Raw genomic sequence first — 111,015 nt, forward strand, 5'->3', positions numbered from 1 at the left:
CTTCAGTCATTTCAGCAACTGCTGCTGCTTTATCTGGGCGAGCCATGTGGTTCACCTTTCGGCTAGTTTGGTTGGCTATGGACGCTTTCGCTCTATAGCCACTGGTTTTCAAAGTGACTGCAGGCAATAAAAAAATCCGTAACGCGTAAATGCGCACGGATTAATGTGAACACCTACGCGGGCTGAGATTCCTCAATTATCTTCACTCTTGCGAGATCAGACCTGCGGTCTTTGGTTATGGCGCTACTTTAAAGGTGGCGCTCCCTCAGGGTCAAATTGAGCGTGAAAGCTTGCTCGCCCTACGGACAGCCAGGGTTGAGACGATAATCGAGACGATCACCGCAAGTAGGACGCCGGTGAATTGAACCTTGGTGATTGCACCTGCAATCAGGGCTGCACTTCCTAAAACGAATGAGAACTCACCCACTTGGCTTAACCCAACTGCTACTTGAGCCGCGCTATCTCCAATTTGGTTAAAGCGTGCCACGAGAAAAGCGGGAAGGGTTTTAATCGCAATCATCACCCCAAGAATTACTCCGGCAAATGGAAGTGCTTCCTGAATCAGGGCTGGTTCAACCAAACTTCCGATTACAACGAAGAATAAAACTTGGAAGAGATCTCTAAATGGCAATACCGCTTTCCGAACCTGATCGGTATCACGACTTTGGTTGATAGCAAGACCCGCAACGAATGACGCAAGAGCCATGGGAATCCCAAAGACAACAGTTCCTAAAGCCGCAATAGATAATCCGATTGCGACAGAGTAAATGAGAAAGAGATCGCTCTCCCATCGAATAATTCGCAACAAGTAAGGAAGTAACTTCGACGCGATGAAAGCCGCGATTCCGAACCCAATCAATCCCAAAACTGAACGAAGAGGGCTCTCTCCCGAATCACCGAGTATTGCGATGATGAATGCTGCGAGAGCTACTCCTGTTACATCTTGAAGAACGCTCCATCCAAGAAGTGCATCTTCGGTTGCAGCACTTGTGGTGCGACGGCGACTTCGAGTGATATTTACAATTACAACGCTCGACGACATAGCGATAGAGAGGGAAAGTAGCGCTGCTCCATAAAGCGGGAGATCTAATGCGAGAAATACCGGAATAGCTACGAGAGTTCCAAGTAAAACCAATGAAGGCGAAGCCCACAGGACGGCGCCATGTTCGCGTTTAATTCGCCCTAAATCAATTTCTATTCCTACTTCAAAGAGAAGTAAGACAACACCGATGTCAGCAAGGATTGCTATCTGTTGGCTATCTGCAACAAATCCTGGAGTAAAGGGCGAAACGAGCAGGCCGGTTAACAAGTAACCGACGATGGCAGGCAGCCCAACTTTTCTCGCCGCTAATCCACTTGTCGCTGCAACCAGAAGCACTGCACCCACATCAAGAATGAGAGGAGCTGTTTCTACAACGGATGCCATAGTTCAATCATATGGAAAAAGCCCCTCCGTAAGGAGGGGCTTTTTCTGTAAGAGCAGTTATTAGTTAGCTGCTGGTTCGCGTGTGAGGTTTGGATCTACAGCGATTCCAGGTCCCATCGTTGTTGAGACAACAGCCTTCGCGATGTAGCGACCCTTTGAAGAGTTTGGCTTCACACGAAGAACTTCTTCAAGAGCTGCTGCATAGTTATCTGCAAGCTGTTCTGCAGTAAATGATGCCTTGCCGATGATGAAGTGAAGGTTTGAGTTCTTATCAACGCGGAATTCAATCTTTCCACCCTTGATGTCGTTTACAGCTTTAGTGACATCTGTTGTCACTGTTCCTGTCTTTGGGTTTGGCATCAATCCACGTGTTCCGAGGACCTTACCGAGACGACCAACCTTGGCCATCAAATCTGGAGTTGCAACAACTGCATCGAAGTCGAGGCGGCCCTTTGAAACTTCATCGATCAATTCATCGCCACCGACGATATCTGCACCAGCTGCACGTGCTTCTTCAGCGCGCTCACCGTTTGCGAATACCAATACGCGAGCTGTCTTACCTGTGCCGTGTGGCAAGTTAACAGTCGAGCGAATTGCTTGATCAGCTTTCTTTGGGTCAACGCCGAGTACGAGAGCAACTTCAACAGTTGAGTCGTACTTAGTTGTTGATGTCTCTTTAGCAAGTGTTACTGCCTGAAGAGGTGTGTAGAGGTGGTCCTTGATGACCTTCGCTGCTACTTCGTTGTACTTCTTTGAGCGCTTCATTTCTTCCTCGTTCCTGTATTTCTACAGTTGGGTTGTGGTTAGCGAACCAGCGCGGTTCTCCCACATCTCATCACCACCGTGGCGATGAGAAATTTATTTAATTATGCAGAGACTGTGATGCCCATTGAGCGAGCAGTACCGGCGATGATCAAAGCTGCTGCATCAATGTCATTTGCATTGAGGTCAGCCATCTTTGTATTTGCGATCTCCTTGACCTGAGCCATGGTGATGTTTGCAACCTTGGTCTTGTGAGGAATCGCTGATCCCTTTTCAACGCCAGCTGCCTTAAGGATGAGGCGTGATGCTGGAGGAGTCTTTGTGATGAAGTCGAATGAACGATCCTCGTAGACAGTGATTTCTACAGGGATGATCTGGCCCTTTTGTGATTCAGTCGCAGCGTTGTATGCCTTGACGAATTCCATGATGTTGACACCATGCTGACCGAGCGCAGGACCTACTGGTGGTGCAGGTGTTGCTGCGCCAGCCTGGATCTGCAACTTGATGAATCCGGTGACCTTCTTCTTTGGTGCCATTTCTTTTCTCTTTTCCTTAGTTTCTCTTAAAGCTTCTGTACTTGGTTAAATGAAAGTTCTACTGGTGTTTCGCGTCCGAAGATCGATACCAATACCTTGAGCTTTGCCTGCTCTGGCATGATCTCGGAGATTGATGCAGGAAGCGTTGCAAATGGGCCATCCATAACGGTGACTGATTCGCCAACTTCAAAATCAACAAACTTGATATCTGCTTTGTCAGCCTTCTTCTGTGGACGTGGAGCAAGAATCTTCTCGACTTCATCCATGCTGAGTGGGCTTGGGTTATGTGCGTTACCGACGAATCCAGTTACGCCAGGTGTATTGCGAACAACTGACCAAGATTCATCTGTGAGATCCATGCGGACAAGAACGTAACCTGGGTAGATATTGCGCTTAACCATCTTGCGAGCGCCGTTCTTAACTTCCATAACCTCTTCTTCAGGGACTTCTACCTGGAAGATGTACTCCTCCATGTTGAGAGTGTGAATACGGTTAGCAAGGTTGCCCTTCACCTTCTTCTCGTAGCCTGCGTATGAGTGGATTACATACCAATCACCGATAGCTGCGCGAAGTGTGCGGCGGAATTCTGCATTTGGATCGTTTTCATCAGATTCGATATCGCCATCTTCATCGCTTGCGAGCGCGAGATCTTCGACAATTACATCTGCAACAGGAGTTTCGATAACTGCTTCTGCAGGTGTTGCGATTTCTTCAGCGCTTGCAGCAAGAGCTGCTTCGAATGCGTCTGGCTTGAGTTCGTCAGTCATGGTCTCTGGTCCTTATCCGAATACCCAGAAGACGACTTTGGTAAGTACAAAGTCGATAACGGATACGACAGCGATGATGAATGAAACGAATACGAGAACGACGGCTGTATATGTGGTCAACATATTTCGTGTTGGCCAAACAACCTTCTTGAGCTCGCTGACTACCTGGCGATAGAAAAGTCCAACGCGCGCAAAAATTCCGAGCTTCTCCTCGGTAACTTCAACTGCATCAGTCATTGTGACTTCCTTTTCTATCTTCGTTAGTGGTGCACGTTCGGTACTGCGGCTTGCAGGGCAAGAGGGACTCGAACCCCCAACCGGCCGCTTTGGAGACGGCAACTCTAGCCAATTGAGCTATTGCCCTTCGCGACGAATTTTCAGGCGCGCCAAGGCGAGGAAGAAATTCATCGTGAGCGTCGAAGTGTAGAGGCAGGTGCCTTGCAGAGTAAAACTGGGTGCTCGGGGCCACTAGATCTGAGCGCGCAAAGGGGCGCTGGCATGGTGCAGACTTCCCCCATGAGCAGAATCTCCGCACGAATCGCAGCAATCGCAGAATCAGCCACTTTGGCAGTAGATGGAAAGGCAAAGGCGCTTAAGGCAGCTGGTCGACCAGTTATCGGCTTCGGCGCTGGCGAACCAGACTTCCCTACTCCTGATTACATCGTTGAAGCAGCAGCTGCAGCAACGAAGGTTGTTGCAAATCATCGCTACACACCAACTCCAGGTCTGCCCGAACTTCGCCAAGCTATTGTCGATAAGACAAAGCGCGATTCACATTACGACATCACCGTAGATCAGGTTCTTGTTACTAACGGCGGTAAGCAAGCGGTCTATCAAGCATTCGCATCAATCGTTGATCCAGGCGATGAAGTTCTTCTTCCATCACCTTTCTGGACTACTTATCCTGAAGCAATCAAACTTGCTGGCGGAAAGAGCGTTGAAGTTTTCGCAGATGAAACTCAAAACTATCTTGTAACTGTCGAACAGCTTGAAGCCGCTCGCACACCAAAGACAAAGGTGCTGCTTTTCTGTTCTCCATCAAACCCAACAGGTTCTGTTTACACACCAGAACAATCCAAGGCAATTGGTGAGTGGGCGCTCAAGAACAACATCTGGGTTATCTGCGATGAAATTTACGAGCACTTGCTCTACGACGGTGCAACAGCGCCTTCACTTCCTGTATTGGTTCCAGGACTTGCTGATACCTGCATCATCCTGAACGGTGTTGCAAAGACTTATGCAATGACTGGTTGGCGTGTGGGCTGGATGGTCGGTCCAAAGGATGTCATTAAGGCTGCAACCAACTTGCAGTCACACCTGACATCAAACGTTTCTAACGTTTCACAGCGCGCAGCAATTGCAGCACTTACCGGCAACCTTGACGCTGTTCACAAGATGGGCGAAGCATTTAACCGTCGCCGTAAGTTAATCGTTGATCTTCTCAATGAGATTCCTGGTTTTGAATGCCCAACACCGCAGGGTGCTTTCTATGTATATCCATCAGTAAAGGGTGTGCTTGGAAAGACTATTCGCGGCAAGGTAGCTAATACATCTGCCGAGCTTGCAACAATCATCTTGGATGAAGTTGAAGTAGCAGCTGTTCCCGGCGAAGCGTTCGGACCTTCGGGATACCTACGTTTCTCATACGCAACCAGCGATGAAGATATCGTTGAAGGTATCGGCCGAATTAAGAAATTACTTACAGAGTAATTTAAAGAGTAATTCCCACAAGGTTTACTTCGGCTTCGAGAGTAATTCCAAATTTCTCGAAGACGCTCTGCTGTGCACTCTTTGCTAGCTCTGCAATATCTGTAGCTGTTGCATTTCCTGCATTAGTCAGCGCAAGAACATGCTTTGTTGAAACGCGTGCACCACCATGGCTATCGCCCTTATGCACACCAGAATTTTCAATAAGCCAAGCAGCGCTTGTCTTCACCATGCCATCTGATGTCGGCCACTGTGGTGCACCTTCAGGAAGTTTTGCTGCAATCTCTTTCGAAACAATCGGATTGGTGAAGAATGATCCAGCAGACCAAGAATCGCGGTCGCTTGGATTAAGGAGCATTCCCTTTGCACCGCGGAGTTCGAGCACTGCAGTACGGGTTGCACCAATAGGTGCCTTCTCGCCAACTTCGATACCTAGCTTCTTTGCAAGCTCTGCATAAGTAATTGCAGTAGTCATTTCGCCTTGGCGAAGATTGAACTGCACATCAAGAACAACATAGCGACCAGGGTGGGCTTTGAAGTGCGAGTTGCGATACGAGAAGTCGCATTCAGCGTTGGTAAATGTCTTAAGACCCTTTGCTTGGCGGTCGTATGTGCGCACACGAGTAATGAACTCTGATACCTCATGGCCATAAGCACCGATGTTTTGGATTGGCGCAGCGCCGACAGTGCCCGGGATTCCACTTAAGGTTTCAAGGCCAGCAAAGCCACGTTCCAAAGTGGTGGCAACGAATTCATCCCAGTTTTCGCCAGCGCCAATTGTGAGCGTTGCTCCGCTGCATGCATCGATTTCTGATTGCATTGAGTGACTTGTAATTCGAATAACCGTGCCTTCAAAACCGGTATCTGCAACGAGAATATTTGTGCCACCACCGATGATGAGGATTGGCGTATCCCCCACAGCTTCGATTGCTGCAATGATTTCAGATTCCGTGCCAACCTCAACAAACTTCTTTGCAGGGCCACCTACACGCAGTGATGTGTAATCGCGGAGATCGGCCATGTTCTAAGGCTACCTGCGAGGGCTCAATATTGCAGTCTTACCTCTAAAGCGCTCGAGAATGCGGTCGTAATTCTTCTTCGATTGAGCATCGCGATATTCGGGATCGGTGTCGTGATATCCGTGATGACGACCTTGCTCAAGAGGTAAATCCATTTGAAGTAAGCGGCCATTTGATTGGCGAAGGTTGAGTGAAAATTCAATATCGGCGTTGCGGTAATACAGTGCGCGATTGCTAAAGCCGCGTACGGCAAGTGCGTCTTCGCGGTGCATAGCGATGAAGTAGCTAAAGAGGACATCGACTTCGCCTGCGCCCTTATCGTCAACGCTGCGCCAATCATCTTCAAGGTTCATCAGTCCCCCGCGCCAACCCACAGCAACGAATTCGCGCTTCTGAAGTTCGGCAAGAACCGGAGCGATTGCATCACCTGTTAAGCGTGTGGATGGATCCATGATGACTATGAAGTCGCTAGTGACGTTACGAAGCAGTGCATTTGCACTCTCTCCCCATCCGAAATCTTCGGTGAGTTGAACGAGTGACGTGCGCGAATCGAGTTCATCGACCAATACGCCAGGATCACCAACTACCAAGATGGCAATTGCGCACTGACTATGTTCTTTAATCGTTTTGATTGTTGCGACAGCATCTTCATGGAAGCCATCGATAATCATGGCAACGGTTATTTCAAATTTACCCGAATTGATAGGACGAATATCGCGCGTGGATTCATAGGTGGGAAAACGCTTCTTGGGGCGAAGTTCGTATCCCCCAGCAACATCTACTACTTCAAAACCTTGGGCAGCGATCTCATCACGCAATTGATCAGAGAGTGCGAAGTTTCGTTCAGCGCGCGCTGCAAGACGTGCCTTAGCTAATTCGTGAATTGAATCTGGTGCGCTCACTTTTTTACTACCGCTTTAGCCATTCCTAGGACTTTAACTCCTGCAGAAGTTGCGCTCAAGGTCAGTGAGATTTTGCCATCTGCTACTTCGGCAACTGTTGCAGAAACGGTGAGATCAACTTTTTCGCCGTTAGGAACAATGACTGGCTTGGTAAATCGCGCGCTATATTCAAGAACATTTGCTGAGCCACCTGCAAAGTCAGAGACGTACTTACCAACAAGGGCCATGGTGAGCATGCCGTGGGCAATGACATTCGGAAGGCCTACAGAGAGAGCAAACTCTTCATTCTGGTGAATTGGGTTCTGGTCTCCCGATGCATCGGCATACTGCTTAAGCAGTGCGCGATCGAGATAGAAGACTTTCTCTTCTAAAACTGTTCCGACTTCAATCATGCGCGAACCACCAATGTGGACCATGCAGAGACAACTAGTTGTCCGTCGCGATGGAGATCAGAGCGCACAGAGACAATTTCATTGCCGGCAGCAACGCGATAGCTTTCAATGGTTGCAGCGCATGTAAGCGCATCTCCTGCTTTAACGGGAGAAAAGATTTCGAATTTCTGATCGCCATGAACCAAGCGCGACCAATCGAGTCCAATTTCTGGACGTGTGAGAATTTCTTCGAATTGGGTCAGAGTGATGCGGATGGTGAAAGTTGGTGGCGCGATTGTTGTATCAGTTTCGCCGACAACAGCGCAGAAGGCATCGATTTCAGATTGTGAAACGGTAATTGAATCTGTACCAGCGAAGGTACTCCCGACCGAATCGGGGTTCAGCATTAGCGGGTTTCGCGGTGAAGTGTTGAAGACTTGCAACGTGGACAGAACTTCTTGAGTTCCATGCGGTCTGGATCGTTGCGGCGGTTCTTCTTAGTGATGTAGTTACGCTCTTTGCAATCCACGCATGCCATGGTGATCTTTGGACGAACGTCCGCGCTCTTACTTGCCATGGTCTTAACTCCTTCGTAGATGCTGCTGTAACAGGCGCTCAGATTACCCGAGCACCGTGTATTGGTGAAATCCGTGCGTATTTCACACGGTCGAACTAGTAGCGGAGGCGGGATTTGAACCCACGACACAGCGATTATGAGCCGCTTGCTCTACCAAGCTGAGCTACCCCGCCAAGGGTTGGAACAGACATATGTAGTACTTATTAAATTTTTACTTCTTTACTGCGAGCCCCCCACCGGAATCGAACCGGTGACCTTTTCCTTACCATGGAAACACTCTACCGACTGAGCTAGGGGGGCAATGGTAGAGAGAGGAGTCTAGGGCTTTAGGGGAAAAGTAGAAAATTCGCCCAAATTACCGCGCAGGATCGAGGGCAATTTTGCCCGTTGATTCACGGGCAAGCATTGATCGGTGCGCATCGGCTGCCTCGCTGAGTGGATAGGTCGCACCAATAACAGGCTTGAGCTTTCCATCGGCGACAAGTGCAAAGAGTTCGGCAACTACATCGTTGAGCATCTCTTTGCTACCAAAACAGTTTGCAAGCCAGAAACCTGAAACTGTCTTTGAGCCGTGCATCAAAGAACCTGGGTGAATTGGTGTTGGCGCAGTGCGTGATGCCATTCCGAATGTAATGATCTTTCCGAAAGCACCGAGCGCTGCAAGGCTGTGATCGAATGTTGTTCCGCCAACCATTTCGAGGACGAGATCAACTCCGTGACCACCGTTTGCCTTGCGAAGATCTGCTTCAAGATCGCTTGATTTCGCATCGACCACAACATCTGCACCAAGCGATGTAGCAAGTGCGGATTTAGAATCTGAAGAGGTAACCGCAATTACTTTGCCGCCCCACAACTTTGCTAACTGAATTGCAATCGTGCCCACACCACCTGCTGCTGCATGCACAACAACTGATTGACCTTTCTGCAAGTTACCCATTGTCTTAAGCAGGTGCCAAGCAGTTGCGCCCTGCACCAACATGCAAAGAGCCTGCTGGTCAGTTACTGCATCTGGGATTGGAAAAAGTACAGATTTATGTGCAACTGCCTTCTGCGCATATCCCCCAGATGAAACGCTCGCTAGATAACGCTTTCCATCATGTGTTCCAACAACTTCGATACCTGGAATCATCGGCAGTGTTTGGGGCGAGAGATAAGAGTTTTCGGTTTGGTGTGTATCTGCATAATTAATACCAACTGCAGTCACATCAAGAACTACCTCATCTGTGCCAGCGACGGGATCGGCAAGATCCACGTACTTCATGACATCAGGGCCGCCAAATGCTGTTATCTGAATAGCTTTCATTGTTAGACCTTATAGGTCGTGGCTACTTCTTTCCAAAGATTCTTGAAAAGAGACCAGGTTCTTTTGGATCATTCTGGTGACCCTGGCAACGATCTGCTTTCTTTACGCCCTTGAGAGCAATCTCGATGTGATTGCCACATCCTGCCCATGTTGGCTTTCCGCACTTGCGGCATGTGGTCTTATGACACATATTCCTTCTCCTTATTTGTAGTTGCTGCAGGCGAATTACTCCAGGTGAGATAGCCGCCGTCAAGATTTACTGCGTTGAATCCGAGTTCTTTAAGCAACATGGTTGCCGTGTGCCCGCGTTGACCAACTTGGCAATTAACGAGGACATCTTTATTCGTAAGTTCTGCAACGCGATTACGGATTTCATCTACCGGCATCGACATTGCGCCTGGGATGGAACCTGCTGCGTATTCAGAAGATGTGCGAACATCTACAAGCTGGAATCCACGATCTTCAAATTCATCAATCTGGCTCCATTGCGCAGTTTCAAGAAGACCGCTCATCATATTTTCGGCGATATAGCCGAGCATGTTGATTGGATCCTTTGCTGAACCAAATGGCGGCGCATAAGCAAGCTCAAGATCTGCAAGCTCAGGTGCGGTTATGCCGCCGCGAATCGCAGTAGCGATAACGTCGATGCGCTTATCAACGCCCTCGATACCGACCCCTTGTGCTCCAAGGATTTCGCCTGTCTTCGCATCAAAGATCATCTTTAGCGCCATCTGCTTTGCACCTGGGTAATAGCCAGCGTGTGAATTAGGGTGTGTGTGAATGACCTTGAATGCACGACCAGATGCTGAAAGTCGCTTTTCGTTCCAACCAGTTGCAGCAATCATGAGGTTAAAGACTTTTACGATTGCAGTTCCGATCGTCTTCACAGGTCTAGTTGTACGACCAGCGATGTGATCGGCCACTACTCGACCATGTCGATTTGCCAGGTTTGCAAGTGGAACAAGGGTAGAACTTCCATCTATCGCATCTGTCTTTTCAGCGACATCGCCAACAGCGTAGATATCCGGGTTACTGGTGCGATTGAAATCATCAACATCAATTCCACCGCGAGTTCCGATTGTTAGGCCAGCTTCTTTCGCAAGTTTGATGTCAGGACGTACGCCAATTGCCAAAATGATCATCTCTGCAGGAAGGACAACTCCGTTAGATAGAACCACATTTGATTCCGTAATCTCTTGCGCAGATGCTCCAAGATGAAGTTCGACTTTGTTCTTGATCATTTCCTTTGCAACCAACGTTGCCATTTCAGGATCAAGTGGGGCAAGAAGCTGAGGAGAAGCCTCAACTACCGTTGTTTTGATTCCCTTATGAATGAGGTTTTCAGCAATCTCCACTCCGATAAAGCCACCACCGATTACAACAGCGTTAGCTGGCTTCTGGGAGACGCGGTTAAAAATCTTTTCCACATCTTCAACAGTTCGAAGCGTCATGGCACGTTCGATGCCTGGAATAGGGGGAACAATTGGAGAAGCCCCGGGGCTCATAACTAACTTGTCATAGCTAAGTTCGTAGCTCTCGCCACTGAGTTCATTCTTTACCTTGATGGTTTTTGCAGATGGGTTGATGGACTCAACTTCAGATGCAATACGTACATCGAGTCTGAAGCGTGCATGCAGGCTCGCAGGTGTCTGAAGTAAAAGTGCATCTTCTTCTTCAATCACGCCGCCGACGTAATATGGCAAACCGCAGTTCGCATATGAAACATGGCCGCTCTTCTCGAGGACAATGATTTCTGCATCAGCATCGAGCCTGCGCATACGTGTTGCTGCGGACATGCCGCCAGCAACTCCACCAATAATTACAATTCTCATTAGTTGGTAACCAAAGGCAATCCAGCTGAAACCCAGTCTTCAACCCCTGCATTGAGATTGAACAGATTTGTGAAGCCGGCATCTTTCATACGATCCACTGCGACCTGAGATCGACGTCCACTGCGGCAATAAACGGCATACGTAGCGCTCTTATCCAGCTTTGCAATTTCGGAATCAAAGTTCATGGCTTCGACATCGACATTGATGGCATTTTCTAAATGCCCGCTCATGAATTCACCAGAAGTACGAACATCTAATGTGATAACTCCTGCTTCTTTCACCTTGGCCTGAAAGTCTTCTGCCCCAAGATTTGCTGACTCAGAAGTTCCGCAGCCAGTAAGGAAGATGATTGAAACGGCAACAGCCGAAATAAGTTTTTTCATGATGCTCCTATGCGAGACTTAAAAATAGTTTTTGTAGCTGAGCAGTAACTTGCTCTTGGTTGTTTTTGCCTTCAACGAGACATTCTTTGAGGCTTGCTGAAATGAGGGTAAAGGCGGCTGTATTAACAGCCTTCGATACAGCCGACATCTGAATGACAATCTCGTCACAATTGCGACCTTCTTCGAGCATTCGTACAACTGCCCCGAGTTGTCCCTGTGCGCGCTTAACTCGCTTTGCAATTGCAACGAGTTGTTCTTCGTCAGAGAGAACGTGTGAAACCTTCTTTTCGGCCACGATTAGCCACACTTACAGATTTGATCTTGTGGGACGCCAGCAAGCGCCTCATCTACATGCTGCCCGCAGCCTGACCATGTGTATTTCTTGCAGGTATTACAGATTACGCGTGAGCACATTCTTTTCTCCTTTAAATTCGTGCCGATGGGCAGAATCTAGCATACCCCCTAGGGTATACGTCAAGGAGGCTAGAAGTACTTTCTGAGCGCCTTTCGGAGCCTGCCCCAGAGGCCAGCAACCTGCTTGGAAGGGGCGACCTTTATGACTTTATCTTTCGCTGGTTCATCAGGCGTGATCACATCCTTAAGAGCAGGCGAGTTCTGATCTAAGGAGTCGGCGATGATTCCAATATTTGCAACAATTGAAAGCCCTCGGACGATCTGCTCTTGATCTACATCTTTTCCATCTTCAATCAGGGTCTCGGCTAAGGCAGATCCCGCCTCGCGAGCATCATCGGTTGGAGAAGAAGAGAAATCATTAATGTCATCAGGTAACTCAACATGAGCAGAGATTGCATAACTTGCGGCGGAAAGTGCGACAGCAATCTGCTTCTTTGTTGAATCAGCAATTCCACCTTCTACTGCTGAATCAAAGAGAGTTCTTGCAATGGTTCGAACCTGTACGAGTGTGTGCTCGGCAGCTATGCCTTCAATGTAGAGCTCTTCGGCAACATCTTTTTCCGCAGTGGGAAACCAACGTGCATGACTTCGAGCTTCAACAGATTGAGATCTAATTGCTGGAACTTCTTCAACAAGAAGTCGAGCTGAAGCTAACCATTGACCAGCGTCTTTCTGCGTATAGCCAGCAGCTACGCCCTCGGACATTTCTGCAAGTAATTCTGCGGCCTTCTTGCTCACCCGAGCAATCTGCTCACGCGCACGATCAGCTGGAGTCTTTGGATGAGAAAAATATGAGAAGACGATTGCGACAGCGGCGCCGATTAATGTGGAACCAAGACGATGTGCAGCAGTAGTTTGTGAGATACCTGGACCAATAACAATCAAGGCTGTAACGGGAACGTTGACCGATGCAACTTCGCCAAGATGCAATGCACGGGCCACAACTGCGCAGAGAATAATGGTGGTTGCAATTGCGATGAATCCAAAGTCAAAGATAGAGACAGCTAGTAGCGCCGTTCCGGCACCAATAGCAGTGCCGACGATCTGGCCGAAACCCTCACGGATTGATTTATGCAGTGAGATTCGAATACTGAGAGTTGAAACAATTGCAGCGACGACTCCCCCGCCTTCAACTACTGAGTCGCCGATAAACCAAGCCACGCCGCCTGATAAACCAGCGACGGCAATCTGACGGACCCATTGCTTGCGGTTGGTAAATAGCCTCAGAAATCGTTTTAACATTGAGAGCGAGTTTACGCCTCACTAGGATGAGCGCATGGCTCTCAACGCAGTAGAAATCTCAAAACTTCTCAGAGAGTCGAAATCTGTCGCAATCGTGGGGATATCGGATAAGCCAGATCGACCAAGCTATGGTGTCGCCCAATACTTACTTGAGAATTCTCATTATGAAATCTTTTTTGTGAATCCACTTCTTGATGAGGTTTTAGGCAAGAAGGTTTATAAGTCACTTAAAGAGATACCCGACCATATAGATATCGTGGATGTATTTCGTAAGCCTGCCGATTGCCCGGAAGTATTGGCTGAGAGCATCGAAATCGGTGCAAGTTCGATTTGGTTACAGCTTGGAATCTCTGTCCCTGAGGTGGAAATTGCTGGAAATGCTGCAGGTCTAACAGTTGTAATGGATCGCTGTATCAAAATTGATTATGCAGTGTTATAGCTAATCTTCTTGAGAATTAACCCTTTGTAGAACCGAGAGTAAGCCCTGCGATAAATTGCTTACGCAATATAAAGAACATAATCACAGTAGGCGCGGCCGCAATGATTGCTCCGGCTGCCAACAAGTTGAAGTCTGTGACATATTGACCTTGCAAACGACGTAGCGCTGACGTAATTGGGCGCTTTGAGTCATCGGACATCAATACCAACGCCCAGAAGAACTCGTTGTAAATCCAAGTTGTCATAAGAACGCTTAGCGCAGCTAAAGCTGGACGCAATAGCGGCAAGATGACGTTCCAGTAATGGCGGAATACATTCGCGCCATCGATAGTTGCTGATTCAGAAATCTCTTTTGGAATCGTCTTCATGTAAGAAGAGAGCACGAAGGTTGCAAAACCGACTTGGAAGCCGACGTGGACCAGAATCAAGCCACCGTAGTTGTTGTACAACAAGTTACGGTTACCAAATAGTTCGCCGACCCAGATAAACATCCAGAAGACTGGGATGTAGGTAAGAACGATTGGGAGCATATTTCCGGCTGTGAAGAGCAGGAGGAGTGTGAGATTAAATTTATATTGGTAGCGAGTTACGACGAAGGCAACAAGTGAACCGAAGAATAAGGTCAAGATCACTGATGGAACTGTCACGATAAGTGAGTTCAGGAGGTACTTACCAATTTCCATTTCTTGTACGGCGTTGATGTAATTATCAAAAGTAAGACGACGTGGCCAAGAGAAAATACCGTAAGAAATAATGTCGTTGTATGGACGAAGTGATGTCCACACAGTCCAGAGGATTGGGAAGATCCAGACAAAAGCAAAAATTCCGATGAAGATTGAAATGACGGTGTCTTTACGCTTCTGGCTATTGCGATACTGCTCGCTCTGAACTACACCGGTGCTCATTTGAGATCCTCTTTGAAGCTAATTCGAAGATAAGTGATGATTGGGACGATGCAGAGAAGGAGAAGGATTACCGCGTAGGCAGCGCCCTTCATAGAGATTCCCTGACCAGCGAAGTTCTGGAAAACCAAGAGGTTGAGCAATGGGAAGATTGTTGGGCTTCCGTAGATGATGTAAACCAAGTCGAATGCTCGGAGAGATTCGATCAAGGTAATGACCACGATGATGATGTTTACAGGCTGCATCGTTGGCAAAATGATCTTTCGGAAGATCTGCCATTCGGTTGCACCATCGATAGCTGCAGCTTCTTTGAGCGCTGGATCAACAGATTTCAGACCTGATAAATAGAGAAGCATGATGTAGCCAATATGTCGCCACGATGCGATTCCAAGGATGACCCAAGTATTGATTTTGGGGTCACCATAAATAGAGATTGCGTTACCAATATCGCGACCCATAAGGCCCTGTACGAAACCCCCTGGTTGCAACATAAAGTTCCAGATGATTCCGATGACGGCTAGTGAGAGAACAACAGGTAAGTAATAAATAGATTCGTAGAAAGCGTGACCCTTGATGCCGCGATCAATCTGATACGCCAACATGATTCCGAGTGGCGTTGCAATCAGCACGAAGAAGGCGAGCCAAATTCCGTTGTTCTTCAGCGCCTGATAAAAAAGTGGGTTATTTACAAAAATATTCTTATAGTTCTGAATTCCAGCCCACTGAATATCCTTAAGGCGGATTCCGTTCCAATATGTAAACGAGAGAATAATCGTTACAACTGCTGGTACCCAGAGAAGAATAATTTGGAGAAGTGTTGGAATTCCAACAAATGTCGCGAGTGTAAAGCGATCTGTTTTGGAAAGAGTACGGCGGCTACGAATTTTCTTATCCGTAGCCGCCGTCTTCATGTCTTTATCTTACTATCGATTTAACTATTTAACAACCGAAGTCATTAATTAATTAGTTCTTTGGAAGTGCATCCCATTGTGCTTGTACGTTCTCGAGGATCTTGTTGATATCTGAAGGCTTCTTGATGAAGCTTTGGATAGCTGGACCAACAACTGGACCAGCAAAGTCTCCACGAGCATCGCGATCCAAGAAGAACATGATGTTCTTCGCTGAACCGAGAACAGCAAGCTTCTGCTTGTTGAATGCATCGTATGAAGAAGTATCAAATGACTTCGATACATAAATGTTTGTATCTCCAGCCTTGATTGCTTCCTTAATACCTTCTGGTGATGCCCAGAATTCAGCAAGTGCCTTTCCGCCCGCTACGTTCTTACCGTTTGCAGCAACTGAAATACCATCAAGTGGTGCATCAATTGTGTCGATACCGAACTTAGGGTTGATTTCTGGGAATGGAACGACCCATAGATCGTCGTAATCTGCCTGCGACTTCGCCTTGAAGTCGTTAGCGAACCATGAACCCATCATCATCGCGCCTGTCTTCTTCTGAAGAAGAAGATCGCGCATGCCATCCCATGAAATATCCATGACGTTTTCGTTCATGAATGGGATGAGCTGTGCGAAGTACTTGAATGTTTCCTTTGTGCGAGCATCTGTCCACTTTGCGCGACCGTTAAGAAGGTCGATGTGGTACTTGTAGCCGTTGACGCGTGCGTTAAGAATGTCGAATGTACCCATTGCTTCCCAGCCGCCCTTTGCGCCGAGTGAGTATCCAACAAGACCCTTCTTCTGTGTAAGAGTCATCAACTTAACGAAGTCATCCCAGGTATCAATCTTTTCTGGGTTCATTCCAATTTCCTTAACCATTGACTTGCGGTAGTGCAAAGCCCATGGGTAGTAAGTTGTTGGAAGGATGTAAGGCTTCTTTGATACTGGGCTTGTTGCACCCTTGATTGCAGCTGTTGGAAGTGATGTCTTCAAACGGTTGATTTCACGTGTGAGATCAGCAAGAAGGCCCCTTTCACCGAAGTGGTTTGAGCGGTATCCAGCCATCCAACCGAATGCATCATCAGGTGATCCCTGCATGATCTGTGCGAAGTTATTCTGGAAGTCATCTGAGTTGACTTGCTGAGCAACAACCTTTGCACCGGTCTTCTTTGTGAAGGCATCGTTTACAGCCTTAGCAATCTTGTCTCCTGTTGCACCACCGCCACGTGTTGTCCACTTGACTGTGCTGCCCTTCAATCTTGTCGCTGCGCTTGCAGACTCTGCTGTGAGTGCGCTACCGGTTGCAAGTGCTGCTCCACCGATTGCTGCGCCCTTGAGTACTGAGCGGCGAGAAACTACGTTCTTCTCTTCTGACATTTTCGTCCTTTTCTCTAAGGTTGAAATTTCAACGAGCCTCGATCTGTGAGGGTGCACAAATCTTCGACGTGCTGAATCTAGGGGTAGCGGGGGTGTTGAGCCTAGGAAGTTCGGGTAACGAATTGGTAAAGATTGAGGGGGTGGGGGTTAGGCCGGCTTCTCTTCTAGGTATAAAGCCACCGAATTGATGCACCAGCGCTCATCAGTTGGGACGTCATAACCCTCGCCAGAGAAGACATGGCCGAGGTGGGAGTCGCACCTAGAGCAGCGAACTTCGGTTCGGATTCGTGGCGCGAGAGAGCGATCTTCAATCAGCTTTACGGCATCGCCCGCAGTTGGGGCGTAGAAAGATGGCCATCCGCATCCAGAGTGAAATTTTGTTTCAGATTTGAACAGTTCATTGCCACATGCCTTGCAACGATAACTTCCGACTTTATCTGTGTCGGTATATTCACCAGTAAATGGACGTTCCGTTGCACCTTCGCGCAGAACTGCATAGGAAAGCGGATCTAGTCGAGCCTTAAGTTCTTCTTCGTTGATAGCGCTCATGTTCTAAAAACTCCTAACGAGGAATTCGTAGCCCTTGCATTCCGCCATCTACTGCAAGAGAAGTTGCAGTAGTTGATCCCTGCAACGGACTTGCGAGATAACAGAGTGCGCGTGCAACTTCATCGGCGCTGACAAGTCGTCCTAGTGGTTGACGAGCTTCAAGTGCTTTGCGCTCCGCTTCTGGATCAGCAGCTTGTGCCAATAAGCGTTGCACCCATGGAGTATCTGCAGTCCCTGGATTGACGCAGTTCACGCGAATTCCTTCGGCAACATAATCATTCGCCATCGCCATCGTGAGTGAAAGTACTGCGCCCTTTGTCGAGCTATAAAGCGCGCGCTTTGGAATACCTGCAGTTGCAGCAACGGAACAGACATTAACGATTGATGCGCACTTGCTCTTGCGAAGAAGCGGAAGTGAATATCGCGCTGTACGAACAATTCCTACAACGTTGATATTCATGACCTTGTTCCACTCATCAGATGGATTGGACTCAACATTGCCTACAGCGCTAATTGCAGCGCTATTGATAAGAATGTCTAGTTGTGGAATCTTGGCAAAGGCAGCTTCGACTGATGCATCATCGCTGACATCGCATTGAATCCACTGACCAACGCCAGCAAGACCGCCTTCAGCAATATCTAAACCAATGACAGTGGCTCCACCATCAGCAAGCATCTTTGCAGTTGCGAGTCCGATGCCAGAACCGGCGCCGGTTACAGCTGCAGTGAGACCTTTGAATTCAGACATTAAGCGTTTGCCCATTCTTTTCCATGTGGGAATGTGAAGTCAGCAATTGACTGCGCATGCATTTCTCCGCCAGTGCCTGGATCAACAGGAGGCATGTAATACGCATTCTGAATATTTGTTGGAACAACAAAGTGTTCGTGCAAGTGATCGACGAATTCGACAACACGTCCATCATGATGGCCAGTAACAGCGACCGCATCAAACATTGCAAGGTGCTGAACGAGTTCGCAGAGTCCGACTCCACCTGCGTGAGGACACACAGGGACTCCAAACTTTGCAGCCATCAAGATGTTGGCAATGTTCTCGTTAACGCCAGCAACACGAGTTGCATCAATCTGCATAAATGAGAATGACTTCGCCTGAAGCATCTGCTTAAAGAGGATGCGGTTCATTCCGTGTTCACCAGTAGCAACTCGTACCGGTGCAATCGCCTTTGCAATCGCTGCATGGCCAAGAACATCATCTGGGTTTGTTGGTTCTTCAACCCAGTGAAGGTTGACATCGCCAATTCCCTTAATCCATTCGATTGCTTGATTTACATCCCATACCTGGTTTGCATCGATAGCAATCTTGATATCTGGGCCGACAGCTTCGCGTGCAAGACGTAGACGACGCTTGTCATCTTCAAGAGAGCCACCGCACTTCAATTTAATAAGTGTGTAACCGTCAGCAACTGCTTCCTTTGCAAGGCGGACCATCTTCTCGTCGCTATATCCGAGCCATCCTGGAGTGGTTGTATATGCAGGAAGTCCTTCAGAGCGAAGCTTTGCTTCATTTGCGGCTCGCTGTGGTTCTGCTTTGCGAAGAATTTCAAGTGCTTCAGCAGGAGTAAGCGCATCAGTGATGTAACGGAAATCTACGAGTTCAACAATCTGCTCTGGTGTCAGATCAGAGAGGAACTTCCAGAGAGGCTTCTTGGCATGCTTTGTAACAAGATCCCAAGCAGCGTTAACAACTGCACCGGCAGCCATTTGAGTGACGCCCTTTTCTGGTCCGAGCCAGCGAATCTGTGAATCGCGAACCAAGCTACGAGCGAAGTCGCCCATGCTGGTTGCGAGATCTGCAACTTCGCGACCAATTGCATATGGTGCAAGCTGCGCAATCATGTCGCACTGCAAATCATTTCCGCGGCCGCATGTAAAGACAAAGCCGTGACCTTGTAGCGAAGGGTCATCTGTTTCAAGGATGAGAAGAGCAGCCGAATAATCTGGCTCCTTATTCATTGCATCGGAACCATCGAGACCGCGTGAAGTTGGGAATCGAACATCTACAGTTTTAAATCCAGTTACTTTAGGCATGACATCCCTTTACTTGTTTGAAAACTGACTCTTCGCTTGAACTACAAAATCATATATGATGAATTTATGGCGCGGTATAGCGAAAAAGTTAAATTAAAGCGTTCAAATCTTGAAGTAACTCGTATGGGGTTAGGTACTGCTCCTCTCGGTGGATTATTTAAATCTGTTACCGATGAAGATGGCGAAGATCTTCTCAATACTGCTCTCGATCTAGGCATCAACTACTTCGACACTGCGCCGCAATATGGCCATGGAGTTGCTGAAATGCGCGTAGGTAAAGCGCTTCAAAAGACTTCCAAGCCTTTTGTTATCGAGACCAAGGTCGGTCGCGTTCTTCGTTATGTTGAAGGTGTCGAGCCAGAGCAATGGTTCCCCGATGCGCCGCGAAATATCGTCCCTATTTATGACTATTCCAAAGATGGAATCAAGCAAGCATTTGAAGAGAGCCTCGAGCGATTAGGGCTTCCACATATTGATATTGTCTTGATGCACGATGCCGAGGATTACATCAAAGAAGCTACAGAGAATGCATTTCCTGTTCTAGCTGACCTTCGTGCGCAAGGACTCATTAAAGCTATTGGCCTCGGTATGAACTATGTCGAACCTGCACTTGAAATCATGAAGGGCACTGATCTCGACATCGCTCTTATTGCCGGCCGATTTACTCTGCTTGATCAAGTCGCACAAAATGAACTCTTTCCATATGCGCTCAAAAATAATATTGATATCTCTATGGGTGGAGTCCTTAACTCTGGCGTACTGGCTAATCCCGTTGCTGGTGCTACTTATAACTACCTTCCTGCTTCTGATGAAATCATCGCTCGAGCTAAGGCAATCTGCGATTTCCTAAAGGAGCGCGATGTACCTCTTCTTGCTGCAGCGCTTCAATATCCATTGCGCCACCCAGCTGTAACAACTGTCATTGTTGGTCCACGCACCTGCAATGAGCTCGAAGTAAATATCGAAAACTTTGAGCACAAACTTCCAGATAATCTCTGGACCGAACTTGAAGATGCAGGCTTGATTGCGAAGTTGGCTGTATGACAATCAAACGCATCGGCCAAGTAATCGGAATTAAGCCAGAGGAAATTGCAGAGTACGAACGTATTCACGAAAATATCTGGCCAACAGTTGCAGCAACGCTCAAGCGTGCCAATATCCAGAATTACTCAATTTTCCGTTACGAGAATTTGCTCTTCGCATATATGGAGTACACAGGCACGGATTACGAAGCAGATATGGCTCTCATTGCCGCAGATCCTGAGACCCAGAATTGGTGGAAGATCACTGCTCCAATGCAGGTACAGGTTTCCGAGGCGCGCGATGGCGAGTGGTGGCATACCCTTCACCAGAACTTCCACCTCGACTAACGAAGGATTGCAATGAAATTCTCAGTACTTAAAACAAAAGATTCTCAGTACCAGTTTGCAGTCACCGTTAATGGAGTTCACAAATTAGTTGATGGGCTTCCAACTCTGACCGAGGCTATGCATCTCACTCTCGAAGAACTCAAGGCACGTACTGCTAGCGCAGGTGCTGAAGTATCCGGAGAGCTTGCAGCACCTATCGCCTCTGAAATTGAACTTTGGGGCGCAGGCGTTACTTACTTGCGTTCACGCGATGCACGTAAAGAAGAGAGCGGCGTCCCAGACGTTTATCAACGTGTCTATGAAGCAGATCGCCCCGAGCTATTCTTCAAATCAACTGCTGTGCGTGCGCGCGGAACTGCTGCGCCAATCGGCATTCGCTATGACAGCGAAGCATCTGTACCTGAACCAGAAGTAGCTATTTATATAAATAAGCATCGCGAAATTATTGGTTACGCCATCTGTAACGATGTCACTGCTCGCTCAATCGAAGGCGAGAATCCGCTCTATCTTTCTCAGGCAAAGATTTACATCGGTTCAACTGCAATTGGCCCAGATATCACTCCCGCTTGGCTGGCTCCTGCTGCTAAAGAGATGAGTATCAAGGCGAAGATTCTTCGTGGATCTACATTGGTCTGGGAAGCAGAGACATCTCTTGGTGCACTTAATCGCACACTTGAAGATTTAGTTAATTACGTCTTTAGGTGCCAAGACTTCCCACACGGTCTCATTCTTTCGACAGGAACCGGAATCGTTCCACCGATGGATATCGCACTCGCTGCCGGAGATATCGTCGAAATCGATGTCGCGGGCGTTGGAATTCTTTCAAACCCAGTCGTAGTTATTCCTGAAAGGTAATTAACTGTGTCAACGGTGAAGGTATGGACCCAATGGCCCGACCTTGTTGCGCCGCCAGGAATTACCTTGCTCTCCCCCGAGAACTTTCCACTTGATTCATCTGATCTATCAGAAATTGATTTCTACGTACCTCTATATATGGGAGGCGCAAAAGCGCTTTCTTATGCAGCGCAAATGCCTAACCTCAAGATCTTGCAGATGCTCAATGCTGGATATGACGATGCACTTGCCTATCTGCGACCAGGAATCACACTCTGCAATGCTCGCGGTGTCCATGATGCTTCCACTGCAGAGCTCGCAGTCGGTTTAGCAATCTCTTCCCGTCGCGGATTTCCAGAATTTATGCGCGAGCAAATAGCAGGTAACTGGAGCCATCATCGAACCGCTGCACTTTCAGATAGCAAAATCGGAATTGTTGGTTTCGGTTCTATCGGTAAGAAGATTGCTCAGAACCTTTCTGGCTTTGAAGTATCCATCACCGCCTTCACGCAATCGGGCCGCGATGGTTCACTCACTATTGATCAGCTAGATAGCCATCTTCCGCAGCTCGACATCGTGATTTTGATTCTTCCTCTCTCAGATTCTTCACGCCATCTCTTCAACGCTGAGAGACTTTCCAAGATGAAGGACGGGGCGCTACTTATCAACGTTGCGCGCGGCCCTGTAGTAGATACAGACGCCCTCGTTAAGGAACTTAACTCAGGACGTATCTTTGCAGCTCTCGACGTAACTGACCCAGAGCCACTTCCATCGGATCATCCGCTCTGGAGCGCAAAGAATGTACAGATAGTTCCTCACATTGGTGGAAATTCGGAAGCTTTTGAACCTCGCGGAAGAGCGCTGATTGAATCTCAGCTCAAGCTACATGCAGCGGGAAAGCCTCTTGAACATGTTGTTGCACAAGGTTAATTTTCAACCATGAGAATCGATTCGCATCACCACCTATGGGATTTATCTATTCGTCCTCAAGAGTGGATGGTCGGCGATGGAATGGATTCTGTCCGTCGGAACTTTCTCGCCGATGATCTACGCAGTGCGATCTCTGGAACCAAAATTGAAAGAACAATCCTTGTTCATGCAACAACTACCAATGATGAGACGTATGAATTGTTGGCTCTTGCAGAAACAGACCCAACAATTGTTGGCGTGGTTGGCTGGCTGCAAATTGATTCATCCGATGCAATCGCGGATTGCGAAAAATACTTGCAAGCACCTGGCGCCAGCTACCTCAAAGGTATCCGCGACGTTGCACAGGATCTTCCAGATTCCAATTATCTAGCCAAGCCACAATCGATTGCCACTGTGCAACAACTGGGCAAGATGGGTTTGACCTATGACATTCTTACCAAGACTCCAGAACTCAAAGCGGCAATTGAATTAGTGAAAGCTTGCCCTAATGTGCAATTTGTTCTCGACCATATTTCAAAGCCGTACATTGCAAAAGAAGAAATTGAACCCTGGAAATCTCTGATCTCAGAACTTGCTGCTTTCGAAAATGTCTCCTGCAAGATTTCCGGAATGGTGACAGAAGCAAAGTGGAACACTTGGCAGACCAGTGACTTCGCCCCTTACGTCGATCACATCATTGCTAGCTTCACCCCACAGCGCCTGATGTTCGGCTCGGACTGGCCGGTCGCCCTATTGGCCGCCTCTAGTTATTCAGAGGTGGTTCACCTAGCCGAGAGCCTGACAGCAAAGTTTTCGGAAACGGAAAATGAACTTTTCTGGCTAGAAAATGCGATTTCTGCATACAAGATAACGAAGCTGTAACGATTGGCTTTACCGCTCGGTAAATACCCCCTTCCTATTGAGTGCTACCCCTTGCCGACATAAGATTCCCACACAGCAATTCGGCTGCTTTTGAAGGAGATATAAATGAAGAAAGGTCTAATGACAGTTGCTGCAGTTGCAGCACTGGCGCTAGTAGCTGGAACAACAGGTCCAGTAGCTGCAGCAGATAAGACTCTCAAGATCGAATTGATCTCAAAGGGCGAAACACACCAATTTTGGCAGGCAGTAAAGAAGGGTGCTGAAGATCAGGCTAAGAAGATGAATGCAGAAATTCACTTCGTTGGTCCAGCAGCAGAAACAATGATCGATAAGCAGCTCGAAATGCTTGATGCAGCAATTGCACTTAAGCCAGATGCAATCGGTTACGCAGCACTTGGTACAACACAGTCACTTCCAAAGCTCAAGGCAGCTAAGGCAGCAGGCATTCCTGTGTACATGTTCGATACAGCTGCAAGCTGTGAAGGTGGAGTTCCTGCACTAGGACCAAACTCTGACTGCGCACTTGGCGTTGCATACACAAACTCAACAGCTGCTGGCGCACTCGCTGCAGACTGGATGGCTAAGTTGGTTGGCAACAAGGGCAAGGTTCTTGTCGTTGGTCACTCACAGACAAACCAGACAGGTATCGACCGTGCAAACGGATTTATCAACCGCATCAAGGCAAAGTACAAGGGCATCAAGCTCCTTACACCTCAGTACGCTGAAGGTGGAGATGCTCTCAAGGCACAGGAAATCGTTTCAGCATCACTCGTTGCTAACAAGGACCTCAAGGGTGTCTACGGAACTAACGAAGGTGTATCAATCGGCGCTGGACAGGCATTCAAGGCTGCAAAGCTTAAGAATGGCGCAGTTAAGTTGATCGGATTCGACTCAGGAAAGCAGCAGATGGCAAACATCAAGTCTGGTCTCCAGTCAGGTGCAATCACACAGAGCCCAATGGGTATCGGTGCAAAGACTGTCGAAGCTCTCGTTAACTACGTACGTAACAAGACAGTTCCAAAGAACCTTATCGATACAGGTTTCTACTACTACGATAAGAAGAACATCACCGATCCAAAGATCGCTGGTAACCTCTACGAATAAGTCGATTTCGACTCATTGGTAAGGAATTGAGGCATGGTGGCCGGGAGCAATCTCGGCCACCATGCTTTATTCTTAAGTAAATAAGTTCATCGAACATCTAGATATAAGGTGAAAATAATGGCTTCAGCACAACTCTTATCACTCTCTGGCGTAAGCAAAGAGTTCCCGGGTGTTAAGGCACTTAATAATGTGCAGTTCGATCTCAACGAGGGCGAAGTTCACGCAATTGTTGGCGAAAACGGTGCTGGCAAGTCAACGCTTATGAAGATTCTTTCTGGAATTTACAAGAAGGACTCTGGCGAAATCATTTACCGTGGCAATTCAGTAACAATTCCAAATCCTTTTGAAGCGCAGAAGCTCGGAATCAGCATCATCCACCAAGAACTCAACTTGATGCCTCACCTGACTGTCGCAGAAAATATCTTTATCGGGCGTGAAGATCGCCGCCCAGGTCGCGTCTTTCTCAATAACCCAAAGCTAAATTCTGAAGCCACCAAGCTCCTTGCTGAACTTGGCCTAGCGCTCAACCCAACCGATATCGTCGGCGAGCTCACCATCGCAAAGCAACAGATGGTGGAAATCGCAAAGGCAGTTTCCTACCGCGGTTCTGTCATCATTATGGACGAACCAACATCATCTCTGACACCTGCTGAGACTGATGCTCTCTTTAAGATTATTGAATCGCTCAAGGCCGCTGGCAAAGGTGTTGTATATATTTCACACCGCCTGGAAGAACTTGAAAAGATCACAGACCGCATCACTGTTCTGCGCGATGGCGAGTATGTAAAGACTCTGAAGACATCTGAAACAGATATTCCTGAAGTCATCTCTCTTATGGTGGGTCGCAAGGTTGCACAAGATCAGCGCCCTGAAAACCGCAAGATCGGCACAGAAATCGTTCTCAAGGTCGAAAACGTTTCAGATCGCAATCTTCTTAAGGATGTCTCATTCGATCTTCGTAAGGGCGAGATCCTTGGCTTCGCAGGCCTCATGGGCGCAGGTCGTACCGAATTGGCTCGAGCAATCATGGGCGCAGATCCAAAGTCAGCCGGAACAATTACTTTGCATGGAAAAGAAGTTTCCATCAAGCAGCCATCGGATGCAGTAGCTGCCGGAATTGGTTATCTCTCAGAAGATCGCAAGCGTTATGGCCTTCTACTCAACCAGGACGTCACCTTTAACGTGATTCTCTCCTCGATTCCTCGCTTCTCAAATAAGTTCGGTTTCCTCAAGGTGAAGTCAGCTGCCGGAATCGCTCGCGATTCAATCGCTCAGCTACGAGTTCGTACACCTTCAGAGCGCCAGTTCCTCAAAAACCTCTCTGGCGGAAATCAGCAGAAGGTGGTTATTGCAAAGTGGCTCACCCGTAACTGCGATGTATTGATATTTGATGAGCCAACACGTGGAATCGATGTCGGTGCAAAGGATGAGATTTACCGCTTGCTTACTTCGCTAGCTGAAGAAGGTAAGTCAATCATCATGATTTCATCAGAGCTTCCTGAAGTACTACGCCTTTCAGATCGCATCGCGGTCATGTGCGATGGTCGCCTCACCGGCATCATCGACAATAAGGATGCAGATCAGAACATCATCATGGGACTTGCCACCAAGTTCAGCGACACTTTAACGACAGTTAACTAGTAAGGGAAAAGAGAGAGCAATGTCAGAAGTAACTAACGCAGGCGCAAAGGCAGAAGGCACCAACAAGGTTGCAGCCTTCATCCGCCGAGAAATCGGTCGAGTAACAGCACTTGCTAGCCTCGTCGTCATCTTTACCTTCTTCGCCATCATGCGCCCTGTCTTTGCCTCATGGGCAAACGTCTCAGGCGGAATCTTGATGTCGACAACTGTTATTGGTTTGATGGCGATCGGTGTCACCTTCGTCATCATCACAGGCGGTATCGACCTCTCTGTCGGAACTTCCATGGCTCTCGTCGGTGTTATTACCGGTAAGACAGTGATGGCAATGAACCTCAACGTCTGGAGCGGAATCCTCCTTGGTGTTCTCGTTGGAACCATCCTCGGTGCCATCAACGGAGTTCTGATTACAGTTCTTAAGTTGCCTCCATTCATTGCAACTCTTGCAACGATGAAGGGTGCACAGGGCTTGGCTCTGATCATCTCTGACCTCAAGCCAATTCTCTTCACTACAGATGTAAAGGGTTGGGATTCAATCGCTCAAGGAAATATCATCCCTAACCTGCCTAACGCGGTTCTTATTCTTCTCGTTGCGGCAATCGTCGCTTCAATCATCTTGAATAAGACAGTTCTTGGCCGCTACACATTCGCAATCGGCTCTAATAGCGAAGCAACCAAGCTCTCAGGTGTAAAGGTCGACCGTTGGCTCATCGCTATCTACGCACTCTGCGGATTCTTCGTAGGTCTCTCAGCAGTTGTCATGACATCTCGTCTTGGTTCTGCTCAGCCAGATCTCGGTCTTGGCTATGAACTTGAAGCGATTGCAGCGGTCATCATCGGCGGAACTTCACTTCTAGGTGGAAAGGGAACTATCTCCGGAACCATCATTGGTGCTTTGATCATGGCTGTTCTGATTAACGGACTTCGTATCCTCGAACTCCAGCAAGAATGGCAGTACGTGGTTGTAGGCGCAGTTATCCTCCTTGCAGTCTATGGAGATAACGTCCGTCGTCGTCGCGCAGGCGAATCCACGCATTAATTTGTAGTTACATAAGAAATCCCCCTCGCATTTGTTGTGAGGGGGATTTTTATTGCTGGTGGCGGGTGAAGGATTTGAACCTTCGAAGGCAGAGCCGGGGGATTTACAGTCCCCTCCCATTGGCCGCTCGGGCAACCCGCCAGGGTCGAACAAGTGTTGCGGCGCTTTGGTAGTGCGAGCGGCAAACGATACCTTAGGCACTGGAACTTTAAAAATCACACGAGAGGGCCTAAAAAGACAATGGCTGATAGCAGTTTTGACGTAGTCTCAAAGATCGACCGCATGGAGCTTGATAACGCAATTAACCAGGCTATCCGCGAGATCGACACCCGCTTCGACTTTAAGAACACCGGGGCCAAGATTGAACTCTCTGGCGACAAGCTAGCCATCGAAGCCGATACCGAAGAGCGCGCAAAGGCAACTCTTGATGTTGTCAAAGATAAGTTAATTAAGCGCGGAGTTTCTCTCAAGCACCTCGATGCCGGCGAACCACAACTTTCAGGAAAGATCTACAAGATTGCTTCAACAATGAAGGAAGGCATTACAACAGAGAATGCCAAGAAGATTGCAAAGTTCCTTCGCGATGAAGGTCCTAAATCAATTAAGACTCAGATTCAAGGCGATGAACTTCGCGTGACTTCAAAGAGCCGCGATGATCTGCAGGAAGCGATCGAGCAGATTAAGAATGGCAAATTTGAATTTGCTGTTCAATTTGTTAACTTCCGCTAAGTGACAAGCAAGCGCAGCGAGTATTCGCTAGGACTTCTCTTTGGATTTAGCTCCTACATTATGTGGGGGCTCTTTCCTCTTTACTGGCCGCTTCTCGAACCAGCCAACCCTCTCGAAATTGTTTCGCATCGTGCTGTCTGGACTCTGGTCTTCTGCCTCATCGTGCTTGCATTAACTAAACAGATTCACGCGACTCTTGCTGTGATGAAGAATCCAAAGACGATGGCAGCTTTACTGCTAAGCACAATCCTCGTCTCCATCAACTGGATTACCTATATCTGGGCCGTTAACCACGGACATGTTGTCGAAGCGGCGCTTGGTTATTACATCAATCCACTCATCATTATCGCTTTCGGAGTCATGCTCCTTCGTGAAAAAATGCGCCCTCTGCAATGGGTAGCAGTTGGTATCGCTGCAGTCGGAGTTCTCGTTCTCACAATCGATTACGGCCGACTCCCCTGGGTCGCAATTTCACTTGCACTCTCATGGGGTAGCTATGGCCTAGTGAAGAAGAAGCTCAACTTGGGTGCGCTTGAAGGCCTCGCTATCGAAACACTCATCTCTTTCATTCCATACGCTGCTTACATTATTTATCTCGGTCAGCAAGGAACAGGTCAGTTTGGCCATAAGCCTCTACTCACCATTCTGCTCATCAGCGCAGGCGCTGTAACTGCCATTCCGCTTCTCTTATTTAATGGCTCCACTACTCGCCTGCCGTACAGCACCATCGGTTTGCTTCAATACATCACTCCAACGATTCAATTCTCTATTGGAGTATGGCTTCGCCACGAAGATATGCCGACTGCTCGATGGATTGGTTTTATCGTGATTTGGTTTGCACTCGCCGCTTTAGCTACCGACCTAGTCAGATCAAGCAGAGCGGTCGATAATCGCATCGCATAGCGAGAAGAGCGCACCTGTTACATCATTAACAGGTAGTGGCCCCAAAGCGGTACGAGCATCACGAGCAATTTGTTGTAACTGTTCGCGCGATTGTTCTAGCGCCTGGTGCGTACGAAGTTGATTTAGCACCTGAGCAACAACAACTTCATCCTTGATTGGCGCCTTCAGAAGCTCAATAAGCTCTCTATCTGAGGCGTTGGTCGACTTCATGACATTGAGCGTCACCAAAGTAGGAACACCTTCACGTAGATCTGTACCCGGGGTCTTACCTGATTGGTGTGACTCACTTGCAATATCAATAACGTCATCAGCTAACTGGAATGCGATACCAATCTTTTCGCCAAAGACTGTAAGCGTCTCTTTTACTTCAGCTGGCGCTCCTGAAACCATTGCTCCAAAGCGGGCGCTGGCGGCGATGAGTGATCCTGTCTTATCTGCAACAACTCCGAGGTAGTGCTCGAGTGGGTCTTCGCCGTTGCGCGGACCTTGGGTTTCCATAATCTGTCCGATAACAAGACGTTCAAAAGTTGATGCCTGCAGGCGAACTGCTTCAGGTCCGATATCTGCAAGGAGTGCAGATACTTTTGCGAAGAGGTAGTCGCCAGTAAGGATCGCAACAGTATTTCCCCAGCGACTATTTGCACTTTCTACTCCGCGACGTAACTTCGCTTCATCCATCACATCATCGTGATAGAGAGTTGCAACGTGGGTAAGTTCGCAGACCACTGCAGATTCGATAACTCCGAACTTATTCTTATCACCGTAATGGGAAGCAAGAAGGGTCAGTAAAGGTCTGAGGCGCTTTCCGCCTGCTGCAACGAGGTGACGTGAAGTCTCTTCAACAAGTGGGTAATCGCCTTGAATATGGCTTAGAAGAAGGCTCTCAACGCGAGCCATGCCTTCTGTAAGTTCTGCCTCAAGTTCTGGAGCTAAGCCAGGAATTCCTAGTTTCGACATTAGCGGATAAAGAATGCATAGGATTCAATGAAGTCAATTAGCGGCGCTGGGAAGACTCCGAGAATGAGAGTCACAGCTGAAGTGACCGCAATAGTAATTGTTGTTAGACCTGATGGAATCACAACGCTTGTGCCATCTTCAACTGGATCCTTGAAGAACATAAGGACGATAACGCGGATATAGAAGAAGGCTGCAATGGCGGATGAGAGCACGCCCGAGATAAGGATCGCAGTGCTTCCGCTTTCATACGCTGCTGAGAAGATTGAGAACTTTCCGATAAATCCTGATGTCAAAGGAATTCCGGCAAATGCGAGCAAGAAGAGTGCAAAGACTAAAGCCACTAGAGGAGAGCGCTTTCCAAGACCGCTCCAGCGGTTGAGGTCGGTAACTTCTCCAGCTGAATCACGAATAAGTGTGACCACAGCAAAGGCACCTAGCGTCGCAATTCCGTATGCGAATAGGTAGAAGATTGAGGAGTTAAGGCCTGACTTGCTCAGTGAGATAACACCTGCGAGCAAGAAACCAGCGTGTGCAATAGATGAGTAGGCAAGCATGCGCTTTACATCGCGCTGTGTAATTGCAACAACAGATCCAAAGGCCATGGTGATGATTGCAATCACTACAAATGCAGGCTTCCAAGACCATTCAGCATTAGCGAATGAGACATAGAAGATGCGAAGGATTGCGCCAAATGCAGCAACCTTTGTCGCAGCTGCCATGAAGCCTGTAATTGCAGTTGGTGCACCTTGATAAACATCGGGTGACCACGCGTGGAATGGAACTGCTCCGACTTTAAAGAGAAGACCGACAGAGATAAATGCGATTCCTAGAAGAAGGAATACATCGTTTCCTGAACCGCCTACGACGCTTGCTTGAATTCCTGAGAAGGTGATGGTGCCTGAGTACCCATAGAGATAAGCAGCGCCAAAGAGGAAGAATGCAGATGAGAACGCACCAAGAAGGAAGTACTTCAGCGCTGACTCTTGTGACATCAGACGGCGACGGCGTGAAAGGCCAGCCATGAGATAGAGCGGAAGTGAAAGTACTTCTAGGGCTACAAATAGTGTGATCAGATCAGTTGCAACCGGGAAGAGCATCATTCCAGCTACTGCAAAAAGTGTGAGTGGGAATACTTCAGTGACGCGAAGGTCGAGTTGAAGTGATTGACGTTCTTCTTCAGATCCTGGAACAGCGGCAGGAAGAGCTGTGAAGTTTTCTTGATCAGCAATCAGAAATACTGACAAGAGAGCAAGGATAAGAATTGATGCCTGAAGTAGGACTCCGGCGCCATCAAAGGCAACCGATCCCATCGCTGCATCGACAGAAGACTGTGTGCGTACTCGCATAAGCGCTGCAAATGATGCAACGAGGGAGCCGACGGTAATAAAGAGTTGTGCGTTATGACGAGAAGCGCGTGGAGCAAAAGCTTCAATCAAGACTCCGATAAGCGCACCAGCAAGCACGATCAGAATCGGTGCAAGCTGTGCGTAGTTAAGAACTGGCGCTATAAATTGCATTTACTTGCCTGCACTCTCTGATGGAACTGGATCAGTAAATCCTTGAGATTCAATGACATGAGCTGATGCGGGATTAATAACGTTAAGAAGCGGCGCTGGATAGAAACCGAGCGCCACAATCACTGCGATCACCGGAGCGATTGCAACCTTCTCGCGGATGTTGAGATCAGGAAGGTTCTCATTTCCTGGTGTTGTTGGTCCGTGAAGCGCCTTCTGCACAGGAATCAAGATGTAGAGCGCAGCGAGAACAATTCCGAAGGTCGCGATAATTGCAGCCACTGGATAGCGAGTGTAGGTACCGACAAGAACAAGGAACTCGCTCACGAAGCTAGAAAGTCCAGGAAGTGCGAGTGAAGACATTCCAGCGATAAAGAAAGACCATGCCATCACTGGAGTTACTCGTTGCAAACCACCAAAGTCAGCGATTGTTGAAGAGCCACGTCGAGAAATCATCCATCCAGCAACGAGGAATAGTGCAGCTGTTGAGAATCCGTGGTTAAACATATAGAGAGTTGCACCGCTATGGCCCTGAGTGGTCATTGCGAAGATTCCCATAGTGATAAATCCGAAGTGCGAGATCGATGTGTAAGCGATTAAACGCTTAATATCGCGAGCACCGATGGCAAGGAATGCGCCATAAAGAATAGAAATGACGGCTAAGACCAAGATGATTGGTGTGAATGTCTTGGATGCATCAGGGAATAGAGCAAGACAGAAGCGGATCATTCCGAATGTTCCGACCTTATCGAGCACACCGAGAAGCAAGACTGATGTTCCAGGAGTTGCTGATGCTGCTGCATCTGGCAACCATGTGTGTAGTGGCCAGACCGGCGCCTTGATTGCAAAGGCGATGAAGAAGCCAAGGAAGAGAAGATTCTGAGTCGTAGAGCTCATGTAGTTATGCATCTCAGAGAGCTTTGTAATGTCGAATGTATGTCCGCCATTTGCACCTGAGATGACATAGAGGCCAATGATTGAGGCCAACATAAGAAGTCCACCAAAGAGGCTGTAGAGCAAGAACTTCACGGCTGCTGCTGCGCGTTCTCCACTGCCATATCCACCGATAAGGAAGTAGACAGGGATGAGCATCGCTTCGAAGAAGACGTAGAAGAGGAATACATCTGTGGCTGCAAAGACGCCGATCATCATTGTTTCAAGTACGAGGATAAGAATGTAGAAGACCTTGGCAGACCAGCGTCCACCTTCAGATTCATTCCATCCAGCAAGAACAACGATTGGAGCAAGAAGCACAGACATCAAAATCAATACGAGTGAAAGTCCATCGACTCCGACTGCATAGCTAATTCCGAATGATGGAATCCATGGAGTTGATTGAACGAATTGGAAAGCAGTATTTGCTGAATCAAATTTAAACCAAGCCAATACTGCAGAGATGGCAACGAGCAAAGTTGTGCCTAGAGCCGCCTGCTTAACGCGAAGAACTTGATCACTTGGAATCACTGCAATGAGAAGGGATCCGAGCAGAGGAAGCAACATCATGCTTGTTATTGCGTTCATTGTGTCACCACCCAAATTCCAGCGATTAAGGCAATCGCGCCGATGAGAATCAAGGCTGCGTAGCTTCGTGCAAACCCTGTCTGTGTCTGACGAAGTACAGCGCCAGTTCCAAGAGCTGTACGCCCAACGCCACGAACAGCGCCATCGACAACACTTTCATCTGCCTTTACGAGCAGGCTGGTAAGTGCCTGTCCTGGACGCATAAATACAGCTTCGTTAAATGAATCCTGCATAAGGTCCTTACGTGCAATGCGAGTAAAGATTGAAACGTTCTGCGGAGCAACAGCATCAACCTTGCTGAATTGATACTTAGCAAGTGCAATAGCAACGCCAATTGCGACTGCAGTAAGAGCCATCGCTGAAACAACAATTGGCTCGAAGAGATGCTCTTCAGCATGTCCTTCGCCGTGTTCGCCAAATACTGGGTTGAGCCAGTTTGCGAGTGCATCACCGCGAGTAAAGAGAATTCCAGATGTCACTGACCCAATTGCAAGAATTGCCATTGGAAGCCACATCAACACTGGAGATTCGTGTGGATGCTGATTATCTTCCCAGCGCTCTTTACTTGTGAATGTAAGAACCATGACGCGGGTCATGTAGAAAGCCGTGATTGCTGCACCGATAAGTGTGGTTGAACCAAGGATGATTCCCTTGAGTCCACCTGCATTAAATGCAGTTTCAATAATCAAATCCTTTGAGTAGAAACCAGCAAATGGTGGAACACCGATGATTGCTAAGTAACCAAGACCGAAGGTGATGAATGTAATTGGCATGAATTTACGCAGCGCACCGTAGCGACGCATATCTACTTGATCATTCATGCCGTGCATGACCGACCCCGCACCCAGGAACATTCCTGCCTTAAAGAAGCCGTGTGTTAGCAAGTGCATGATTGCAAATGCATAACCAGCTGGTCCAAGGCCTGCACCAAGAATCATGTAGCCAATCTGAGACATTGTTGAAGCTGCGAGAGCTTTCTTAATGTCATCTTTGGCAGTACCGACAAGTGCACCAAACATAAGTGTGATTGCACCGACGATAACAACAAGAAGTTGCGCTGTTGGCGCAGCATCAAAGATGAAGTTTGATCGGACAATCAGATAGACGCCTGCTGTAACCATGGTCGCTGCGTGGATAAGTGCGGATACAGGTGTTGGACCTGCCATCGCATCTCCAAGCCATGCCTGCAATGGGAATTGCGCAGACTTTCCGGCCGCTGCTACTAGCAACATAATTCCAATCGCAGTAAGTGCTGCCTTAGAAGCTGTATGTGATGCTTCTTCAACGCCATCAAAAGTCACTGTTCCAAGAGCTGCAAAAGAGATCATGATGGCAAATGAAAGCCCCATATCTCCGACGCGGTTCATCACAAATGCCTTCTTTGATGCGGTGGCATATGCCGGCTTCTGGTTCCAGAAACCAATCAAGAGGTATGACGCAAGACCTACGCCTTCCCAGCCGACATAGAGGTTGAGATAAGAATCGCCAAGAACCAAGAGGAGCATCGCTGCAATAAAGAGGTTGAGATATGCGAAGAAGCGACGACGGTTTGGATCGTGTGACATATAGGAAATTGAGTAGATATGAATCAGTGTTCCGACGCCTGTAATAAGAAGAACGAAGCAGATGGAGAGCTGATCTAAGAGGAGGCCCGCATCGACATTGAAAGTACCGACGTTGATCCAGTTAAAGAGCTTCTGAGATACAGCGCGCTCTTCGGTTGGGCGATCGAGCATCAAAGAGAGCTGGTACAGACCAACAGCAAATGAGCTTGCTGACATAGCTGTTGCTAGAAGGTGTCCCCACTTATCTGAACGACGTCCGGCAAGAAGCAGAACAGTTGCACCAAATAGCGGAAGTGCGATCAAGTACACGAGTGAAGTTGATGTAGTCATGGTTATCGCTTCAACAAACTAGCATCATCAACAGATGCTGATCGGCGTGAACGGTAAATCGCCACGATGATTGCAAGGCCAACTACAACTTCGCAGGCAGCTACAACCATTGTAAAGAAGGCAACAACCTGTCCATCGAGAGTTCCATTAATACGTGAGAAAGTTACGAGAGTTAGGTTTGCAGCGTTGAGCATGAGCTCGATGCACATAAAGACAACGATCGCGTTGCGACGAACAACAACTCCGATAGCTCCGATAGTAAAGAGTAGGGCTGAGAGGTAGAGATAGTTATACGGATTCATTACTTCTCCTCCGTCACAGTGTTATCGACTTCGCTGAGTTCGAATTGAGTTGAATCCAACATATCTCCACGAGCCTTGAGCGTTGCAGAAATTGAGTTAGGTGCTGCAGATCCATCTGGAAGAAGAGCAGGAACATCAACTGCGTTGTGGCGGGCAAATACACCAGGGTTTGGAAGGCCTGCGGCGCTTCCGAGAGATTCACCGCGGAAACGAGCAATAGCTTGTTCGCGCTGTGAAACGCGTGGAACTGCGCGCTGATGATGAGCAAGAACCATTGCGCCAAGGGCTGCAGTAATCAAGAGTGCTGAGACAACTTCAAATGGGAAGACGTATGTTGAGAAGAGAAGTTGAGCAAGTGCTTCAACGTTTCCTTCGCTATTTGCTTGAGTGAGGCCATAAGCATCGTGGCCCAGGGTTGCGCGACCAATCAGTGAAACAAGGAGGCCACCAAATCCAATAGCTGCTGTGATTGCGATTGGACGTAAACCTGGGATTGTTTCGGTGAGTGAATCAGATGCATCAACACCAACAAGCATGAGAATAAAGAGGAAGAGCATCATGACTGCGCCTGTGTAGACAACAATCTGAACAATGCCAAGGAAGAGCGCATCCTGAGCGATATAGAAAATAGCGAGAGTAATCATGACCCAAGCAAGAAGAAGCGCTGAGTGAACAGCCTTCTTCACGAGGAGCATTCCAAGAGCTGCCACAACTGAAAGTGGGGCGAGCACCCAGAACATAATCGCTTCAGGAGTTTGAATCGTCAACATTAATTAGCTCCCTGACTTGGATGAGCTTCTTTCACATCACCGTTGTAATAGTTGGTATCTGTCATACCTGGATACATTGGATGTGGAGGTGCGAGCATTCCCTGACGAAGTGGAGCAAGTAGATCTTCCTTTTCGAAGATCAACTTCTCGCGCTTATCGTCGGCAAGTTCGTATTCGTTTGTCATTGTGAGAGCACGTGTTGGGCATGCTTCAACGCAGAGACCGCAGAAGATGCAGCGAAGATAGTTAATTTGATAAACCGCTCCGTGGCGTTCTCCGGGTGAAAGTTGATTTCCTGGAGTGTTATTTCCGCCTTCAACGAAGATCGCATCTGCTGGGCATGCCCATGCGCAGAGTTCGCAACCGATGCACTTTTCTAGCCCATCAGGGTGGCGGTTAAGTTGGTGGCGTCCATGGAAACGTGGCGCTGTTGGTGCCTTTACATCTGGGTACTGGACAGTCTGGTTCTTCTTAAACATTGTTGAGAAGGTGACCCAAAAACCTTTTGCCTGCTGTGCAAGAGAGGCTGGCCCTGGCTGTTCTACTTCAGTAAATGGAACAGAGTTGATATCTGCTTGGCCAGAGTTCTTCTTCTCAATGCCCATCTGCTCGTTGAAGTCAGTCATTACTTGCCCCCTGAGACGTTGATGGATTGAACTTGTGGCAGAGATGGAACTGGGAAGTTTGGCGCTTCACCTTCTGGAAGATCGATAGCGCGCACCTTCTCTTTATTTCTCTCAAAGAGTGAGCTAGCAGCCATTACGAGAATGACTACGCCAGTTGCGAAAGCGATGATTGCAGAACGTGATGCACCTTCTTGCTGAAGGACGCGAAGAGTTGCCACAATCAAGATCCAGATGAGTGAGACAGGGATCAAAACCTTCCAGCCAAACTTCATAAACTGGTCGTAGCGAAGACGTGGAAGTGAGCCACGTAGCCACATAAAGATAAAGAAGAAAAAGTTAACTTTGGCGAAGAACCAGATAAGTGTGAACCAGCCACCGAGCCACTGCTCTGTAAAGCCAAGGCCTGGAAGTGCGTGATATCCGCCTAAGAAGAGTGTTGATGCAAGTGCAGAAACAGCGATGATATTTACATATTCTGCAAGGAAGAAGAGTGCGAACTTAAGTGATGAGTACTCAGTGTGGAATCCACCTACAAGTTCGCCTTCAGCTTCAGCTAAGTCGAAAGGAGCACGGTTGGTTTCACCGACCATTGAGATTACGTAAATAACAAATGATGGGAAGAGAACTACTGCATTCCAGATGTGCTGATGTTGCGAATCAACAATGACTGATGTGGACATTGAGCCCGCGTAGATAAAGACCGCAACGAGTGAAAGTCCCATCGCTACTTCATATGAGATGACCTGGGCACTTGAGCGCAGACCACCGAGAAGTGGGTAGGTAGATCCTGAAGACCAGCCAGCGAGAACAACGCCATAAACACCGATTGATGTAACAGCCAAGATGTAGAGAACGCCTACTGGAAGATCTGTGAGTTGAAGAGCTGTCTTATGACCGAAGAGATTAACAACGCCTGTCATTGGAATAACAGCGAAAGACATAAAGCACATTGCTGTTGCAATGATTGGAGCAATAATGAAAACGACCTTATCGGCAGCTGCAGGAATGATGTCTTCCTTAAGTGCAAGCTTTACGCCGTCAGATAGTGATTGAAGTAGTCCTGCCGGGCCAACGCGGTTAGGGCCGGTGCGAAGCTGCATCTTGGCAAGTACGCGACGTTCGGTCCAGACAGCCATCAAGGTAGCAAGTACGCAGATACCAAAGACCATCACGGCCTTTACCGCGATGATCCAACCTGGATCTGTTCCGAGAAGTTCTGCTGTTGTCATGCCTTCACCACCGTAACTACATCGCCATGTACCGCATCGAGTGCAACAAGTGCTTGAGAAGCAAATGAATTACGTGGAATCCACACTGCATCTTCATGGATATCTTCGACAAGTACTGGAATTGTGATTGAGCCGTGCGCATTTGAAACACGAACTTGCTGACCCGTTGCTACGCCGATTGATTCAGCGCGCTTTGGAGAAATCACTGCAACTGTTGGGCGACGTGTGCCAGCCAAATTATCTTCACCCTTTTGCAAGCTACCCATATCGAGCAATCGGCGCCATGAAGAGAGAAGTGCATCGTTGCCTGATACTGACTTCGCTGTTCCTGCAGCGACAGGTGCGAGCTGTACTCGCGCTCCATCCCATGAACCAAGTTGGTTAAATTCGCGAGCTGATGAAGTAACTGTGCCAAGTGCAATTGGATTACCAAGAGCATCGGCGAGCATTGAAAGGATGCGCACATCGCTACGGTTATGAGAGTCAGCAACTGCTGAATCAAATGCACGTGCGCGGCCTTCCCAGTTAAGGAAGCTTCCGCTCTTTTCAGTAATTGCAGCAACCGGCAAGACAACATCTGCGACAGCTGTTACTGAGCTTGGTGCGATTTCAAGTGAGACAACGAATGACTTCTTGAGCGCATCGAGCGCTGTACGAGAATGTGGAAGATCGTGTGCATCTACGCCACCGACGACAACTGCATCGAGATCACCTGATGCAAGGGCATCGATGATTTCTGTAGATGTGCGACCCGGTGTTGAAGGAAGTGAATCGACTCCCCATGCTGCAGCGATATCTACGCGTGCTGCTGCATCTGTAACTGGACGACCGCCAGGAAGAACTGTGCCGAGTGCGCCTGCTTCGAGTGCACCGCGTTCGCCTGCGCGACGTGGAATGTAAGCAATCTTTGCGCCTGTCTTTGCAGAGAGCGCAGCAACTGCTGAGAAGAGCCCTGCGCTTTCAGATGCGCGTTCGCCTACGAGAATGACTGACTTTGCTGTGAGCGCAAGGCCAGCAACCGCAGAGCTTTCGGCACCAGGCGCGACCTTAATGAAATCAGCCTTGAGCTTATCCATTGCGATTGAACCCTTGGTGGCAACAGCTGAAACCTTGAGTCCGCGCTTCTTAAAGTTCTTATTCAGGCGCAAGAAGACGATTGGTGATTCTTCTTCAGGTTCGAAAGCAATTAGTGCAACGTGATCCGCTGTATCGATATCGCGGTACGTAGTTGATGATCCTGCAACGTGAGCTGCAAGGAAGTCGCGCTCTTCATCAGATGTAACGCGAGCACGGTAATCAATATCGTTTGTGCCGAGAGCAAGACGGGCGAACTTTGAATAACCGTAAGCATCTTCAGTTGTTACGCGACCACCAGTAAGAACTGCGGCGCGCTTTCCCTTAAGTCCTGCAGCTGCTGCTGCAAGTGCTTCAGGCCATGAAGCCTGTACGAGTTCGCCAGCTGAATTGCGAACGAGTGGATGAGTAAGGCGATCGAGAGCTGTTACATATTTAAATGCCCAGCGACCCTTATCGCAGTTCCACTCTTCGTTAACAGATGGGTCATCACCAGCAAGACGACGAAGAGTCTTTCCGCGACGGACGTCGGTACGCATATCGCAACCTGATGCGCAGTGTTCGCATGCAGATGGAGTTGAAACGAGATCGAATGGACGTGCACGGAATCGGTATGAAGCACCAGTGAGTGCGCCCACCGGGCAGATCTGAACAGTATTACCTGAGAAGTAAGACTTAAATGGATCGTTCTCGTAGATACCTACCTGTTGTAGAGCACCACGTTCGTTGAGAGTAATAAATGGATCTGAAGCAATCTGTGCAGAGAAACGGGTACAACGTGCACAGAGAACGCAACGTTCGCGATCAAGAAGAACTGATGAAGAGATATTAATTGGCTTTTCAAATGTGCGCTTGTATCCATCGAGGCGTGCATCAGCACGGCCATTGCTCATCGCCTGGTTCTGAAGTGGGCATTCGCCGCCCTTATCGCAAACTGGGCAATCGAGTGGGTGGTTACCAAGAAGAAGCTCCATCACACCCTTCTGCGCCTTGTCGGCAACAGGTGAAGTGAGTTGAGTTTTAACAATCATGTTTGGTTCGACAGGGATGGTGCAAGAAGCCTGTGGCTTTGGAAATGCACGGCCGTTGATTTCGACATCAACGAGACATTGACGGCATGCTCCAACTGGATCAAGAAGTGGGTGGTCGCAGAAACGTGGAATCTGAATTCCGAGCTTCTCTGCTGCACGAATAATGAGAGTTCCTTTTGGAACAGAGACTTCAAAACCATCGATAACAACAGTGATCATCTCCACTGCAACAGCTGAATCTTGGGTAGTAGTCATTAGTTCACCGCCCCTGCAAAGAGTGTGGACTTAACTGGATCGAATGGGCAGGCACCGTTTGTCACGTGTGCGATGTATTCGTCGCGGAAGTACTTAATTGAAGATGTGATTGGTGAAGTTGCGCCATCACCAAGTGCGCAGAATGAACGGCCCATGATGTTGTCGCAGAGATCAAGCAACTTCTCGAGATCTGCTTCAGTACCTGTTCCGTTTTCGAGATCGCGAAGAATCTGTACCAACCACCAAGTGCCTTCACGACATGGTGTGCACTTTCCGCAAGATTCGTGCTTGTAGAACTCGGTCCAGCGAAGTACTGCGCGAACAACGCAAGTTGTCTCATCAAAAATTTGTAGAGCTTTTGTACCAAGCATTGAACCTGCAGCGGCAACGCCTTCGTAATCCAAAGGAATATCAAGATGTGCATCTGTAAATAGCGGAGTTGAAGATCCACCTGGAGTCCAGAACTTGAGCTTATGTCCGTTACGGATTCCACCTGCAAGATCAAGAATTTCGCGAAGGGTAATTCCGAGTGGAGCTTCAAACTGTCCTGGGTTATTCACGTGTCCTGAGAGTGAGTAAAGAGTTGCGCCCTTTGACTTTTCTGTACCCATTGATTGGTACCACTCTGCGCCGTTATTGATGATTGCAGGAACTGCAGAAATTGATTCGACGTTATTGACCACTGTTGGACGCGCATAAAGACCAGCAATTGCTGGGAATGGTGGGCGAAGACGTGGTTGCCCGCGGAAACCTTCGAGTGAATCAAGAAGTGCTGTTTCTTCGCCGCAGATATATGCACCTGCGCCGATATGAAGTGTGAGGTCGATTCCGTTGCCGAGGTGTCCTGCCTTATATGCATCAGCAATTGCAGCGTTTACGCGACGAGCGACGTGAGTTACTTCGCCACGAATATAAATGAATGCATGCTTTGCGCGAATTGCATGGCTTGCGATGATGCAACCTTCGACGAGAACGTGTGGGTTAGCCATAAGAAGTGGCATGTCCTTACATGTTCCTGGTTCTGATTCATCAGCGTTCACAACTAGGTAGTGATCTTTATCGTCACCTTGTGGGATAAAGCCCCACTTCATTCCGGTTGGGAAGCCTGCGCCGCCGCGACCGCGAAGTCCTGAATCTTTAACAAGTTGAATAACAGCATCAGGATCCATTGCGAGAGCCTTCTTTGATGCTGTGTAACCACCGTTACGTGTGTAAGCCTCGATGGTAAATGAATCTGCCTGATCCCAATGTGCAGAAAGGATGGGAGTTAACTTTGACATTACTTTCCTTCCTTCGAAAGCTTAAGTCCGAGAAGAGTTGCTTCGCCTGCTTGAACACCTTCACGAGCAAGTCCGTCATCGAGACCTGCAAGAACAGCTGATGCTTCTTTATATGTAACAAGTTTCTTTGGGCCACGAGTTGGAGCTGGTGGATTTCCGGCACGCGCACCATCGACAAGAGCCTTTGCAGATTCGACTGTCTGGTTGTCGTAGAACTCCCAGTTAGCCATGACTACAGGTGCGTAATCGCAAGCTGCGTTGCATTCGATATGTTCGAGAGAAACTTTTCCATCTGCTGTAACGCCATCATTTTCAACGCCGAGGTGATCCTTAAGCGCTGAGAAGATTGCATCTCCACCCATAACTGCGCACAAAGTATTTGTGCAAACACCTACGTGGTACTCGCCCACTGGCTTGCGCTTGTACTGAGTGTAGAAAGTAGCAACAGCTGATACTTCAGCAGTTTCAATCACAAGTAGTTCTGCAATTGTTTCGATTCCTTCATTGGTGACATATCCAGATACAGATTGCACATAGTGAAGTAAAGGCATGATTGCAGAACGGCTACGTGGGTAGCGCTGAATAATTGTCTGCATCAGATCGCGATCTAGAGTCATCGGTCAACGCCTCCCATAACTGGATCGATAGATGCAACAGCGCCGATGATGTCAGCGACCATTCCGCCTTCGCTCATTGCTGATGTTGATTGCAAGTTGTTAAAAGATGGTTCGCGGAAGTGAACACGGTATGGACGCGTTCCACCGTCAGAGACAACGTGAGCGGCAAGTTCACCGCGAGGTGATTCGACTGCTGCATAAGCCTGTCCTGCTGGAACGCGGAAACCTTCGGTAACGAGTTTGAAGTGATGGATAAGTGATTCCATCGATGAACCCATGATTTCGCGGATGTGATCGAGTGAGTTTCCAAGTCCATCTGCACCGAGAGCGAGCTGTGCTGGCCATGCAATCTTCTTATCGGCAACCATCACTGGCTGTCCTTCAAGTTTGTCGAGCTTATCTGCTGCTTGTTCAATGATGCGAAGTGATTGTTCGAGTTCAGCCATACGTACCAAGAAGCGACCGTAGACATCTGCAGTATCTGCTGTGATGACATCGAACTCGTAATTTTCGTAACCGCAGTAAGGCTGCATCTTGCGAAGATCCCAAGGAAGTCCTGCAGAGCGAAGTACCGGACCTGTGATTCCTAGCGTTGTACAACCAGCAAGATCAAGGTAACCGATTCCTTCGGTGCGCTTCATCCAGATTGTGTTGCCAATAAGAAGCTTTGCATTGTCATCAAAGTTCTTGCGAAGAGTCTTTACAATTTCGCGAATCTTTACGGTCATGCCTGCTGGGAGATCTTGTGAGACTCCACCTGGGCGGACATAGGCCATATTCATACGTAGGCCAGTAATTTCTTCGAAGGTATCGAGAACGATTTCGCGATCGCGGAAAGCAAAGAACATTGGGCCCATGGCACCGAGTTCGAGAGCACCTGTACCAAGTGCCACCATGTGTGAAGAAATTCGGTTGAGCTCCATCATCATGACGCGGATTACTGATGCGCGCTCTGGGATGTCGTTGGTGATTCCGAGAAGCTTTTCGACAGCGAGGCAGTAAGCGGTTTCGTTGAAGATTGGTGCCAAGTAATCCATACGAGTTGCAAATGTGACTGCCTGGGTCCAGTTGCGGAATTCGATGTTCTTCTCGATTCCGGTGTGAAGATAACCAATACCTGTACGTACTTCAGTAACGGTTTCACCTTCGAGTTCAAGAACGAGGCGAAGCACACCGTGAGTTGATGGGTGCTGAGGACCCATATTTACGATGATGCGCTCTTCTTTTGATTCACCGATTTCAGAGACGAGTGAATCCCAGTCGCCGCCAGTTACTGAGAAGACCGTGCCTTCAGTAGTTTCGCGTGATGATGCGTATGGATCGAGCTTTGGATCAAATGTGGTCATCGGTAGCTCCTGCGGTTTGAAGGTGCAGGTGTTGTTGCGCCCTTGTATTCGACTGCAATTCCACCGAGTGGGTAATCCTTACGTTGTGGATGTCCATCCCAGTCATCTGGCATCAAGATACGAGTAAGTCCTGGGTGGCCATCAAAAATGATTCCGAACATGTCGAAAGTTTCGCGCTCGTGCCAGTTATTTCCTGCCCATACTTCAACGAGTGATGGAATGTGTGGATCAAGTTCTGATGTTGCAACTTCAAGACGAACGCGCTGGTTCTTTGTCATTGAAAGCAATGGATACAGTGCAACGAGTTCTGCACCTGTGCGATCTGGATAGTGAACGCCAGATACACCCATGCACATTTCAAACTTCAATTTATCGCGCAAGATAAATGCAACTTCGAGAAGTCGTGACTTCTTAATGTGAAGTGTGAGTTCACCGCGATCTACTACGACGCGAGTAATTGCATCTGCGAAATCTGGGTATGCGCGCTCGAGGTCATCGGCGACATCATCGAAATATCCGCCGTATGGGCGCTCAGTTGAACCGGTTGAAGCCGCTGTGCGGACAAGGCCGCCGTATCCTGAAGTATCTCCGGTGCCTGCAGCGCCGAACATACCTGTCTGATCTTGAGTCATTTACGCCAGCAACCCCTTCATTTGGATGGTTGGCTTTGCGTTTAGTGCAGCAAGTTCAACTTCTTTGATAATCGCTTCGCGATTTGGACCGAGCTTTGTATCGCCAATAAGAGTGTGTAGCTTGATGATTGCATCCATCAACTGTTCTGGACGTGGCGGGCAACCTGGCAAGTAAATATCAACAGGAACGATGTGATCGACGCCTTGAACGATTGCGTAGTTGTTAAACATTCCACCCGATGAAGCACATGCACCCATTGAGATAACCCACTTTGGCGCTGTCATTTGATCGTAAATCTGACGAAGTACTGGAGCCATCTTCTGTGAAACGCGACCTGCAACGATCATGAGATCTGCTTGACGAGGTGACGCGGAGAAACGTTCCATACCGAAACGAGAAATATCATGTTTTGGGGCTGAACCAAGTGCCATCATTTCAATCGCGCAACATGCAAGACCGAATGTTGCTGGCCAGACAGAGCTCTTGCGCATGTAACCGGCAAGTCCTTCGACAGTTGAAAGTAAAACTCCGCTTGGTAACTTATCTTCTAGGCCCACGAATTAATCCCATTCCAATCCACCGCGACGCCATACATATGCATAAGCGACGAATACTGTTCCGATAAAGATTGCCATTTCAACTAATCCAAAAAGTCCGAGCTTGTCGAAAGTAACTGCCCATGGATAGAGAAATACGATTTCAATATCGAAGACAATAAAGAGCATTGCTGTAAGGAAGTACTTCACAGGGAAGCGTCCGCCTTGAAGAGCTTGTGGTGATGGTTCGATTCCGCACTCGTAAGCTTCTTGCTTAGCGCGGTTGTAGCGTGCAGGTCCGGTGACAGCTGCAATTCCTACGGAGAATGCTGCGAATCCGAAGCCGATAGCGAAGATCACCAGAATCGGGATATATGGATTTGCGCTCACGTGCGAAATCTTAAGCGGTCGTTGTAGCCAATCAAACCGTTACGCCTTGCGGGCTTTGTGAACTGCGACAACTCCACCGGTGAGATTGGTCCAGGTGACATTGGTCCAGCCAGCTGCCTCGATTTGGGCTGCGAGCGCTTTCTGGTCTGGCCATGCCCGGATGGATTCAGCGAGGTAGATATAGGCATCTGGATTTGATGAAGTCTTGCGGGCGACCCACGGTAGGGCGCGCATTAGATAATTGGTATAAATAGTACGAAACGGACGCCAGGTAGGGCTTGAGAACTCCGCGACGACCAGGTGTCCCCCAGGCTTTACGACCCGAAGCATCTCAGCGAGCGCCTTGGCGGTGTTCTGGGTATTGCGAAGGCCAAAAGAGATGGTCGCGGTATCGAATTCATTGGCGGCAAAGGGGAGATTGAGGGCATCGGCCTTGGTGAAGGGCAGGTGCGGGCGGGCTTTGCGGCCGGCAGCCAGCATTCCCTCGCTGAAATCAGCTGGAATCACGTCGGCGCCAGCTGCGGCTAAAGGTTCTGAACTTGAGCCTGTTCCAGCTGCTAAATCGAGGATCTTCTGCCCTGCACGCGGAGCGATGATCTTGGTGGTCTGCTTACGCCAGGCTTTGGTACGCCCGAGGCTCAAGAGATCGTTGACGAGGTCATAGCGCTTAGCGACGCCATCGAACATTGCGGCGACTTCGTCGGGATTCTTATCCATATTGGCGCGTGACATGCACATATTGTCGCTGAGAGTAGGCTCTGCGCACAACTTGTAATGAAAGAGGGATATTGCCGATGTCAATGCACTCTGGCTCACTCCGCGCAACCGTTTTCCCACGCAGCACTGCACTGACAGAGGCGCTCTTTGTCGTTGGTGGAATCGGCTTCATCTCATTGCTCGCACAGATTGCAATTCCAGTTCCAGGTTCACCGGTTCCTGTCACAGGTCAGACTCTTGCTGTTCTTCTTATCGGAACAACGTATGGCGCTCGTCTTGGATTCATAACTTTTGCAACATATATCTTGGCTGGCGTTGCTGGAGCTCCAATCTTCGCTCCATCTGCAACAGCTGCTAACCACGGACTCGATCGCCTTCTTGGCGCAACAGGTGGATACCTCGTTGGAATGCTCGTTGCATCTCTTCTTCTTGGTTATCTGGCAGATCGCAAAGCAGATCAAAAGTTCCGCACATCATTTCCTGCACTTCTATTTGGCGACTTAGTCATCTTTACTTTTGGTCTGGCATGGCTTCACGCTTCACTTGATCTGACATGGGCTGCAACATTTAAGGCAGGCCTTACTCCATTCATTCTCGGTGAAGCTCTCAAGATTGCAATCACTGCAACTTCACTTCCGCTTGTATGGCGAAAAATTTCACGTAGCCTCAATCGCTAAATGGCTTCACTTATCCCCGTCACCACAACTCGTATTGGTGAACATCTTCCGCTGCTAGATCTCTTGCCTACTCATGCGCCTTTATCGTGGGTGCGTAATGGTGAAGGTCTTGTTGGTTGGGGCGTTCATGCGACAACAAAGGTAAGCGGGCGTAATCGTTTTGAAGATGCGCGCGATTGGTGGCATCACCAGCTAGAAACTTTCGCTGTTGCTAATTCAGTGCATGGAAGTGGCACTGGACCAGTTCTCTTTACTTCGTTCTCATTTGATCGCAACGAAGAATCAGTACTTGTAATTCCTAAGGTTGTTGTTGGCCAAAAGGGCTCACAATCTTGGATCACGTGGATTGGCGATTCACCGCAACCAGTTCTTCCTGAATCCCCCGCTGAATTTTCACAAGGCACATTTACATTTAGCGATGGAAGCATCAGTACTGATGCATGGAAAGAGCGCGTTGCTGAAGCAATTAGGCGCATAGATTCTTCGCAGGTCGACAAGGTGGTTCTAGCTCGCGATCTCGTTGCAACATCAACGCAAGAGATTGAGGCGATTCCTGTATTACAGAAACTCGCTGCCGAATATCCATCGACATGGACATTTGCTGTCGACGGTCTTGTTGGAGCAACTCCTGAACTCTTGCTTCGTCTTTCTCGTGGCATGGTTACATCGCGCGTATTGGCTGGAACAATTCCAAAGACAGGCGATGACGAAAAAGATTTGGCACTTGCTGCATCCCTTGCTCGTTCATCAAAAGATCTCGAAGAACATGAATATGCAGTTCGCTCTGTTGCTGAAGCGCTTGAGCCATTCTGCTCTTCCACCAACGTTCCAGAATCTCCATTTGTTCTGCACTTAGCCAACGTCATGCACTTAGCAACAGATGTAACTGGCGCACTTACTGAGACAAAACAACGCGTTGATGCATTCTCACTTCTAAAGAGTTTGCACCCATCAGCAGCAGTTTGTGGAACTCCGCGCAACATTGCCTTCGACATCATTGATGAAATTGAAGGAATGAACCGAGGACGTTATGCAGGTCCTGTCGGTTGGATCGATGCAAGTGGCGATGGCGAACTTGGCATTGCACTTCGCACGGGTCAGATAACTGGAAAAGAAATTCGTATTTACGCTGGTTGTGGAATCGTTGCTGGCTCTAACCCTGAAAAGGAACTGGAAGAGAGCGCTGCAAAGATGATTCCTATGCGCTCGGCGTTGCACACCTAAGAGTTACATCGAAGAGACGCTGTTATAAATTCCTTTGAGGAAATCTGCATTCGCTTCGCGGTTTGGCACATTGACGACTACAACGCTGACACCTTGAACCGGACGTGAAAGTTCTGTGATGAGCTCTTTCTGGCTTCCAATGGTCTTTGCGGGGATGCCCATAGATTGAGCAATTGCTGCTGGATCAAGCCCGTGTGGAGTTCCGAATACTTCTTCAAAGCCGTCTACTCCGCGCTGTGACAGCGTTGAGAAAATTCCACCGCCATCGTTATTGATGACCAGAATCTTCAAGTTGATCTTCTCTTTATGAATAAGGCCAGTCAGATCATGCAAGAAGCCAAGATCGCCAAGTACAGCAATGGTTTCTTTACGTTGTGAAGCGATTCCGAGAGCGGTTGAGATATTTCCATCGATGCCCGCTAACCCACGGTTGGCAAAGGTTTCAACGCCAGAGCGGGCGACAGCAAATCCTTCAAGGTCGCGGATTGGGCGAGAAGAAGAGATAAAGAGCGATGTTCCAGTTGGGACGCCTGCTGCAATTTCGCGAGCAATGAGTTGTTCTGACCATGTGGAAATATCGCTTACGAGCTTTGATGCGCGAAGTGAGTACTTCTTCCACTTATCGGCATATTCGGCATCAGCTGGTTGCACTTCAACAACGGGTAGCTGAGTGAATTTCTGATCTGCCATGCGATCGGTATCAACCGTCGCCATACGTGGATCGATAACAATCTGCTTACGTGCCATCTTGATAAATGCATTAATGGAACGAGAAAGAGTTGTTCTGCCAATTACCACAACGGTATCTGGAGCTAAATCATCTGCGATGGTCCTTGAAGTAAGGAAGACGCTGGCATGTGAGGCTGCGTTCTCAAATGTGAGTGGGTCTTCAGCGATAACAGGCCAACCCAGTTTTTCAGCGAAATCTTTTACTGCATCAACACTGAGCCCGCCACGGTCGTGACCTATGGCAAGAACTCCACGAGTTGATTTCGTGTAGAAAATTCCCGGAGCTTTGCGATCAAAAACTTTAGGAGAAGCAATAGTTAAATCGTTGAGCCAGTTGTCGCTCTTATCGCCAATGAGTGGTTCTTCAAATTGAATATTGAGATGGACGGGTCCACTTTGCAATGAGTTAAATGGAAGCTCCATCGGATAAACGCTGCCTGAAATATCTGCGAAGTAGCGCACTGCTTTTCCGAAGATGCGGGCTTGTTCAGTAGTTTGGTTTGCACCTGTCTTGCGCATAGATGCTGGGCGGTCGGCAGTGAGAACTAGAAGTGGCGCGTTTGTATGTGAGGCCTCAAGAACTGCTGGATGGTAATTAGCTGCCGCAGTTCCGCTGGTGCAGACGATTGGCACGGGACGTCCCGATGCTTTAGCGATACCGAGTGCGAAGAATGCAGCTGTTCGTTCGTCGATGCGAACGTGAAGATTGATAAGTCCTTTAACGCTTGCTTGATGAAAAGCGATTGAAAGGGGCGCATTTCGTGAGCCTGGTGAAATAACTACATCGGTCACACCGGCTTCAACAATCTGGCGGACAATGACGCGAGCGAGCAGAGTGGATGGATTGATCACAAGAGCTCCGCTGTCTTCATAACGCGATTCTTCCACCATTCGTAACGATCCGGTGCCACTTCATATCCACTGAACTCAGGCTCAACATCTGTGATTTCAATTTCGCCATCAACGATAGGCAAGGTTGCAATGTCGGCAGCAAGGAGTGAGCCTGTTCCTAAACCACAATCAAAGTTCATCTCTGGAAAAGATGCTGCGAGTTGTAATCCGTAATTGATTCCGACAGCGCTTTCGAGTGCACTTGAAACAACTACGGGCAGTTTGTGATGTTCGGCCAACTTATGTGCACGAGAAATTCCACCAAGAGGTTGCACCTTAAGCATCAACACATCAATTGCACCGCTGAGATCAACGGCAAATGGATCTGCTGCCTTGCGTAGAACCTCATCCCCCGCGATGCGAATATCAACAACTAGTTTCTCTTTGAGCTCTCGTAGTTCTTCTACAGTCGCACATGGTTGCTCTGCATACTCAAGAGGGCCAATGTTTTCGTAGATGGCGCGAAGGTTGGTTACTGCTTCTTGGACGGACCAATTTCCATTCACATCAATGCGTAGCTTTGCCTTCGGGCGCAGAGATCTCACCTTTGCAAGGCGTGCAATATCTTCAGGCAGGTTATCGCCTACTTTTACTTTAAAAGTTTGTACTCCAGGAAAAGAATCAACGATACGTTCGATATCTGCTGAACTTTTTAATGCGGGAATTGTTCCGTTTACTCTTACTGAATTGCGATAGAGCTTCGGGCGAGGCTTCGTGGCTGCTTCAATTGCAGACGCCAACCAGGGAGCGCACTCTTCATATCCGTATTCAAGAAATGGTGAGAATTCGCCCCAACCATATTGGCCTTGAAATAAAGCAACTTCTCGAACGTTAATCCCACGAAAGTTTGTTCTTGCAGGCAGCGCAACTACGCGCATTGTGTCGAGCAGAGATTGATCCATAAATTAGGGACGCTTGGGAAACTTTCCAAAGTCAGGCTTGCGCTTCTCTTTGTAAGCATCGCGGCCTTCTTGGCCTTCTTCAGATAAATAAAAGAGAAGAGTGGCATCTCCTGCGAGCTGCTGAACTCCTGCGAGTCCATCATCTGCAGCATTCATAGATGCCTTCAATAGGCGAAGTGCCATCGGAGAGTTCTGCAACATCTCGCGGCACCAAGAAACTGTTTCAGCTTCAAGTTCCTTGAGTGGAACGACAGTGTTAACAAGTCCCATTGAAAGCGCTTCTTGCGCATCGTATTGACGAGTGAGGAACCAAATTTCGCGAGCCTTCTTCTGGCCGACAGAAGCTGCAAGAAGTCCTGAACCGTAACCGCCATCGAATGAACCAACCATTGGCCCGGTCTGACCAAACTTGGCATTGTCAGCAGCGATAGAGAGATCGCAGACTACGTGAAGTACATGTCCTCCGCCGATGGCCCAACCAGCGATCATTGCAACAACTGGTTTTGGTGTGCGGCGAATTTGTACCTGAAGATCTAGAACATTGAGGCGACCAACACCTTGCTGTGCAAGTGAATCATCGCCGAGATAACCATCGTCTCCACGGACGCTGATATCGCCGCCAGAACAGAATGCTTCATCACCTTTACCTGTAAGGATGATGACGCCAACTTCTGCATTGTCACGAGCTAAATCAAAAGCTGATTTCAATTCAATAATTGTTTGTGGACGGAATGCATTACGCACTTCTGGACGATTGATAGTGATCTTTGCAATGCCATCAGCAACTTCATAAGTGATATCTGTAAATGACTCACCACCGCGACCTGTCACCCATGCTGGGATAGAACGGTCACCAAAATCACGCTTAATAGGCTTGCTCACGATTCCTCCATTTGGTCTACGAGCGATAGCCTACGCGGGCAATGGAGCAGAACGCACAACGAGAACTTCGCTCGGCTAATCCCGAATGGACAGTCAGCGAATCGATGGCTCGTATCGCCAAGGCCTTGGTATCTGATGGGCCGGCTCTCGCTTTTGGTAACACCGAACTGACCCAAGTCCCTGCGCGCATCAGCGCCGTTGTCTCGACAACTGGAAGTTCTGGCACATCTAAAGAGGTCGGGCTTTCAGCATCTGCACTTCTCTCATCAGCTCGCGCATCAAATAAGGCGCTCGGAGCAGAGTTTGGAAATTCTTGGTCGCTCTTATTGCCACTCACTCATATCGCCGGAATCAATGTTCTGGTTCGCGCACTTGAATTAGGTACAGAGCCAATTGATCTCCGTAACCACCAAGGCGACTATCCGCGTGCTGACTTCACCGCGATTGTTCCGACACAACTATTTAAGGCACTCAATGGGGACGCGCAACTTCTCAAGCATCTCGTTGAAGCTAAAGCTGTTCTTGTCGGCGGCGCAGCACTCACAACTGAACTTCATCTACAAGCAGAGAGCGCTGGAATTAACGTTGTTGTGACTTACGGAATGACTGAAACCTCAGGTGGATGTGTCTATAACGGAATCCCACTCGATGGTGTCGAGATTTCAATTACTTCCGAGAAGCGAATTGCAATTAAGGGAACCGTTCTTGCTCATACCTATCTCGGGGCTGAAGCTCTCTGGGATACGCAATGCAAAGATGGTTGGTTTCATTCTTCTGACCTCGGCCGAATTGAGAATGAGAAACTGATAGTTGAAGGTAGAAGCGATGATGTCATCATCTCTGGAGGAGAGAACATCTCACTGAGCGCCATCGAATCTTCGCTACACGCCCATTTTCCTCATAAGACTTTTGCAGCATTCGCAGTGACAGATTCAAAATGGGGACAGGCGCTGCACGTTGCTATTGCAGGCGATGGTTTTCCGTCTGAGGATGAAGTAGCCCAGTACCTCGGTGAAAAGTTCGGTGAATTCAGCAAACCAAAGGGGTACCTGCATCTTCCTGAGCTTCCACTCATTGGAATTGGTAAAGTGGATCGCAAGAAGTTAACGGATCTATATATGGAGGCACCGAATTAATATTTGGATTCTAGGAGCACGCCCGCGCACACTTCCAGCAGCTGTGGCTCCAGTCGTTGTTGCCACCGTACTTGTAGGAAGAGAGTGGAAACCGCTTCAGGCGTTACTCGCTCTCATTGTCAGCCTCTCGCTTCAAATCGCAGTGAATTACTCAAATGATTACTCCGATGGAATTCGCGGAACCGATGACAATCGCGTTGGTCCAACTCGCCTCACTGCATCAGGGCTTGCATCTGCCGCATCAGTAAAACGTGCTGCACAACTTTCATTCCTCGTAGCGTGCATTGCTGGCTTAGCTCTTGCCTCGCTTTCATCATGGTGGATCATCCTCGTAGGTCTTGCTTCAGTACTGGCTGCTTGGGGTTACACAGGTGGACATACTCCTTATGGCTATCGTGGCTTCGGTGAACTTTCTGTATTCATATTCTTCGGAGTGGTTGCAACAGTTGGTACTTACTATGTTCAAACTCTAGATATAACTCTGGCGGCCTTCGCTGCATCCATTCCAATGGGATCTCTTTCTTGCGCCCTGCTTGCCATCAATAACATTCGCGATATTCCAGGCGATCAAGAAGTTGGTAAGAAGACTCTTGCTGTAAAACTTGGAGATAAGAACTCTCGCAAGTTCTTCGTTCTACTTCTTATCTCTGCCTATATCTTCCCTGTTTTCACAGGTCATCCTTTAGCGTTACTGACGCTCACGACTGCGCCACAGGCTTACGCGATTGCTAAAGAAGTCCTCGCTGGAGCAAAGGGTGCAGATCTCATCCCGCTTTTGGGCAGAACTGGCCAACTGCAGCTGCACTTTGGCCTTACCTTCGCTCTCGCGCTTTCATTTTAAGGAAGTAGAATTCGACCATGATTAAAGTTCAAGGGTTTCTCGTACTACTTTCACTTGCTTTAACTCTCTACACATTTGTCGATTGCGCAATGCGCGATGAGACTCAGATTAAGAAGCTACCTAAGTGGGGTTGGCTCTTAGCAATTCTCTTCACTGGAATTTTCGGCCCGATTGCTTACTTAACAATTGGAAGAATCCGTGGGCCAAAAGGTCCTAAACCGGGCAAGAAGCGCATCCTGCCGCCGGATGACGATCCTGATTTCTTACGAGGTCTTTAAAGCGCGCGAGCGTTTACCTATAATTTCCAAGGCAATAATTGCAATATTATTTGCAAGCACAATTGCATTACATAGGACAAGCAGCGCATCGTTAATTAACACAGCATAAGTAATCCAGAAAATTCCACTCAAAGCGCTGACACTCATGGCCAGCACCGAAACGGCGGAATCTTTCCCAATTTTAATATTTTTATAGGATTTGTAGACCTGTGGTGTTTGTGCAAAGACAAGAGAGATGAGAAGAACTGAAGCAATTGATGCGGGAAGAGTAAGCACGAGCCCTGCGACTATTGCCACCAGTGTCGTGATGGTCAGAATAGATTTCACTCGATTATGAATAATTACCCACACAACACTGGCATTAATTAATCCAGCCGCCACATTTGTCGCCAGCAATGAGGGCGAGTTTTTATCAAAGCCATAAGCGGCCCACGATGTAGCTACTCCTAATTGAAGAAGCCAAGAAATTAAACTAAGACCCCTGCCATGGCCTAAACGACGAATCCGTAACGCTTGAGGAAGGCCGAAAAATATACTGAGCACGCCCCCAATAAATCCAAAGAATTCAGTTGAAAGCATGTCTCGATACTACTTTAAATCCCCGAATATGTAGGTTTTCCTCTACGTCGTTTTCCAATCAGCTCCAGCACGATAATTGCTACGTTTGTAGTAAAAGAAATCGTTGTACTCACTTTGATGAGCGTATCCGAAATCATAATTGCATAGATAAACCAGAGAAAAATACTAAAAGAGCTCACGCTAAGTGCCACTACCGAAACAGCCGAATCTTTTCCACCCTCAATATTCCTATAGGACTTATATACCTGAGGAGATTGTGCAAAGACGAGTGCGATCAGAAGGGCTGATACCAAAATCGAAGGTAAAACTAGAACAAGGGTTGCTAGTACGGCAACGTAGCTCGTCAAAATTACAATTGATTTCAATCGATTTTGGATAATCGCCCAGATAACAGTTGCGTTAACTATTCCTGCTCCAACGTTTGTGAGTAGAACAGAAGGCGAATCAATATCGAAACCATATGCAGCCCATGAAGTTGCAACGCCGAATTGCAACATCCACGAGATCAGACTTACTCCACGACCGTGGCCAAGTTTTCTTACTCGTAGAGCTTGTGGGAGACCAAAGAACATTCCCAAGCCACCTGCGATGAGGCCAAGGAGTTCTGCTGAAAACATATTTTTCTAAATTCCTAGAGACCTGAATATGTATGTTTTCCGGTGCCCCAGACATTTACATAGACATAGTTAAAGAGGAATGTTGACCCTGCAAAGATGCAGAGCCAGGCAGCGCGACGACCGCGCCAGCCAACAGTTACTCGTGCGTGAAGATATGCGGCATATGCAACCCAAGTAATAAATGCCCATGTCTCTTTTGGATCCCAGCCCCAGTAACGTCCCCATGCGCTCTCTGCCCAGATGGCGCCAGCGATAACTGAGAAGGTCCAGAGTGGAAAGACGAATGCAACAAGGCGATAAGAAAGTTGATCAAGAACTTCAATAGATGGAACTCGGCGAAGCCAAACAGGGCGTGCGCCAAGTCGCTCAGCACGTTCGAGATAGAGATAGGCGCCAGCAACAACATTTGCGAGCAAGAAGACTCCACCAGAGATGATTGCTGCAACGACGTGGATAACTAGCCATGTCGATTTAAGGGCAGGAACAAGTGGTGCGCTATTTCGGTATAGCAAAGTGATTGCAGTTCCAAGTGTGAGAAGAACGCCCAGTGAAACAAAGAGCCCTAGCCAGCGAAGATCATATTTACGCAGTGCGCCCAAATATGTTCCTGTAAATGCAAGTGCACCTGTGATGGAAAATTCATACATATTTCCCCAAGGAACATGCTTCGCAGAAATTCCTCGGGCGACTACTCCAGCGAGAAGAAGTACAAATCCAAGGATCATCATCGCGGTAGCGATTCTGGCTGCACGTTCAGTGCGCTTGTAATCCAAAGTCTTATTTAGGAGATTGCCCGAAGTTGAATCAGCAACTTCTGGTGCGCGCACTGCAAAGGCGGTTTCGAAGGCATGAGCTACGAAAGAAATGGCAAAGACTGCCATCGCCGAATAAACAAAGTTATTTGAGATGTACGCCCAAGTGGTCTGCATCGCTAATCTCTCCTTAACGCGTTAACAAATCTTTCAATCTCATCTTCGAGACCAGGTGCACTGTTCTTTGCCAATCCTGCTACTTCTGCTCCTTGTGACGTAATGCGAATCCAGATTCGGCGACGACGTCCATAGAGTGAAGAGAGAAGACCTAGGACTGCAACAATACCTCCGATGAGCGCATAACTCTTGCCGGGATCTTTCACCACTTGAAGGTTGATCCAAGGAACAACTGTTTCAAGTGTGATGGAACCCTCTGCATAGTTAAATGTTTCACCAGGTTTCACAGAACCTAAGCCAATCTGCTGCAAGTCAGTTGTATCAATCTTGTAGACAGATTGTGGAATTCCTGTGTCGAGCCCTAAATCACCCTTCCAGATAGAGAAGAGCAACTTTGGGTCGAGCAGTTCCGGAAATATAGAAACCGCGCCTTGATCAGTAGTGCGGGCATTGGTTGGAACGAAAGATCCGACGAATCCAATCTGCGGATCGGCATCAGGAACCTTGATTGCACCAATAGATCGCAGGTTTCCATCTTGTGGCAAGAATGGAACGGGGCCTTGAAAGGCGACAAAGCCCAATGAATCTCTGACGGTAACAACTGGGCTGTATCCATTTGCCTGTAAATACACACGAGTATTTGCAAAGGTAAGTGGCTTATTAACTTTAATTGTTTTCTTCTCGGTCTTACCTTGATAAGTAACAGTTAGCCAGGCTGTGTAATCCTCGGGAGCGTTTGTCTTTGGATTGTATTGAGCTACAAATTTATCTACCTTGATTTCAAATGGCTCGAGTGAAGAATCTCCTGCGAGCTTTCCAAATGCGAGAGTGTCATAGGAAGTTGGGACGCTAATGAAGCGTTCGCCCACATTAACAATTGCTTCACCTCTCATGCCAAAGAGTGAGCCAAAGCTGACGCCAATCAAAATGAGAATTAATGAGAAATGGAAGAGCAGGTTTCCGGTTTCACGTAAGAAACCCTTCTCGGCAGAGATTGCGTTCTCTTCAATACGAATTCGGAAACGGTTCTTCTTAAACCATCTCTCTGCGGCTTCAAGCGTTTCGCTATCTGATGTGATTTCTTGATAATGCTCAAGACGTGACAAATTCTTTGGAGTTGCAGGAGGTTGAGCGCGCATTGCTCTGTAATGCTCAAAGCTTCGCGGCAATACACATCCGATAAGAGAGATGAACAAGAGGATGTAGATCGCGCTAAACCAAGGCGAACCATAGACATCAAAGAGAGAGAACCTCTCGTACCACTTAGCCAGTTCTGGGTTCGTTTGGTAGAGATCGCGGACAGCGATGGCGTTAGTGATTCTCTGTGGAATCAAGGAACCGGGAATCGCTGCAACGCCTAGCAACATGAGAAGAATCAGGGCTGTGCGCATGCTTGTTAATTGGCGCCAGGCATAGCGCAGGAGCGCTACAAACCCAAGCTCTGGTACTTCAATATCTTTTGTCATTAAATCACCGGAGCAAATTCAGAGATGAGAGAACGCATCTCGATCATGAGGTCAGTCCATAGACCGGTGAGTTGGAGAATTCCGATGATGATCAGAAGTACTCCACCTACTGTTGAAATTTTCCCACCGCTCTTTACTAAGACTTTTCGCAATTTCTCAGACCTATCGAGGAAGAGGCCCGAAGCAATAAAGGGAAGTCCAAGTCCAATGCAATATCCGAGTGAAAGAACGGCGCCTCGGACTGCGCTAGATTCTTGAAAAGCTAAGGCTTGAACACTGGCGAGTGCTGGTCCGATACATGGTGTCCAGCCAACTCCGAAGAGAAATCCCAACAGTGGTGCGCCGATGAGACCGCCTTGCGTTGAAATTTTTGGCTTCACAGTTGGCATCAGCGGGAATGCCCCCAAGAAAATCACGCCCATAAGAATGGTGAGTAGACCAAGTACTCGCGTAATCATTTCTTCATTGCTTGAAATCTCTGCACCTAGTTGTCCAAAGAGTGCGCCGTACGAGATAAAGAGGATGCTAAATCCGAAGACGAAGAGAAGAGAGCCTAAGAAAATACGTCCACGCGATTTAGAGAATCCCGCTGCAAAGGCAACATATCCAGGAACAAGCGGAAGAACACAAGGGGAAACAAATGAGATCAGCCCTGCAAGAATTGCAATCGGGAATGCAGATAGAAGAAATCCATCCATCAAGGTATTGACTACAAAATCTGTCATTCCGCCAACGCCTCTTCAATGAGTTGGCTTAAAGATGCAACGGTGACAACACCTGAAATTCGTGAAGCAACATTTCCGTCTCGATCGATAACCACTGTTGTGGGAATTGCGTTGGCCGGTAGAGATTTTCTAAATCCGCTCAGAATCGAATCATCAATAAGCGTTGGGTATGGGGTGCCCCGTTTACGGTTAAAAGCCTCAGCATTTACTGGGTTATCTCGAGTCAAGATTCCGATGAATTGAACATCTGAGTACTTCTGCGAAAGAGCAGAGAGAGTTGGTTCTTCAGCGCGGCATGGTGAACACCATGACGCCCAGACATTGACGACAGCAACTTTGCCTTTGGTGAATGTGAAGTTCTTGCCGCTTAGCGTCATTCCAGACATTGCTGGAGCTGCGATTCGATTTTCTATCTTTATCTTCGTGACTGCGCCGCTTCCGGCAATGAAGCTCTCTTCAGCTTTCGAAGCTCCGCCATTACTGCACCCTGTAAGTAATAACAGTGATGCGAGTACGAGCGCGATTTTCTTCATATTATTTTTGTGGGAGCAAGTGCTTGGCAGGTTCGGTGTACGAAGTTCCTGAAATCATTCCTTCATCATCGAAGTGAACGCTGGTAACAGATGCAAGTGTGCATTCGCGTTTACGCGGATCGTGCAACATTGAGCGACCTTCGATTGCGCTGCGAAGAATCCAAATCGGAAGTTGGTGAGATACGACGATTGCATCTTTTCCTTGTGCTGCTTTATTTGCTTCAAAGATTGCGGCAAGCATGCGAGAGATTTGCTCTTCATATGGTTCGCCCCATGATGGCTTCCATGGGTTATAGAGATGGCGCCATGAAGATGGATGCTTGAGGACTCCACTACCTAATTCAAAAGATTTTCCTTCAAAGATATTTGCAGCTTCAATCAATCGATCATCAGTCTTAATTTCTAATCCATGTGCACGAGCTATAGGCGCCGCGGTTTCTTGTGCTCTCTGCAATGGTGAAACATGAAGTGCACCGAGATTTACTCCCTTTGACCATTCGCCAATTACTTCAGCCATCTCTTGTCCGCGCTTGGAAAGTCTCCAACCAGGCTGACGTCCATAAAGAATCTTGTTGGGATTCTCGACTTCTCCGTGACGGATGACGTGGACTGTGGAACTCATGGCGTAAGCATAAAGCGTCGTAAAACTAGCCTTATCGCTAGGGTAGTGACATGGCACTCACCTCAACGCGGGCAGCCTTCTTCGATGTAGATAACACCCTCGTTCGAGGTTCGACTCTCTACTTCCTTGGAAGAGGGATGTATCAGCGCGGCTTCTTTACCAAGGCCGATATCTCGAAATTTGTTGTCGCCAATATTAGATTCAGAATGACAGGTACTGAAAAGAAGGAAGTAATCGAGAAATTTCAAAATGCAGCAACCGATTTTATTGGTGGCCATGCTGTTGATGACATTAAAAAAATTGGCGAAGAAATCTATGACGAGTTTGTTTCGCCCAAACTTTGGCAAGGAACATTTGAAATTGCTAAATCCCATTTAGATAAGGGCGAAGAAGTCTGGCTGGTTACTGCGGCTCCTCAAGATATGGCAAACATTATTGCTCAGCGCCTTGGATTAACTGGCGCCCTTGGAAGTAAAGCGCAGATTGAAAATGGCATTTACACCGGAACTCTTGATGGAAAGTTATTGCATGGCACAGAAAAGGCGATTGCAATCCAAGATCTTGCGCGCGTACATGGTTACGATTTAGAGAATTGCTATTCATATTCAGATAGCCACAATGACATTCCATTGCTGCAAGCAGTGGGCCATCCATGTGCAATTAATCCTGATGCTGTCTTACGTATCCGCGCACTTGCTGAAGGTTGGCCTATCCACGATTTCCGCAGAGCACGTTTTATCAATCGCTTATTAGGGCCTGCTGTAAGTCGACTCGCAGCGCTGGCTACTCTGCTCACTCCGCGCAAGCGTTAAATCGCCTCGGCGCCAAACTCAATTAGCGCGCCAACCTCACATACGGCTATCGTTGGCAGGTTATGGAAATTCGCTCTTACGCCGACTATCTACGCGGGCTCGATGATGCCGCGTTAATTTCCATGTTCAACTTTCGCCCTGATCTTGTAACTCCAGTTCCACCCGATATGGCTAGCCTGGCAGTGCGCGCATCATCTGCGCCAAGCCTTGCGCGAGCTGTAGATGCACTTAATAAGTGGCAGCTCCAAGTTCTTGAAGTCTGCGCCGTTCTTGCTGAGCCGTTTACAGAGAAGGAAGTAGCTGCCCTTACCGATAAATCAGCGCTATTTGTTATTCCGAGGCTTATCGATCGGGGACTTATTTATCAGGATAAAGATGGGTTGCGTACGCCAACGACTCTCAAGGAAGTTCTTGGAAATGAAGTTGCTGGACTTGGTCCGGCATCGATGTCAAAGTTGAAGTTAAAGAAACTTGATGAAGTACCTGCTGCATCCAAGAAAGTTCTCGATGCGATGGTCTGGGGACCTCCACGTGGATCTATTGCAGATATTAAGAAGCCAAGCGCTGGCGTTGCCTGGTTACTCGAAGAAGGTTTCTTAATTCCATTTAATCAGCAGACCGTTGTTCTCCCACGTGAAGTAGCAATCTATTTGCGTGGAAATAAAGTTCATCGTGAAATTGAGAACACCCAACCACCAGTTTCAGGAAGCAAGCGAGACAAACGCAATGTGCAGCTTGCTGCAATCGCAAATATCACCACGTTCTTACGTTGGACTGAGGAAGTTCTTAACTTCTGGGCGCAAGAACCTGCAACAGCACTTCGCTCTGGTGGTCTAGGCGTCCGCGATCTTAAAGAACTTTCACTTCACTTAGGTGTCGATGAGTCATGTACTGCATTTGTTGCAGAAGTTGCATATTTATCGGGTCTGCTCACAATTGATCCTGATGACAAGATTCTTCCAACGCATCAATTTGATATTTGGTTAACGCAGAACGCATCAACTAAATGGCAATTCCTTGCATCCGCTTGGCTCACCACTTCCCGTCTTTCAGGTCTTGTCGGAAAAGAAGGAAGCAAGAACGTTGCTTCGCTTGGGCCAGAGCTTGATCGCTCTTCAGCTGCAACAACTCGTCGTTTGGTGCTCACTCTCTTGCAAGAAAATTCAGAAGTTGCCGTTGATGTTGAATCACTCTTCGCTACAGCTCAGTGGTTGGCGCCGGCAAAGCGCGCAGGTGGGCTTCAGAAAGATTATGTTCTCTGGACTCTGCGCGAAGCAGAATGGCTTGGCATCACTGGGCAGGGCGTTTTATCTTCATATGGCGCTGATTTCCTCGAAGGCGGCGATAGCGCAACCATTGATACTGACCTTCCTAAGGCTGTTGATCACATCCTTATTCAAAGCGACAACACCGCGATTGCTCCGGGTCCACTTGAACATGAAGTCGCACAAGAGCTTGCACTTATTGCCGATGTTGAATCTCGCGGTGGTGCAACGGTATTTAGATTCTCGGAAGGATCAATTCGTCGCGGATTAGATCACGGACGAACAGGCGAAGAGATTTCTAAATTCCTCGCCAAGACCTCTAAGACTCCGATGCCACAACCGCTGGAATATCTGATTGCAGATGTTGCAAAGAAGCACGGCAAATTACGTGTTGGAAATACTGCTTCCTTTATTCGTTGCGAAGATGCCACGTTGATCACTCAGATACTCGGAGATAAACGACTAGACATTCTTGGGCTACGCAAGATTGCTCCTGAAGTACTTATCTGTGGACATGATGCAGCAGAGGCGATGAACATATTACGTAGTTGCGGCTATCTACCAGCTGCCGAAGATTCACGAGGTTTGCTACTTAGTGGCCCTCGTATCCAACGTGCACAAACTAAAGCGCGACCACCACGCATCATTGGTGAAATTGATAAACCAGATGAGATTCAGATTGAAGGCGCACTTCGTGCACTCCGCACTGGCGAGAAATCAAGTCGTAAACAGAGCACCATGCGCAATATTGCAACGGAAGCACTTGGTTCACTTCCCCGCACAACAGCAAATGAAACTCTCGAACTATTAAGTGATTACTTGCAGAACCAACCTGCAAAATCACTCTCTATTGGTTATGCAGATAACAATGGTCTGGTTTCACACAGAATCATTGATCCATTGAAATTATCTGCCGGTTCACTTATTGCGCGCGATCACGCCACCGGTGAAGTACAGACCTTCCGAATCGCGCGTATTACGGGGGTTGCAGCGTTATGACGAGCGAGAAAGCACCTGAATACGGCAGACTTGAGCCTATGTTGGCAGCCCTAGAAGCACTCGTTCGGTGTGAATCCCCCACTGAAGATATTGAGGCCTGTCGCTCTGTAGTTCGTTTAGCCAGCGATATCGCAACACGCGTTCTTGGTGTTCCTGCGCAGATTAAAGAGATTGAAGGACGTCCTGTCTTCTGGTGGGGCGAAGAGCAACCAGATGTGTTAGTTCTTGCTCACCTCGACACAGTGTGGCCACATGGTTCATACCAACCACTTTGGGAAGTTAAGGGCGACGTTCTCCGTGGTCCCGGAACATTCGATATGAAGGCCGGATTTATTCAGGCGCTCTATGCACTTAAGGGGATTGAAGGATCCGTTGCGCTCGTTGCAACGACTGATGAAGAGACAGGAAGCCATGCTTCGAAGGCGCTCATCAAGGAGCTATCTGCAAAGGCGAAAGCGGTTCTTGTTCTTGAGGCTTCCCTTGATGGCAAGGTAAAGACTGGTCGCAAGGGAACTGCGATGTATCAAATAAAGGTTCACGGTCTGGCAGCACATGCTGGTCTCGAACCTGAAAAGGGCGTCAACACGACAACTGAAATTGCACATGCGATTTTGGCACTCGCTGCACTGGAAAGTGCAGAGCATGGAACAACTGTTGTCCCAACTCTTCTTCACTCTGGAAATACAACAAATACAGTTCCAGATTTAGCGGTGCTCGATATTGATGCTCGTTCATTCTCGCAAGCAGAACTTGAGAGAGTAGATGCGGCAATTAAAAACTTTAAGGCAGTAAATCCAAAGGCTCGCCTTGAAATTACAGGTGGACTTAATCGCCCACCGCTGCAACCAACTTCAACTAAGGTTCTCTACGAACGAGCAGAGAAAGTTGCTGCAGCTATTGGAATGAAGCCACTTGGCTGCGCTGAAGTTGGCGGAGCAAGCGATGGAAACTTCGCTGCAGCAGCTGGCGCACAAGTACTTGATGGCCTCGGCGCAGTAGGCGGTGGTGCACATGCGCCTAACGAATGGGTCAGTATCTCTACTATGCAAGAACGTAGCGATTTCCTTCACGCGTTTATTAAGGATCTGCTCTCATGACCGATGGACCACTGATTGTCCAGAGCGATAAAACTCTTCTTCTCGATGTAGATCATGTTCTCTCTACTGAATGTCGCCGCGCAATTGCTCCCTTTGCTGAACTCGAGCGTTCACCAGAACATATTCATACCTATCGCTTAACAAACCTTGGTCTCTGGAATGCACGCGCTGCAGGCCATGACGCTGAGCTCGTTATCGACACACTCATTAAATATTCACGTTACGCAGTTCCACATTCATTGCTCGTCGATGTTGCCGAGACCATGTCTCGTTATGGCCGTCTCCGTCTAGAAGCAGATCCAGTCCACGGACTAATTCTTGTTACTACCGATACAGGCGTGCTCGAAGAAGTAATCCGCGCAAAGAAGATTGCACCCCTTCTCGGTGTTCGCATTGATAAAGAAACGATTGCTGTTCATCCAAGCCAGCGTGGACAGATTAAACAATCACTCCTACGTCTTGGTTGGCCTGCAGAAGATTTTGCCGGTTATGTAGATGGCCAAGCACATGACATTGCCCTGAAAGAAGATGGTTGGAAGATTCGCCAATATCAAGAGCATGCAGCTGAAGGTTTCTGGCATGGTGGTTCTGGCGTAGTAGTTCTTCCCTGTGGCGCCGGAAAGACAATTGTTGGCGCAGCTGCGATGGCACATGCAAAAGCCACAACACTCATTCTTGTTACGAACACTGTTGCTGCTCGCCAGTGGCGCGATGAACTTTTGAAGCGCACGACTCTCAATGAAGATGAGATCGGCGAATATTCAGGATCGAAGAAAGAGATTCGCCCTGTAACTATTGCTACATACCAAGTTATGACTAAGAAGAAGAATGGTGTTTACGCCCACCTCGATCTCTTCGATACCCATGACTGGGGGCTGATTATTTACGACGAAGTACACCTACTTCCTGCGCCAATCTTCCGCTTTACCGCTGATATTCAATCTCGTCGTCGCCTCGGGCTCACTGCAACTCTCGTTCGCGAAGATGGAATGGAAGGCGAAGTCTTCTCACTCATTGGGCCAAAGCGTTTTGATGTGCCTTGGAAAGAGATCGAAGCGCAGGGATATATCGCACCTGCTGAATGTATTGAAGTTCGCGTCAACCTCACTGAGGCTGAGCGTCTTTCCTATGCAACAGCCGAACCTGAAGAGCGTTATCGCTTCTGCGCAACTACGCGCACAAAGCGCAATGTTGTTGAAGAGCTAGTTGCGCACCACGCAAATGAACAAGTGCTCGTTATCGGTCAGTACATTGATCAGCTCGATGATCTCTCTGAAACTTTGGGTGTTCCACTCATCAAGGGCGATACGCCCCAGAAGGAACGCGAGCGACTATTTGCTGCATTCCGCACTGGCGAAGTTACCTGTCTTGTTGTTTCAAAGGTTGCCAACTTCTCTGTCGATCTTCCTGAAGCAACCATCGCGATTCAGGTTTCCGGTGCATTTGGTTCTCGTCAGGAAGAGGCGCAGCGCCTTGGACGAATCTTGCGACCAAAGGCAGATGGACGTGGAGCTAAGTTCTACTCAGTTGTTTCACGCGACACTATCGATCAAGATTTTGCACAGAACCGCCAGCGCTTCCTTGCTGAGCAAGGTTATTCATATCGAATTATTGATGCCGACGATGTTTTTCAAGGGAAGTTCTAAAACGTTCTCGATCTACTCTGTAGAAGTCGTGGTGTTCGCCATTGATGTGAATGACCGGAACTTCATTTCCATATAGCTTCTCGAGTTCTGCATCTCCATCGATATAGATAATCTCAATCTCAAATGCGAGTTCCTCGCGCATGCTCTCTAAGGTTTTCACAGCATCTTCACAAAGGTGACAGCCGTGGCGAGAGTAAACGGTAACCATGACTGCATTCTCGCACCCTGATAGCGTTACCCGCTATGAGAGGCCAATTGAGAAAGAGCAGCACTTTTGCCCTTGTTCTCGGCCTTCTCGCCTCACTTCTTCTTCCAACTCAATCAGTTGCGCTATCAAATTTTAAAGTCGCTCCATCAACTGTGTGGGGTTATACCTATGCAGGTAAGGCAACCGGAGTCGCCGAAACTCGACCACCTAAGGTCGCCTACCTTGAACAGAAATCAAAGTTTGTTGTTAACTATAAGAATTTTCCTGAATGGGCGAAGCGAGATTTTCAAGCTGCAGTAGATATCTGGTCAGCAAACTTTGCATCGACGCCACAAATTACTATCGATGCATCTTGGGGACGTTCTGCTTCCTACGGAGTTCTTGGAAGTGCGCGTCCTGGTAATTACTACTCAGGTTTCGATGGCGCACCAGATCAGAGCCTTTGGTATCCATCGGCACTTGCCAACGCTCTTGCCGGAAAAGATCTCGAACCAGAAAATCCTGAGATGGTTATTCAGGTAAATTCATTGGCGCAGTGGAACACTCGCGGAGATGGTTCACCAAAACTCAATGAGTACGATCTTCAATCTGTCTTCTTGCACGAGATGGGCCATGGACTCGGATTTCTCTCAACCGATTCATATGATCAATTCTTTGGCTACGGAACTATCGAGCAACCAACTCCATACGATGCCTACGCGCAACTTCCAGATGGCCGTCGTTTATCTGACCTTCCATCTCCATCTATCGAACTAGGTAAAGCACTTACATCGACACTTGTATGGGCAGGGCCGTTGGGTATGGCCGCTAATGGCGGAGCTAAACCAATCTTGTATACACCTGCTCGTTATGAAGAAGGCTCTTCGGTAAGCCATCTCGATGAAGCAACGTATGCAAACCTTGGCGCTAACTCGATCATGACCCCCAATCTTGATGCGGGTGAAATATTTAGAGAGCCCGGAACCCTTCTGCTTGCGATGATGGAAGACCTGCGCCGTAAGCCACCTGTAGGCGTTGCAGTTGGTATTCCACAGACTGTTCGTAATGCGACAGCGCTTATCGCCGACAGCTCAGCAATCGTTACCTTTGATCCACCAGCTAATGCGCGAACAGCGCAGATCACTAGTTATTCCGTGCGCAATCTCAAGACGGATCAAGTGAAGAGCTCTACAGAATCCCCCATCACATTTACTGGACTTAAGAATGGCACCAGCTACAGCTTTAGCATCGTTGCCAGCAATACAAATGGAACTTCAGATGCTGTGATTACGGCGCCAATTACTCCGCAGGCTGGGTGGAAACGCTTTGTGATTGATGACAAAGCTGATGCGCGTCATGTCACAAGTACTACCTTCAACGGTAAACCTCTTATTGCATATACAGATAGCAAGAGCGGAATTTTGAAGATTGCGGCTTGGGATGGAAAGTCTTGGAAGCGCACAACTGTCGATGGCGCAGGCGGAACATCAGGAAAGACCAAATCTAAGATCACCAGCACAATCTCGCTCTGCGTCAATGGATCTGGAACGAAGCAACTGCTCCATATCTTCTACTCAGAAAGCGATGACCGAGACCTTCGCTATGCTACATATGATGGCAAGAAATTTGTCTACGAAATTGTTGATGGCAATGGTGTTCAGGTAAATGACTATAAGGACCCTGTTCGCGTACGAACCGGAAGTGATGTCAGCGTTTCTAACGCATGTGTGGCAACTGCCGGCGGCATTCAAGTCTTCTATCGTGATGAGAGCCAAGGAATTCTCTTAGGTGCAACAAAAGTTAAGGGCTCAACAAAGTGGAGCTATGAACTTGTTGATGGCGATCGCAAGACTGATGGTCGCAGTACCGGCGATGTTGCATTCCACTTGAAGGCGCTCTTTGATGGCAAGAAGACCTACGTTGTCTACGACTCTGTATTAACGATCAACCAGAAGAAGCAAGCAACCTCTGGTGAAGTTCGTGTTGCCTCTCGAAATACTCTCTCTGCCGAAGCTTGGAGCTACTACAACCTCGACTCTTCAGGTAGCGCTACCCCAATGACTGGCTTTGATATCTCTATTGCCAAGACCTTGAACGGCTTACAAGCGACATGGCTAATCTCTTCTCCAGCCACAGCGCCTAATCCAAACCGAATTCGTTGGAGCCCAATCCAGAGCATTCCAACTCAGAGCGTTGCCACAAGCGAGAACTATGGAGTTCCCGGCAAATATCTCAACACCGACGGAGCTTTCATTGCTTACAACTGCCAGCAGAGACTCTGTGTTCTCGACAGCGCGAGAGCAGTGCCTGTCATCAAATTAGTTTCATCCGAGCAACGTCCAGAAGGAATTGATTCAGCATGGGTTGTTGTCGATCGAGTTCGTTATTTAGTGGCTGGATATAAAGGCCAGCTTTCAATGTTTCGCCCTTAAGCGATTGTAAAAATCGCCACTGATTGAGCACTTGTTCTAGCTAAACCAACAAGCCCCACATCTTTCGAATAAGTGAGCGAGAGCGCTTCGGTCAATTCAGTCGATCCCGATGCACTCGTTACAACTCCCTTTGCATCAAATGAGAGAAGCAAGAGAGATGGAGCAGTAGGCCTCCAACCAGTAACTCCCGAAACAACTGAATTTGATTGCAGCGCTCCGTAAGTTGTACTTCCTGCGCTTTGAACAAGTGAGCTTCCTGTCGATGGAACGCGAAGTGTCCATGTTGGAGCAAATGCTGTAGTGAACTTGGTAAATGCCGATTCAATAACCTTGCCAGACTTTACATATCCAGTCAGGGCAAGCGTTGAATCTGCCGCAAGCCAAGAGCGATCTGCTTTAGGCGCTGAACTTCTGACTACTGAAGCGAAAACGCCAGTCTTAGAGACTTTAATGAGAACTCCGTCTCGAACTCCTGCCAACTTCTTCCCACCAAGAGTTTCAGCGCTACTGCCAAATACAGATATAGAACCATCTCCATGTCGAACAACTGCATTCAACTGTGTCTTTGCGGTACCGATTGAAAGTAATTTTCCAAAAGTTCCTGCGTTATTTGCACTCAGTAGGAAGGGCTTATCTTGCAACTGTCCGACGACAGAGACTCCGGATGAATTTACAGATATTGCATTGATCAATGGCGGTGAAAGTTGCGCAGATGAGTATGTAGCAAGGACTTCACCGAGAGCTGAAACTTTCCAGAGAGTGAGAATATTTAAATCACCGCGAAGTTTTGTGGTGGGTTCAGCAACGACTCCATCTGGATTCTCAGCTTGAATGACGGCAGTTGCTGACTCTGGCGCAGTAATACTGGATACAGCACCTGCAAGCCAGATATTTCCCAGCGGATCTACAGCAGTTGCGAGTGCGACTTCATCGGCTCCTGAATCAATGGTCTTCTGCCAGAGCTGCACACCTTTGATATCCATCCCGGTAAGGAGAATATTTGTATTGGGGCCATCGCTATTGCTTACTATGACAAGTGTTTTTCCAGATACAACCAGTTTTTCGGCGCCAGCAACAGTTGCCACAATAGTTAACTTCTTTAGTGCAACTGATTTAGGTGCTGCAACCGCAGGCGTTGTTCCAACCAGCAAAAGAACGAGGAGTATTGCAATACGTCTCATTATTGGGCGAGTTCTCCAGCGCGACGAGCAGATGCTGCCATTGCATCAGCAACTATCTGTGAAATTCCAGCCTCATCAAATACAGCAAGCGCTTCAGCTGTTGCACCCTTAAGGCTTGTCACCTTTTCGCGAAGTCGAGTTGGCGTATCGCCCGATTCATCGAGAAGGGCCGCTGCTCCGACAATCGTTTGAATGGTTAGGGTGGTTGCATCTTCATGAGATAGACCCATTGCAACTGCACCATCGACCATGGCTTCAACAAATCTAAAGAAATATGCAGGACCTGAACCACTTGTTCCGGTGAGCGCGTTCTGCAGATCTTCAGGAATCTCAATCGCTTTACCGGTTGCAGCAAGAACTGAATCGACAAAGTTCTTCTGTGCATCAGTAACGCCAGCACTGAGTGAATACCCAGCCATCCCCTTGCCAATCAGCGTTGGAGTATTAGGCATCACGCGCGCAATGGAGGCATGGTTATTAAGTCCAGCTGAAATACCAGCAATTGTCTTACCTGCCAGCAGCGAGATAACAAGGGCGTCACTTTGAAGGCGTGGGGCAATCTCGGGAATGAGTTCAGAAAGACCCTGAGGTTTGATACCAAGCATTACTACATCACTTGTCTTCAAAGCTTCATCGAGAGGCTTAATTGATATTCCATACTTTGTAACGAGCTCTTCGCCTCTTTCAGAGCGGCGTACAACAGCGGTAATTGAAGGTGCAGGAACACCTGAACGAATGAGGGCAGCAATGAAAGCTTCGCCCATTACACCCGCACCAACTACTGCTATCTGATTAGCCATGGTGAAAGAGTACGCGTAGGCTCTGCGACTATGTCAGAGATAAAGCCAGGTTTCGCTCGCGACTGGGTCGAATTCACAGATCCAAATGATGAAGAAGAAATCTTTAAGTGTGATCTGACCTGGTTGACCTCCTTCTGGACCTGCATCTACGGCGATGGTTGCCAAGGTGTATTTAAGGACCGTCCCAATGATGGGTGTTGCACAGAAGGTGCGATGTACTCAGATGAGGCCGATGAAGAGCGCACTCGTAAAGCGGCAGAATATTTAACGCCAGATATGTGGCAGTTCTATGAAGAAGCTCGTCCAAAGAAACCAGGCGGACAACTTCGCATCACAGATTTAGATGAAGATAAAGAACGCAAAACTCGTACTGTTAACGATGCCTGCATCTTCCTTAACCGCAAAGGTTATGAAGCTCCAGGATTTACTGGTTCATTTGGTTGCGTACTTCACCACCTCGCACAGAAGCGTGGCATTCACTTTGTAGATACAAAGCCAGATGTATGTTGGCAACTTCCTTTGCGACGTAGCTATGAAACTCGTGAAGTCGGCGAGCGCGAATATTCAGTAACAGTCATCGGCGAATACGAACGCCTTGGTTGGGGCGATGGCGGTGATGATTTCGATTGGTACTGCACAAGCAATACCGATGCACATGTCGGAAGCGAACCTGTCTACATCTCAAATAAGGCTGAACTTTCACAGTTGATGGGTAAGGATGCCTATGCAATCCTGGCCGAACACTGCGACCGCCGTATCCAAGGTATCCGCGATGCGCAGGCGCGCTCGTTGCCGCTCTTCGTTATTCAACACCCAGCAACTATCGCCGCCGGCAAGTAGTCAGCTCCTTCCTCTAACCTACGACTATGGCCAAGGTTGAGAAGGATCCATTCCGCTGTACCGAATGTGGTTGGACATCCCAGAAATGGGTAGGCCGCTGTGGTGAATGCCAAGCTTGGGGATCTGTCGAAGAGTTAGCTGCTCCTAAGAAGCTCTCACTCGTTGCAGGTTCTGTTACCTCTAAAGCAACTCCTATCGGCGATGTCGATCTCTCATCCGCCCGTGCACGCGCAACCGGCGTCTCTGAACTCGATCGCGTACTTGGTGGAGGCTTAGTTCCAGGTGCTGCAATCTTGCTCGCCGGCGAACCTGGTGTTGGTAAATCAACTCTTCTCTTATCTGTTGCGGCACAAACTGCAGCTAAAGGAATTCCTGCGCTCTATATCTCTGGCGAAGAATCAGCATCCCAAGTTCGTCTGCGTGCAGAACGTATCAACGCAGTAGATCCTCAGTTATTCCTGGCATCTGAAACAGATTTAGGTGCAGTCATTGCACATATCGATGCGGTGAAACCCGAACTTTTGATTATCGACTCTGTGCAGACTATCGGATCATCGACTGCTGATGGTTCACCTGGTGGAGTAACTCAGGTGCGCGAAGTTGCTGGTGCACTTATTCGCATCTGTAAAGACCGCGATATCACTCTCTTGTTAGTCGGACATGTCACCAAAGATGGATCTATTGCAGGCCCTCGTCTTCTCGAACATATCGTCGATGTTGTTCTGCAATTTGAAGGCGAACGTCATTCGCGCCTTCGTTTGATCCGTGCCATTAAGAACCGTTTTGGCGCCAGCGATGAGGTTGGGTGTTTCGATCTCAGCGATACCGGAATCGAAAGCGTTCTCGATCCCACTGGTCTCTTTACATCCCGTCACGCCGAACCAGTGCCAGGAACTTGCGTCACCGTCACTCTCGAAGGTCGCCGTCCGCTCCTTGCTGAAATTCAAGCGCTCGTCAGTGCGGGGCGTGAAAACGATTTCGGAAATGCCCGTCGCGTTACTAGCGGCCTTGATTCAGCACGTACTTCAATGACTCTCGCTGTCCTCGAACTACGCGCACATATTCGCGTCGGTGGTCGCGATGTCTATGCCGCAACTGTCGGCGGAATGAAGATGTCTGAACCTGCTGCAGATTTAGCACTCGCTCTCGCTGTCGCATCTGCTGCAAAAGGTTTAGCTCTTCCTGCAGATCTCGTCGCCATCGGTGAAGTTGGACTTGCGGGTGAAATCCGCAAAGTAAGCGGCGTATCTCGTCGCCTCGCTGAGGCATATCGCCTTGGCTTTAAGCGCGCCCTTGTTCCAACAGGTTCTGATGTAAAGATCGATGGAATGGAAATCGTTGAAGTTTCTAGACTTGATCAAGCGCTGCAGCGAGTAAAAATCACCGGCGAATAATGCTCGAGAAAGAGATCATTTCTTGGTTTAAGAAGAATAAACGTGATCTCCCATGGCGCAAGACCGATACATGGGGTGTTCTCGTCTCTGAGTTCATGTTGCAACAAACACCAGTCAATCGAGTTCTTCCGGTTTACACCGAATGGATGAAACGCTGGCCAACTCCTGCAAAGCTAGCTAAAGCAACACCTGCCGAAGTAATTACTGCATGGGGCCGTCTTGGTTATCCCCGTCGAGCTTTACGTTTACATGAATGCGCCAAGGTGATTACATCTGAATACAAAGGCGTTATTCCGCGTGAAGAGTCTGAGCTGCGCAAACTTCCAGGAATCGGTGAGTACACAGCCGCTGCAATGGTTGCCTTCGCATTCGAGGGTCGTTCTCTTGTTCTCGATATCAATATTCGCCGCCTCTTTGCGCGCATTATTGATGGAGTAGAAACACCTAAGTTGTCGGCAACTAAAGATGAGAAATCACGTTATGAAGCGCTGATTCCGAAGAAGGACCCGCATTTGTGGGCCGCGGCCACAATGGAGCTCGGTGCACTTGTCTGTACTTCACAATCGCCTAAATGTGGAATCTGCCCTGTTGCAAACGATTGCATCTGGCGCAGCCTTGATTATCCAAAGTCAGATGTTGTAAAGCGCACACAGAGTTGGCATGGCACTGATCGCCAATGTCGCGGAACTGTTGTTCAAGCACTTCGTGAAAATGATGTGCTGACTAAAGCGCAGATAGCTCAGTTATGGGATGTTCCATCTCAGCTCGAGAAGGCGTTAGTAACGCTGCTTGATGATGGGCTTATTGAACTTCGCGGTAAAGAAAAATTCTCTCTACCGCGAAGCTAGCAATAATTACGCTGTTGGTGCTTCAGCGAGATCTTCAGGGCTGTCAGGTGTTGAAACCTTTGGTGATCCCTTAAAGGTGAACTTCGCATCTGCGTCGACACCTTCGACATCTACAACAATGATTTCGCCAGCCTTGAGCTCGCTAAACAAGATTCGCTCTGAGAGTGAATCTTCAATCTCGCGCTGAATAACGCGACGCAATGGACGCGCTCCAAGAAGTGGGTCATATCCACGAGCTGCTAGAAGATCCTTAGCTGCCTGTGTGAGTTCGATTCCCATGTCCTTAGCCTTAAGGCGCTCATCGAGTCCAGCGATCATGAGATCAACGATCTGAATGATCTGATCCTTTGTGAGCTGGTGGAAGACGATAACGTCATCGATACGGTTAAGGAATTCTGGGCGGAAGTGGTTCTTGAGTTCGTCTTGAACCTTGCCCTTCATGCGATCGTAATTTGTGAGGTCATCTTCTGCGTTAGCAAAGCCAAGCCCGAGTGACTTAGAGATGTCACGTGTACCGAGGTTTGTAGTCATGATGATGACGGTGTTCTTAAAGTCAACGGTGCGTCCTTGTGAATCTGTAAGGCGTCCATCTTCGAGAACCTGAAGAAGTGAGTTGAAGATATCTGGATGTGCCTTTTCGATTTCATCGAAGAGAACAACTGAGAATGGACGGCGACGTACCTTTTCAGTGAGCTGTCCGCCCTCGTCGTAACCGACATACCCTGGAGGTGCACCGAATAAACGAGACGCTGTGTGGCGCTCTGAGTATTCAGACATATCGAGTTGGATTAACGCAGTTTCATCACCGAATAGGAATGATGCGAGAGTGCGTGAAAGTTCTGTCTTACCAACGCCAGAAGGACCAGCGAAAATAAATGAACCACCAGGACGCTTTGGATCCTTAAGGCCTGCGCGAGTACGGCGGATTGCTTGTGACAACGCCTTGATCGCTTGATCTTGTCCAATAACGCGACGGTGAAGTTCATCTTCCATACGTAGAAGACGCGCTGTCTCTTCTTCAGTCAACTTAAATACAGGAATACCAGTTGATGCTGAAAGTACCTGAGCGATGAGTTCTTCATCTACTTCAGTCACCTTATCGAGATCGGTTGCCTTCCAATTCTTTTCAGCTTCTTGCTTCTCTTGGATAAGAGTTTTCTCCTTATCGCGAAGAGCTGCAGCGCCTTCAAAATCTTGTCCATCAATTGCAGATTCCTTAGCTTTACGAGCTTCAGCAATCTTGTCATCGAATTCGCGGAGTTCAGCTGGTGCTGTCATTCGCTTAATGCGAAGACGTGAACCTGCTTCATCAATAAGGTCGATCGCCTTATCTGGAAGGAAGCGATCTGAGATGTAGCGATCTGCCATATTTGCTGCGGCAGAGAGAGCGCCATCTGTAATTGATACGCGGTGGTGGGTTTCGTAACGATCACGAAGGCCCTTAAGAATTTCGATGGTGTGAGCAACTGATGGCTCTTTCACCTGAATTGGCTGGAAACGACGCTCAAGAGCTGCATCTTTTTCAATGTGCTTGCGGTACTCATCGAGAGTTGTTGCACCGATTGTCTGGAGCTCACCGCGAGCAAGCATTGGCTTAAGAATGCTTGCAGCATCGATTGCACCTTCTGCGGCTCCTGCTCCAACAAGTGTGTGAATTTCATCGATAAAGATAATAATGTCGCCGCGAGTCTTAATCTCTTTAAGAACCTTCTTGAGGCGCTCTTCGAAATCTCCGCGGTAACGTGAACCTGCAACAAGTGCACCCAGATCGAGTGAATAAAGCTGCTTATCCTTAAGTGTTTCAGGGACATCGTTCTTTGCAATTGCTTGCGCAAGACCTTCGACGACGGCTGTCTTACCAACACCTGGCTCGCCGATAAGTACTGGGTTGTTCTTTGTACGGCGAGAAAGAATTTGCATAACGCGCTCTACTTCGAGTTCGCGACCGATAACTGGATCGAGCTTTCCTTCACGTGCTGCTTGTGTGAGGTTGCGACCGAACTGATCGAGTACCAATGAAGTAGATGGTGTTCCTTCAGCAGGTCCGCCTTGTGAAACAGCTTCCTTACCTTGGTAGCCAGAGAGAAGTTGAATTACTTGCTGGCGAACGCGATTGAGATCTGCGCCGAGCTTGACGAGTACCTGTGCTGCAACGCCTTCGCCTTCGCGAATGAGGCCGAGCAAAATATGTTCTGTACCAATGTAGTTGTGGCCAAGTTGTAGCGCTTCGCGGAGTGAGAGTTCGAGAACTTTCTTTGCACGTGGAGTAAATGGAATGTGGCCGCTTGGTGCCTGCTGACCTTGTCCGATAATTTCTTCAACCTGTGCGCGAACGCCTTCAAGTGAAATTCCAAGTGATTCAAGACCTTTAGCAGCGACGCCTTCACCTTCGTGGATGAGGCCGAGGAGGATATGTTCGGTGCCGATGTAGTTGTGGTTGAGCATGCGTGCTTCTTCTTGAGCCAGGACAACAACGCGTCGAGCTCGATCGGTAAAGCGCTCAAACATGGGCGGAACTCCTTCTATTCATTGAATCTGTCGTAAGCCTATAACCCAGCCTAGGGAAGGCGCGAGGTGGATAGCTCTATGGGCAGTAGAACCCCATATATGGGCTCGATATTCCCGGCAGGGTCTAGAGGTTGAGAAGCATGCGGGTATTGCCGAGGGTATTTGGCTTCACCGACTCGAGATCAAGGAACTCGGCTACACCGGCGTCATAGGAGCGCAGGAGCTGCTGATAGACCTCTTGATCAACTGGTGTGCCATGAATTTCAACAAAGCCATGGCGACCAAAGAACTCTGTTTGAAAGGTAAGGCAGAAAATTCTTTCAACGCCTACTTCGCGCGCACGTTCGATGATGCGCTCCATGATCTTGTGGCCAATTCCTTGCTTATGCAAATCTTTTTGAACTGCAACGGTACGAACTTCGGCTAGATCTTCCCAAAGTGTGTGAAGCGCTCCGCAACCGACAACTTTTCCATCAAGTTCTGCGACAGTGAATTCTTGAACACCTTCGTAAAGTGTGACCGTCTCTTTTGCAAGCATCTGACCAGGTGCTGCATAGGAATCAACGAGTTCGCGAATTGCCTTTACATCTGTTGTCTTAGCTGAGCGAATAACTAACATTGTTAATCAATTTCTGGCTTAACAAGTGGGAACAAAATTGTTTCGCGGATTCCTAGACCAGTAAGAGCCATGAGAAGACGATCAACGCCCATTCCCATTCCACCCATTGGTGGCATTCCGAATTCCATCGCACGTAAGAAATCTTCATCAACCTGCATCGCTTCGAGATCGCCCTTAGCGCCAAGCTGTGCTTGTTCAACTAAACGATCACGTTGAATTACTGGGTCGATAAGTTCTGAGTAACCAGTTGCAAGTTCGAAACCATCAACGTAGAGATCCCACTTTTCTACGACGCCAGGAATTTCGCGGTGCGCGCGAACGAGTGGTGAAGTGTCAACGGGATAGCCCATAACAAATGTTGGTTCGATTAACTTATCTTGAGCAACGTGCTCGAAAATCTCTTCCGCGAGCTTGCCTGTTACCCACTTTGGGTCAATCTTCATGCCGAGCTTTGTGGCGTACTTCTTGAGTTCATCAATCGAAGTAAGCGCTGTTACCTGCTCGCCGACACCTTCAGAGATTGCGTCGTAGAGTGAAATTTCTTTCCAAGTACCACCGAGGTCAGCTTGGCGACCATCGTGATGTGTAACAACGTGTGAACCAGCAACAGCCATTGCAGCATTCTGAATAAGTGAGCGCGTTACATCTGCGATTGAACGCCAATCCCCGTAAGCCATATATGACTCAACCATTGCGAACTCTGGTGAGTGTGAAGAATCTGCACCTTCGTTACGGAAGTTACGGTTGATTTCAAAGACGCGCTCGATGCCGCCGACAACGCAGCGCTTTAAGAAGAGTTCAGGTGCAATACGCATAAAGAGATCCATGTCGTATGCATTACTGAAAGTTTTAAATGGACGAGCTGCTGCTCCGCCATGCATAACTTGAAGCATCGGTGTTTCAACTTCAATAAAGCTTTCGTTATTGAATGTATCGCGAAGTGAACGCATGACCGCTGGACGCATACGCGCTGCTGTGCGAGCTTCTGGGCGAACAATCAAATCTACATAACGCATACGAACGCGAGTCTCTTCAGACATCGGCTTGTGATCATTAGGAAGTGGACGAAGTGACTTTGATGCCAGCGTCCATGAATTTGCAAGGATAGAAAGCTCACCGCGCTTTGAGGTGATGATTTCGCCAGTAACAGAGACCATGTCACCTAAATCGATATCTGATTTCCATGCATCGAGTTGTTCTTGACCAACTTTGTCGAGAGATAACATCGCTTGAAGTTCAGTGCCATCGCCTTCGCGAAGAGTTGCAAAACAGAGCTTGCCGGTATCGCGCTTAAAGATGATGCGGCCAGTAAGGCTTTCGATATCTCCGGTAGCTACATCGATTTCAAGACCGGTGTACTTCTCGCGGACCTCTTTGAGAGATTTGGTGCGGGCGACTGCGACTGGGTATGGCTCGATTCCACGCTCAATAAGGCTCGCGCGCTTCTCACGACGGATCCGAAGTTGCTCGGGTAGGTCGTCTTCTGTCGCAGGCGTGTTATCGGTTGTCATAGGGCGTTGAGTCTACCTTTTATCGCTACTGATTCTTCTCATGAATAAGGCGTAGGCCGATAAGAGTGAGATCTGGTTCGTGCTCATCGATTGTGTCAGAGACACCGATGATGAGTGGGGCTAAGCCGCCAGTAGCAATGACTGTAGGAGCTTCGTCGTAATCCTTTGCAAGCTCTGCAGTGATGCGATCAACGAGGCCATCGACTTGTCCTGCAAATCCAAAGATAGTTCCAGATTGCAGAGCTTCGACCGTGTTCTTCCCAATAACGCTCTTTGGGCGAACCAATTCCACTTTACGAAGTTGCGCAGCGCGAGCGGCAAGTGCATCGACAGAGATTTCAATTCCGGGGGCAAGTGCGCCACCAAGGAATTCACCCTTAGGAGATACAACATCGAGGTTTGTCGAAGTTCCGAAATCAACGACGATTGCTGGTCCCCCATACAAGGTATGTGCTGCAAGAGTGTTGACGATGCGATCGGCACCGATCTCCTTTGGATTATCAACGAGTAGCTGAACACCAGTCTTGGTGCCGGGTTCAACAATCGTCGTCTGAATATCGGCAAAGTAAGTTGCAATCATCGTGCGAAGTTCGCGCAACGTTGCTGGCACTGTTGAACAGATAGATAACCCTGTGAGTGGATATCCGCTAATGAGTGCGCTGTACTGAAGCCAAAGTTCGTCAGCCGTAGTGCGAGGGTCGGTCTTTACGCGCCATGACTTAACGAGATCTTCCTTATCGAAGATTCCAAGAACTGTATTTGTATTTCCTACATCGACTGTTAATAGCATCGCTACTCCGCTCTCAGATCTAAACCGATATCAAAAACTGGTGCGCTGTGGGTCAGTGCGCCAATCGCTAAGTAGTTAACTCCTGTGACTGCATACGCCTTTGCGTTTTCAAGTGAGATGCCACCTGATGCCTCAAGCTTTGTAGCTCCTGCAACGATAGAAACTGCTTCTACGCATTGCGCTGGGCTCATATTGTCTAGGAGCACAAGATCTGGCTTCAGTGGCAGGACTTCACGCAACTGATCGAGAGTATCGACCTCAATTTCAATCTCTGACGCTGGGAACTTAGCGCGCACCTTTGAGAATGCTTCTGCAACGCCGCCCGCTGCAGCAATGTGGTTATCTTTAATAAGTGCTGCATCGCTGAGTGACATTCGATGATTGGTTCCGCCGCCCATACGTACTGCGTACTTTTCAAGTAAACGCATACCTGGAGTGGTCTTGCGGGTGTCGCGAACTTCGCAGTGTGTACCTGCAATCGCATCAACCCATGTACGAGTAAGCGTTGCAATACCGCTGAGGTGGCCTAAGAAGTTAAGTGCTGTGCGCTCTGCAAGAAGAATGGCACGAGTATCGCCACGAACAGTCATTAATACGTCGTCGGTGCTCACTGAGCTTCCATCTTGAACGTGAACGACAATATCAGTGAGGCCTACTTCTTCAAGAACTGCACGCGCCATATCGATTCCAGCCACGACACCGTTCTTACGCGAAACGAAGTCGGCAACTACTTTCTCATCGCCTAACACAGTTGCAACGGATGTGATGTCTTCTCCGCCTTGCAAATCTTCAGCAAGTGCTCGTTTAATTAAGTCGCGATCAATCATTTGCTACCCACTTCTTGGTATCCACTCGTCCAATAACCCTTTTGATCAAGATGTTGGACAATGCGCTTCTTCCATTGATTACTTGTCTCAGGAAAATCTTCGCGCCAGTGCGATCCGCGAGTTTCTTGGCGAATGAGCGCAGCTTTAAGAATCGCTTGTGCAAGCTGGAACAAGTTCGTTGTCTCCCAGGCTTCAACGCATGGTTCTGTGCTCTTCTTATCTTCAATACGAGTTAAATCCGAGCTGGTCTTCAATAGTGAATCTGATGAGCGAAGTACTCCGGCGCCACGGCTCATACTCACTTGAATCTCATGGCGAACCTTTGGATCAAGCAGTATTGCTTGTGATGCGTTCTCAACGGGATCACTCTTCTCTGGCAGGTTCTCAGCAATATCTGCAGCGATGCGCGCGCTGAAGACGAGACCTTCAAGGAGTGAATTTGATGCCAGGCGGTTAGCACCATGAACGCCCGAACATGCTGTTTCACCGCATGCATAGAGGCCGTTAACGCTTGTACGTCCATTGAGATCTACACGAACTCCGCCAGATGCGTAGTGCGATGCAGGGGCTACGGGAATCAAATCCTTAAGTGGATCAATGCCATGTGAAATACATGATGCATAAATCGTTGGGAATCGTTCCTTAAATCCTTCAAGATGGCGGACATCGAGCCAGACATGATGCGCACCAGTCTTATTCATGACGCGCATAATTGAAATTGCAACAACGTCGCGAGGAGCTAGTTCTGCAAGTGGGTGAATGTCTTGCATAAATCTCTTGCCGTTGTCGTCAAGAAGATATGCACCTTCTCCACGAACTGCTTCGCTAATAAGCGGTTGTTGTCCTTCAGAGTTATCGCCCAGCCATAAAACGGTTGGATGGAATTGAATGAATTCAACATCAGCGACTTTGGCTCCTGCGCGAAGTGCAAGTGCTACGCCATCACCAGTTGATACAGATGGATTTGTTGTCTGAGCAAATACTTGGCCAAGACCACCAGTTGCAAGAACTACAGCGCGTGCAAGTCCGCGACCAACACCGTCACGGCTACCTGCACCGATTACGTGAAGAGTTACTCCACAGACTTCGCCGATATCGTTCTTAAGCGCATCAAGAACGAGAGCGTGTTCTACAACTTCAATCTCTGGGTCATTCTGCACTGCGGCAAGTAGCGCTCGTGAAACTTCGGCGCCAGTTGCATCTCCGCCAGCATGCAGAATGCGATTACGTAGATGTCCGCCTTCGCGTGTAAGTGCGATTTCACCGCTATCTTCCTTGTCGAAGATTGCTCCTCTTTCAATTAACTTCCGAACTGCTTCAGGTCCTTCAGTAACTAGTACGCGGACCGCTTCAACATCACAGAGATCAGCGCCTGCAACGAGTGTGTCCTTCTCATGCGCTTCAGGTGAATCACCATCGCCAAGGGCTGCAGCAATACCGCCCTGCGCCCACTTGGTAGAGCCTTCATCAACGCGCGCTTTAGTTACAAGCAAAACTGATAAACCATATGTGCGACATTGCAGAGCAGTAGTAAGGCCTGCGATACCTGATCCGACAACAATCACGTCAGCAGAAGCGGTCCAGCCTGGTGCCGGTGCCAAGAGCTTCATGCGCGAATTCCCATAGGCATATTGTCAATCAAACGCACTCCATTAATCCAGCCAGCGACAATTGCACGGAGATCACCAGAGGACGATTGAGCGTGCGTGAAACTCTGCTCGTTAATGAAATCTGCATAATCAACGGTGAAAGCAGGTTCAGTCTCCAATATCGCTCTTAACTCTTCCTCAGTCTTTGCCTGAGTCAGAGCTCTATAGATAACAGTTGCCGCGGTTCGACCTTCTGGAGTCAATCGAACATTGCGAGAAGACAATGCAAGTCCATCGTTTTCACGAACTGTAGGCGCGGTAATGATTTCTACTTCACCGGCAATTGTCTTAATCAAATGCAATTGTTGGAAATCTTTCTCGCCAAAGATTGCAACTGTGGGATTAACGAAATCAAAGAGGCGGCGAACAACGGTAAGAACACCATCAAAGTGTCCTGGTCGAGATTTGCCTTCGTAAATATCGCCTATTGGCCCAGCTGATTGCTTTGCGAATCCGTCTGGATAGATCTCTGATTGATTTGGCAGCCACAGATGTGTGACTCCGGCGGCTGCTGCGATTTCAATATCAATATCAGGGGTACGTGGGTACTTCGCTAAATCTTCTTGACTCTCAAATTGCATTGGATTGACGAAAATACTGGCAACAACGTTCTCGCTATATTTCTTAGCAAGCTGAAAGAGAGATGCATGTCCCGCGTGAAGGGCGCCCATTGTTGGAACAAATGCGCAGGCAGAAGGAAGCTCGCGAGCATTTGTTACTACTTTCATGGCTCCAGTCCTTTCAGGTACCGGGCAGGCAGTAAGGGAATTCTAAGGCGTTAAGGCAGTTGCGCCAAAAGTTCAGAGATTTTGCCGTGTGTAAGCAGAACAGCATCAGCTTCAATCTCATGCCATGGCTCAATAACAAAGCGGCGTTCATGTGCGCGCGGATGTGGGAGTTCGAGCTCTTCGGCTTTACTCAGAAGTGATCCATACTGAATGAGATCGAGATCAATAGTGCGCGGTCCCCATCTTTCGATACGTTCGCGACCAAGTGATTTTTCTATGCCTTGAAGTAGAGAAAGTAAATCAAGTGCTGGCAGTTCACTTTCAAGAATGCAGACAGCGTTGATGTAATCAGGTTGTTCCGGACCGCCGACTGGTTTTGTTGTATAAAAGTTAGAGATTGCAATTACTTCGGTGGCTTCTTTCAGCATGGCTATTGCCAAATTCATCTGTTCACTTGGATTGCCGATATTGGCGCCAAGTGCGACCACTGCCTTCATCGGGTAATCGTTACCGAGATATCTGAAGTCTGAGCTGAAACCGGTGCTTTCGGTTTATGTACTGTCACTGCAATTGCAGATATCTCTGGGTGGCCCGATTTAATGCGATCTGCAATGCGTCCTGCAAGTCTTTCGATGAGCTGAACTCGTTCACCGGTAATTTCTTCTACAACTAGATCAGCTAATGAGCCGTAATCAATCGTCTCGGCAAGATTATCTGACTTGCTTGGCTTAGAAAGATCGAGTGAAATTTCAAGATCAACAAAGAAATCTTGACCGTTCTTTGCTTCATGATCAAAGACTCCGTGATACCCAAAGCCCCAGATACCTTTTAAGGAAATCTTGTCGCTCATGAGGTAATCGCTTCCTTATTCGCCTTCACACCATGAACTCTAACTGCCCAGATACCTTTGCCTACAAGCGATTGAGTGACCTGCACTGTCGCATCTTCACGATCATCAGGCGTATCGCCACCAAGGAAACGTTTCCGTGAATGCCCAATAAGAACCGGGTAGCCAAGTGCGATGAATTCGTCGATACGGTTAAGGATCTCCCAGTTATGTTCCGCATCTTTTGCAAAGCCAATGCCCGGGTCGAGAATGATGTTCTCTCGCTTAATGCCAGCAGCTAGCGCCTTATCTAATTGAATTGAAATCTCTTCAATCACTTCGGCTACAACATCTGAATAAATCGCCTTTGAATTCATATCTTTAGAGTGTCCACGCCAATGCATAAGCGTGTATTTGCAGCCTAATTGGGCGACTGTTGAAAACATCTCTGGGTCGGCAGCTCCTCCGCTGACATCATTAACAATCGTTGCGCCTGCTTCCACACCTAACTTGGCAGTTGATGCACGCATGGTGTCGATACTGATGACCACGCTCTCTTTGGCAAGTTCTCGAATAACAGGAATCACTCGCTCTTGTTCTTCTTCAGCAGAAACGCGATCCGCACCGGGGCGCGTTGATTCGCCCCCGATATCGATGATGTCGACGCCATCTTCAATCATCTCGCGGCCATGCGTGATTGCTAGATCTGTATCAAAATGAAGACCACCGTCGGCAAATGAATCCGGTGTGACGTTAAGAATTCCCATCACCAACATGTGCGGTTATCGATTCGTAATAAGGCTAATTGCTTCTGCGCGAGTTGTTGCATCGCGAAGAACGCCGCGTACCGCAGAAGTTGTAGTTCGGGCCTGAGACTTTCGAACTCCACGCATCGACATACATAAATGTTCGCAGTCGATGATGACAATGACGCCCATTGGCTTCAAAATTTCAACGAGAGCATCTGCAATCTGCGTTGTAAGTCGCTCTTGTACTTGTGGGCGACGAGCAAAGAGATCAACAAGACGTGCCACTTTAGAAAGCCCAGTGATTTTTCCGCTGGGGATATATCCAACATGAGCAACGCCATGGAAAGGAGTCAGGTGATGCTCGCAATGAGAGAAGACTTCGATATCTCGAATGATGACGAGCTCTTCATGGCCGATATCAAAGGTAGTTGTGAGGACATCTTCTGGCTTCTGCCATAGCCCCTCAAAATTTTCTTTAAATGCACGAGCTACTCGAGCGGGGGTCTCTTTCAGGCCTTCGCGTTCTGGATCTTCACCGAGTGCAAGAAGAAGTTCGCGAACAGCCTTTTCGGCGCGCTCCTGATCGTATGGGTGTGATGCTCTTCCATCGCTTGGGCCCATTGATACAGAAGAAATGTCACTCACTAGGTGTGGCCTTCTTTACGCGACGATTCTTACGAGGAGCATCTTCAACAGGTGCAATTACACGTTCAGGAATATCTACTGGGGGTTGTGAAGAAGGGATTCGAGTCGCCGACCCTGTCCACGCCGGACGAGTAGGCCAAGACTTCACCTTTGCAAAGATTTCTGCGATCTCTTCCTTATTGAGAGTTTCCTTCTCAAGTAGGTGAAGAACCATCTCATCAAGAATTGTGCGATTTGCTTCAAGAATGTCGTAAGCCTCTTGATGCGCCGTTCCGATTAAGTTGCGAATTTCAGCATCGACAACCGCTGCAACGTTTTCAGAGTAATCACGCTGATGGCCATAATCGCGACCCATAAATGGTTCTGATGCATCTGAGCCAAGTTTGATTGCACCAATTGCTTCAGTCATTCCGTATTGAGTAACCATGGCACGCGCCAGTGCTGTTGCCTTCTCAATATCGTTTGAAGCACCCGTTGATGGATCATGGAAGATAAGTTCTTCTGCAGCGCGCCCACCCAATGAATATGCCAACTGATCAAGTAGCTGATTGCGAGTAGTTGAGTACTTGTCATCATCTGGAAGAACCATTGTGTAACCAAGTGCGCGACCACGTGGCATGATCGTGATCTTATGAACAGGGTCTGTATGTGGAAGTGCGTGCGCAACAAGTGCATGTCCTGCCTCGTGATACGCAGTAACGCGACGTTCTTCTTCAGACATCAAACGTGACTTACGTTGCGGACCAGCCATGACACGATCGATTGCTTCATCAATCTGTGAGTTGTTAATTGTCTTCTGTCCTTCACGTGCAGTCAAAAGTGCTGCTTCATTCAATACATTTGCAAGGTCGGCACCAGTAAATCCTGGTGTGCGACGGGCATATGCAACGATTTCGACATCCTTAGAGATTGGCTTGCCCTTGGCATGGACTTTGAGAATATCCTCGCGGCCTTTGAGATCAGGACGTTCAACTGGAATCTGTCGATCAAAACGGCCTGGGCGCAAGAGCGCTGGATCAAGAACATCGGGACGGTTTGTAGCTGCGATAAGAATTACTTGGCCATTTGCTTCAAAGCCATCCATCTCGACGAGTAACTGGTTAAGGGTTTGTTCGCGTTCATCGTGACCGCCACCCATACCTGCACCGCGTTGACGACCCACTGCATCGATTTCATCAACGAAGACAATTGCAGGTGCATTTGCCTTTGCTTGATTGAAGAGATCGCGCACGCGAGCTGCACCAACACCGACAAACATTTCGACAAAGTCAGAACCTGAAATTGAATAGAAAGGAACTTTTGCTTCACCAGCAACAGCGCGCGCAAGAAGTGTCTTACCTGTTCCTGGGGGGCCGTAGAGAAGCACTCCCTTAGGAATCTTTGCACCTAAGAGCGCGTACTTCGCAGGGTCGGCAAGGAAATCCTTGATCTCTTCTAGTTCAGCAATTGCTTCATCAGAGCCTGCAACATCGGCAAAGGTATTTTGCGGAACATCGCTATCTTGCAACTTCGCACGTGATTTTCCGAAGGAGAAGACGCGATTGCCGCCTTGCGCCTGGCTCATCATGAGGAAGAAGAGGAATCCAATAATCAGAATTGGTCCAAATGAGAATAAGAATGTTGTGAAGAATGATTGCGTTGGAACATCAACGCTCCAGCCCTTTGCTGGTGGGTTAGCTGTTAACGCATCAACAAGAGTTGGTTCTTGGCGCGCTACATACGATGCTTCAACTTTCGTTGAACCCTTAATGGTGTTGCCATTTGAGAGCACCAAGCGAATCTTCTGAGACTTATCGACCAACACTGCAGATTCAACTTGTGAGCGAGAAATCGCATCAATTGCCTGTGAAGTTTTGATCTCTGTGTAGCGACCAGATGCAGAAGAGATCTGGCCGAAGATTGAAACACCAAAGATTGCAACGATGATCCAGAAGAGAGGTCCGCGGAAAATCTTCTGAGAGCGAGTTAGAGGAGCCTTCTTTCCACCATCTTTAGCAGGCGAATTTTGGCCCTTCTTAGACGTTGCCTTCTTCAGCTTATCCATCGGGTTATTTGATTTCTTCTGTGGTTCGAGGGAAGTCATAAATATCCTTATGAGTACATGTGCTTTGCAAGCACACCGATAAATGAAAGGTTGCGGTACTTCTCATCAAAATCGAGACCATAGCCAACAACGAACTCCTTAGGAATATCGAAGCCAACGTACTTCACATCTACTTCAACTTTCGCTGCCTCTGGCTTACGAAGGATTGCAAGAATTTCAACAGATGCTGCGCCGCGAGAGAAAAGATTTGATTTAAGCCATGAAAGCGTCAAACCTGTATCGACGATATCTTCGACAATTAGAACGTGGCGTCCGGTGATATCGCGGTCGAGATCTTTAAGAATACGAACAACGCCACTTGATTTTGTTCCGGAACCATAAGAAGAGACAGCCATCCAATCCATCTCAATATGAGTCTGCATCGCACGAGTGAGGTCGGCCATCGCCATGATTGCGCCCTTGAGAACACCAACAAGAAGAACGTTCTTATCTTTGTAATCTTCATCAACGCGAGCTGCAAGTTCTGCAATCTTTGCTGCAAGTTGCTCTTCTGTTGCGATTACCTTTTCAACATCGGTTCCGACTGCTGCTAAATCCACGTGGTCTGCTCCTCGATAGTTAAGGCTGGGCTGAGAGCGAAAGTCTGCCCGAAATTCGCTCAACCTTCACACCACCGGGAAGGCTGATAGCCCCTTGACCCCTCCATGACGTGACGAGCGCCTCAACTGCGGCTAAATGATCGGCTGTAATTGAGCCTGAAGGGGCTCCGGCAGCGTAAATAGCCGCCCTCAGGATGCGTGAGCGAATTGCTCTCGCCAGGCTCGCTAAATGCTCGCAATCGAGCTGAGCCGGATCGAGCGCTGTCATCTCTTTCTGGGCAATCTCATCAAGGGCATCGGCATCATCGCGCAATAAAGATGCGCTCCTTGCAAGTGCGGCTGAAATTCCAGGACCTAACTTCTCTTCCATCACCGGAAGAACTTCGCTGCGAACTCTTACTCGAGAAAATTCTGTATTGCCGTTATGCGGATCGTTCCAGGGGTCAATCCCGATCTCTTTACATGCAGCAACAGTTTCGGCGCGAGTGATACCTAAAAGTGGACGAAGATAAATTCCATTCTTAATTGCCATTCCAGAAAGAGATCGCGTTCCAGAACCACGAGCTAATCCAAGTAAAACTGTTTCAGCTTGATCATCGCGTGTGTGACCTAAGAAGACTTGCGTTGCCTTCTCTTGCGCAGCGCACGCAGCAAGAGCTTGATAACGTGCATCACGAGCGCCAGCTTCGATGCCGGACTGAGTAGTGACCACAACTTTGCGAGTAATAACTTTCTCATAACCCATCCTCTTTAACTGAGCTTCTACCTTTTCCGCTTGAATATTTGAACCGCTTTGCAATTGGTGATCGATAGTCACACCGATTGCAGTGATTGCATTTGCTTGCGATTCTTTAAGAATTGCATATGCCAGCGCAAGTGAATCTGCGCCTCCAGAAACAGCAACAAGAACCGTGTCGCCTACTTCGAGGGATGCAAGGTAAGGCTTTACTGCGTTGCGAATAGCAACGGTTGCATCAGTCATGAGTGAAGATTAGACCCGACCACCGAAAGGCATAAGCCCCTTAACGCTATAGATATTGGAGTAGAGCAAGCCCTTACCCTTTGAATTCGCCTCCCACATCATTCCTTCGCCTGCATAAATAGTGATGTGGTGAATGGTTGAGATAGTTCCCTTATATGAATAGAAGAGAAGATCGCCCGGCTGAAGTTGAGTGAGTGGTACATGCTTTGTATAACCTGAATACAGAGCAGAGTTGAGGCGATCCCAGTTTGGCCAGCCTAGACCTGCTGATTTATATGCCGCATAGACAAGACCAGAACAGTCGAATGAGTTTGGTCCTTGGGTTCCCCAGATATATGGCTTGCGTGCAAGAACCTGCTTCTTCGCAAATGCAACCGCCGCTAATCGTTGAGCCTCAGTTGTACGAATTGTAGAACGTCCCTTAAAGCCACGATCTGGCCAAACTTTCGCCTGATTAATTGTTGTCGTTGCAGTTGTTGCTTGGCTCTCTTCCAAGAGCGCCAACTGACGCTGTTGCTCAAGGGTGATTCGAACGTTTCGCGCACTCGCTAATTCGCGAATCAACTTATCTTGAACTGCTCGAAGTTTATTAACTTCCTTCTGCTGAAGGGCTTGTGCAGCATCGGCAATCTTCTTCGTTGCTTCTACCTTTGCAGTAGCAACTACTTGAATTGCTCGCGCTTCATCTGCTTTCTTCTTTGCAGCCTTTGCAATAATTTCTGCAGCTTTGTAACGCTCGAGCGCCGTCGTATTGCGGGCACCGAGAGTGTTAAGAGTCGAGAGTTGATCAACAAGATCTTGCGGACCATTAGCGCTCAACAAAGGTTGGATATCGCTCATGCTTCCACCAAGAATGTAGGCATCTGCTGCCAACTTTCCGATAACTCGGTGAGCTTCAGCTACTGCCTCGGCAGTTTCGGCTGCGTACTTGGCTGCTGCCACAGCTTGGGCAGTTGCGATATCTAACTCTTTCTTCGCTTTGAGATAGATAGCGCGAGCTGTATTTGCACGAGCAGTTAATTGTTTAAGAGTGAGATTGGCAGCCGCTAATTTCTTCGCTGCCGCATCTGCAGCTTTTTTCTTCGCAGCTTCCGCTTGCTTCGCTGCCTCGATTTCAGCAAGAGTTGGCTTAGGTTTTGCGATTGCAGGGGTGGATGCAAGAGTCAAGCTTGCAATGATTGCAAGGCAAATAAAGCTCTTTCTCCGACGCATTGTTGAAGAATAATTGAGCCCCCACTCTTATCGCGGGGTATCAGGTGAGTGTCGCTAGTTAGCCACATCTCTCCGTGAAAAGAGCACGGTCGCAACAAGTGCTCCGACCAATACATAGGAAGTTCCCAGAGTTAACGCATGCGAATATGAAATATCTGCGCTACCGCCTTGAGCAATCAAGGTGAGCTGGTTGCCCGGCATCCATTCTAGGAATACAGGCTTCACGGCGCCTAAGAGATTTTCAATGATCAGAATCCATAGGACTCCGATTGAGATTGCAGAGATTGGTGAGCGAAGGAGAAGGCCAAGGACCATTCCTACGATTCCGAAGTAGACGACAGAGATTGTTACGTTTACTAAGGTCTTTCCAATTTCTGTATATCCATCGGATGTAAACCAAAGATCAGTGGAAACCTTGGCGCGATCAGATAAGAAGTAAGAGATTCCAATACTTACTGCTGCTGAAATAAGAATCATAATGAGGGCAAATATCTTCATGGCAATGAGCTTGCCGATGAGAATTCGAATACGGCCAGGTTGGCGAACCAAGATATTTCGCAATGTGCCGTATGTGTACTCCTGCGCAGTCTGTGCCGCAAAGACGCAGAGTGCAATGACTCCGAGTAGCCCACCTACTGATGCAAATCCATAAACAGATCCGCCCGCAAGTTCAAGTACTTCACGGCCGATTTGTCGTCCGCGGTCTCCATTTCCTTGTTCGGAATCAATCATCAAATAAAGGAAGGTAGATGTGAGCCCTGTGAAGAAGAGAGCTGCACCGATAGTGCCAAGGAAAAGAGTTGGGCGGCGCAATTTTCGCCATTCTGCGCGAACAATGCGAATCATTTCTTTTCTCCTGTCATCTCAAAGAATGTCTCTTCGAGGTTTGGCATCTGAGGTGAGAGCTGGGTAATCAAAATTCCTGCATCAAAAGCTTTGCGATTGAGCGTTCCTGCCCAATCTGCCGGCCCTTCAATGTGCGCAACCTCAGAACGGATTGTTGCTTTATGGCCATCAGCTTCAGCAATTGCAACAATCTTTTGCAGATCGCTCTGCGAATCTGTCTTGACCAAGATAAATGGCTGTTGCATGAGGAAGAGATCTTGAATTGGCCCTGCAAAAACAACTTCACCTTTTCGCAGCATGACGATGTATTCGCTAATGATTTCAAGCTCAGAGAGCAAGTGCGAAGATACGAAAACTGTTGTGCCCTGGCTAGCTAATTTCTTGAGAAGATCGCGAACCTCTTGGATACCTTCAGGATCAAGTCCATTTGTTGGTTCGTCGAGAACGAGAACTTTTGGTTCAGGAAGAAGAGCGGCGGCGATTCCTAGGCGCTGTTTCATTCCGAGTGAATAAGTCTTGTACTTGGAATTTCCGCGACCTTCAAGACCAACGGTCTTAATCAATTCAGCAACGCGTTCGATGGGATAGCCACCAAGAGTTGCCAGTACCTTGAGGTTTTCTTCTCCAGTAAGTGCTGGATAAAAAGCGGGACCTTCGATCATCGCTCCGACGCGTGAAAGATATTTTTCAGGGTGAGTGATTGATTCGCCAAGTACTTCAGCCGTTCCGCCGGTTGGCGTAATCAGCCCAAGAAGCATGCGAATAGTTGTTGTCTTACCGGCACCGTTAGGGCCGACAAATCCGCAGATTGTTCCGAGTGGTACTTCGAAGTTTGCGTGAGATACGGCAAATCCTGAGTCGTATTTCTTGCTCAGATCCTTTACGGATATTGCTAATGAGGTCATGCGGGCAATATAGCGGGCAAAACTTAAGGCTTTCTGAATATGGACTTAGGATGTGCTCATGAGTAAAGAGGTATGGGGCTATCACGAGCACCCAAAGCGCCGCGAACCGGATTGGGAAGTTAATTCTCAAACTGCTGCAGTTCGCGAAGGTCTTGCTCGCTCTGGTTTCGGTGAAACTTCCGAAGCGCTCTATCTCAACAGTGGTTTTACATATGCTGACTCGCAAGAAGCTCTCGATTCCTTCACCGACGAGACAGATCACTTCCTTTACAGTCGATTCCATAATCCAACAGTTGCCATGTTTGAAAAGCGACTTGCAGCCATTGAAGGCGCTGATTACTGCGTAGCCACCGCCTCAGGTATGGCAGCGATGTTTGCATCCCTAGCTTGCCTCGTTAAGGCAGGCGATCACATCGTGGCCTCTGCTTCTATGTTCAGTTCTTGCCACGTAGTCATTACAGAAATTCTGCCTAAGTGGGGCGTCACTTATGAGCTCGTAAAGGCAAATGACAATGCAGCGTGGGAAAAAGCTCTCTCGAAGCCAACAAAGGCAGTCTTCATCGAAACTCCAAGTAACCCATTGATGGAGATTGTTGATATTCGATTTGTTTCAGATTTGGCTCATAAAGTCGGCGCAACTGTCATCGTAGATAACGTGATGGCTTCACCTGTATTGCAGAAGCCACTAGAACTCGGCGCTGATGTGGTCATGTACTCAGCAACAAAACATATTGATGGACAGGGCCGCGTATTAGCAGGAGCGCTACTTGGTTCCTTCGAATACATCCATGAAAAACTGATTCCATTTATTCGCCACACAGGACCATCACTGAGCGCATTTAACGCATGGGTACTTGTTAAATCGTTAGAGACAATGGAACTTCGCGTTTCTCGTATGTGCGAGAACGCTCAGGCCATCGCTGAATTCTTAGAATCGCGTAAGGAAATTAAGAGCGTGCGCTACCCAGGGCTGGCATCTCACCCAGACCGCGCAGTGATTGCTAAGCAGATGAAGGCTGGCGGAACAACGATTGGTATTGAGTTTGCCGGCTCTCAGAAGGATGCATTTAAGTTTATGGATGCTCTTCGAGTCATCGATATTTCAAATAACTTAGGCGATAGTAAGTCGTTGATTACTCACCCTGCTTCTACAACACATCGCCGACTATCTGTTGAGACTCAAGCAGAGATGGGCATTACGCCATCTGTTTTAAGGCTTTCAGTAGGGCTTGAGCATATTGATGACTTGCTCAAAGATATTACTCAAGCGCTCAATAGCTGAGCAACAACTAGCAATATCGAGAGCAAGCTCAAATAAGTAATGGACCAGTGGAAAATTCCTGCCGCCACTTTATTGTAATTATCTGAATTCTCTTTCAGTGCAAAGAGTTGGAAGGTAAATACCGCACCAAGTAGCACTGTTGCACACAAGACCCACACAGGCAGTTCGGCAAGTTGAATCATCGCTGTTGAAGAAATAACCATCGCAATCGTGTGAAACCACATCTGTCCAATGACTGATGACTGCGAAGAAACTGAGGGCAGCATCGGAATTCCTGCAGCGGAATAATCATCTTTATATTTGATTGCAAGTGCCCAGAAATGCGGTGGAGTCCAGAAGAAGACCACCATAAAGAAAGCGACTGGAACCCATGTCAGAGATCCTGTAACTGCAGCCCAACCAATCAGGACGGGCATACAACCTGCTGCCCCACCCCAGACGATATTTTGAGATGTATTTGGTTTAAGCAGAATTGTGTAGATGACCACGTAGTAGAAAATGGCTAGCGCTGTAAGAAGTGTGGCTAGCGCTGTAGTGAAGATTGCGAAGATTGCGAGCGAGAGAATTGATATCGCTGCCGCAAACAAAGTTGCGCGTTTGCGAGAAATTGCACCTGTAACGATTGGGCGCTTAGCAGTACGCACCATTAATTTGTCAGTATCTGCTTCGATCACCATGTTGAAGGCATTAGAAGCTCCCGCTGCGAGTGTTCCGCCGACCAGAGTGGCAGCAACTAGGCCAAAGGAAGGAAGGCCTTTCTCAGCCAAGACCATGGCGGGAAGTGTTGTGATGATTAAGAGCTCAACTACGCGTAATTTCATCAAATCGATATAGGCGCGGAGGGCTGACACGCGCTTAGGGTACCCATAATTGCCAGGGAGGATGAGGTCGATTCTCAGCACCCTTTAAGGATGCTCTTCTACCTTGCTCTTAATGAAAGGGGTCACACAATGACACCGAATAAGACACCAGATCAGTCACCAAAACCAGAATGGTTTGAACTTACTGAGAATCAAACTCCATCAGCGGGTTTGCGCAAGGTAAATAAGGTTCTACCAATTACCACTCTTGTGGTTGCTGGTGGTCTACTTCTTGGTGGTTCATTATTTGCAAACGCCAATAACGAGAATGCAATTCCAACTCAAGATTCTGCATCAACTCAGTCAGTAGCCGCGAGTGCTCCAGCAGCAACTGCTGTAAGTGTTTCTAATAACTCTGCGGCAGTAACTCCCGCCAAGCCAGCCACAGTGAAAACTGTAACCGGTGCCAACGGACTTCCAATGCCTGTTGTAACAAACGTTCCTCAACGTGATGACGACGACGATGAACATGAAGGACGTAAACGCGGCGATCGCGAAAGAGATCATGACGATGACGACGATGATGATCGCGATGAAGATGAGGACGACGACTAAGCCGTTGTTACAACCTCAACTGCTACAACCTCGGCAGGTTGAACCGGGAAGATAGGAAGTAGCGGAGCTGCGACTTTGCCAAGTATGCGGTCAACTGTAGAGCGAGCAAACTTCTCAGCGCGTGAACTTCTATTTAAGCGATCTGCGATGATAACGAAGACATACTCACGATCACCTGCTTCGACATAACCTGCAAGATTTGCTGTTCCGTTCAAAGTTCCTGTCTTTGCTTTTACTAAACCAATAGCTTCTGGCGCAGTGTCTACAAATCTCTTCTTTAGAGTTCCAGTGATTCCACCGATTGGTAGTCCACTAATGAGTGGGGCAAACTTTGCATCGGTGCGTATCTTCGCCAACAAGCGGGCGACTTGAATCGCTGTAATTCGATTGTCATGTGAAAGGCCACTCGCATCGCGGGCTAAGAGGCCCTTACTATCAACACCCAAACTAGTCAGAACCTCGTCAAAAGTTCTTGCTACGCCTTCATTATTGAGCGGATGGCCCGCAGCTTGAGAAGCAAGGCGCGCGATGCGCTCAGTTAATAAGTTATCGCTCCACGTCAGAGCAAATGCCAACATTTCCTGAAGTTCAGGAGACTGAGAAGAGAGGATTTCTTCTCCAGAAAGTTCCAAAGCTTTCTCACTTGATACGCGTTTCATCGCGGCCTTTACTCCGCGCTTTGCAAAGAAGGCTTTGATATTAGCTACATCTTGTGAATACAAATCAGAGTAATAAATTGTTGAGTTGCGGATAGAACCAGGGTTCGCCTCTTGCAGTGCTGATAGTGCGTTGTATTCAATCCGCGGAATAGATGTGCGGCCCATCTTCTTAGCTACTGAATCGTTCAAGCTCATCCAGGGGTCGAGTGATCCATGGATCACAATGCTCTTCTCATTGACTCCAACCCAAGCCGAAGTTGTAAAGCGTTCGGTTGGATCCATGTAGGTCAGTGCGGCAGCTGCGGAATAGATTTTTAATACAGATGCAGGTTTGCGAGGAGAGTATGCGCTCTTCTCAAATACAACAGCGCCTGTCAGCTGGTCAATGACTGCAACAGATGGATTAGCAAGTGCTGAACTTGCTGTCAGTCTTTCAAAGGTTGCGGCAACGCTTAGCGGGTCAACTGCCGAAGCTTGAATGGGAGAAATATTTGGGATGGCAAAAATAAGACATGCCAATATCCCAAACTTCTTCATGAATTCAATTACCAGACGTATGCAATAAGAATGTTCAGAACTGTTAATCCGAGCATTGCGGCCCAGACTGAATTCTTAAGTACTGGCTTCTTTAGATTCTTATAACCAAGTGTCAAAATCACAGCGATAACCAATCCTTTGACCCCAAATTTGCTGTGGTTTGCAGCCTCTTCGTGAGCATGATCCCAGAGACCAACCATGACCACTGCAGCAACGAGCGCGGTTAGAGAAGCGTGGACAACGCCGGCACTTAACTTCTTTGGATTCTTATTAGCCTGCAAGAGCAAGAGCACAAGAATTCCAACTACGCAGAGCAGGTGGATGCCAAATGCGATGTGATAAACGATCTCCATGATGACTCCTTATTGGTAATGCCGCTGCCTTAAGTTTAGAGTGCATCCATGGAAATCAATACACCTGCAGTCATCGGGCCTGGTGAATTTTTCCCTGTTGTCGGAGTCGGGCCTCATGAAAAGCCATGGCCAACCAGCGCTCAATACGATCCTGAACTTCTTGAAAATGGCGATCGTAGAAATGTCTTGGATCATTACAGATATTGGACCGTAGAGGCAATTGTTGCTGACCTCAACACAAAGCGACATAAACTTCAGATTGCAATTGAGAATTGGCAACATGATTTAAATATCGGCTCCATTGTTCGCACAGCAAATGCATTTAATGCTTCTTATGTTCATATCGTTGGCAAGCGCGACTGGAATAAGCGCGGAGCGATGGTTACAGATCGATATCTCACCGTCTTGCATCATCCAACAATCGCAGAATTTGCTCAATGGTGTGCTGAGAATGAAACGCCCATCATCGGAATCGATAATGTTCCAGGTTCAAAGCACCTCGAAGGTGCGCAACTTCCAGAGAAATGCGTTCTTCTCTTTGGCCAAGAAGGCGCTGGCATGTCTGATGAAGGCGTCGCTATCTGCGAAGTTCTCTATGCAATTGAGCAATACGGGTCAACGCGTTCTATGAATGCTTCTGCAGCCGGTGCAATAGCTATGTACCACTGGGCTTTGCAGCACCTGCCCCGCAAGATTTAATCGTTTAAAGTAACAATCGCATCCGTTTCAGGATCATCTGCGAGGGCTTCTCTTAGAGACTTTAGGCGTCGTTCAACTTCATCGGCCTCTTCCATTCGCCCAAGTTGGCGCATTACCGCAACCATACGGTCTTCGATATCGAGGATGAACTCAAAATCTTTTGGTTCATCTTCAGCAACTATCTGCAGAACTCCATCAAGAGTGGAAAGTCCGTCTTCTAGCTTTCCTAGAAGGATTTCAGCTTTCCCGAGTTCAAAGAGAGCAAATGTTTCGCGGCGGTGATCGTGTGCAGTTTCAAAGACATCAATTGATTTCTGCGCCGCTTCGAAAGCTTTTTCGCCTTCATTAAGTTCGTTGTAGCAAGACGCAATCTTCTGGTCGCATCGAGCAACGTGGATAATCTCTTTCTCGAGTTTAAACATCTTTCGCGCTTCTTGGAAACAGATGACTGCTTCGGAGTAATTCTTTAGTTCGCGCTGTGCACATCCGATGAGGTGCATATCGTTTGCTGCGCCGATGTTATTTCCATCAACGAGATGTTCTTGCGAACATTCGTACATGGTCTCAATTACTTTCTCGTAATTCTTTGAGGCGTACCACCACTCGCCGAGAGTGCAGGCGAGTTCGAGCGCAATCGGAGATTTGTTCTCACGCAAAATAGAAACCGCTTTGCTCATTGCAGTTGCTGCTTCATCCATACGCTTTAACTGATTGAGGTTATATCCAATTGCAGAATATGCCTGAGCTAATCCTTCGCTCGGTGCTGATGCTCCGAGTTCAGAGAAGATATCTCGCGCAGTTTCAGCGAGCGCGAGCGCTTCGTCATATTGGCCGCGAGCAAAGATGCGCGCAGAAAGTTCGTAATATGTATTTGCTCGTTCTTCACCATGGACCTCAGGGATTCGATCCCAGAGCATCTCTTCAGTTACGAGCTCGTCCTGGCCTTCGTCATCACTCATCAAAAGACCTCCCCTTGCTTCGTTCTAGCGCTTCCTACTAGGACTCGAGATTCACACACACTAGACCTAACGCCCAGCACGGGGCCGATATTTCCCTGCGAGAGGCGTGAGAATCTAGTCTTCTGCCTTCCAGATGCAGATGCAAACGATTTGCATTAACCTTCTTCCATGCATATTCCTGATGGGTTTATCGATATCCCTACGTCGACCGCCTTTGCCGCCTTGGCAGCAGCCGGAGTCGCTCTCTCAATTAAGGGAGCGAAATCGACTCTCGATGAGAAGACAGCTCCTCTTGCAGGACTTACTGCGACATTTATCTTTGCAGTCCAGATGCTCAACTTCCCTGTCGCTGCTGGAACAAGTGGTCACTTACTTGGAGGCGCACTCGCTGCCGTTCTGGTGGGGCCATATGCGGCAACGCTTTCACTTACCGTCGTTCTCTTAATGCAAGGTCTCCTCTTTGCAGACGGTGGATTAACAGCAATTGGTCTCAATGTATTTAACATGGCGATCATCGGAGTCTGGGCTGGATACGGAGCCTTCTTGCTTCTGCAGAAGATTTTGCCGTCATCAAAATTCTCCACGACCATTTCTGCAGGGTTAGCTGGATTGCTCTCAGTTCCAGCAGCTGCAGCAGGATTTGTATTGCAATACTCAATCGGGGCAAATGCAACATTCTCGGTCTCTGCAGTCCTGACAGCGATGATCAGTACTCACGTTCTTATCGGAATCGGTGAAGCGCTGATTACAGCTTTTGCTGTTGGCGCAGTACTCGCAAGTCGTTCTGATTTGGTTTACGGATACAAGGGCGAGAAGCAAGCTCTCGAAATCAGGAGCGCATCATGAAGAATAAAAACTTTCTACTTGCAGGCCTGCTTGCCTCTCTCTTGCTAGCTGGCGTCGCATCTTTCTATGCATCTTCTAGTCCTGATGGACTTGAGAAAGTTGCCGAAGAAATTGGATTTATCGATTCAGCAAAAGATCATGCAAATGCTGATGGCGCTCTCGCAGATTACGGAGTCAAGGGAATCGATAACCCTCGCTTCTCAACCGGTGCTGCAGGAGTTATTGGGGTCTTAGCTACTGGAGTTATCTCTACAGGCTTATTTATGCTGGTCCGCCGTAAGTCAGGTTCAGAGAAATAAAGCCGCATACTCAGGATTTAGATCTCGTTCACACCCACGGCCACCACCACGGCCACGATGTGGGTGAAAGGCTTTATCTCCACAGACACTCTGTGACTCATCTACTTCCATCGCACATCAAAATCCTTGCCGTTCTAGCCTTTATCTTGGTCGCAGTTTCTACTCCAATTACGCGTTGGCAGACATTTATCGCTCTCTTTGCATTAGTAATTGCCGCTGCGCTCTTCAGCAAGATTCCTCTACTTCTTCTCTTTAAGAGAGCCCTTATCGAAATTCCATTCGTCTTCTTCGCAATCCTTATGCCTTTCTTTGGCGAAGGCGAGCGTTTTGAAATCGCAGGTATCCAGCTCTATCGCGAAGGTCTATTGGCCGGTACTTCTATCGTTGCCAAAGGAAGTCTCGGAGTACTTGCGGCAGTAATCCTTTCTACGACGACAACTGCGCGTGAAATTCTCCGTGGACTTGAAAGACTTAAATTGCCGACAGTCATGGTGCAGATTGCATCTTTCATGTTGCGCTACGTCAACGTCATTAGCGATGAGATGGAGCGCATGAAGATTGCGCGCGAATCTCGTGGATTTATCGCCACCGGAATTAAGCATTGGAAAGTAATCGCCACATCTGCGGCTGCTCTCTTTATCCGTTCTTACGAACGCGGCGAGCGAGTTCACTTGGCGATGCTTTCGCGTGGTTTCGATGGAAATTTGCCGTCGCTTGGAAATCCTGTAGTTACAACTCGTCAGTGGTTTACCGCTCTATCTCTACCTGGAATTGCACTATCCACATCACTTCTATTTCTTGCGATCGGTTGGTAAAGCATGAACACAACACCAAGTCTGCAGATTTCAAATCTCGCCTTTGCCTATCCAGATGGCAATCAAGCGCTTTACGGCGTGAACCTCACAATTAATAAGGGTGAACGAGTAGCTCTTCTTGGTCCTAACGGTGCCGGTAAGACAACGCTTGTCATGCATATGAATGGAATTCATCCCACGATGCAGGGTGAAGTCAGAATTGCGGGCGAGCTCGTTGATGCAAAGAATAAAGAGACGCTCAAGACAATTCGCGCCAAGGTGGGAATCGTTTTCCAAGATCCAGATGACCAGCTCTTCATGCCTACCGTTGGCGAAGATGTTGCATTCGGTCCATTCAATATGGGACTTCGTGGAAATGAATTAAGTGCAGTAGTTGATGAAGCTCTGAGCCAAGTTGGAATGCTTGAATTTAGAGATCGCCCACCTCACCATCTCTCATTCGGTCAGCGTCGCCGCGTGGCTGTTGCAACTGTGTTGGCAATGAAGCCAGAGATTCTTGTTATGGATGAGCCTTCTTCAAATCTTGATCCAGCTAGCCGCCGCGAATTGGCAGAGATTGTCCGCTCATTAGATGTAACTATCGTGATGGTGACGCATGATCTTCCTTATGCGCTCGAACTCTGCGAGAGGTCAGTAATTCTTTCCGGTGGAATTATTGTTGCTGATGCACCTACGCGTGAAATTCTTACCAACTCCTCACTCTTGGCATCGCATCGCCTTGAGCTACCCGTTGGATTTACGCTGTAACAACTTAATTCGCTCTTGAGCAATCGCAGCACCCAGCAGCACCACTAGAGCCCCAACTGGTTCATGCCAGGTTACTTTCTCGTTTAAGAAAATAACTCCCACGATCACTGCAACGAGCGGTGTTAGGTATGTGACGCTACTTGCAATCGCACTTCCCGCAATCTCCATCACTCGGAAGTTCCAGAGGTAGGCAAAACCACTTCCAAATACGCCGAGGCCTAACATTCCAAGCAATGGCCCAATTCTGTATTCGTCTTTAGCGATTCCATCAAAGAGATAGAAAGGTAGAAGTGTTGCTGCTGCCAACGTTAGTTGGGTCGCGACAATTGATTCCGGCTTTAATTTATAAGGCATAACAAATCTGCGGGTATATGGATATGAAATTCCATAACAAGCAACCGCAGCTAACAGAACGAGGATTGCCCAGACAGGGTTATCTCCTAGTCCTTTCCAAGCTCCGAGAACTGTGAGTACTCCAAGGAAGCCAATGAACAATCCGAATATTTGGAAAGCCTTTGGCTTCTCTTCGCGATTAACCGCCAAGATTGCAATCAAGGTCATCAACGGTGTAACTGCGTTGATGATGCCTGCGAGAACTGATGTCACTTCTGTTTCAGCAAGAGCAAAGAAGATTCCAGGAATTACATTGAGCAACAGAGCCACGATCCATAGGTGAAAGAGAATCTTGCGATCAGTGGGTAGTCGAAAACCGCGGACCTTCGCAACGATCAAGAGCGTTGCCGCACCTAGGGCACATCGCCCGAATGCGACTCCGAAAGGAGTAAGGAATTCAAGACCGAGTTTGATGAAGATAAAGGAACAGCCCCAGACAATTCCTACAGCGATATAAGTAGGAATCCAGGACTTATTTTTCATAGCGAGAAGATACAGGTGTGGGCCCTGTCGGGCTCGAACCGACGACCCACGGATTAAAAGTCCGTTGCTCTACCGACTGAGCTAAAGGCCCCAACTAAATAACTGGCGCAGTCTACTACCTCAGCGACCGCGGCTGGCACGCAGTAATCGGTCGCGAATTGCCACAGAGATATCGTCACCAGAAGGCTGGTGCACGACAACTCGAGATAACGATTGCTCATCCGCGCTTCGAAGAGATGTGTAGAGAACTCGCGCAAACTCTTCATTGCTCTGCGGTGAAGATAAACGAATGACTCCATCCGGTGTCGGAATTGAAGCAAGTGCAATAAATCCATCGCCTTTTTCCGGAGCGATATCAAGAACCACCTGCGCATTAGGTGAGTAGTGATTCTCGAGCGATCCACTGACGCGAATTTCTGTTGCATCGTATGAAATATCAATCGCAGTGACAGCTTCAATCATCTCTTCTGTGATTGCACCAGGACGTAAAATCTTTGGACTTTCTGTTGTGCAATCGATAATTGTCGATTCAACTCCAACAAGTGACGGGCCGCCATCAAGCAATAAATCTTCAGGTGCTAAGTATTGAGAAAGTTCATCGCTGACCGCCTGGGCAGTTGTTGGAGAAACATGACCAAAGCGATTAGCGCTAGGTGCTGCCACTCCCTTACCGCCAAGCTTTTTAAATTCATTCAGAAGTGCAAGTGCAATCACATGGTTAGGAACACGTAGACCCACAGTGTCTTGTCCCCCAGTGATGAAATCCTGAGCAAGAGCAGAGCGCTTGAGAATCAAAGTCATTGGGCCTGGCCAGAAATTGCGAGCAAGTGCGATTGCATAATCTGGGATGTCATCTGACCAATCAGCGATATCTTGCATATCGCCAACATGAACGATGAGCGGATGATCTGCAGGGCGACCCTTTGCTTCATAAATGCGAGCAACAGCAGATGCATTGGTGGCATCAGCACCTAATCCGTAGACAGTCTCGGTTGGAAATGCGACCAGGTGGCCTGCCTGCAAGGTCTGGGCGGCGCGAGCCATCGCATCGGCTGTGCACTTAGATACGAATTGCCCGCTAGTCATAAGTTCAATTATCCAGCCTTTTTGCGAGAAGATAACCACATGGCTGAGCGCATCAAAGTTATGCAGATCATCGCCCGCATGAATGTGGGTGGTCCAGCCGTCATTGTTGCCGAGTTAATGCGCGGCCTTGATTCCTCACGATTCGAACAAGTTCTTATCACCGGTTACTGCGATGAAACAGAAGCTGATTATCTGGATGAAGTTGCTACCGATATCAAGGCAACTCGCATTGCAGGTCTTGGTCGCTCGGTTTCGCCGATTGCCGACTTAAAAGCATTTATTGGATTAGTACAGAAGATTAGAACTTTTAAACCCGATGTCATCCATACCCATACAGCTAAGGCTGGCGTGCTTGGTCGTTTGGCTTCGATCATTGCAGGGCGTGGAGCGACTCGTATCCATACCTTCCATGGCCACTTACTTCACGGTTATTTTGCAGGGTGGAAGACCTCACTTGTTATCGCCATTGAGAAGTTCTTAGCAAAGCGCACTCACTTTCTTGTTGCCATTGGCAATGAAGTAAAGAACGACCTGATCCATGCTGGCATTGGAAGTGCAGATCAATACAGTGTCTTCTTCCCAGGACTACCAGCGCCTCACACTGCGAGCAAGTCAGAACTTCGAAAGAACCTCGAGCTAGACCCAGCCATTATTTACTGCACCTTTGTTGGCCGCCTCACTCAGATTAAACGCCCTGATCGTTTACTCGATATCGCTGCTGCAATGGTGAAGCGAGAAGTTGCTATCCACTTCTTAGTTGCCGGCGAAGGCGAACTCTTTGAGAGTTCGAAAGCTCGCGCTGCTGCCGAGAACCTGCCCGTTACCTTCCTAGGCTGGCGTAAAGATATTGATGACTTATTTGCAGCTAGCGATATCGCAATTCTTACCAGCGATAATGAAGGTATTCCGCTGACTTTGATTCAAGCAGCGCAGGCAGGGCTTCCTATCGTTGCTCCATCTGTTGGATCGATTTCAGATATTGTCGACAACGATAAAACCGGCTTCCTTACCTCACCTCAACCAGGTGCAATGGCTAGTGCGTTAAGCGCTCTAGCGACCGATTTAGAGCTGCGAAATCGACTTGGTTCTGCCGGTAAAGCACATGCTCATGAGTATTTCTCGCTAGAGCGAATGCTCCGAGATCACACAGAAATCTATAACCGCTCACACAATAAGTAAGAGATAATAGCTTTATGACAACTCGTAAACGTATCTCCGTAATTGCCCTTTTGATGACTGTAGCTGCAGGAGTTCTAACTCCCGCAGCTGAAGCCGCTGCAACTCGCTACATCACAGTCTCGGCACAAGGCGTTGTGAAAGTTGTCCCAGATGCAGTTCGAATCAACGCAACTGCTACTGCTGTAGCTGCGACGAGCAAAGAAGCCCTTGCTGCAACAGCAAAGACTGCAACTGCAGTTCGTGCAGCACTAAAGGCAGCAAAGATTGATACAAAAGATATTGCTACTCAGAGCGTTTCGGTCTATCCGGAATATAAGTACACCAATGATGGTGGATCTACTCTGACTGGATACCGCGGATCACAGTTATTTACCATCACGGTTCGCGCCGCAGATACTGCGGGCGCACTCGTTGATTCACTCGTTGCAGCCGGTGGCGATAACTTGCAGATCAATGGCGCAACACCATTCGTACTTGATTCAACGAAATCACTTGAGGCAGCACGAGCTGCTGCAGTAAAAAGCGCTAAAGCAAAAGCTTCTTCCTATGCAAAGTTGATGGGAGTGAAGCTCGGCAAAGTTAATTACCTCGTTGAGAATTCTGCTCCTACAAATTACGCACCTGTGATGGCTGTTGCTAAAGCAGAATCTGATGCAACGGTGATTGATTTAGGTCAGCAAGATGTGACCATTGCCGTCACAGTTCAGTGGGCTCTGCTCTAAAACTGCCCGTTTTCCAGGGTCTTTTTCGCGAGTTTGGTCGTGCACGCTTAAGAAGGTACGATTTGCGAGCCTCAAACGTCCCCATCGTCTAGGGGCCTAGGACATCGCCCTTTCACGGCGGTAACACGGGTTCGAATCCCGTTGGGGGCACTCGAGGTAGCAAGAAGTACGGCTTTGATTTATCAAGGCCCGGTAGCGCAGTTGGTTAGCGCGCCGCCCTGTCACGGCGGAGGTCGCGGGTTCAAGTCCCGTCCGGGTCGCGAAAGAAGAGAGTGTCCACACGCTCTCTTCTTTTTTTAACATAGCAGTTTCTACAACTACATATTGGCTCGGTAGCTCAGTTGGTACGAGCGCGCGACTGAAAATCGTGAGGTCGACAGTTCGATCCTGTCCCGAGCCACAAGTGCTTCTTTATTACAGAAGTTTGGGTTCGCCCATTAACTCTTCAAGCTTTGCTTGGAGAGTTTTTTCATCTCCATCTACCAATAACCGTTTATCGCGACCGAGTTCGCCAAAGACAATGGTGAAATCACGGGCGCGCAGATCAAATGCGCTAGCTAACTCTTTTATAACTGCTTGATTGGCTTTGCCATCGACTGCAGGAGCTTGCACTGCAACGATTAATCGAGGGGGTTCTCCAACGCTTCCGCCAACTTTATTTCGCGAGGCGTTTGGTCGAACTCTAATTTCAAGAAGAAAAGGCACTGCTAAAGAAAATTTAGCCTGCAGAACCTGAGCCAGATGGTCCAGCCTTGCGCTGAACTTGTGGAGCTCCACCGCTGCGTTGTCCACCGCGAATCTTTGATCCTGATTCAGAATGTGTTTGAGTGCCTGGAGCGCCCTTCTTATTCTTCTTTGCTTCAAGGGCAGCAAGCATTCTTGCTTTCATATCATCATTCTTATCGGCCATGGTGAGAGTCTACCCCTCAGATGGAATTCGTAAGAAGAAAATCAGTTTTGCAACCCACACTGTTGCTCCAAGGATGATGAGCGGCAGACCGTATGTATCCGGCCATGTATAGATTGCAAGAGCGATAAAGCCGTAGAAGGCCGCTAGCCCCCACAGCGTGAAAGCTGTAATTCGGCGGTTAAGGCCTTTGCGCATTAATCGATGTGACAAGTGATCGCGTCCCCCTTGGAATGGAGAGATGCCGCGATAAAGGCGTGAAATAACGGCGACAGTGGTGTCGAGAATCGGTGTTGCCATTAGGAAGAGTGGAATAGCGAGTGACTTATATGAAGGAATAACACCAGGGCTTAAACGAATCGTGAGCACCGAGATGATGATTCCAAGGAAGAGAGAGCCCGCATCTCCCATGTAAATCTTGGCAGGGTGGCGGTTCCAAATAAGAAAGCCTGCAGTTGCGCCCGCTGTAACGATTGCAAGAGCACTGACCAGAATCTGTTGGCGGTCATATGCAATAAAGAAGAGGAAGAAGGTAATAACTGCAACTGTTCCAGCTGCTCCGCCATCATGGTTATCGAAGAAGTTAATTGAGTTGCAGACGCCAACGATCCAGAGGACGGTGATCGAGTAGTTAAGTAAGTGGTTATTGAAGGCAAAGCCCATTGTGTCGGTGACAGTGAGAATGACAGCAACGATGATTCCGGTAAATGTTTGAGCAACGAGACGAGGCCACGGTTCAAGACCTTTGAGGTCATCCCAAAGTCCCATCGCTGAAATTGCAATTGCAGGTACAAGAACAAAGCTTGCCAGCTTCAGGCTATCAACTGAGAAATCGACGGCAAGGATTGATCCATAGGATGCAGAAACGATTCCGATTGCAATCGCGACTCCACCTAAATAAGGAACTGGCTCCTTCTGCGCTTTACGGGCAAGTGTCGGTGCATCGACTGCACCAACACGCAAAGCGACATTACGAATTGGAGGAGTAATGAGTCCGACAAAAACGAGTGTGAGAAAACCGAGTAAGAAAAATTGCTCAATGGAATAGGTCATAGTGAAAAGTTCATCTAGCTAAATAGGTATTAGTTCTGTGCCTTGAAATAATTTGCGCGAAGATCATCGACTTCAGATTTACGATAACGGCGGTGGCCACCCAATGTGCGAATCGAGGTGAGCTTTCCTGCCTTTGCCCAACGAGTAACAGTTTTGGGATCAACACCAAAGAGATCAGCAACTTCGCGTGGGGTAAGGAGTACCTCTGCATCAGGCAGACGATTCATAAGCTCTCCCAGTTAATTCACTCATCGGATGCGGGACTGAAATGTCCGTTTTGCTCCGTAATGACGGGAAGTATTCCTCACGAAATCACCTGTGGCAATACCTCCGAAGATGAAATCCAGAATGAAATTATCTAGAAGTGCTAAATAGCTGATTCGAAGGCTTGAACTGCGCGCCAGCGGGAAACTAAGCGCTCATATCCCTGACCTGCGATTGAACCATCGCCGGCCGAGAGCCCAGACAAACTAAAGGCAACATCTTCGATGGATGAATCTTCATTGATTCCATCAAGGCCTTGGGCACGAAGTGCTGAATCGAGATAACCGGCCAGCCCACCGTAATCGAGTTCGACAAGTGATTCAGGGTGGAAGAGTTCAAGCCAATCGATCATATTTTCAATCTCTTGTTCGACAGGCCCTTGTCCAAATGCACCAAGAACAGTTTCGTGAGATTCAAGTGCACGTTCGCGCGCCTTAGACATTGTGGTGCGAGCAAAAGAATACGGACCATCTTCATCTTCTCCGCGCACTCGTTCATCTGGAGTAAAAATCGAGAACCAGCGAGGTGGAACAACCCAATTTTCAGTGATGATGTGCGGAACGCGATCCTCAAGTAAATCAACGCCCGTTGTAATTACCTCTTCGAGTGAAGATGGAATAAAGAATGACGTGATGGAAGATGGAAGTGAATCTTTAAAATCATCAAGAGCTGCCCAACAACGAGTTGCGGTCGACCACGGCGACACATAACGAGTTCCATTGATATCAAGAACGTGTGCACCATCAGGGCGAACAGCTGGAGGTTCAGGAAAAACTAAACGGCGGAGTGCGAGCGCCTGCTCTTCTTTCTGTGAATCAATAGATGCATCAATATTCTGCCAACGAATTCTGTCGACAGGTTCAAATGCTGAAAGGGGTTCGTAAATTCGCAGTGATGCGACGTACGGCGTTGGTTTCACGCGCGTGGAATGTAATTGCCTTCAGCAAAAGGATCGTCATCATCCTGATTCTGCTGATTAGGGACATCTCCGTGGAGTTCCTTAGTAAGGCGATCGAGGTCCATGTCCTGAGAGTTGTACTTCAAATCGCGAGCAACCTTGGTCTGCTTAGCTTTTGCACGGCCGCGGCCCATGGGCGACCTCCTTACGAATAGCTGATGTGCCAGGCGCGTAGGTTATCGCGCCTGAGCGCTGGACTCCAAAGCAACGGCAAATGAGCCTGTTTTGACCCGATGACGGAGGGCGAAGTAGCCCAAGACCTGCAGAAAGACGCTCAGAGACATCGTAGGGATGCGGAAACGGTGATCTCCGATCGTTCCCATGGATACGAGCCACGAGATGACGACAGGGATAGCAGAGGCATATGCCAGGTTGGCGTAGATGCCCTTCATGGAACGGAGCCAGAAGAATCCGATGAAGAAGAAGGAGATACATCCGATGACCCAGAAGAATGAAATTCCGCGGCCAATTGATTTATAGACAAGGTCGTTGCCGGATTGGCTGCCCTTTGCGATATTTACAATCGGATTGACCTTAAGCCATGGATTGCGCGCCATCGTTCCGTTACCAAGTGGGCCAGACCAAGGTGTCCAATAGAACCAAGCTTTGTTAATAAAGAGGCGGATTGATTTTCCAGGGTTGCTTGCGTACCACTTGATAACACATTTCACGACATCGTTGTCGGTCACTGCAGTTGCTGGCGCTACTGGTTCGCAAGGAACATCAGGACCAGTGTGTGCGTAACCGCCTTGAGTTTCATCGCCTGCACCGATGCGCATTGTGACGCCCAAGTTTGTAGAAATAACAGTTTTATCAATCGATTGAATGTTTCGCTGAATCATGATTGCCGGTGCGAGAGCCATGATTCCAACTACGCCCACAAGAATCAGTGCTTGTGCTTTGCGACCCTTAGTGATGAGCGCCCACAAAGCTGCAATAACGATTGAGGTAAGAATCCAGCGGGGCTGCATAAAGGTTGCTAGCGCTGAGAAGAATCCTGCAGAGATAACACGAAGAATAAATTGGCGATCATGAGCACTTTGACGTGACTTCATGATCAAGCCAACGACCATCAACATACAAGCAGCAATTGGGCTTTCATATCCGACGGCGAGTGAACTAAGTGAGAGCGTTGGATTGAATGCGAGTGCAAGGCCGATAAGGAACATATAAGGCTGCAACTTGGTGCCACGGAGCTGCTTTACAAAGTAATAGCTTGCGTATGCGTAGAAAATTGATTGGGTAAATGAAATAAGGAAGATGACATGAGCAAGTGAAATCTTTGTGAGGATCCAGATAAGAATGGGATAGCCAGCTGGCCAGTAAGACAGGATGCTCTTATCGCTGAAATAACCTTGCTGAAGTAAGCCATCGACGCCACTTAGGTAGTTCTCACCATCTGCGCCCAACCATCCACCCAACATCGCACCGTCTGTTCCGCGGATATTGGACATGATGATCAGCTTGATGAAGAAGGCGAAGACTGGAATGGCGATGAGATAGAAGCTGATCTTCTTTGCAGATGATGCCTGCTTCTTAGCTGCGACCTTGGACTTACTTGCCATGAAATTTACCCCTTGTAGTCAGATACCAAGTATGAACGAGCAGCGTCCTTATCTGTAGAAGGCTCAACGATGCCAGCAATCCAAGCTGACATTCCTCGCGCTGCCAATGAGCGAATCACTAAATCTCCGATTGCTGGGTCGACTACAGCCGACATTCCGATGCCACAGTTCCAGGTGCGTTCCATATCTTCTTGTGGAACAGATGCCACATCTGCCAAGAACTTAGTTGCCGCAGGTAGAGCCCAAGTAGAGCGATCGTATTTCGCAGTAAGTCCAGCAGGGATAACGCGTGCAGTGTTGTCAGCAAGTCCGCCGCCAGTGATGTGGCTAAATGTACGTAACTTCTCGCCCTGCGCCTTGATGAGTGCAAGACAGTCGAGTGAGTAAATCTCAGTCGGGGTCAGAAGAATCTCACCGAGTGACTGTGAGAAACCTTCATAAGTCTTTGCAAGGTCAAGTTTCTGAGAGCTGAGAATGTGGCGAATTAATGAATAACCATTTGCATGGAATCCACTTGCTGGCATTGCGATGATGAGATCTCCGGCCTTAACGCGATGAGCGCCAAGTTGTTTATCTGCATCGACTGCACCTGTTGCAGCACCTGCGATATCAAATTCATCTTCTGCAAGTAAACCTGGGTGTTCTGCAGTCTCGCCACCTACAAGAGCAGTTCCTGCTTTCACGCACCCGCGTGCAATTCCAGCGACGATATCTGCAATGCGCTCAGGAATCACTTTTCCAACAGCAATGTAATCAGTCATAAAGAGTGGTTCTGCGCCACAAACAACAAGATCATCGACAACCATGGCAACGAGATCTTCACCGATGGTGTCGTACTTACCCATTGCACGTGCAATCTCAGTCTTTGTTCCAACGCCATCGGTTGACGTTGCAAGTAGTGGTTGCTTCATCTCTTTCAGTGCTGATGCATCAAAGAGGCCTGCAAATCCACCGATTCCACCCATTACTTCAGGACGTGACGCACGGGCAATTGAGGCCTTCATCAATTCAACTGCGCGATCTCCTGCATCGATATCAACGCCAGAATCTTTATAGGTTGCCATCACTTGTGAACCTTCTCTGTGTGAACATCGGTAACTTCAAGGCGCATTTTGCCTTCTGACATATCTGTTGGAATAGCAATTGGGTATTGACCTGAGAAGCATGCGCGGCAGAGCTTCTCTTCCGCAACATTAGTCGCTTCAATCAAACCTTCTTCAGAAACGTACGCGAGTGAATCAGCGCCAATTGAGCGACGAATCTCTTCAACCTCAAGGCCACTGGCAATTAGTTCTGCGCGAGTAGCAAAGTCGATTCCGTAGAAACATGGCCACTTCACGGGAGGAGATGAAATTCGAACGTGAATCTCAAGAGCGCCAGCTTCGCGCAGCATGCGTACAAGTGCGCGCTGTGTATTGCCACGAACAATCGAATCATCGACAACGATGATGCGCTTTCCTTCAATGATTTCGCGTAGCGGATTGAGTTTGAGGCGAATACCAAGTTGGCGAATAGTTTGTGATGGCTGAATAAATGTGCGGCCAACGTAAGAATTCTTTACAAGTCCTAAGCCGTATGGAATTCCTGATTGCTTGGCATAACCAATAGCTGCAGGTGTTCCTGATTCAGGAACAGGAATAACAAGATCTGCATCTACTGGTGCTTCAATGGCAAGGCGCTGGCCAATGCGACCACGGACTGCATGAATGCTCTGCCCTGCAATAGTTGTATCTGGGCGGGCAAGATAGACATATTCAAAGATGCAGCCCTTTGGTTCAGGCTTTGCCCACATTTCAGAGCGAATTCCATCTTCATTGATTGCAAGAAATTCTCCCGGTTCGACTTCACGAACAAAAGCTGCACCAACAATGTCGAGCGCTGCAGATTCAGAGGCGACTACCCAGCCACGATCGAGTTTGCCGATAACAAGTGGTCGAACACCATGACGATCGCGCGCTGCATACAAAGTGTGTTCATCCATAAAGACGAGTGAAAATGCACCTTCAAGCTTTGGCAAAACAGCAAGTGCACTTGCTTCAACGTTCTTCTCATCTTGCAGACCAATGAGTGCCGTCATGATTTCAGTATCTGTGGTTGCACCGCGTTCATTCTTTGGTGTTTCAACCTCAAGCTTCTGCACTAACTCGGCAAGGTCACCAGTGTTTGTGAGATTGCCATTGTGAGCAAGCGCCAAAGTTCCGTACTTTGTTGGGCGAAGAGTTGGCTGCGCATTGACCCATGTGCTTGAACCTGTTGTGCTGTAGCGGCAATGACCGATTGCAAGGTTGCCGACGAGTGAAGCTAAATCTGTTTCAGTGAAGACCTGCGAAACCAAGCCCATATCTTTATAGACCAAGATGCGGTCGCCATCAGATGTTGCAATTCCTGCTGATTCTTGTCCGCGATGTTGCAGCGCATAGAGCCCGTAGAACGTTAACTTTGCGACTTCTTCGCCTGGTGCCCACACGCCAAAGACTCCACAAGCATCTTGCGGACCTTTATCGTCTTCAAGAACATTGTGATTTAACAATCCATCTGGGCGACGGCTCATAGGGTCATCCTAAGCGGTAGTAGTTGGGATAAATCAGCGCGTATTCCGGAGGCGGAGATCAGGCCGGCTGCCATTGCATCTGCCCAACTCTTTTCACCGTTGGCAAGTGCCAACCATGTCTGTGCATCCATCTCGACTGTATTCGGAGGGGTTCCGCGAGTGTGTGTCGGACCTTCACCGCATTGCACTGCGGCATATGGCGGAATACGAACTTCTATGGCGCGACCAGGTGCACGTTCAGTAAGGAGAGCAAGAGTCTCCTTCACTTCAGCAAGTACCTGCGGATCGCGCATCGAAGTTATCCGAACAACTTTGGGAAAGTTTCGGTATGCGCTTTACGAAGTTCAACCAGTGAAATCTTTGCATCGTTGATAACGAGTGAATCTCCCCCAGATGTTCCAATCTTTGTCAGCGCAATCTTCTGTGAAGCTGCTTCACTTGTAAGTGCAGCTGCTTGTGCTGGATCAATGGCAACCACAACACGTCCTGGGGTTTCGCTTAATAGTGAAAGCCCTACGTTCTCGAGTTGCACAGTTGCACCTGTGTTGTAACGCAGAACCATTTCGGTCAGAGTTGCAGCAAGACCGCCCTGACTTAAATCGTGTGCTGCGCTAAAGATCTTCTTTGTGCGACCTGCAACAAGAAGATCAATCAATCGCATTTCACGTTGAAGATCTGAAGATGGTGCAATACCGCCACGTTGGTTGTGCATGTATGCCCATTCGCTACCCGCAAGATCGTTTTCAGTTTCACCTAATAGGTAGAGATCAAGACCTGCGCGATCAAATGACATGGGAGTCCGTGTGCGAACATCGTCGATTACTCCAAGAACACCAATGACTGGAGTTGGAAGAATCGCAACAGCGCCTGTCTGGTTGTAGAACGAAACGTTTCCGCCTGTTACAGGAAGACCCATCTCGAGACAGCCATCAGCAAGGCCACGCACTGACTCTGCGAACTGCCACATAACGCCTGGATCTTCTGGAGAGCCGAAGTTAAGACAGTTAGTGACAGCTAGTGGCTTTGCGCCAGCGGTCGCAATATTGCGAGCAGCTTCAGCAAGTGCCAACTTCGCGCCTTCGTAAGGGTTGAGATATGACCAGTTGGCATTGGCATCTGTGGCTACTGCAACTCCGAGATGCGTCTCCTCATCAATGCGCACCATTCCAGAGTCATCTGGCTGCGATTGAATTGAATTGCCCTGAACATAACGATCGTATTGATCAGTAACCCAAGACTTATCTGCAAGGTTTGGTGTTGCCGCAAGTTTTAGAACCGTTGCCTTGATTTCATCTGCAGTTGTTGGAAGTGGAACGTTGATAACTTCCTTTGCAACTGCATCGATATAGGCAGGTTGTGCAAGTGGTCGGTTATAGACCGGACCATCGTGGGCCACAGTGCGAGGTGGAACATCTACGATAAGTTCGCCGTTCCAGGTAATTTCAAGATGATTGCCATCTGTGACTTCACCGATGACCGTGACAGTGACATCCCACTTCTCGCAAATTTCGAGAAAGCGAGCAATCTTGCTTGGTTCGACAATTGCGCACATGCGCTCTTGTGATTCTGACATCAAGATTTCTTCTGGTGATAGTGAAGGATCGCGCAGCGGAACCTTGTCGAGCTGAACCTTCATGCCACCTGAGCCACCTGAAGCAAGTTCTGATGTTGCACAAGAAAGTCCTGCGCCGCCAAGATCTTGAATACCGACAACTAAATC

Annotated in this window: 121 protein-coding genes and 8 tRNA genes (2 of these 129 only partly in view); 37 read left to right on the forward strand and 92 right to left on the reverse strand. The window is 48.3% G+C overall.

Annotated elements, in window-relative coordinates; genetic code table 11:
- From rplJ to AC8GFK_RS05925, 7 genes are all read right to left on the reverse strand, one after another.
- A protein-coding gene (gene rplJ / locus AC8GFK_RS05895) for a 50S ribosomal protein L10 (RefSeq protein WP_095673935.1) crosses the window boundary here: on the reverse strand, nucleotides 1-46 show its start. The gene continues 593 nt to the left of window position 1, outside the view; only the first 46 of its 639 coding nucleotides appear in the window; the start codon lies at nucleotides 44-46; its stop codon lies off the left edge, out of view.
- Nucleotides 47-271: 225 nt separating this feature from the next.
- Nucleotides 272-1,426 carry a cation:proton antiporter domain-containing protein gene (locus AC8GFK_RS05900; RefSeq protein ID WP_506625017.1) on the reverse strand — a complete coding sequence of 385 codons (1,155 nt, stop codon included), beginning with the start codon at nucleotides 1,424-1,426 and terminating at the stop codon, nucleotides 272-274.
- A 60-nt stretch (nucleotides 1,427-1,486) separates the two neighbouring features.
- Nucleotides 1,487-2,191 carry a 50S ribosomal protein L1 gene (gene rplA, locus AC8GFK_RS05905; RefSeq protein WP_095673936.1) on the reverse strand — a complete coding sequence of 235 codons (705 nt, stop codon included), beginning with the start codon at nucleotides 2,189-2,191 and terminating at the stop codon, nucleotides 1,487-1,489.
- A 101-nt stretch (nucleotides 2,192-2,292) separates the two neighbouring features.
- Complete coding sequence (gene rplK, locus AC8GFK_RS05910) at nucleotides 2,293-2,724, reverse strand: 50S ribosomal protein L11 (RefSeq protein WP_095673937.1); 432 nt, start codon at nucleotides 2,722-2,724, stop codon at nucleotides 2,293-2,295.
- 26 nt (nucleotides 2,725-2,750) lie between these two features.
- Nucleotides 2,751-3,491, reverse strand: a complete 741-nt coding sequence (gene nusG / locus AC8GFK_RS05915; protein ID WP_506625018.1) for a transcription termination/antitermination protein NusG — start codon at nucleotides 3,489-3,491, stop codon at nucleotides 2,751-2,753.
- Nucleotides 3,492-3,503: 12 nt separating this feature from the next.
- Nucleotides 3,504-3,728 carry a preprotein translocase subunit SecE gene (gene secE / locus AC8GFK_RS05920; RefSeq protein ID WP_095673939.1) on the reverse strand — a complete coding sequence of 75 codons (225 nt, stop codon included), beginning with the start codon at nucleotides 3,726-3,728 and terminating at the stop codon, nucleotides 3,504-3,506.
- 53 nt (nucleotides 3,729-3,781) lie between these two features.
- Nucleotides 3,782-3,855: transfer RNA gene (locus tag AC8GFK_RS05925), tRNA-Trp, on the reverse strand.
- Between the two features lie 152 nt (nucleotides 3,856-4,007).
- Between AC8GFK_RS05925 and AC8GFK_RS05930 the strand changes: the two genes are divergently transcribed.
- On the forward strand, nucleotides 4,008-5,201 hold the full coding sequence (locus AC8GFK_RS05930) for a pyridoxal phosphate-dependent aminotransferase (RefSeq protein WP_506625019.1): 1,194 nt from the start codon (nucleotides 4,008-4,010) through the stop codon (nucleotides 5,199-5,201).
- 1 nt (nucleotide 5,202) lies between these two features.
- Here AC8GFK_RS05930 and AC8GFK_RS05935 read toward each other — a convergent pair whose 3' ends face one another.
- The 14 genes from AC8GFK_RS05935 to AC8GFK_RS06000 form a co-directional block, all read right to left on the reverse strand.
- Nucleotides 5,203-6,219: a UDP-N-acetylmuramate dehydrogenase gene (locus AC8GFK_RS05935; RefSeq protein WP_506625020.1), complete on the reverse strand. Its 1,017-nt coding sequence runs from the start codon at nucleotides 6,217-6,219 to the stop codon at nucleotides 5,203-5,205.
- Between the two features lie 9 nt (nucleotides 6,220-6,228).
- Entirely contained in the window at nucleotides 6,229-7,119 is an 891-nt protein-coding gene (locus AC8GFK_RS05940) for a glycosyltransferase family 2 protein (RefSeq protein WP_506625021.1), read from the reverse strand.
- Entirely contained in the window at nucleotides 7,116-7,511 is a 396-nt protein-coding gene (locus AC8GFK_RS05945) for a MaoC/PaaZ C-terminal domain-containing protein (protein WP_506625022.1), read from the reverse strand. The genes AC8GFK_RS05940 and AC8GFK_RS05945 overlap by 4 nt, the downstream gene beginning before the upstream one ends.
- A complete protein-coding gene (locus AC8GFK_RS05950; RefSeq protein ID WP_095673944.1) occupies nucleotides 7,508-7,897 on the reverse strand; it encodes an FAS1-like dehydratase domain-containing protein in 390 nt (129 codons plus the stop codon). Before AC8GFK_RS05950 ends, AC8GFK_RS05945 begins: the two co-directional genes overlap by 4 nt.
- Complete coding sequence (gene rpmG / locus AC8GFK_RS05955; protein ID WP_017955317.1) at nucleotides 7,897-8,067, reverse strand: 50S ribosomal protein L33; 171 nt, start codon at nucleotides 8,065-8,067, stop codon at nucleotides 7,897-7,899. Before rpmG ends, AC8GFK_RS05950 begins: the two co-directional genes overlap by 1 nt.
- A 99-nt stretch (nucleotides 8,068-8,166) precedes the next feature.
- Nucleotides 8,167-8,240: transfer RNA gene (locus AC8GFK_RS05960), tRNA-Met, on the reverse strand.
- A gap of 54 nt (nucleotides 8,241-8,294) precedes the next feature.
- Nucleotides 8,295-8,367: transfer RNA gene (locus AC8GFK_RS05965), tRNA-Thr, on the reverse strand.
- 55 nt (nucleotides 8,368-8,422) lie between these two features.
- Entirely contained in the window at nucleotides 8,423-9,370 is a 948-nt protein-coding gene (locus tag AC8GFK_RS05970; RefSeq protein WP_506625023.1) for a quinone oxidoreductase family protein, read from the reverse strand.
- 22 nt (nucleotides 9,371-9,392) lie between these two features.
- Complete coding sequence (locus tag AC8GFK_RS05975) at nucleotides 9,393-9,560, reverse strand: DUF8730 family Cys-rich protein (protein ID WP_506625024.1); 168 nt, start codon at nucleotides 9,558-9,560, stop codon at nucleotides 9,393-9,395.
- Nucleotides 9,550-11,202 carry an FAD-dependent oxidoreductase gene (locus tag AC8GFK_RS05980; protein ID WP_506625025.1) on the reverse strand — a complete coding sequence of 551 codons (1,653 nt, stop codon included), beginning with the start codon at nucleotides 11,200-11,202 and terminating at the stop codon, nucleotides 9,550-9,552. Before AC8GFK_RS05980 ends, AC8GFK_RS05975 begins: the two co-directional genes overlap by 11 nt.
- Nucleotides 11,202-11,585 (reverse strand): rhodanese-like domain-containing protein, encoded by a 384-nt coding sequence (locus tag AC8GFK_RS05985; protein WP_506625026.1) that lies wholly within the window; start codon nucleotides 11,583-11,585, stop codon nucleotides 11,202-11,204. Before AC8GFK_RS05985 ends, AC8GFK_RS05980 begins: the two co-directional genes overlap by 1 nt.
- Nucleotides 11,586-11,592: 7 nt before the next feature.
- Complete coding sequence (locus AC8GFK_RS05990; RefSeq protein WP_506625027.1) at nucleotides 11,593-11,880, reverse strand: metal-sensitive transcriptional regulator; 288 nt, start codon at nucleotides 11,878-11,880, stop codon at nucleotides 11,593-11,595.
- 2 nt (nucleotides 11,881-11,882) lie between these two features.
- Nucleotides 11,883-11,999, reverse strand: coding sequence for a DUF8730 family Cys-rich protein (locus AC8GFK_RS05995; protein WP_506625028.1), 117 nt, complete (start codon nucleotides 11,997-11,999; stop codon nucleotides 11,883-11,885).
- Nucleotides 12,000-12,068: 69 nt separating this feature from the next.
- Entirely contained in the window at nucleotides 12,069-13,241 is a 1,173-nt protein-coding gene (locus AC8GFK_RS06000) for an FUSC family protein (protein ID WP_506625029.1), read from the reverse strand.
- 34 nt (nucleotides 13,242-13,275) lie between these two features.
- Between AC8GFK_RS06000 and AC8GFK_RS06005 the strand changes: the two genes are divergently transcribed.
- Nucleotides 13,276-13,680 carry a CoA-binding protein gene (locus tag AC8GFK_RS06005; protein ID WP_506625030.1) on the forward strand — a complete coding sequence of 135 codons (405 nt, stop codon included), beginning with the start codon at nucleotides 13,276-13,278 and terminating at the stop codon, nucleotides 13,678-13,680.
- A gap of 16 nt (nucleotides 13,681-13,696) precedes the next feature.
- On the opposite strand, the gene AC8GFK_RS06010 is transcribed toward AC8GFK_RS06005, so the two are convergent.
- The 6 genes from AC8GFK_RS06010 to AC8GFK_RS06035 all read right to left on the reverse strand — a co-directional run bounded on the left by AC8GFK_RS06010 (nucleotide 13,697) and on the right by AC8GFK_RS06035 (nucleotide 19,450).
- Nucleotides 13,697-14,584: a carbohydrate ABC transporter permease gene (locus AC8GFK_RS06010; RefSeq protein ID WP_506625031.1), complete on the reverse strand. Its 888-nt coding sequence runs from the start codon at nucleotides 14,582-14,584 to the stop codon at nucleotides 13,697-13,699.
- A complete protein-coding gene (locus tag AC8GFK_RS06015) occupies nucleotides 14,581-15,492 on the reverse strand; it encodes a carbohydrate ABC transporter permease (protein ID WP_506625032.1) in 912 nt (303 codons plus the stop codon). Before AC8GFK_RS06015 ends, AC8GFK_RS06010 begins: the two co-directional genes overlap by 4 nt.
- A gap of 52 nt (nucleotides 15,493-15,544) precedes the next feature.
- Nucleotides 15,545-16,855, reverse strand: a complete 1,311-nt coding sequence (locus AC8GFK_RS06020; protein ID WP_095673953.1) for an ABC transporter substrate-binding protein — start codon at nucleotides 16,853-16,855, stop codon at nucleotides 15,545-15,547.
- A 147-nt stretch (nucleotides 16,856-17,002) separates the two neighbouring features.
- Nucleotides 17,003-17,404, reverse strand: coding sequence for a peptide-methionine (R)-S-oxide reductase MsrB (msrB, locus tag AC8GFK_RS06025; RefSeq protein WP_506625033.1), 402 nt, complete (start codon nucleotides 17,402-17,404; stop codon nucleotides 17,003-17,005).
- Between the two features lie 13 nt (nucleotides 17,405-17,417).
- Nucleotides 17,418-18,152 (reverse strand): SDR family NAD(P)-dependent oxidoreductase, encoded by a 735-nt coding sequence (locus AC8GFK_RS06030; RefSeq protein ID WP_506625034.1) that lies wholly within the window; start codon nucleotides 18,150-18,152, stop codon nucleotides 17,418-17,420.
- Nucleotides 18,152-19,450, reverse strand: a complete 1,299-nt coding sequence (locus AC8GFK_RS06035; protein WP_506625035.1) for an enolase C-terminal domain-like protein — start codon at nucleotides 19,448-19,450, stop codon at nucleotides 18,152-18,154. Before AC8GFK_RS06035 ends, AC8GFK_RS06030 begins: the two co-directional genes overlap by 1 nt.
- 66 nt (nucleotides 19,451-19,516) lie before the next feature.
- Between AC8GFK_RS06035 and AC8GFK_RS06040 the strand changes: the two genes are divergently transcribed.
- From AC8GFK_RS06040 to AC8GFK_RS06075, 8 genes are all read left to right on the forward strand, one after another.
- The gene (locus AC8GFK_RS06040) at nucleotides 19,517-20,494 is read left to right on the forward strand and encodes an aldo/keto reductase (protein ID WP_506625036.1); all 978 of its coding nucleotides are present in this window, start codon (nucleotides 19,517-19,519) and stop codon (nucleotides 20,492-20,494) included.
- Entirely contained in the window at nucleotides 20,491-20,820 is a 330-nt protein-coding gene (locus AC8GFK_RS06045; RefSeq protein ID WP_190276996.1) for an L-rhamnose mutarotase, read from the forward strand. The genes AC8GFK_RS06040 and AC8GFK_RS06045 overlap by 4 nt, the downstream gene beginning before the upstream one ends.
- A 12-nt stretch (nucleotides 20,821-20,832) precedes the next feature.
- Complete coding sequence (locus AC8GFK_RS06050) at nucleotides 20,833-21,675, forward strand: fumarylacetoacetate hydrolase family protein (RefSeq protein ID WP_506625037.1); 843 nt, start codon at nucleotides 20,833-20,835, stop codon at nucleotides 21,673-21,675.
- 6 nt (nucleotides 21,676-21,681) lie between these two features.
- Nucleotides 21,682-22,584, forward strand: a complete 903-nt coding sequence (locus AC8GFK_RS06055) for a 2-hydroxyacid dehydrogenase (RefSeq protein WP_506625038.1) — start codon at nucleotides 21,682-21,684, stop codon at nucleotides 22,582-22,584.
- Nucleotides 22,585-22,593: 9 nt separating this feature from the next.
- A complete protein-coding gene (locus AC8GFK_RS06060; RefSeq protein ID WP_506625039.1) occupies nucleotides 22,594-23,445 on the forward strand; it encodes an amidohydrolase family protein in 852 nt (283 codons plus the stop codon).
- A gap of 105 nt (nucleotides 23,446-23,550) precedes the next feature.
- Nucleotides 23,551-24,549, forward strand: a complete 999-nt coding sequence (locus AC8GFK_RS06065; RefSeq protein WP_095673961.1) for an ABC transporter substrate-binding protein — start codon at nucleotides 23,551-23,553, stop codon at nucleotides 24,547-24,549.
- Nucleotides 24,550-24,666: 117 nt separating this feature from the next.
- Nucleotides 24,667-26,190: a sugar ABC transporter ATP-binding protein gene (locus AC8GFK_RS06070; RefSeq protein ID WP_506625040.1), complete on the forward strand. Its 1,524-nt coding sequence runs from the start codon at nucleotides 24,667-24,669 to the stop codon at nucleotides 26,188-26,190.
- Between the two features lie 19 nt (nucleotides 26,191-26,209).
- Entirely contained in the window at nucleotides 26,210-27,226 is a 1,017-nt protein-coding gene (locus AC8GFK_RS06075; protein ID WP_506625041.1) for an ABC transporter permease, read from the forward strand.
- Between the two features lie 56 nt (nucleotides 27,227-27,282).
- Here AC8GFK_RS06075 and AC8GFK_RS06080 read toward each other — a convergent pair.
- Nucleotides 27,283-27,367, reverse strand: a tRNA-Tyr gene (locus AC8GFK_RS06080).
- Between the two features lie 99 nt (nucleotides 27,368-27,466).
- Between AC8GFK_RS06080 and AC8GFK_RS06085 the strand changes: the two genes are divergently transcribed.
- Entirely contained in the window at nucleotides 27,467-27,955 is a 489-nt protein-coding gene (locus AC8GFK_RS06085; RefSeq protein WP_095673964.1) for a YajQ family cyclic di-GMP-binding protein, read from the forward strand.
- Nucleotides 27,956-28,858, forward strand: coding sequence for an EamA family transporter RarD (rarD, locus tag AC8GFK_RS06090; RefSeq protein ID WP_506625042.1), 903 nt, complete (start codon nucleotides 27,956-27,958; stop codon nucleotides 28,856-28,858). It begins immediately after the preceding gene.
- Here the strand turns inward: rarD and AC8GFK_RS06095 are convergent.
- The 16 genes from AC8GFK_RS06095 to AC8GFK_RS06170 are packed head-to-tail and all read right to left on the reverse strand — an operon-like array spanning nucleotide 28,826 to nucleotide 45,566.
- The gene (locus AC8GFK_RS06095; protein WP_506625043.1) at nucleotides 28,826-29,815 is read right to left on the reverse strand and encodes a polyprenyl synthetase family protein; all 990 of its coding nucleotides are present in this window, start codon (nucleotides 29,813-29,815) and stop codon (nucleotides 28,826-28,828) included. The two genes, rarD and AC8GFK_RS06095, sit on opposite strands and share 33 nt — an antisense overlap.
- A complete protein-coding gene (nuoN, locus tag AC8GFK_RS06100; protein WP_506625044.1) occupies nucleotides 29,815-31,332 on the reverse strand; it encodes an NADH-quinone oxidoreductase subunit NuoN in 1,518 nt (505 codons plus the stop codon). The genes AC8GFK_RS06095 and nuoN overlap by 1 nt, the downstream gene beginning before the upstream one ends.
- On the reverse strand, nucleotides 31,333-32,850 hold the full coding sequence (locus tag AC8GFK_RS06105; protein ID WP_095673968.1) for an NADH-quinone oxidoreductase subunit M: 1,518 nt from the start codon (nucleotides 32,848-32,850) through the stop codon (nucleotides 31,333-31,335). It abuts the gene before it with no gap.
- Nucleotides 32,847-34,745: an NADH-quinone oxidoreductase subunit L gene (gene nuoL / locus AC8GFK_RS06110; RefSeq protein ID WP_506625045.1), complete on the reverse strand. Its 1,899-nt coding sequence runs from the start codon at nucleotides 34,743-34,745 to the stop codon at nucleotides 32,847-32,849. The genes AC8GFK_RS06105 and nuoL overlap by 4 nt, the downstream gene beginning before the upstream one ends.
- A gap of 2 nt (nucleotides 34,746-34,747) precedes the next feature.
- A complete protein-coding gene (nuoK, locus tag AC8GFK_RS06115) occupies nucleotides 34,748-35,047 on the reverse strand; it encodes an NADH-quinone oxidoreductase subunit NuoK (RefSeq protein WP_095673970.1) in 300 nt (99 codons plus the stop codon).
- A complete protein-coding gene (locus AC8GFK_RS06120; protein WP_095673971.1) occupies nucleotides 35,047-35,817 on the reverse strand; it encodes an NADH-quinone oxidoreductase subunit J in 771 nt (256 codons plus the stop codon). The genes nuoK and AC8GFK_RS06120 overlap by 1 nt, the downstream gene beginning before the upstream one ends.
- Nucleotides 35,817-36,443 (reverse strand): NADH-quinone oxidoreductase subunit NuoI, encoded by a 627-nt coding sequence (gene nuoI / locus AC8GFK_RS06125; RefSeq protein WP_095673972.1) that lies wholly within the window; start codon nucleotides 36,441-36,443, stop codon nucleotides 35,817-35,819. The genes AC8GFK_RS06120 and nuoI overlap by 1 nt, the downstream gene beginning before the upstream one ends.
- The gene (gene nuoH / locus AC8GFK_RS06130; RefSeq protein ID WP_095673973.1) at nucleotides 36,443-37,672 is read right to left on the reverse strand and encodes an NADH-quinone oxidoreductase subunit NuoH; all 1,230 of its coding nucleotides are present in this window, start codon (nucleotides 37,670-37,672) and stop codon (nucleotides 36,443-36,445) included. The genes nuoI and nuoH overlap by 1 nt, the downstream gene beginning before the upstream one ends.
- Complete coding sequence (locus AC8GFK_RS06135; RefSeq protein WP_506625046.1) at nucleotides 37,669-40,032, reverse strand: NADH-quinone oxidoreductase subunit G; 2,364 nt, start codon at nucleotides 40,030-40,032, stop codon at nucleotides 37,669-37,671. The genes nuoH and AC8GFK_RS06135 overlap by 4 nt, the downstream gene beginning before the upstream one ends.
- A complete protein-coding gene (gene nuoF, locus AC8GFK_RS06140) occupies nucleotides 40,032-41,312 on the reverse strand; it encodes an NADH-quinone oxidoreductase subunit NuoF (protein WP_095673975.1) in 1,281 nt (426 codons plus the stop codon). Before nuoF ends, AC8GFK_RS06135 begins: the two co-directional genes overlap by 1 nt.
- On the reverse strand, nucleotides 41,312-41,929 hold the full coding sequence (gene nuoE / locus AC8GFK_RS06145; RefSeq protein WP_506625047.1) for an NADH-quinone oxidoreductase subunit NuoE: 618 nt from the start codon (nucleotides 41,927-41,929) through the stop codon (nucleotides 41,312-41,314). The genes nuoF and nuoE overlap by 1 nt, the downstream gene beginning before the upstream one ends.
- A complete protein-coding gene (locus tag AC8GFK_RS06150; RefSeq protein ID WP_506625048.1) occupies nucleotides 41,926-43,275 on the reverse strand; it encodes an NADH-quinone oxidoreductase subunit D in 1,350 nt (449 codons plus the stop codon). The genes nuoE and AC8GFK_RS06150 overlap by 4 nt, the downstream gene beginning before the upstream one ends.
- Nucleotides 43,272-43,907 carry an NADH-quinone oxidoreductase subunit C gene (locus AC8GFK_RS06155; protein WP_506625049.1) on the reverse strand — a complete coding sequence of 212 codons (636 nt, stop codon included), beginning with the start codon at nucleotides 43,905-43,907 and terminating at the stop codon, nucleotides 43,272-43,274. The genes AC8GFK_RS06150 and AC8GFK_RS06155 overlap by 4 nt, the downstream gene beginning before the upstream one ends.
- Nucleotides 43,908-44,465 carry a NuoB/complex I 20 kDa subunit family protein gene (locus AC8GFK_RS06160; protein WP_017955351.1) on the reverse strand — a complete coding sequence of 186 codons (558 nt, stop codon included), beginning with the start codon at nucleotides 44,463-44,465 and terminating at the stop codon, nucleotides 43,908-43,910. It abuts the gene before it with no gap.
- 3 nt (nucleotides 44,466-44,468) lie between these two features.
- The gene (locus AC8GFK_RS06165) at nucleotides 44,469-44,834 is read right to left on the reverse strand and encodes an NADH-quinone oxidoreductase subunit A (RefSeq protein WP_095673979.1); all 366 of its coding nucleotides are present in this window, start codon (nucleotides 44,832-44,834) and stop codon (nucleotides 44,469-44,471) included.
- A gap of 39 nt (nucleotides 44,835-44,873) precedes the next feature.
- Nucleotides 44,874-45,566: a demethylmenaquinone methyltransferase gene (locus tag AC8GFK_RS06170; protein WP_506625050.1), complete on the reverse strand. Its 693-nt coding sequence runs from the start codon at nucleotides 45,564-45,566 to the stop codon at nucleotides 44,874-44,876.
- 62 nt (nucleotides 45,567-45,628) lie between these two features.
- On the opposite strand from AC8GFK_RS06170, the gene AC8GFK_RS06175 reads away from it, so the two are divergent.
- Together AC8GFK_RS06175 and AC8GFK_RS06180 are read left to right on the forward strand one after the other, a co-directional pair.
- Nucleotides 45,629-46,228 carry a biotin transporter BioY gene (locus tag AC8GFK_RS06175; RefSeq protein ID WP_506625051.1) on the forward strand — a complete coding sequence of 200 codons (600 nt, stop codon included), beginning with the start codon at nucleotides 45,629-45,631 and terminating at the stop codon, nucleotides 46,226-46,228.
- Nucleotides 46,229-47,452: an isochorismate synthase gene (locus AC8GFK_RS06180; RefSeq protein WP_506625052.1), complete on the forward strand. Its 1,224-nt coding sequence runs from the start codon at nucleotides 46,229-46,231 to the stop codon at nucleotides 47,450-47,452.
- Nucleotides 47,453-47,455: 3 nt separating this feature from the next.
- On the opposite strand, the gene menD is transcribed toward AC8GFK_RS06180, so the two are convergent.
- From menD to menB, 3 genes are read right to left on the reverse strand one after another with little or no spacing between them, the layout of a single operon-like run.
- Nucleotides 47,456-49,072 (reverse strand): 2-succinyl-5-enolpyruvyl-6-hydroxy-3-cyclohexene-1-carboxylic-acid synthase, encoded by a 1,617-nt coding sequence (gene menD, locus AC8GFK_RS06185; protein ID WP_506625053.1) that lies wholly within the window; start codon nucleotides 49,070-49,072, stop codon nucleotides 47,456-47,458.
- Nucleotides 49,030-49,974, reverse strand: coding sequence for an o-succinylbenzoate synthase (locus tag AC8GFK_RS06190; protein WP_506625054.1), 945 nt, complete (start codon nucleotides 49,972-49,974; stop codon nucleotides 49,030-49,032). Before AC8GFK_RS06190 ends, menD begins: the two co-directional genes overlap by 43 nt.
- Nucleotides 49,975-49,977: 3 nt before the next feature.
- Nucleotides 49,978-50,856 (reverse strand): 1,4-dihydroxy-2-naphthoyl-CoA synthase, encoded by an 879-nt coding sequence (menB, locus tag AC8GFK_RS06195; protein WP_506625055.1) that lies wholly within the window; start codon nucleotides 50,854-50,856, stop codon nucleotides 49,978-49,980.
- Nucleotides 50,857-50,897: 41 nt separating this feature from the next.
- On the opposite strand from menB, the gene AC8GFK_RS06200 reads away from it, so the two are divergent.
- The 3 genes from AC8GFK_RS06200 to AC8GFK_RS06210 are packed head-to-tail and all read left to right on the forward strand — an operon-like array spanning nucleotide 50,898 to nucleotide 53,111.
- Nucleotides 50,898-51,992, forward strand: a complete 1,095-nt coding sequence (locus AC8GFK_RS06200) for an AMP-binding protein (RefSeq protein ID WP_506625056.1) — start codon at nucleotides 50,898-50,900, stop codon at nucleotides 51,990-51,992.
- Complete coding sequence (locus AC8GFK_RS06205) at nucleotides 51,988-52,833, forward strand: 1,4-dihydroxy-2-naphthoate polyprenyltransferase (RefSeq protein WP_506625791.1); 846 nt, start codon at nucleotides 51,988-51,990, stop codon at nucleotides 52,831-52,833. Before AC8GFK_RS06200 ends, AC8GFK_RS06205 begins: the two co-directional genes overlap by 5 nt.
- Nucleotides 52,834-52,850: 17 nt before the next feature.
- A complete protein-coding gene (locus AC8GFK_RS06210) occupies nucleotides 52,851-53,111 on the forward strand; it encodes a PLD nuclease N-terminal domain-containing protein (protein ID WP_095673986.1) in 261 nt (86 codons plus the stop codon).
- On the opposite strand, the gene AC8GFK_RS06215 is transcribed toward AC8GFK_RS06210, so the two are convergent.
- Genes AC8GFK_RS06215 through AC8GFK_RS06245 form a run of 7 tightly spaced genes read right to left on the reverse strand, consistent with a single transcriptional unit; the run spans nucleotide 53,097 to nucleotide 58,582 of the window.
- Nucleotides 53,097-53,690 carry a hypothetical protein gene (locus AC8GFK_RS06215; protein WP_506625057.1) on the reverse strand — a complete coding sequence of 198 codons (594 nt, stop codon included), beginning with the start codon at nucleotides 53,688-53,690 and terminating at the stop codon, nucleotides 53,097-53,099. The genes AC8GFK_RS06210 and AC8GFK_RS06215 overlap by 15 nt on opposite strands.
- Before the next feature lie 14 nt (nucleotides 53,691-53,704).
- Nucleotides 53,705-54,307, reverse strand: coding sequence for a hypothetical protein (locus tag AC8GFK_RS06220; protein ID WP_506625058.1), 603 nt, complete (start codon nucleotides 54,305-54,307; stop codon nucleotides 53,705-53,707).
- Nucleotides 54,308-54,321: 14 nt separating this feature from the next.
- Nucleotides 54,322-55,236, reverse strand: a complete 915-nt coding sequence (gene ccsB / locus AC8GFK_RS06225; protein ID WP_506625059.1) for a c-type cytochrome biogenesis protein CcsB — start codon at nucleotides 55,234-55,236, stop codon at nucleotides 54,322-54,324.
- Nucleotides 55,237-55,238: 2 nt separating this feature from the next.
- The gene (gene resB / locus AC8GFK_RS06230; RefSeq protein ID WP_506625060.1) at nucleotides 55,239-56,702 is read right to left on the reverse strand and encodes a cytochrome c biogenesis protein ResB; all 1,464 of its coding nucleotides are present in this window, start codon (nucleotides 56,700-56,702) and stop codon (nucleotides 55,239-55,241) included.
- Nucleotides 56,702-57,427, reverse strand: coding sequence for a cytochrome c biogenesis CcdA family protein (locus AC8GFK_RS06235; RefSeq protein ID WP_506625061.1), 726 nt, complete (start codon nucleotides 57,425-57,427; stop codon nucleotides 56,702-56,704). Before AC8GFK_RS06235 ends, resB begins: the two co-directional genes overlap by 1 nt.
- Nucleotides 57,424-57,960, reverse strand: coding sequence for a TlpA family protein disulfide reductase (locus AC8GFK_RS06240; protein ID WP_506625062.1), 537 nt, complete (start codon nucleotides 57,958-57,960; stop codon nucleotides 57,424-57,426). Before AC8GFK_RS06240 ends, AC8GFK_RS06235 begins: the two co-directional genes overlap by 4 nt.
- Nucleotide 57,961: 1 nt before the next feature.
- Nucleotides 57,962-58,582, reverse strand: coding sequence for a histidine phosphatase family protein (locus AC8GFK_RS06245; protein WP_095673993.1), 621 nt, complete (start codon nucleotides 58,580-58,582; stop codon nucleotides 57,962-57,964).
- Nucleotides 58,583-58,632: 50 nt separating this feature from the next.
- On the opposite strand from AC8GFK_RS06245, the gene AC8GFK_RS06250 reads away from it, so the two are divergent.
- The 4 genes from AC8GFK_RS06250 (at nucleotide 58,633) to AC8GFK_RS06265 (ending at nucleotide 64,401) form a co-directional block, all read left to right on the forward strand.
- Nucleotides 58,633-59,394 carry an HAD family hydrolase gene (locus AC8GFK_RS06250; RefSeq protein WP_506625063.1) on the forward strand — a complete coding sequence of 254 codons (762 nt, stop codon included), beginning with the start codon at nucleotides 58,633-58,635 and terminating at the stop codon, nucleotides 59,392-59,394.
- 62 nt (nucleotides 59,395-59,456) lie between these two features.
- Nucleotides 59,457-61,658 carry a helicase-associated domain-containing protein gene (locus AC8GFK_RS06255; protein ID WP_506625064.1) on the forward strand — a complete coding sequence of 734 codons (2,202 nt, stop codon included), beginning with the start codon at nucleotides 59,457-59,459 and terminating at the stop codon, nucleotides 61,656-61,658.
- The gene (locus AC8GFK_RS06260) at nucleotides 61,655-62,755 is read left to right on the forward strand and encodes a M20/M25/M40 family metallo-hydrolase (protein WP_506625065.1); all 1,101 of its coding nucleotides are present in this window, start codon (nucleotides 61,655-61,657) and stop codon (nucleotides 62,753-62,755) included. Before AC8GFK_RS06255 ends, AC8GFK_RS06260 begins: the two co-directional genes overlap by 4 nt.
- On the forward strand, nucleotides 62,752-64,401 hold the full coding sequence (locus AC8GFK_RS06265) for a DNA repair helicase XPB (protein ID WP_095673996.1): 1,650 nt from the start codon (nucleotides 62,752-62,754) through the stop codon (nucleotides 64,399-64,401). The genes AC8GFK_RS06260 and AC8GFK_RS06265 overlap by 4 nt, the downstream gene beginning before the upstream one ends.
- On the opposite strand, the gene AC8GFK_RS06270 is transcribed toward AC8GFK_RS06265, so the two are convergent.
- Nucleotides 64,364-64,609, reverse strand: coding sequence for a glutaredoxin family protein (locus AC8GFK_RS06270; protein WP_095673997.1), 246 nt, complete (start codon nucleotides 64,607-64,609; stop codon nucleotides 64,364-64,366). The genes AC8GFK_RS06265 and AC8GFK_RS06270 overlap by 38 nt on opposite strands.
- Before the next feature lie 35 nt (nucleotides 64,610-64,644).
- Here AC8GFK_RS06270 and AC8GFK_RS06275 point away from each other — a divergent pair, with 35 nt between their 5' ends.
- Nucleotides 64,645-67,020: a fibronectin type III domain-containing protein gene (locus tag AC8GFK_RS06275; protein ID WP_506625066.1), complete on the forward strand. Its 2,376-nt coding sequence runs from the start codon at nucleotides 64,645-64,647 to the stop codon at nucleotides 67,018-67,020.
- Here the strand turns inward: AC8GFK_RS06275 and AC8GFK_RS06280 are convergent.
- Together AC8GFK_RS06280 and proC are read right to left on the reverse strand one after the other, a co-directional pair.
- On the reverse strand, nucleotides 67,017-68,201 hold the full coding sequence (locus AC8GFK_RS06280; protein WP_506625067.1) for a hypothetical protein: 1,185 nt from the start codon (nucleotides 68,199-68,201) through the stop codon (nucleotides 67,017-67,019). The genes AC8GFK_RS06275 and AC8GFK_RS06280 overlap by 4 nt on opposite strands.
- Nucleotides 68,201-69,001 carry a pyrroline-5-carboxylate reductase gene (proC, locus tag AC8GFK_RS06285; protein ID WP_506625068.1) on the reverse strand — a complete coding sequence of 267 codons (801 nt, stop codon included), beginning with the start codon at nucleotides 68,999-69,001 and terminating at the stop codon, nucleotides 68,201-68,203. The genes AC8GFK_RS06280 and proC overlap by 1 nt, the downstream gene beginning before the upstream one ends.
- 30 nt (nucleotides 69,002-69,031) lie before the next feature.
- Here proC and AC8GFK_RS06290 point away from each other — a divergent pair, with 30 nt between their 5' ends.
- From AC8GFK_RS06290 to AC8GFK_RS06300, 3 genes are read left to right on the forward strand one after another with little or no spacing between them, the layout of a single operon-like run.
- Entirely contained in the window at nucleotides 69,032-69,841 is an 810-nt protein-coding gene (locus AC8GFK_RS06290) for a DUF3109 family protein (protein WP_095674001.1), read from the forward strand.
- Nucleotides 69,842-69,867: 26 nt separating this feature from the next.
- Nucleotides 69,868-71,235 carry a DNA repair protein RadA gene (radA, locus tag AC8GFK_RS06295; protein ID WP_506625069.1) on the forward strand — a complete coding sequence of 456 codons (1,368 nt, stop codon included), beginning with the start codon at nucleotides 69,868-69,870 and terminating at the stop codon, nucleotides 71,233-71,235.
- A complete protein-coding gene (locus AC8GFK_RS06300) occupies nucleotides 71,235-72,083 on the forward strand; it encodes an iron-sulfur binding domain-containing protein (RefSeq protein ID WP_506625070.1) in 849 nt (282 codons plus the stop codon). Before radA ends, AC8GFK_RS06300 begins: the two co-directional genes overlap by 1 nt.
- Before the next feature lie 6 nt (nucleotides 72,084-72,089).
- Here the strand turns inward: AC8GFK_RS06300 and AC8GFK_RS06305 are convergent, their stop codons facing one another.
- The 17 genes from AC8GFK_RS06305 to AC8GFK_RS06385 form a co-directional block, all read right to left on the reverse strand.
- Nucleotides 72,090-74,591: an ATP-dependent Clp protease ATP-binding subunit gene (locus AC8GFK_RS06305; protein WP_506625071.1), complete on the reverse strand. Its 2,502-nt coding sequence runs from the start codon at nucleotides 74,589-74,591 to the stop codon at nucleotides 72,090-72,092.
- A gap of 124 nt (nucleotides 74,592-74,715) precedes the next feature.
- Nucleotides 74,716-75,210: an amino-acid N-acetyltransferase gene (locus AC8GFK_RS06310; protein WP_095674005.1), complete on the reverse strand. Its 495-nt coding sequence runs from the start codon at nucleotides 75,208-75,210 to the stop codon at nucleotides 74,716-74,718.
- Nucleotides 75,211-75,212: 2 nt separating this feature from the next.
- Entirely contained in the window at nucleotides 75,213-76,721 is a 1,509-nt protein-coding gene (lysS, locus tag AC8GFK_RS06315) for a lysine--tRNA ligase (protein WP_095674006.1), read from the reverse strand.
- 25 nt (nucleotides 76,722-76,746) lie between these two features.
- On the reverse strand, nucleotides 76,747-77,511 hold the full coding sequence (locus tag AC8GFK_RS06320; RefSeq protein ID WP_506625072.1) for a type III pantothenate kinase: 765 nt from the start codon (nucleotides 77,509-77,511) through the stop codon (nucleotides 76,747-76,749).
- 2 nt (nucleotides 77,512-77,513) lie between these two features.
- Nucleotides 77,514-78,338 carry a carboxylating nicotinate-nucleotide diphosphorylase gene (gene nadC, locus AC8GFK_RS06325; protein WP_506625073.1) on the reverse strand — a complete coding sequence of 275 codons (825 nt, stop codon included), beginning with the start codon at nucleotides 78,336-78,338 and terminating at the stop codon, nucleotides 77,514-77,516.
- A complete protein-coding gene (locus AC8GFK_RS06330; protein ID WP_506625074.1) occupies nucleotides 78,335-79,948 on the reverse strand; it encodes an L-aspartate oxidase in 1,614 nt (537 codons plus the stop codon). The genes nadC and AC8GFK_RS06330 overlap by 4 nt, the downstream gene beginning before the upstream one ends.
- Nucleotides 79,945-80,715 carry a pantoate--beta-alanine ligase gene (panC, locus tag AC8GFK_RS06335; protein ID WP_506625075.1) on the reverse strand — a complete coding sequence of 257 codons (771 nt, stop codon included), beginning with the start codon at nucleotides 80,713-80,715 and terminating at the stop codon, nucleotides 79,945-79,947. Before panC ends, AC8GFK_RS06330 begins: the two co-directional genes overlap by 4 nt.
- A 50-nt stretch (nucleotides 80,716-80,765) precedes the next feature.
- On the reverse strand, nucleotides 80,766-81,212 hold the full coding sequence (gene folK / locus AC8GFK_RS06340) for a 2-amino-4-hydroxy-6-hydroxymethyldihydropteridine diphosphokinase (RefSeq protein WP_506625076.1): 447 nt from the start codon (nucleotides 81,210-81,212) through the stop codon (nucleotides 80,766-80,768).
- Entirely contained in the window at nucleotides 81,209-81,565 is a 357-nt protein-coding gene (gene folB / locus AC8GFK_RS06345; protein ID WP_506625077.1) for a dihydroneopterin aldolase, read from the reverse strand. The genes folK and folB overlap by 4 nt, the downstream gene beginning before the upstream one ends.
- The gene (gene folP / locus AC8GFK_RS06350) at nucleotides 81,562-82,317 is read right to left on the reverse strand and encodes a dihydropteroate synthase (RefSeq protein WP_506625078.1); all 756 of its coding nucleotides are present in this window, start codon (nucleotides 82,315-82,317) and stop codon (nucleotides 81,562-81,564) included. The genes folB and folP overlap by 4 nt, the downstream gene beginning before the upstream one ends.
- Nucleotides 82,318-82,323: 6 nt before the next feature.
- Nucleotides 82,324-82,911, reverse strand: a complete 588-nt coding sequence (folE, locus tag AC8GFK_RS06355) for a GTP cyclohydrolase I FolE (RefSeq protein ID WP_095674204.1) — start codon at nucleotides 82,909-82,911, stop codon at nucleotides 82,324-82,326.
- A 16-nt stretch (nucleotides 82,912-82,927) separates the two neighbouring features.
- Nucleotides 82,928-85,018: an ATP-dependent zinc metalloprotease FtsH gene (gene ftsH / locus AC8GFK_RS06360; RefSeq protein ID WP_506625079.1), complete on the reverse strand. Its 2,091-nt coding sequence runs from the start codon at nucleotides 85,016-85,018 to the stop codon at nucleotides 82,928-82,930.
- An 8-nt stretch (nucleotides 85,019-85,026) separates the two neighbouring features.
- Nucleotides 85,027-85,578 (reverse strand): hypoxanthine phosphoribosyltransferase, encoded by a 552-nt coding sequence (gene hpt, locus AC8GFK_RS06365; RefSeq protein ID WP_506625080.1) that lies wholly within the window; start codon nucleotides 85,576-85,578, stop codon nucleotides 85,027-85,029.
- Nucleotides 85,579-85,597: 19 nt separating this feature from the next.
- A complete protein-coding gene (gene tilS, locus AC8GFK_RS06370) occupies nucleotides 85,598-86,560 on the reverse strand; it encodes a tRNA lysidine(34) synthetase TilS (protein ID WP_506625081.1) in 963 nt (320 codons plus the stop codon).
- 9 nt (nucleotides 86,561-86,569) lie between these two features.
- Nucleotides 86,570-87,772, reverse strand: coding sequence for a C40 family peptidase (locus AC8GFK_RS06375; protein WP_095674017.1), 1,203 nt, complete (start codon nucleotides 87,770-87,772; stop codon nucleotides 86,570-86,572).
- A gap of 54 nt (nucleotides 87,773-87,826) precedes the next feature.
- Nucleotides 87,827-88,618, reverse strand: coding sequence for a DUF2705 family protein (locus AC8GFK_RS06380; protein WP_506625082.1), 792 nt, complete (start codon nucleotides 88,616-88,618; stop codon nucleotides 87,827-87,829).
- The gene (locus AC8GFK_RS06385) at nucleotides 88,615-89,523 is read right to left on the reverse strand and encodes an ABC transporter ATP-binding protein (RefSeq protein WP_095674019.1); all 909 of its coding nucleotides are present in this window, start codon (nucleotides 89,521-89,523) and stop codon (nucleotides 88,615-88,617) included. Before AC8GFK_RS06385 ends, AC8GFK_RS06380 begins: the two co-directional genes overlap by 4 nt.
- Nucleotides 89,524-89,581: 58 nt before the next feature.
- Between AC8GFK_RS06385 and metZ the strand changes: the two genes are divergently transcribed.
- Entirely contained in the window at nucleotides 89,582-90,805 is a 1,224-nt protein-coding gene (gene metZ, locus AC8GFK_RS06390; RefSeq protein WP_506625083.1) for an O-succinylhomoserine sulfhydrylase, read from the forward strand.
- Here metZ and AC8GFK_RS06395 read toward each other — a convergent pair.
- Entirely contained in the window at nucleotides 90,787-91,656 is an 870-nt protein-coding gene (locus AC8GFK_RS06395) for a heme o synthase (RefSeq protein ID WP_506625084.1), read from the reverse strand. The two genes, metZ and AC8GFK_RS06395, sit on opposite strands and share 19 nt — an antisense overlap.
- 99 nt (nucleotides 91,657-91,755) lie before the next feature.
- Here AC8GFK_RS06395 and AC8GFK_RS06400 point away from each other — a divergent pair, with 99 nt between their 5' ends.
- Nucleotides 91,756-92,220 (forward strand): hypothetical protein, encoded by a 465-nt coding sequence (locus tag AC8GFK_RS06400; protein ID WP_506625085.1) that lies wholly within the window; start codon nucleotides 91,756-91,758, stop codon nucleotides 92,218-92,220.
- Here the strand turns inward: AC8GFK_RS06400 and AC8GFK_RS06405 are convergent.
- Together AC8GFK_RS06405 and AC8GFK_RS06410 are read right to left on the reverse strand one after the other, a co-directional pair.
- Nucleotides 92,217-93,416: a D-alanyl-D-alanine carboxypeptidase gene (locus AC8GFK_RS06405; protein ID WP_506625086.1), complete on the reverse strand. Its 1,200-nt coding sequence runs from the start codon at nucleotides 93,414-93,416 to the stop codon at nucleotides 92,217-92,219. The genes AC8GFK_RS06400 and AC8GFK_RS06405 overlap by 4 nt on opposite strands.
- A gap of 8 nt (nucleotides 93,417-93,424) precedes the next feature.
- Nucleotides 93,425-93,769: a hypothetical protein gene (locus AC8GFK_RS06410; RefSeq protein ID WP_506625087.1), complete on the reverse strand. Its 345-nt coding sequence runs from the start codon at nucleotides 93,767-93,769 to the stop codon at nucleotides 93,425-93,427.
- Nucleotides 93,770-93,817: 48 nt separating this feature from the next.
- On the opposite strand from AC8GFK_RS06410, the gene AC8GFK_RS06415 reads away from it, so the two are divergent.
- Nucleotides 93,818-94,468: a TrmH family RNA methyltransferase gene (locus AC8GFK_RS06415; protein WP_506625088.1), complete on the forward strand. Its 651-nt coding sequence runs from the start codon at nucleotides 93,818-93,820 to the stop codon at nucleotides 94,466-94,468.
- Here the strand turns inward: AC8GFK_RS06415 and AC8GFK_RS06420 are convergent.
- Nucleotides 94,465-95,427 carry a tetratricopeptide repeat protein gene (locus AC8GFK_RS06420; protein WP_506625089.1) on the reverse strand — a complete coding sequence of 321 codons (963 nt, stop codon included), beginning with the start codon at nucleotides 95,425-95,427 and terminating at the stop codon, nucleotides 94,465-94,467. The two genes, AC8GFK_RS06415 and AC8GFK_RS06420, sit on opposite strands and share 4 nt — an antisense overlap.
- Before the next feature lie 168 nt (nucleotides 95,428-95,595).
- Here AC8GFK_RS06420 and AC8GFK_RS06425 point away from each other — a divergent pair, with 168 nt between their 5' ends.
- From AC8GFK_RS06425 to AC8GFK_RS06440, 4 genes are all read left to right on the forward strand, one after another.
- Nucleotides 95,596-96,273, forward strand: coding sequence for an energy-coupling factor ABC transporter permease (locus AC8GFK_RS06425; RefSeq protein ID WP_095674026.1), 678 nt, complete (start codon nucleotides 95,596-95,598; stop codon nucleotides 96,271-96,273).
- Nucleotides 96,270-96,572: a PDGLE domain-containing protein gene (locus tag AC8GFK_RS06430; protein ID WP_506625090.1), complete on the forward strand. Its 303-nt coding sequence runs from the start codon at nucleotides 96,270-96,272 to the stop codon at nucleotides 96,570-96,572. The genes AC8GFK_RS06425 and AC8GFK_RS06430 overlap by 4 nt, the downstream gene beginning before the upstream one ends.
- Nucleotides 96,573-96,664: 92 nt before the next feature.
- On the forward strand, nucleotides 96,665-97,387 hold the full coding sequence (cbiQ, locus tag AC8GFK_RS06435; protein ID WP_506625091.1) for a cobalt ECF transporter T component CbiQ: 723 nt from the start codon (nucleotides 96,665-96,667) through the stop codon (nucleotides 97,385-97,387).
- A 3-nt stretch (nucleotides 97,388-97,390) separates the two neighbouring features.
- The gene (locus AC8GFK_RS06440; protein WP_506625092.1) at nucleotides 97,391-98,134 is read left to right on the forward strand and encodes an energy-coupling factor ABC transporter ATP-binding protein; all 744 of its coding nucleotides are present in this window, start codon (nucleotides 97,391-97,393) and stop codon (nucleotides 98,132-98,134) included.
- Here the strand turns inward: AC8GFK_RS06440 and AC8GFK_RS06445 are convergent.
- From AC8GFK_RS06445 to AC8GFK_RS06455, 3 genes are all read right to left on the reverse strand, one after another.
- Entirely contained in the window at nucleotides 98,111-99,010 is a 900-nt protein-coding gene (locus AC8GFK_RS06445; RefSeq protein WP_506625093.1) for a DMT family transporter, read from the reverse strand. The genes AC8GFK_RS06440 and AC8GFK_RS06445 overlap by 24 nt on opposite strands.
- 18 nt (nucleotides 99,011-99,028) lie before the next feature.
- A tRNA-Lys gene (locus AC8GFK_RS06450) sits at nucleotides 99,029-99,101 on the reverse strand.
- A 29-nt stretch (nucleotides 99,102-99,130) separates the two neighbouring features.
- Entirely contained in the window at nucleotides 99,131-100,096 is a 966-nt protein-coding gene (locus AC8GFK_RS06455; protein WP_506625094.1) for an L-threonylcarbamoyladenylate synthase, read from the reverse strand.
- Nucleotides 100,097-100,135: 39 nt separating this feature from the next.
- Between AC8GFK_RS06455 and AC8GFK_RS06460 the strand changes: the two genes are divergently transcribed.
- The 5 genes from AC8GFK_RS06460 (at nucleotide 100,136) to AC8GFK_RS06480 (ending at nucleotide 102,397) form a co-directional block, all read left to right on the forward strand.
- Nucleotides 100,136-101,275: a glycosyltransferase gene (locus AC8GFK_RS06460; protein WP_506625095.1), complete on the forward strand. Its 1,140-nt coding sequence runs from the start codon at nucleotides 100,136-100,138 to the stop codon at nucleotides 101,273-101,275.
- A 14-nt stretch (nucleotides 101,276-101,289) separates the two neighbouring features.
- Nucleotides 101,290-101,997 (forward strand): SIMPL domain-containing protein, encoded by a 708-nt coding sequence (locus AC8GFK_RS06465; RefSeq protein WP_506625096.1) that lies wholly within the window; start codon nucleotides 101,290-101,292, stop codon nucleotides 101,995-101,997.
- A 77-nt stretch (nucleotides 101,998-102,074) separates the two neighbouring features.
- Nucleotides 102,075-102,147, forward strand: a tRNA-Glu gene (locus AC8GFK_RS06470).
- 36 nt (nucleotides 102,148-102,183) lie between these two features.
- A tRNA-Asp gene (locus tag AC8GFK_RS06475) sits at nucleotides 102,184-102,257 on the forward strand.
- 66 nt (nucleotides 102,258-102,323) lie between these two features.
- Nucleotides 102,324-102,397: transfer RNA gene (locus AC8GFK_RS06480), tRNA-Phe, on the forward strand.
- A gap of 14 nt (nucleotides 102,398-102,411) precedes the next feature.
- Here AC8GFK_RS06480 and AC8GFK_RS06485 read toward each other — a convergent pair.
- From AC8GFK_RS06485 to purL, 11 genes are all read right to left on the reverse strand, one after another.
- Nucleotides 102,412-102,702 (reverse strand): DUF167 domain-containing protein, encoded by a 291-nt coding sequence (locus AC8GFK_RS06485; RefSeq protein ID WP_506625097.1) that lies wholly within the window; start codon nucleotides 102,700-102,702, stop codon nucleotides 102,412-102,414.
- A 13-nt stretch (nucleotides 102,703-102,715) separates the two neighbouring features.
- Complete coding sequence (locus tag AC8GFK_RS06490) at nucleotides 102,716-102,907, reverse strand: DUF5302 family protein (protein WP_095674034.1); 192 nt, start codon at nucleotides 102,905-102,907, stop codon at nucleotides 102,716-102,718.
- Between the two features lie 9 nt (nucleotides 102,908-102,916).
- Entirely contained in the window at nucleotides 102,917-103,957 is a 1,041-nt protein-coding gene (locus tag AC8GFK_RS06495) for an MraY family glycosyltransferase (RefSeq protein WP_506625098.1), read from the reverse strand.
- Between the two features lie 29 nt (nucleotides 103,958-103,986).
- Nucleotides 103,987-104,184: a BldC family transcriptional regulator gene (locus tag AC8GFK_RS06500; RefSeq protein ID WP_095674036.1), complete on the reverse strand. Its 198-nt coding sequence runs from the start codon at nucleotides 104,182-104,184 to the stop codon at nucleotides 103,987-103,989.
- A 140-nt stretch (nucleotides 104,185-104,324) separates the two neighbouring features.
- On the reverse strand, nucleotides 104,325-105,140 hold the full coding sequence (locus tag AC8GFK_RS06505; RefSeq protein ID WP_506625099.1) for a DUF8083 family protein: 816 nt from the start codon (nucleotides 105,138-105,140) through the stop codon (nucleotides 104,325-104,327).
- On the reverse strand, nucleotides 105,137-105,313 hold the full coding sequence (locus AC8GFK_RS06510; RefSeq protein ID WP_095674038.1) for a DUF3073 domain-containing protein: 177 nt from the start codon (nucleotides 105,311-105,313) through the stop codon (nucleotides 105,137-105,139). The genes AC8GFK_RS06505 and AC8GFK_RS06510 overlap by 4 nt, the downstream gene beginning before the upstream one ends.
- Before the next feature lie 42 nt (nucleotides 105,314-105,355).
- Nucleotides 105,356-106,744: a hypothetical protein gene (locus AC8GFK_RS06515; RefSeq protein WP_506625100.1), complete on the reverse strand. Its 1,389-nt coding sequence runs from the start codon at nucleotides 106,742-106,744 to the stop codon at nucleotides 105,356-105,358.
- A 5-nt stretch (nucleotides 106,745-106,749) separates the two neighbouring features.
- Complete coding sequence (gene purM, locus AC8GFK_RS06520; protein ID WP_506625101.1) at nucleotides 106,750-107,808, reverse strand: phosphoribosylformylglycinamidine cyclo-ligase; 1,059 nt, start codon at nucleotides 107,806-107,808, stop codon at nucleotides 106,750-106,752.
- A complete protein-coding gene (gene purF, locus AC8GFK_RS06525) occupies nucleotides 107,808-109,295 on the reverse strand; it encodes an amidophosphoribosyltransferase (protein ID WP_506625102.1) in 1,488 nt (495 codons plus the stop codon). The genes purM and purF overlap by 1 nt, the downstream gene beginning before the upstream one ends.
- Complete coding sequence (locus AC8GFK_RS06530; protein WP_506625103.1) at nucleotides 109,292-109,588, reverse strand: sterol carrier family protein; 297 nt, start codon at nucleotides 109,586-109,588, stop codon at nucleotides 109,292-109,294. Before AC8GFK_RS06530 ends, purF begins: the two co-directional genes overlap by 4 nt.
- Nucleotides 109,589-109,593: 5 nt before the next feature.
- On the reverse strand, nucleotides 109,594-111,015 hold the 3' portion of the coding sequence (purL, locus tag AC8GFK_RS06535) for a phosphoribosylformylglycinamidine synthase subunit PurL (RefSeq protein WP_506625104.1). The gene runs 810 nt beyond the window's last position; only the last 1,422 of its 2,232 coding nucleotides appear in the window; its start codon lies beyond the right edge, outside the window; it ends in the stop codon at nucleotides 109,594-109,596.

Origin of the sequence: Planktophila turicensis (SeqCode) (assembly GCF_965234405.1) — a bacterium.
Classification (GTDB): domain Bacteria; phylum Actinomycetota; class Actinomycetes; order Nanopelagicales; family Nanopelagicaceae; genus Planktophila; species Planktophila turicensis.

Bases quoted from the DNA above. Each gene is read 5' to 3' on its own strand.
- AC8GFK_RS05900 (WP_506625017.1), bottom strand. From the start codon at position 1,426: ATGGCATCCGTTGTAGAAACAGCTCCTCTCATTCTTGATGTGGGTGCA.
- rplA (WP_095673936.1), bottom strand. From the start codon at position 2,191: ATGAAGCGCTCAAAGAAGTACAACGAAGTAGCAGCGAAGGTCATCAAG.
- rplK (WP_095673937.1), bottom strand. From the start codon at position 2,724: ATGGCACCAAAGAAGAAGGTCACCGGATTCATCAAGTTGCAGATCCAG.
- nusG (WP_506625018.1), bottom strand. From the start codon at position 3,491: ATGACTGACGAACTCAAGCCAGACGCATTCGAAGCAGCTCTTGCTGCA.
- secE (WP_095673939.1), bottom strand. From the start codon at position 3,728: ATGACTGATGCAGTTGAAGTTACCGAGGAGAAGCTCGGAATTTTTGCG.
- AC8GFK_RS05930 (WP_506625019.1), top strand. From the start codon at position 4,008: ATGAGCAGAATCTCCGCACGAATCGCAGCAATCGCAGAATCAGCCACT.
- AC8GFK_RS05935 (WP_506625020.1), bottom strand. From the start codon at position 6,219: ATGGCCGATCTCCGCGATTACACATCACTGCGTGTAGGTGGCCCTGCA.
- AC8GFK_RS05945 (WP_506625022.1), bottom strand. From the start codon at position 7,511: ATGATTGAAGTCGGAACAGTTTTAGAAGAGAAAGTCTTCTATCTCGAT.
- AC8GFK_RS05950 (WP_095673944.1), bottom strand. From the start codon at position 7,897: ATGCTGAACCCCGATTCGGTCGGGAGTACCTTCGCTGGTACAGATTCA.
- rpmG (WP_017955317.1), bottom strand. From the start codon at position 8,067: ATGGCAAGTAAGAGCGCGGACGTTCGTCCAAAGATCACCATGGCATGC.
- AC8GFK_RS05970 (WP_506625023.1), bottom strand. From the start codon at position 9,370: ATGAAAGCTATTCAGATAACAGCATTTGGCGGCCCTGATGTCATGAAG.
- AC8GFK_RS05975 (WP_506625024.1), bottom strand. From the start codon at position 9,560: ATGTGTCATAAGACCACATGCCGCAAGTGCGGAAAGCCAACATGGGCA.
- AC8GFK_RS05980 (WP_506625025.1), bottom strand. From the start codon at position 11,202: ATGAGAATTGTAATTATTGGTGGAGTTGCTGGCGGCATGTCCGCAGCA.
- AC8GFK_RS05985 (WP_506625026.1), bottom strand. From the start codon at position 11,585: ATGAAAAAACTTATTTCGGCTGTTGCCGTTTCAATCATCTTCCTTACT.
- AC8GFK_RS05995 (WP_506625028.1), bottom strand. From the start codon at position 11,999: ATGTGCTCACGCGTAATCTGTAATACCTGCAAGAAATACACATGGTCA.
- AC8GFK_RS06000 (WP_506625029.1), bottom strand. From the start codon at position 13,241: ATGTTAAAACGATTTCTGAGGCTATTTACCAACCGCAAGCAATGGGTC.
- AC8GFK_RS06005 (WP_506625030.1), top strand. From the start codon at position 13,276: ATGGCTCTCAACGCAGTAGAAATCTCAAAACTTCTCAGAGAGTCGAAA.
- AC8GFK_RS06010 (WP_506625031.1), bottom strand. From the start codon at position 14,584: ATGAGCACCGGTGTAGTTCAGAGCGAGCAGTATCGCAATAGCCAGAAG.
- AC8GFK_RS06015 (WP_506625032.1), bottom strand. From the start codon at position 15,492: ATGAAGACGGCGGCTACGGATAAGAAAATTCGTAGCCGCCGTACTCTT.
- AC8GFK_RS06020 (WP_095673953.1), bottom strand. From the start codon at position 16,855: ATGTCAGAAGAGAAGAACGTAGTTTCTCGCCGCTCAGTACTCAAGGGC.
- msrB (WP_506625033.1), bottom strand. From the start codon at position 17,404: ATGAGCGCTATCAACGAAGAAGAACTTAAGGCTCGACTAGATCCGCTT.
- AC8GFK_RS06030 (WP_506625034.1), bottom strand. From the start codon at position 18,152: ATGTCTGAATTCAAAGGTCTCACTGCAGCTGTAACCGGCGCCGGTTCT.
- AC8GFK_RS06035 (WP_506625035.1), bottom strand. From the start codon at position 19,450: ATGCCTAAAGTAACTGGATTTAAAACTGTAGATGTTCGATTCCCAACT.
- AC8GFK_RS06040 (WP_506625036.1), top strand. From the start codon at position 19,517: ATGGCGCGGTATAGCGAAAAAGTTAAATTAAAGCGTTCAAATCTTGAA.
- AC8GFK_RS06045 (WP_190276996.1), top strand. From the start codon at position 20,491: ATGACAATCAAACGCATCGGCCAAGTAATCGGAATTAAGCCAGAGGAA.
- AC8GFK_RS06050 (WP_506625037.1), top strand. From the start codon at position 20,833: ATGAAATTCTCAGTACTTAAAACAAAAGATTCTCAGTACCAGTTTGCA.
- AC8GFK_RS06060 (WP_506625039.1), top strand. From the start codon at position 22,594: ATGAGAATCGATTCGCATCACCACCTATGGGATTTATCTATTCGTCCT.
- AC8GFK_RS06065 (WP_095673961.1), top strand. From the start codon at position 23,551: ATGAAGAAAGGTCTAATGACAGTTGCTGCAGTTGCAGCACTGGCGCTA.
- AC8GFK_RS06070 (WP_506625040.1), top strand. From the start codon at position 24,667: ATGGCTTCAGCACAACTCTTATCACTCTCTGGCGTAAGCAAAGAGTTC.
- AC8GFK_RS06075 (WP_506625041.1), top strand. From the start codon at position 26,210: ATGTCAGAAGTAACTAACGCAGGCGCAAAGGCAGAAGGCACCAACAAG.
- AC8GFK_RS06085 (WP_095673964.1), top strand. From the start codon at position 27,467: ATGGCTGATAGCAGTTTTGACGTAGTCTCAAAGATCGACCGCATGGAG.
- AC8GFK_RS06095 (WP_506625043.1), bottom strand. From the start codon at position 29,815: ATGTCGAAACTAGGAATTCCTGGCTTAGCTCCAGAACTTGAGGCAGAA.
- nuoN (WP_506625044.1), bottom strand. From the start codon at position 31,332: ATGCAATTTATAGCGCCAGTTCTTAACTACGCACAGCTTGCACCGATT.
- AC8GFK_RS06105 (WP_095673968.1), bottom strand. From the start codon at position 32,850: ATGAACGCAATAACAAGCATGATGTTGCTTCCTCTGCTCGGATCCCTT.
- nuoL (WP_506625045.1), bottom strand. From the start codon at position 34,745: ATGACTACATCAACTTCACTCGTGTACTTGATCGCACTTCCGCTATTT.
- nuoK (WP_095673970.1), bottom strand. From the start codon at position 35,047: ATGAATCCGTATAACTATCTCTACCTCTCAGCCCTACTCTTTACTATC.
- AC8GFK_RS06120 (WP_095673971.1), bottom strand. From the start codon at position 35,817: ATGTTGACGATTCAAACTCCTGAAGCGATTATGTTCTGGGTGCTCGCC.
- nuoI (WP_095673972.1), bottom strand. From the start codon at position 36,443: ATGACTGACTTCAACGAGCAGATGGGCATTGAGAAGAAGAACTCTGGC.
- nuoH (WP_095673973.1), bottom strand. From the start codon at position 37,672: ATGACAACAGCAGAACTTCTCGGAACAGATCCAGGTTGGATCATCGCG.
- AC8GFK_RS06135 (WP_506625046.1), bottom strand. From the start codon at position 40,032: ATGACTACTACCCAAGATTCAGCTGTTGCAGTGGAGATGATCACTGTT.
- nuoF (WP_095673975.1), bottom strand. From the start codon at position 41,312: ATGTCAAAGTTAACTCCCATCCTTTCTGCACATTGGGATCAGGCAGAT.
- nuoE (WP_506625047.1), bottom strand. From the start codon at position 41,929: ATGACTCTAGATCGCGATCTGATGCAGACAATTATTCAGCGCTACCCA.
- AC8GFK_RS06150 (WP_506625048.1), bottom strand. From the start codon at position 43,275: ATGACCACATTTGATCCAAAGCTCGATCCATACGCATCATCACGCGAA.
- AC8GFK_RS06155 (WP_506625049.1), bottom strand. From the start codon at position 43,907: ATGACTCAAGATCAGACAGGTATGTTCGGCGCTGCAGGCACCGGAGAT.
- AC8GFK_RS06170 (WP_506625050.1), bottom strand. From the start codon at position 45,566: ATGTCACGCGCCAATATGGATAAGAATCCCGACGAAGTCGCCGCAATG.
- AC8GFK_RS06175 (WP_506625051.1), top strand. From the start codon at position 45,629: ATGTCAATGCACTCTGGCTCACTCCGCGCAACCGTTTTCCCACGCAGC.
- AC8GFK_RS06180 (WP_506625052.1), top strand. From the start codon at position 46,229: ATGGCTTCACTTATCCCCGTCACCACAACTCGTATTGGTGAACATCTT.
- menD (WP_506625053.1), bottom strand. From the start codon at position 49,072: ATGGTGGAAGAATCGCGTTATGAAGACAGCGGAGCTCTTGTGATCAAT.
- AC8GFK_RS06190 (WP_506625054.1), bottom strand. From the start codon at position 49,974: ATGGATCAATCTCTGCTCGACACAATGCGCGTAGTTGCGCTGCCTGCA.
- AC8GFK_RS06200 (WP_506625056.1), top strand. From the start codon at position 50,898: ATGGAGCAGAACGCACAACGAGAACTTCGCTCGGCTAATCCCGAATGG.
- AC8GFK_RS06210 (WP_095673986.1), top strand. From the start codon at position 52,851: ATGATTAAAGTTCAAGGGTTTCTCGTACTACTTTCACTTGCTTTAACT.
- AC8GFK_RS06215 (WP_506625057.1), bottom strand. From the start codon at position 53,690: ATGCTTTCAACTGAATTCTTTGGATTTATTGGGGGCGTGCTCAGTATA.
- AC8GFK_RS06220 (WP_506625058.1), bottom strand. From the start codon at position 54,307: ATGTTTTCAGCAGAACTCCTTGGCCTCATCGCAGGTGGCTTGGGAATG.
- ccsB (WP_506625059.1), bottom strand. From the start codon at position 55,236: ATGCAGACCACTTGGGCGTACATCTCAAATAACTTTGTTTATTCGGCG.
- resB (WP_506625060.1), bottom strand. From the start codon at position 56,702: ATGACAAAAGATATTGAAGTACCAGAGCTTGGGTTTGTAGCGCTCCTG.
- AC8GFK_RS06235 (WP_506625061.1), bottom strand. From the start codon at position 57,427: ATGACAGATTTTGTAGTCAATACCTTGATGGATGGATTTCTTCTATCT.
- AC8GFK_RS06240 (WP_506625062.1), bottom strand. From the start codon at position 57,960: ATGAAGAAAATCGCGCTCGTACTCGCATCACTGTTATTACTTACAGGG.
- AC8GFK_RS06245 (WP_095673993.1), bottom strand. From the start codon at position 58,582: ATGAGTTCCACAGTCCACGTCATCCGTCACGGAGAAGTCGAGAATCCC.
- AC8GFK_RS06250 (WP_506625063.1), top strand. From the start codon at position 58,633: ATGGCACTCACCTCAACGCGGGCAGCCTTCTTCGATGTAGATAACACC.
- AC8GFK_RS06255 (WP_506625064.1), top strand. From the start codon at position 59,457: ATGGAAATTCGCTCTTACGCCGACTATCTACGCGGGCTCGATGATGCC.
- AC8GFK_RS06260 (WP_506625065.1), top strand. From the start codon at position 61,655: ATGACGAGCGAGAAAGCACCTGAATACGGCAGACTTGAGCCTATGTTG.
- AC8GFK_RS06265 (WP_095673996.1), top strand. From the start codon at position 62,752: ATGACCGATGGACCACTGATTGTCCAGAGCGATAAAACTCTTCTTCTC.
- AC8GFK_RS06270 (WP_095673997.1), bottom strand. From the start codon at position 64,609: ATGGTTACCGTTTACTCTCGCCACGGCTGTCACCTTTGTGAAGATGCT.
- AC8GFK_RS06275 (WP_506625066.1), top strand. From the start codon at position 64,645: ATGAGAGGCCAATTGAGAAAGAGCAGCACTTTTGCCCTTGTTCTCGGC.
- AC8GFK_RS06280 (WP_506625067.1), bottom strand. From the start codon at position 68,201: ATGAGACGTATTGCAATACTCCTCGTTCTTTTGCTGGTTGGAACAACG.
- proC (WP_506625068.1), bottom strand. From the start codon at position 69,001: ATGGCTAATCAGATAGCAGTAGTTGGTGCGGGTGTAATGGGCGAAGCT.
- AC8GFK_RS06290 (WP_095674001.1), top strand. From the start codon at position 69,032: ATGTCAGAGATAAAGCCAGGTTTCGCTCGCGACTGGGTCGAATTCACA.
- radA (WP_506625069.1), top strand. From the start codon at position 69,868: ATGGCCAAGGTTGAGAAGGATCCATTCCGCTGTACCGAATGTGGTTGG.
- AC8GFK_RS06300 (WP_506625070.1), top strand. From the start codon at position 71,235: ATGCTCGAGAAAGAGATCATTTCTTGGTTTAAGAAGAATAAACGTGAT.
- AC8GFK_RS06305 (WP_506625071.1), bottom strand. From the start codon at position 74,591: ATGTTTGAGCGCTTTACCGATCGAGCTCGACGCGTTGTTGTCCTGGCT.
- AC8GFK_RS06310 (WP_095674005.1), bottom strand. From the start codon at position 75,210: ATGTTAGTTATTCGCTCAGCTAAGACAACAGATGTAAAGGCAATTCGC.
- lysS (WP_095674006.1), bottom strand. From the start codon at position 76,721: ATGACAACCGATAACACGCCTGCGACAGAAGACGACCTACCCGAGCAA.
- AC8GFK_RS06320 (WP_506625072.1), bottom strand. From the start codon at position 77,511: ATGCTATTAACAGTCGATGTAGGAAATACAAATACAGTTCTTGGAATC.
- nadC (WP_506625073.1), bottom strand. From the start codon at position 78,338: ATGATTGATCGCGACTTAATTAAACGAGCACTTGCTGAAGATTTGCAA.
- AC8GFK_RS06330 (WP_506625074.1), bottom strand. From the start codon at position 79,948: ATGAAGCTCTTGGCACCGGCACCAGGCTGGACCGCTTCTGCTGACGTG.
- panC (WP_506625075.1), bottom strand. From the start codon at position 80,715: ATGAAAGTAGTAACAAATGCTCGCGAGCTTCCTTCTGCCTGCGCATTT.
- folK (WP_506625076.1), bottom strand. From the start codon at position 81,212: ATGAAGGCAGTGGTCGCACTTGGCGCCAATATCGGCAATCCAAGTGAA.
- folB (WP_506625077.1), bottom strand. From the start codon at position 81,565: ATGAGCGACAAGATTTCCTTAAAAGGTATCTGGGGCTTTGGGTATCAC.
- folP (WP_506625078.1), bottom strand. From the start codon at position 82,317: ATGTTGGTGATGGGAATTCTTAACGTCACACCGGATTCATTTGCCGAC.
- folE (WP_095674204.1), bottom strand. From the start codon at position 82,911: ATGGGCCCAAGCGATGGAAGAGCATCACACCCATACGATCAGGAGCGC.
- ftsH (WP_506625079.1), bottom strand. From the start codon at position 85,018: ATGACTTCCCTCGAACCACAGAAGAAATCAAATAACCCGATGGATAAG.
- tilS (WP_506625081.1), bottom strand. From the start codon at position 86,560: ATGACTGATGCAACCGTTGCTATTCGCAACGCAGTAAAGCCTTACCTT.
- AC8GFK_RS06375 (WP_095674017.1), bottom strand. From the start codon at position 87,772: ATGCGTCGGAGAAAGAGCTTTATTTGCCTTGCAATCATTGCAAGCTTG.
- AC8GFK_RS06380 (WP_506625082.1), bottom strand. From the start codon at position 88,618: ATGATTCGCATTGTTCGCGCAGAATGGCGAAAATTGCGCCGCCCAACT.
- AC8GFK_RS06385 (WP_095674019.1), bottom strand. From the start codon at position 89,523: ATGACCTCATTAGCAATATCCGTAAAGGATCTGAGCAAGAAATACGAC.
- metZ (WP_506625083.1), top strand. From the start codon at position 89,582: ATGAGTAAAGAGGTATGGGGCTATCACGAGCACCCAAAGCGCCGCGAA.
- AC8GFK_RS06400 (WP_506625085.1), top strand. From the start codon at position 91,756: ATGACACCGAATAAGACACCAGATCAGTCACCAAAACCAGAATGGTTT.
- AC8GFK_RS06405 (WP_506625086.1), bottom strand. From the start codon at position 93,416: ATGAAGAAGTTTGGGATATTGGCATGTCTTATTTTTGCCATCCCAAAT.
- AC8GFK_RS06410 (WP_506625087.1), bottom strand. From the start codon at position 93,769: ATGGAGATCGTTTATCACATCGCATTTGGCATCCACCTGCTCTGCGTA.
- AC8GFK_RS06415 (WP_506625088.1), top strand. From the start codon at position 93,818: ATGGAAATCAATACACCTGCAGTCATCGGGCCTGGTGAATTTTTCCCT.
- AC8GFK_RS06420 (WP_506625089.1), bottom strand. From the start codon at position 95,427: ATGAGTGATGACGAAGGCCAGGACGAGCTCGTAACTGAAGAGATGCTC.
- AC8GFK_RS06425 (WP_095674026.1), top strand. From the start codon at position 95,596: ATGCATATTCCTGATGGGTTTATCGATATCCCTACGTCGACCGCCTTT.
- AC8GFK_RS06430 (WP_506625090.1), top strand. From the start codon at position 96,270: ATGAAGAATAAAAACTTTCTACTTGCAGGCCTGCTTGCCTCTCTCTTG.
- AC8GFK_RS06440 (WP_506625092.1), top strand. From the start codon at position 97,391: ATGAACACAACACCAAGTCTGCAGATTTCAAATCTCGCCTTTGCCTAT.
- AC8GFK_RS06445 (WP_506625093.1), bottom strand. From the start codon at position 99,010: ATGAAAAATAAGTCCTGGATTCCTACTTATATCGCTGTAGGAATTGTC.
- AC8GFK_RS06455 (WP_506625094.1), bottom strand. From the start codon at position 100,096: ATGACTAGCGGGCAATTCGTATCTAAGTGCACAGCCGATGCGATGGCT.
- AC8GFK_RS06460 (WP_506625095.1), top strand. From the start codon at position 100,136: ATGGCTGAGCGCATCAAAGTTATGCAGATCATCGCCCGCATGAATGTG.
- AC8GFK_RS06465 (WP_506625096.1), top strand. From the start codon at position 101,290: ATGACAACTCGTAAACGTATCTCCGTAATTGCCCTTTTGATGACTGTA.
- AC8GFK_RS06490 (WP_095674034.1), bottom strand. From the start codon at position 102,907: ATGGCCGATAAGAATGATGATATGAAAGCAAGAATGCTTGCTGCCCTT.
- AC8GFK_RS06495 (WP_506625098.1), bottom strand. From the start codon at position 103,957: ATGACCTATTCCATTGAGCAATTTTTCTTACTCGGTTTTCTCACACTC.
- AC8GFK_RS06500 (WP_095674036.1), bottom strand. From the start codon at position 104,184: ATGAATCGTCTGCCTGATGCAGAGGTACTCCTTACCCCACGCGAAGTT.
- AC8GFK_RS06510 (WP_095674038.1), bottom strand. From the start codon at position 105,313: ATGGGCCGCGGCCGTGCAAAAGCTAAGCAGACCAAGGTTGCTCGCGAT.
- AC8GFK_RS06515 (WP_506625100.1), bottom strand. From the start codon at position 106,744: ATGGCAAGTAAGTCCAAGGTCGCAGCTAAGAAGCAGGCATCATCTGCA.
- purM (WP_506625101.1), bottom strand. From the start codon at position 107,808: ATGGCAACCTATAAAGATTCTGGCGTTGATATCGATGCAGGAGATCGC.
- purF (WP_506625102.1), bottom strand. From the start codon at position 109,295: ATGAGCCGTCGCCCAGATGGATTGTTAAATCACAATGTTCTTGAAGAC.
- AC8GFK_RS06530 (WP_506625103.1), bottom strand. From the start codon at position 109,588: ATGCGCGATCCGCAGGTACTTGCTGAAGTGAAGGAGACTCTTGCTCTC.